110 protein-coding genes and 1 other annotated feature are annotated in these 113,466 nt (G+C 56.3%); of the genes, 66 read left to right on the forward strand and 44 right to left on the reverse strand.

Annotated features, from left to right (window positions below; translation table 11 throughout):
* Positions 1 to 403: 403 nt before the first annotated feature.
* Together DFO52_RS15945 and mdtD are read left to right on the forward strand one after the other, a co-directional pair.
* The gene (locus DFO52_RS15945) at positions 404 to 1,111 is read left to right on the forward strand and encodes a FadR/GntR family transcriptional regulator (protein ID WP_023309775.1); all 708 of its coding nucleotides are present in this window, start codon (positions 404 to 406) and stop codon (positions 1,109 to 1,111) included.
* Positions 1,108 to 2,541: a multidrug transporter subunit MdtD gene (gene mdtD / locus DFO52_RS15950; protein WP_029741905.1), complete on the forward strand. Its 1,434-nt coding sequence runs from the start codon at positions 1,108 to 1,110 to the stop codon at positions 2,539 to 2,541. The genes DFO52_RS15945 and mdtD overlap by 4 nt, the downstream gene beginning before the upstream one ends.
* On the opposite strand, the gene rbsR is transcribed toward mdtD, so the two are convergent.
* From rbsR to kup, 7 genes are all read right to left on the reverse strand, one after another.
* The gene (gene rbsR, locus DFO52_RS15955; protein ID WP_133550759.1) at positions 2,507 to 3,499 is read right to left on the reverse strand and encodes a ribose operon transcriptional repressor RbsR; all 993 of its coding nucleotides are present in this window, start codon (positions 3,497 to 3,499) and stop codon (positions 2,507 to 2,509) included. The two genes, mdtD and rbsR, sit on opposite strands and share 35 nt — an antisense overlap.
* A 3-nt stretch (positions 3,500 to 3,502) precedes the next feature.
* The gene (gene rbsK / locus DFO52_RS15960) at positions 3,503 to 4,432 is read right to left on the reverse strand and encodes a ribokinase (RefSeq protein WP_029741903.1); all 930 of its coding nucleotides are present in this window, start codon (positions 4,430 to 4,432) and stop codon (positions 3,503 to 3,505) included.
* A 106-nt stretch (positions 4,433 to 4,538) separates the two neighbouring features.
* Positions 4,539 to 5,429 (reverse strand): ribose ABC transporter substrate-binding protein RbsB, encoded by an 891-nt coding sequence (rbsB, locus tag DFO52_RS15965; protein ID WP_023333911.1) that lies wholly within the window; start codon positions 5,427 to 5,429, stop codon positions 4,539 to 4,541.
* A 27-nt stretch (positions 5,430 to 5,456) separates the two neighbouring features.
* Entirely contained in the window at positions 5,457 to 6,422 is a 966-nt protein-coding gene (rbsC, locus tag DFO52_RS15970) for a ribose ABC transporter permease (RefSeq protein WP_006808742.1), read from the reverse strand.
* Between the two features lie 4 nt (positions 6,423 to 6,426).
* Positions 6,427 to 7,932 (reverse strand): ribose ABC transporter ATP-binding protein RbsA, encoded by a 1,506-nt coding sequence (gene rbsA, locus DFO52_RS15975; RefSeq protein WP_029741902.1) that lies wholly within the window; start codon positions 7,930 to 7,932, stop codon positions 6,427 to 6,429.
* Positions 7,933 to 7,939: 7 nt separating this feature from the next.
* Positions 7,940 to 8,359, reverse strand: a complete 420-nt coding sequence (gene rbsD, locus DFO52_RS15980) for a D-ribose pyranase (protein WP_003862392.1) — start codon at positions 8,357 to 8,359, stop codon at positions 7,940 to 7,942.
* 197 nt (positions 8,360 to 8,556) lie between these two features.
* Complete coding sequence (kup, locus tag DFO52_RS15985; protein WP_032662093.1) at positions 8,557 to 10,425, reverse strand: low affinity potassium transporter Kup; 1,869 nt, start codon at positions 10,423 to 10,425, stop codon at positions 8,557 to 8,559.
* Positions 10,426 to 10,647: 222 nt separating this feature from the next.
* On the opposite strand from kup, the gene ravA reads away from it, so the two are divergent.
* Together ravA and viaA are read left to right on the forward strand one after the other, a co-directional pair.
* Positions 10,648 to 12,144 carry an ATPase RavA gene (ravA, locus tag DFO52_RS15990; protein ID WP_133550760.1) on the forward strand — a complete coding sequence of 499 codons (1,497 nt, stop codon included), beginning with the start codon at positions 10,648 to 10,650 and terminating at the stop codon, positions 12,142 to 12,144.
* Positions 12,138 to 13,589, forward strand: coding sequence for an ATPase RavA stimulator ViaA (gene viaA, locus DFO52_RS15995; protein WP_054829783.1), 1,452 nt, complete (start codon positions 12,138 to 12,140; stop codon positions 13,587 to 13,589). Before ravA ends, viaA begins: the two co-directional genes overlap by 7 nt.
* On the opposite strand, the gene asnA is transcribed toward viaA, so the two are convergent.
* Positions 13,590 to 14,582: an aspartate--ammonia ligase gene (asnA, locus tag DFO52_RS16000; RefSeq protein ID WP_133550761.1), complete on the reverse strand. Its 993-nt coding sequence runs from the start codon at positions 14,580 to 14,582 to the stop codon at positions 13,590 to 13,592. It lies immediately after the preceding gene.
* Positions 14,583 to 14,733: 151 nt separating this feature from the next.
* Here asnA and asnC point away from each other — a divergent pair, with 151 nt between their 5' ends.
* The 20 genes from asnC to phoU all read left to right on the forward strand — a co-directional run bounded on the left by asnC (position 14,734) and on the right by phoU (position 34,717).
* Positions 14,734 to 15,192: a transcriptional regulator AsnC gene (gene asnC / locus DFO52_RS16005; RefSeq protein ID WP_023333916.1), complete on the forward strand. Its 459-nt coding sequence runs from the start codon at positions 14,734 to 14,736 to the stop codon at positions 15,190 to 15,192.
* A gap of 90 nt (positions 15,193 to 15,282) precedes the next feature.
* A complete protein-coding gene (mioC, locus tag DFO52_RS16010) occupies positions 15,283 to 15,732 on the forward strand; it encodes an FMN-binding protein MioC (RefSeq protein WP_023309786.1) in 450 nt (149 codons plus the stop codon).
* Positions 15,733 to 16,106: 374 nt separating this feature from the next.
* Positions 16,107 to 17,996, forward strand: a complete 1,890-nt coding sequence (mnmG, locus tag DFO52_RS16020) for a tRNA uridine-5-carboxymethylaminomethyl(34) synthesis enzyme MnmG (protein WP_014072433.1) — start codon at positions 16,107 to 16,109, stop codon at positions 17,994 to 17,996.
* A 107-nt stretch (positions 17,997 to 18,103) separates the two neighbouring features.
* The gene (gene rsmG / locus DFO52_RS16025; protein ID WP_023309787.1) at positions 18,104 to 18,727 is read left to right on the forward strand and encodes a 16S rRNA (guanine(527)-N(7))-methyltransferase RsmG; all 624 of its coding nucleotides are present in this window, start codon (positions 18,104 to 18,106) and stop codon (positions 18,725 to 18,727) included.
* Between the two features lie 616 nt (positions 18,728 to 19,343).
* Entirely contained in the window at positions 19,344 to 19,724 is a 381-nt protein-coding gene (gene atpI, locus DFO52_RS16030) for a F0F1 ATP synthase subunit I (protein ID WP_133550762.1), read from the forward strand.
* 8 nt (positions 19,725 to 19,732) lie between these two features.
* Positions 19,733 to 20,548, forward strand: a complete 816-nt coding sequence (gene atpB / locus DFO52_RS16035; RefSeq protein WP_023309789.1) for a F0F1 ATP synthase subunit A — start codon at positions 19,733 to 19,735, stop codon at positions 20,546 to 20,548.
* 49 nt (positions 20,549 to 20,597) lie between these two features.
* The gene (atpE, locus tag DFO52_RS16040) at positions 20,598 to 20,837 is read left to right on the forward strand and encodes a F0F1 ATP synthase subunit C (RefSeq protein WP_000429386.1); all 240 of its coding nucleotides are present in this window, start codon (positions 20,598 to 20,600) and stop codon (positions 20,835 to 20,837) included.
* Positions 20,838 to 20,885: 48 nt separating this feature from the next.
* Entirely contained in the window at positions 20,886 to 21,356 is a 471-nt protein-coding gene (gene atpF / locus DFO52_RS16045) for a F0F1 ATP synthase subunit B (RefSeq protein ID WP_014072436.1), read from the forward strand.
* Positions 21,357 to 21,370: 14 nt separating this feature from the next.
* Positions 21,371 to 21,904 carry a F0F1 ATP synthase subunit delta gene (gene atpH / locus DFO52_RS16050; protein WP_023309790.1) on the forward strand — a complete coding sequence of 178 codons (534 nt, stop codon included), beginning with the start codon at positions 21,371 to 21,373 and terminating at the stop codon, positions 21,902 to 21,904.
* A 12-nt stretch (positions 21,905 to 21,916) separates the two neighbouring features.
* A complete protein-coding gene (atpA, locus tag DFO52_RS16055) occupies positions 21,917 to 23,458 on the forward strand; it encodes a F0F1 ATP synthase subunit alpha (RefSeq protein ID WP_006808751.1) in 1,542 nt (513 codons plus the stop codon).
* A 51-nt stretch (positions 23,459 to 23,509) separates the two neighbouring features.
* Complete coding sequence (gene atpG / locus DFO52_RS16060; protein WP_008500191.1) at positions 23,510 to 24,373, forward strand: F0F1 ATP synthase subunit gamma; 864 nt, start codon at positions 23,510 to 23,512, stop codon at positions 24,371 to 24,373.
* A gap of 31 nt (positions 24,374 to 24,404) precedes the next feature.
* Positions 24,405 to 25,787 (forward strand): F0F1 ATP synthase subunit beta, encoded by a 1,383-nt coding sequence (atpD, locus tag DFO52_RS16065; RefSeq protein WP_006177559.1) that lies wholly within the window; start codon positions 24,405 to 24,407, stop codon positions 25,785 to 25,787.
* Between the two features lie 20 nt (positions 25,788 to 25,807).
* Positions 25,808 to 26,227 carry a F0F1 ATP synthase subunit epsilon gene (locus DFO52_RS16070; RefSeq protein ID WP_006177560.1) on the forward strand — a complete coding sequence of 140 codons (420 nt, stop codon included), beginning with the start codon at positions 25,808 to 25,810 and terminating at the stop codon, positions 26,225 to 26,227.
* 138 nt (positions 26,228 to 26,365) lie between these two features.
* A complete protein-coding gene (glmU, locus tag DFO52_RS16075; protein WP_047646765.1) occupies positions 26,366 to 27,736 on the forward strand; it encodes a bifunctional UDP-N-acetylglucosamine diphosphorylase/glucosamine-1-phosphate N-acetyltransferase GlmU in 1,371 nt (456 codons plus the stop codon).
* Between the two features lie 238 nt (positions 27,737 to 27,974).
* A complete protein-coding gene (gene glmS / locus DFO52_RS16080; protein WP_023309792.1) occupies positions 27,975 to 29,804 on the forward strand; it encodes a glutamine--fructose-6-phosphate transaminase (isomerizing) in 1,830 nt (609 codons plus the stop codon).
* Positions 29,805 to 30,125: 321 nt separating this feature from the next.
* Complete coding sequence (gene pstS / locus DFO52_RS16085) at positions 30,126 to 31,166, forward strand: phosphate ABC transporter substrate-binding protein PstS (protein WP_008500186.1); 1,041 nt, start codon at positions 30,126 to 30,128, stop codon at positions 31,164 to 31,166.
* 128 nt (positions 31,167 to 31,294) lie between these two features.
* The gene (pstC, locus tag DFO52_RS16090; protein WP_024907883.1) at positions 31,295 to 32,254 is read left to right on the forward strand and encodes a phosphate ABC transporter permease PstC; all 960 of its coding nucleotides are present in this window, start codon (positions 31,295 to 31,297) and stop codon (positions 32,252 to 32,254) included.
* Positions 32,254 to 33,144, forward strand: a complete 891-nt coding sequence (gene pstA, locus DFO52_RS16095; protein ID WP_023309794.1) for a phosphate ABC transporter permease PstA — start codon at positions 32,254 to 32,256, stop codon at positions 33,142 to 33,144. Before pstC ends, pstA begins: the two co-directional genes overlap by 1 nt.
* A 47-nt stretch (positions 33,145 to 33,191) precedes the next feature.
* Positions 33,192 to 33,965 (forward strand): phosphate ABC transporter ATP-binding protein PstB, encoded by a 774-nt coding sequence (pstB, locus tag DFO52_RS16100; RefSeq protein ID WP_010426574.1) that lies wholly within the window; start codon positions 33,192 to 33,194, stop codon positions 33,963 to 33,965.
* A gap of 26 nt (positions 33,966 to 33,991) precedes the next feature.
* Positions 33,992 to 34,717, forward strand: coding sequence for a phosphate signaling complex protein PhoU (gene phoU, locus DFO52_RS16105; RefSeq protein ID WP_008500182.1), 726 nt, complete (start codon positions 33,992 to 33,994; stop codon positions 34,715 to 34,717).
* A gap of 44 nt (positions 34,718 to 34,761) precedes the next feature.
* Here phoU and yieH read toward each other — a convergent pair whose 3' ends face one another.
* Positions 34,762 to 35,427: a 6-phosphogluconate phosphatase gene (yieH, locus tag DFO52_RS16110; protein ID WP_047646763.1), complete on the reverse strand. Its 666-nt coding sequence runs from the start codon at positions 35,425 to 35,427 to the stop codon at positions 34,762 to 34,764.
* Between the two features lie 164 nt (positions 35,428 to 35,591).
* Here yieH and adeP point away from each other — a divergent pair, with 164 nt between their 5' ends.
* Positions 35,592 to 36,929 (forward strand): adenine permease AdeP, encoded by a 1,338-nt coding sequence (gene adeP / locus DFO52_RS16115; RefSeq protein WP_023309797.1) that lies wholly within the window; start codon positions 35,592 to 35,594, stop codon positions 36,927 to 36,929.
* Positions 36,930 to 36,991: 62 nt separating this feature from the next.
* On the opposite strand, the gene DFO52_RS16120 is transcribed toward adeP, so the two are convergent.
* The 9 genes from DFO52_RS16120 to rpmH form a co-directional block, all read right to left on the reverse strand.
* Complete coding sequence (locus tag DFO52_RS16120; RefSeq protein ID WP_133550763.1) at positions 36,992 to 37,558, reverse strand: NADPH-dependent FMN reductase; 567 nt, start codon at positions 37,556 to 37,558, stop codon at positions 36,992 to 36,994.
* A gap of 36 nt (positions 37,559 to 37,594) precedes the next feature.
* Positions 37,595 to 38,341 carry a 4'-phosphopantetheinyl transferase gene (locus tag DFO52_RS16125; protein WP_045888257.1) on the reverse strand — a complete coding sequence of 249 codons (747 nt, stop codon included), beginning with the start codon at positions 38,339 to 38,341 and terminating at the stop codon, positions 37,595 to 37,597.
* Between the two features lie 122 nt (positions 38,342 to 38,463).
* Positions 38,464 to 39,435, reverse strand: a complete 972-nt coding sequence (gene yidZ, locus DFO52_RS16130) for an HTH-type transcriptional regulator YidZ (RefSeq protein ID WP_029741480.1) — start codon at positions 39,433 to 39,435, stop codon at positions 38,464 to 38,466.
* Positions 39,404 to 40,579: an MFS transporter gene (locus DFO52_RS16135; RefSeq protein WP_133550764.1), complete on the reverse strand. Its 1,176-nt coding sequence runs from the start codon at positions 40,577 to 40,579 to the stop codon at positions 39,404 to 39,406. Before DFO52_RS16135 ends, yidZ begins: the two co-directional genes overlap by 32 nt.
* Before the next feature lie 111 nt (positions 40,580 to 40,690).
* On the reverse strand, positions 40,691 to 42,055 hold the full coding sequence (gene mnmE / locus DFO52_RS16140; RefSeq protein WP_021242672.1) for a tRNA uridine-5-carboxymethylaminomethyl(34) synthesis GTPase MnmE: 1,365 nt from the start codon (positions 42,053 to 42,055) through the stop codon (positions 40,691 to 40,693).
* A 72-nt stretch (positions 42,056 to 42,127) separates the two neighbouring features.
* Positions 42,128 to 43,771, reverse strand: coding sequence for a membrane protein insertase YidC (gene yidC / locus DFO52_RS16145; RefSeq protein WP_133550765.1), 1,644 nt, complete (start codon positions 43,769 to 43,771; stop codon positions 42,128 to 42,130).
* Positions 43,772 to 43,773: 2 nt separating this feature from the next.
* Positions 43,774 to 44,031, reverse strand: a complete 258-nt coding sequence (gene yidD, locus DFO52_RS16150; RefSeq protein WP_001307474.1) for a membrane protein insertion efficiency factor YidD — start codon at positions 44,029 to 44,031, stop codon at positions 43,774 to 43,776.
* Complete coding sequence (rnpA, locus tag DFO52_RS16155) at positions 43,995 to 44,354, reverse strand: ribonuclease P protein component (protein WP_032640303.1); 360 nt, start codon at positions 44,352 to 44,354, stop codon at positions 43,995 to 43,997. The genes yidD and rnpA overlap by 37 nt, the downstream gene beginning before the upstream one ends.
* A 16-nt stretch (positions 44,355 to 44,370) precedes the next feature.
* The gene (gene rpmH, locus DFO52_RS16160; RefSeq protein ID WP_000831330.1) at positions 44,371 to 44,511 is read right to left on the reverse strand and encodes a 50S ribosomal protein L34; all 141 of its coding nucleotides are present in this window, start codon (positions 44,509 to 44,511) and stop codon (positions 44,371 to 44,373) included.
* Between the two features lie 600 nt (positions 44,512 to 45,111).
* Here rpmH and dnaA point away from each other — a divergent pair.
* Genes dnaA through gyrB form a run of 4 tightly spaced genes read left to right on the forward strand, consistent with a single transcriptional unit; the run spans position 45,112 to position 51,124 of the window.
* Positions 45,112 to 46,506: a chromosomal replication initiator protein DnaA gene (dnaA, locus tag DFO52_RS16165; protein ID WP_010426558.1), complete on the forward strand. Its 1,395-nt coding sequence runs from the start codon at positions 45,112 to 45,114 to the stop codon at positions 46,504 to 46,506.
* 4 nt (positions 46,507 to 46,510) lie between these two features.
* Positions 46,511 to 47,611 (forward strand): DNA polymerase III subunit beta, encoded by a 1,101-nt coding sequence (gene dnaN / locus DFO52_RS16170; RefSeq protein ID WP_029741444.1) that lies wholly within the window; start codon positions 46,511 to 46,513, stop codon positions 47,609 to 47,611.
* On the forward strand, positions 47,611 to 48,684 hold the full coding sequence (gene recF / locus DFO52_RS16175) for a DNA replication/repair protein RecF (RefSeq protein WP_023309805.1): 1,074 nt from the start codon (positions 47,611 to 47,613) through the stop codon (positions 48,682 to 48,684). The genes dnaN and recF overlap by 1 nt, the downstream gene beginning before the upstream one ends.
* 28 nt (positions 48,685 to 48,712) lie before the next feature.
* Complete coding sequence (gyrB, locus tag DFO52_RS16180) at positions 48,713 to 51,124, forward strand: DNA topoisomerase (ATP-hydrolyzing) subunit B (RefSeq protein WP_029741443.1); 2,412 nt, start codon at positions 48,713 to 48,715, stop codon at positions 51,122 to 51,124.
* 34 nt (positions 51,125 to 51,158) lie between these two features.
* Here gyrB and DFO52_RS16185 read toward each other — a convergent pair whose 3' ends face one another.
* Complete coding sequence (locus DFO52_RS16185) at positions 51,159 to 52,094, reverse strand: LysR family transcriptional regulator (protein ID WP_029741442.1); 936 nt, start codon at positions 52,092 to 52,094, stop codon at positions 51,159 to 51,161.
* A 110-nt stretch (positions 52,095 to 52,204) separates the two neighbouring features.
* Between DFO52_RS16185 and DFO52_RS16190 the strand changes: the two genes are divergently transcribed.
* The 8 genes from DFO52_RS16190 to DFO52_RS16225 all read left to right on the forward strand — a co-directional run bounded on the left by DFO52_RS16190 (position 52,205) and on the right by DFO52_RS16225 (position 60,392).
* On the forward strand, positions 52,205 to 53,230 hold the full coding sequence (locus tag DFO52_RS16190; RefSeq protein ID WP_133550766.1) for an NAD(P)-dependent alcohol dehydrogenase: 1,026 nt from the start codon (positions 52,205 to 52,207) through the stop codon (positions 53,228 to 53,230).
* Between the two features lie 115 nt (positions 53,231 to 53,345).
* Entirely contained in the window at positions 53,346 to 54,158 is an 813-nt protein-coding gene (gene yidA, locus DFO52_RS16195; RefSeq protein WP_047347427.1) for a sugar-phosphatase, read from the forward strand.
* A gap of 226 nt (positions 54,159 to 54,384) precedes the next feature.
* The gene (gene dgoR / locus DFO52_RS16200; RefSeq protein ID WP_003861109.1) at positions 54,385 to 55,074 is read left to right on the forward strand and encodes a D-galactonate utilization transcriptional regulator DgoR; all 690 of its coding nucleotides are present in this window, start codon (positions 54,385 to 54,387) and stop codon (positions 55,072 to 55,074) included.
* Positions 55,071 to 55,949, forward strand: coding sequence for a 2-dehydro-3-deoxygalactonokinase (locus DFO52_RS16205; RefSeq protein WP_133550767.1), 879 nt, complete (start codon positions 55,071 to 55,073; stop codon positions 55,947 to 55,949). The genes dgoR and DFO52_RS16205 overlap by 4 nt, the downstream gene beginning before the upstream one ends.
* Positions 55,933 to 56,550 (forward strand): 2-dehydro-3-deoxy-6-phosphogalactonate aldolase, encoded by a 618-nt coding sequence (locus DFO52_RS16210; protein WP_133550768.1) that lies wholly within the window; start codon positions 55,933 to 55,935, stop codon positions 56,548 to 56,550. Before DFO52_RS16205 ends, DFO52_RS16210 begins: the two co-directional genes overlap by 17 nt.
* Positions 56,547 to 57,695: a galactonate dehydratase gene (gene dgoD / locus DFO52_RS16215; RefSeq protein ID WP_023309812.1), complete on the forward strand. Its 1,149-nt coding sequence runs from the start codon at positions 56,547 to 56,549 to the stop codon at positions 57,693 to 57,695. Before DFO52_RS16210 ends, dgoD begins: the two co-directional genes overlap by 4 nt.
* A gap of 78 nt (positions 57,696 to 57,773) precedes the next feature.
* Positions 57,774 to 59,111 (forward strand): MFS transporter, encoded by a 1,338-nt coding sequence (locus DFO52_RS16220; RefSeq protein WP_081051445.1) that lies wholly within the window; start codon positions 57,774 to 57,776, stop codon positions 59,109 to 59,111.
* A 51-nt stretch (positions 59,112 to 59,162) separates the two neighbouring features.
* Positions 59,163 to 60,392, forward strand: a complete 1,230-nt coding sequence (locus DFO52_RS16225; protein ID WP_208110474.1) for a DUF3748 domain-containing protein — start codon at positions 59,163 to 59,165, stop codon at positions 60,390 to 60,392.
* Here the strand turns inward: DFO52_RS16225 and DFO52_RS16230 are convergent.
* Positions 60,389 to 60,721: a YceK/YidQ family lipoprotein gene (locus tag DFO52_RS16230; RefSeq protein ID WP_024907391.1), complete on the reverse strand. Its 333-nt coding sequence runs from the start codon at positions 60,719 to 60,721 to the stop codon at positions 60,389 to 60,391. The two genes, DFO52_RS16225 and DFO52_RS16230, sit on opposite strands and share 4 nt — an antisense overlap.
* 248 nt (positions 60,722 to 60,969) lie before the next feature.
* Positions 60,970 to 61,041: a sequence feature (ROSE (Repression Of Heat Shock gene Expression) occurs in the 5'-region of heat shock genes and acts as an RNA thermometer to modulate expression.), on the forward strand.
* Here DFO52_RS16230 and ibpA point away from each other — a divergent pair.
* From ibpA to DFO52_RS16245, 3 genes are all read left to right on the forward strand, one after another.
* Entirely contained in the window at positions 61,035 to 61,445 is a 411-nt protein-coding gene (gene ibpA, locus DFO52_RS16235; RefSeq protein WP_008500162.1) for a small heat shock chaperone IbpA, read from the forward strand. It overlaps the preceding feature by 7 nt.
* 136 nt (positions 61,446 to 61,581) lie before the next feature.
* Positions 61,582 to 62,010 carry a small heat shock chaperone IbpB gene (gene ibpB / locus DFO52_RS16240; protein ID WP_010426545.1) on the forward strand — a complete coding sequence of 143 codons (429 nt, stop codon included), beginning with the start codon at positions 61,582 to 61,584 and terminating at the stop codon, positions 62,008 to 62,010.
* Between the two features lie 165 nt (positions 62,011 to 62,175).
* Positions 62,176 to 63,837, forward strand: coding sequence for a putative transporter (locus DFO52_RS16245; protein WP_032662051.1), 1,662 nt, complete (start codon positions 62,176 to 62,178; stop codon positions 63,835 to 63,837).
* On the opposite strand, the gene DFO52_RS16250 is transcribed toward DFO52_RS16245, so the two are convergent.
* Positions 63,805 to 64,551: a GntR family transcriptional regulator gene (locus DFO52_RS16250; protein ID WP_024907387.1), complete on the reverse strand. Its 747-nt coding sequence runs from the start codon at positions 64,549 to 64,551 to the stop codon at positions 63,805 to 63,807. The genes DFO52_RS16245 and DFO52_RS16250 overlap by 33 nt on opposite strands.
* Positions 64,552 to 64,772: 221 nt before the next feature.
* On the opposite strand from DFO52_RS16250, the gene DFO52_RS16255 reads away from it, so the two are divergent.
* The 4 genes from DFO52_RS16255 (at position 64,773) to DFO52_RS16270 (ending at position 68,491) form a co-directional block, all read left to right on the forward strand.
* Complete coding sequence (locus tag DFO52_RS16255) at positions 64,773 to 66,395, forward strand: alpha-glucoside-specific PTS transporter subunit IIBC (protein ID WP_047646753.1); 1,623 nt, start codon at positions 64,773 to 64,775, stop codon at positions 66,393 to 66,395.
* Positions 66,392 to 67,714: a 6-phospho-alpha-glucosidase gene (locus DFO52_RS16260; protein ID WP_133550770.1), complete on the forward strand. Its 1,323-nt coding sequence runs from the start codon at positions 66,392 to 66,394 to the stop codon at positions 67,712 to 67,714. The genes DFO52_RS16255 and DFO52_RS16260 overlap by 4 nt, the downstream gene beginning before the upstream one ends.
* Before the next feature lie 92 nt (positions 67,715 to 67,806).
* Entirely contained in the window at positions 67,807 to 68,154 is a 348-nt protein-coding gene (locus DFO52_RS16265; protein ID WP_023333944.1) for a YidH family protein, read from the forward strand.
* Positions 68,144 to 68,491: a DUF202 domain-containing protein gene (locus tag DFO52_RS16270; RefSeq protein WP_133550771.1), complete on the forward strand. Its 348-nt coding sequence runs from the start codon at positions 68,144 to 68,146 to the stop codon at positions 68,489 to 68,491. Before DFO52_RS16265 ends, DFO52_RS16270 begins: the two co-directional genes overlap by 11 nt.
* Positions 68,492 to 68,523: 32 nt before the next feature.
* Here DFO52_RS16270 and dsdA read toward each other — a convergent pair whose 3' ends face one another.
* On the reverse strand, positions 68,524 to 69,810 hold the full coding sequence (gene dsdA / locus DFO52_RS16275; protein ID WP_133550772.1) for a D-serine ammonia-lyase: 1,287 nt from the start codon (positions 69,808 to 69,810) through the stop codon (positions 68,524 to 68,526).
* 17 nt (positions 69,811 to 69,827) lie between these two features.
* On the reverse strand, positions 69,828 to 71,165 hold the full coding sequence (dsdX, locus tag DFO52_RS16280; RefSeq protein WP_023309824.1) for a D-serine transporter DsdX: 1,338 nt from the start codon (positions 71,163 to 71,165) through the stop codon (positions 69,828 to 69,830).
* 204 nt (positions 71,166 to 71,369) lie between these two features.
* Here dsdX and dsdC point away from each other — a divergent pair, with 204 nt between their 5' ends.
* A complete protein-coding gene (dsdC, locus tag DFO52_RS16285; protein ID WP_133550834.1) occupies positions 71,370 to 72,296 on the forward strand; it encodes a DNA-binding transcriptional regulator DsdC in 927 nt (308 codons plus the stop codon).
* A gap of 84 nt (positions 72,297 to 72,380) precedes the next feature.
* On the forward strand, positions 72,381 to 73,469 hold the full coding sequence (locus DFO52_RS16290) for a cellulase family glycosylhydrolase (protein WP_133550773.1): 1,089 nt from the start codon (positions 72,381 to 72,383) through the stop codon (positions 73,467 to 73,469).
* Here the strand turns inward: DFO52_RS16290 and emrD are convergent.
* The 4 genes from emrD to tisB form a co-directional block, all read right to left on the reverse strand.
* Positions 73,372 to 74,556: a multidrug efflux MFS transporter EmrD gene (gene emrD / locus DFO52_RS16295; protein WP_133550774.1), complete on the reverse strand. Its 1,185-nt coding sequence runs from the start codon at positions 74,554 to 74,556 to the stop codon at positions 73,372 to 73,374. The genes DFO52_RS16290 and emrD overlap by 98 nt on opposite strands.
* Positions 74,557 to 74,731: 175 nt before the next feature.
* Positions 74,732 to 75,565, reverse strand: coding sequence for an EamA family transporter (locus DFO52_RS16300; protein ID WP_133550775.1), 834 nt, complete (start codon positions 75,563 to 75,565; stop codon positions 74,732 to 74,734).
* Between the two features lie 62 nt (positions 75,566 to 75,627).
* Positions 75,628 to 76,074: a GNAT family N-acetyltransferase gene (locus DFO52_RS16305; protein WP_032662033.1), complete on the reverse strand. Its 447-nt coding sequence runs from the start codon at positions 76,072 to 76,074 to the stop codon at positions 75,628 to 75,630.
* A 64-nt stretch (positions 76,075 to 76,138) separates the two neighbouring features.
* Positions 76,139 to 76,228 carry a type I toxin-antitoxin system toxin TisB gene (gene tisB / locus DFO52_RS16310; protein ID WP_023309830.1) on the reverse strand — a complete coding sequence of 30 codons (90 nt, stop codon included), beginning with the start codon at positions 76,226 to 76,228 and terminating at the stop codon, positions 76,139 to 76,141.
* Positions 76,229 to 76,946: 718 nt separating this feature from the next.
* On the opposite strand from tisB, the gene DFO52_RS16315 reads away from it, so the two are divergent.
* From DFO52_RS16315 to DFO52_RS16365, 10 genes are all read left to right on the forward strand, one after another.
* Positions 76,947 to 77,660, forward strand: coding sequence for a hypothetical protein (locus tag DFO52_RS16315; RefSeq protein ID WP_133550776.1), 714 nt, complete (start codon positions 76,947 to 76,949; stop codon positions 77,658 to 77,660).
* A 196-nt stretch (positions 77,661 to 77,856) separates the two neighbouring features.
* The gene (gene tssD, locus DFO52_RS16325; protein WP_047646744.1) at positions 77,857 to 78,336 is read left to right on the forward strand and encodes a type VI secretion system tube protein TssD; all 480 of its coding nucleotides are present in this window, start codon (positions 77,857 to 77,859) and stop codon (positions 78,334 to 78,336) included.
* 107 nt (positions 78,337 to 78,443) lie between these two features.
* Entirely contained in the window at positions 78,444 to 78,542 is a 99-nt protein-coding gene (ivbL, locus tag DFO52_RS16330) for an ilvB operon leader peptide IvbL (RefSeq protein ID WP_133550777.1), read from the forward strand.
* Positions 78,543 to 78,648: 106 nt separating this feature from the next.
* Positions 78,649 to 80,337 carry an acetolactate synthase large subunit gene (gene ilvB / locus DFO52_RS16335; RefSeq protein WP_059347368.1) on the forward strand — a complete coding sequence of 563 codons (1,689 nt, stop codon included), beginning with the start codon at positions 78,649 to 78,651 and terminating at the stop codon, positions 80,335 to 80,337.
* Positions 80,338 to 80,340: 3 nt separating this feature from the next.
* Positions 80,341 to 80,628: an acetolactate synthase small subunit gene (gene ilvN, locus DFO52_RS16340; RefSeq protein ID WP_010426528.1), complete on the forward strand. Its 288-nt coding sequence runs from the start codon at positions 80,341 to 80,343 to the stop codon at positions 80,626 to 80,628.
* A gap of 100 nt (positions 80,629 to 80,728) precedes the next feature.
* On the forward strand, positions 80,729 to 81,322 hold the full coding sequence (gene uhpA, locus DFO52_RS16345; RefSeq protein ID WP_133550778.1) for a transcriptional regulator UhpA: 594 nt from the start codon (positions 80,729 to 80,731) through the stop codon (positions 81,320 to 81,322).
* Entirely contained in the window at positions 81,319 to 82,824 is a 1,506-nt protein-coding gene (gene uhpB, locus DFO52_RS16350; protein WP_047646742.1) for a signal transduction histidine-protein kinase/phosphatase UhpB, read from the forward strand. Before uhpA ends, uhpB begins: the two co-directional genes overlap by 4 nt.
* Positions 82,817 to 84,136 (forward strand): MFS transporter, encoded by a 1,320-nt coding sequence (locus DFO52_RS16355; protein ID WP_029741418.1) that lies wholly within the window; start codon positions 82,817 to 82,819, stop codon positions 84,134 to 84,136. The genes uhpB and DFO52_RS16355 overlap by 8 nt, the downstream gene beginning before the upstream one ends.
* Before the next feature lie 140 nt (positions 84,137 to 84,276).
* Positions 84,277 to 85,668: a hexose-6-phosphate:phosphate antiporter gene (gene uhpT, locus DFO52_RS16360; protein WP_023333957.1), complete on the forward strand. Its 1,392-nt coding sequence runs from the start codon at positions 84,277 to 84,279 to the stop codon at positions 85,666 to 85,668.
* Between the two features lie 178 nt (positions 85,669 to 85,846).
* Positions 85,847 to 86,299 (forward strand): DUF1198 domain-containing protein, encoded by a 453-nt coding sequence (locus tag DFO52_RS16365; RefSeq protein ID WP_047646739.1) that lies wholly within the window; start codon positions 85,847 to 85,849, stop codon positions 86,297 to 86,299.
* Here the strand turns inward: DFO52_RS16365 and DFO52_RS16370 are convergent.
* The gene (locus tag DFO52_RS16370) at positions 86,296 to 87,216 is read right to left on the reverse strand and encodes a LysR family transcriptional regulator (protein WP_133550779.1); all 921 of its coding nucleotides are present in this window, start codon (positions 87,214 to 87,216) and stop codon (positions 86,296 to 86,298) included. The genes DFO52_RS16365 and DFO52_RS16370 overlap by 4 nt on opposite strands.
* Before the next feature lie 339 nt (positions 87,217 to 87,555).
* Between DFO52_RS16370 and DFO52_RS16375 the strand changes: the two genes are divergently transcribed.
* Complete coding sequence (locus DFO52_RS16375; protein ID WP_166642367.1) at positions 87,556 to 88,776, forward strand: MFS transporter; 1,221 nt, start codon at positions 87,556 to 87,558, stop codon at positions 88,774 to 88,776.
* A 92-nt stretch (positions 88,777 to 88,868) separates the two neighbouring features.
* On the opposite strand, the gene DFO52_RS16380 is transcribed toward DFO52_RS16375, so the two are convergent.
* Positions 88,869 to 89,867, reverse strand: coding sequence for an aldo/keto reductase (locus DFO52_RS16380; RefSeq protein WP_133550780.1), 999 nt, complete (start codon positions 89,865 to 89,867; stop codon positions 88,869 to 88,871).
* A 207-nt stretch (positions 89,868 to 90,074) separates the two neighbouring features.
* Here DFO52_RS16380 and nepI point away from each other — a divergent pair, with 207 nt between their 5' ends.
* A complete protein-coding gene (nepI, locus tag DFO52_RS16385) occupies positions 90,075 to 91,265 on the forward strand; it encodes a purine ribonucleoside efflux pump NepI (RefSeq protein ID WP_133550781.1) in 1,191 nt (396 codons plus the stop codon).
* A 50-nt stretch (positions 91,266 to 91,315) separates the two neighbouring features.
* Here the strand turns inward: nepI and DFO52_RS16390 are convergent, their stop codons facing one another.
* The 6 genes from DFO52_RS16390 to DFO52_RS16415 form a co-directional block, all read right to left on the reverse strand.
* A complete protein-coding gene (locus tag DFO52_RS16390; protein ID WP_029741863.1) occupies positions 91,316 to 92,221 on the reverse strand; it encodes a DMT family transporter in 906 nt (301 codons plus the stop codon).
* Positions 92,222 to 92,369: 148 nt separating this feature from the next.
* Entirely contained in the window at positions 92,370 to 93,749 is a 1,380-nt protein-coding gene (locus DFO52_RS16395; protein ID WP_059347362.1) for a carbohydrate porin, read from the reverse strand.
* 136 nt (positions 93,750 to 93,885) lie between these two features.
* On the reverse strand, positions 93,886 to 94,188 hold the full coding sequence (locus DFO52_RS16400; RefSeq protein ID WP_029741865.1) for a PTS lactose/cellobiose transporter subunit IIA: 303 nt from the start codon (positions 94,186 to 94,188) through the stop codon (positions 93,886 to 93,888).
* 5 nt (positions 94,189 to 94,193) lie between these two features.
* Entirely contained in the window at positions 94,194 to 95,570 is a 1,377-nt protein-coding gene (locus tag DFO52_RS16405) for a glycoside hydrolase family 1 protein (protein WP_133550782.1), read from the reverse strand.
* A 17-nt stretch (positions 95,571 to 95,587) separates the two neighbouring features.
* A complete protein-coding gene (locus tag DFO52_RS16410; RefSeq protein ID WP_038417741.1) occupies positions 95,588 to 96,913 on the reverse strand; it encodes a PTS sugar transporter subunit IIC in 1,326 nt (441 codons plus the stop codon).
* 11 nt (positions 96,914 to 96,924) lie between these two features.
* Positions 96,925 to 97,239: a PTS sugar transporter subunit IIB gene (locus tag DFO52_RS16415; protein ID WP_010426508.1), complete on the reverse strand. Its 315-nt coding sequence runs from the start codon at positions 97,237 to 97,239 to the stop codon at positions 96,925 to 96,927.
* Between the two features lie 293 nt (positions 97,240 to 97,532).
* On the opposite strand from DFO52_RS16415, the gene DFO52_RS16420 reads away from it, so the two are divergent.
* Positions 97,533 to 98,483 carry a LacI family DNA-binding transcriptional regulator gene (locus DFO52_RS16420; protein WP_029740761.1) on the forward strand — a complete coding sequence of 317 codons (951 nt, stop codon included), beginning with the start codon at positions 97,533 to 97,535 and terminating at the stop codon, positions 98,481 to 98,483.
* A 44-nt stretch (positions 98,484 to 98,527) separates the two neighbouring features.
* On the opposite strand, the gene DFO52_RS16425 is transcribed toward DFO52_RS16420, so the two are convergent.
* The 5 genes from DFO52_RS16425 to DFO52_RS16445 all read right to left on the reverse strand — a co-directional run bounded on the left by DFO52_RS16425 (position 98,528) and on the right by DFO52_RS16445 (position 105,259).
* Entirely contained in the window at positions 98,528 to 98,824 is a 297-nt protein-coding gene (locus DFO52_RS16425) for a YicS family protein (RefSeq protein ID WP_023309843.1), read from the reverse strand.
* Positions 98,825 to 98,945: 121 nt separating this feature from the next.
* Positions 98,946 to 100,310, reverse strand: coding sequence for a TolC family protein (locus DFO52_RS16430; RefSeq protein ID WP_133550783.1), 1,365 nt, complete (start codon positions 100,308 to 100,310; stop codon positions 98,946 to 98,948).
* Complete coding sequence (locus DFO52_RS16435) at positions 100,310 to 103,420, reverse strand: efflux RND transporter permease subunit (protein WP_133550784.1); 3,111 nt, start codon at positions 103,418 to 103,420, stop codon at positions 100,310 to 100,312. Before DFO52_RS16435 ends, DFO52_RS16430 begins: the two co-directional genes overlap by 1 nt.
* The gene (locus DFO52_RS16440; RefSeq protein WP_133550785.1) at positions 103,420 to 104,541 is read right to left on the reverse strand and encodes an efflux RND transporter periplasmic adaptor subunit; all 1,122 of its coding nucleotides are present in this window, start codon (positions 104,539 to 104,541) and stop codon (positions 103,420 to 103,422) included. Before DFO52_RS16440 ends, DFO52_RS16435 begins: the two co-directional genes overlap by 1 nt.
* 148 nt (positions 104,542 to 104,689) lie before the next feature.
* Positions 104,690 to 105,259 (reverse strand): helix-turn-helix domain-containing protein, encoded by a 570-nt coding sequence (locus DFO52_RS16445; protein WP_029740765.1) that lies wholly within the window; start codon positions 105,257 to 105,259, stop codon positions 104,690 to 104,692.
* Between the two features lie 186 nt (positions 105,260 to 105,445).
* Here DFO52_RS16445 and DFO52_RS16450 point away from each other — a divergent pair, with 186 nt between their 5' ends.
* From DFO52_RS16450 to DFO52_RS16480, 7 genes are all read left to right on the forward strand, one after another.
* A complete protein-coding gene (locus tag DFO52_RS16450; RefSeq protein ID WP_133550786.1) occupies positions 105,446 to 105,865 on the forward strand; it encodes a GNAT family N-acetyltransferase in 420 nt (139 codons plus the stop codon).
* 129 nt (positions 105,866 to 105,994) lie between these two features.
* Positions 105,995 to 106,261 (forward strand): hypothetical protein, encoded by a 267-nt coding sequence (locus tag DFO52_RS16455; protein ID WP_054830087.1) that lies wholly within the window; start codon positions 105,995 to 105,997, stop codon positions 106,259 to 106,261.
* Complete coding sequence (locus DFO52_RS16460; RefSeq protein WP_029740768.1) at positions 106,258 to 106,656, forward strand: type II toxin-antitoxin system VapC family toxin; 399 nt, start codon at positions 106,258 to 106,260, stop codon at positions 106,654 to 106,656. Before DFO52_RS16455 ends, DFO52_RS16460 begins: the two co-directional genes overlap by 4 nt.
* Positions 106,657 to 106,796: 140 nt before the next feature.
* Complete coding sequence (nlpA, locus tag DFO52_RS16465) at positions 106,797 to 107,597, forward strand: lipoprotein NlpA (RefSeq protein WP_023309849.1); 801 nt, start codon at positions 106,797 to 106,799, stop codon at positions 107,595 to 107,597.
* 122 nt (positions 107,598 to 107,719) lie between these two features.
* Positions 107,720 to 108,499 carry an MBL fold metallo-hydrolase gene (locus DFO52_RS16470; protein WP_047646730.1) on the forward strand — a complete coding sequence of 260 codons (780 nt, stop codon included), beginning with the start codon at positions 107,720 to 107,722 and terminating at the stop codon, positions 108,497 to 108,499.
* 26 nt (positions 108,500 to 108,525) lie between these two features.
* Positions 108,526 to 109,479: a helix-turn-helix domain-containing protein gene (locus DFO52_RS16475; protein ID WP_121932575.1), complete on the forward strand. Its 954-nt coding sequence runs from the start codon at positions 108,526 to 108,528 to the stop codon at positions 109,477 to 109,479.
* A gap of 112 nt (positions 109,480 to 109,591) precedes the next feature.
* The gene (locus DFO52_RS16480) at positions 109,592 to 109,840 is read left to right on the forward strand and encodes a hypothetical protein (RefSeq protein WP_054830079.1); all 249 of its coding nucleotides are present in this window, start codon (positions 109,592 to 109,594) and stop codon (positions 109,838 to 109,840) included.
* A gap of 21 nt (positions 109,841 to 109,861) precedes the next feature.
* Here the strand turns inward: DFO52_RS16480 and DFO52_RS16485 are convergent, their stop codons facing one another.
* The 4 genes from DFO52_RS16485 to DFO52_RS16500 form a co-directional block, all read right to left on the reverse strand.
* On the reverse strand, positions 109,862 to 110,950 hold the full coding sequence (locus DFO52_RS16485; RefSeq protein ID WP_047059659.1) for an AAA family ATPase: 1,089 nt from the start codon (positions 110,948 to 110,950) through the stop codon (positions 109,862 to 109,864).
* A gap of 145 nt (positions 110,951 to 111,095) precedes the next feature.
* Positions 111,096 to 112,055, reverse strand: coding sequence for a DUF523 and DUF1722 domain-containing protein (locus tag DFO52_RS16490; protein WP_047646729.1), 960 nt, complete (start codon positions 112,053 to 112,055; stop codon positions 111,096 to 111,098).
* Between the two features lie 102 nt (positions 112,056 to 112,157).
* Positions 112,158 to 112,568 carry a hydroxyisourate hydrolase gene (uraH, locus tag DFO52_RS16495; RefSeq protein ID WP_024906656.1) on the reverse strand — a complete coding sequence of 137 codons (411 nt, stop codon included), beginning with the start codon at positions 112,566 to 112,568 and terminating at the stop codon, positions 112,158 to 112,160.
* A gap of 99 nt (positions 112,569 to 112,667) precedes the next feature.
* Positions 112,668 to 113,393, reverse strand: a complete 726-nt coding sequence (locus tag DFO52_RS16500; RefSeq protein WP_032661978.1) for a MerR family transcriptional regulator — start codon at positions 113,391 to 113,393, stop codon at positions 112,668 to 112,670.
* Between the last annotated feature and the right edge of the window lie 73 nt (positions 113,394 to 113,466).

The following is a 113,466-nucleotide window of genomic DNA, read 5'->3' on the forward strand; positions in this document are numbered from 1 at the left end:
AGAGACTTGGTATTCATTTTTCGTCTTGCGACGTTAAGAATCCATGTCACTTTGAGTGCCCACACAGATTGTCTGATAAATTGTTAAAGAGCAGTGCCGCTTCGCTTTTCGCTGCGGCGCGGGGTGTGCATATTACGCTTTCCCGCTTCAGAGTCAAGCGTTTATTTTCGCTTTTCTCTGCTGACCCGGCGGCGTGTGTGCCGTTGTTCCGTGTCAGTGGAGGCGCATTATAGGGAGTTATTCCGACGTGACAAGAGGAAATTTAAAAAAAGTTTCCATCCGCGTTTTTTTTCACCAACAGAGGTGAAATCAAGCTACAAATTGTTCTATTTGATGTATCTGCAACCACAATCACATTCGAGGTGGCATAATTATCAGCATGAATCTTTAAGGAATAAAAGCGATGCCATTAAGCGCACAACAGCTGGCCGCCCAAAAAAACCTATCGTACGTGCTGGCAGAAAAGCTGGCTCAGCGGATTTTAGCGGGTAAGTATGCCCCGGGTAGCATCCTGCCGGGTGAAATGGAGCTGGGTGAGCAGTTTGGGGTAAGCCGTACCGCCGTGCGCGAAGCGGTAAAAACCCTGACGGCAAAAGGTATGGTGCTTCCACGCCCTCGTATTGGCACACGCGTGATGCCACAGAGTAACTGGAATTTTCTCGATCAGGAGCTGCTCTCCTGGTGGATGACGGAAGATAACTTTCATCAGGTCGTCGATCACTTTCTGGTGATGCGCAGCAGCCTTGAACCTCAGGCATGTCTGCTTGCCGCCACGCTAGGAACGGCAGAGCAGAAAGCGCAGCTTAACGCATTGATGGAAGAGATGGTGTTCCTGAAAAAGCACTTCAACCGCGAACGCTGGGTTGAGGTCGATATGGCCTGGCATGAACACATCTATATGATGAGCGCCAATCCGTTCCTCACCTCTTTTGCCTCTTTATTTCATTCGGTGTATCACACCTACTTTACCTCTATTACACAAAACGAAGTGGTAAAACTGGATTTGCACCAGGCGATAGTAGATGCCATCCAGGAAAGCGACGGGCAGCGAGCCCTGAGTGCGTGCCAGGCACTGCTGGCCGCGCCAACCCACCAGCAGGTAAATAAATGACAAACAAAAAAGCGCGCAGCATGGCCGGATTGCCGTGGATTGCAGCCATGGCGTTTTTTATGCAGGCACTGGATGCCACCATCCTCAACACAGCGCTTCCCGCTATAGCGCAAAGCCTTAACCGCTCGCCGCTGGCGATGCAGTCCGCCATCATCAGCTATACCCTGACGGTCGCAATGTTAATTCCGGTCAGCGGCTGGCTGGCCGACCGCTTTGGCACCCGCAGAGTTTTCATGCTGGCCGTCACGCTCTTTACACTCGGTTCGCTGGCCTGTGCGCTCTCCTCATCCTTAACGGAGCTGGTTATCTTTCGCGTATTGCAGGGCATTGGCGGCGCGATGATGATGCCGGTGGCGCGTCTTGCCTTGCTGCGAGCCTACCCCAGGAGCGAACTGCTTCCCGTGCTCAACTTCGTCACCATGCCGGGCCTGGTCGGCCCGATTCTTGGCCCGGTACTCGGTGGCGTGTTTGTCACCTGGGCAAGCTGGCACTGGATCTTCCTGATTAATATTCCGATTGGCGTTGCGGGGCTGCTGTATGCCCGCAAATATATGCCAAATTTCACCACGCCAAGGCGCAGCTTCGACATGGGCGGCTTTTTCCTGTTTGGCCTGAGCCTGGTGTTATTCTCCAGCGGAATGGAGCTGTTTGGCGAGAAGATCGTCGCGACGTGGTTAGCGCTCTCCGTTATCCTCGGCGGTATTCTGTTATTCCTTCTTTATATACGTCACGCGCGCCGTCACCCGACGCCGTTAATTTCCCTGGGGCTCTTTAACACGCGAACGTTTTCCGTTGGGATTGCAGGGAACATTGCGTCTCGTCTGGGGACGGGTTGCGTACCGTTCCTGATGCCATTGATGCTGCAGGTGGGTTTCGGCTACCCGGCTCTGATTGCCGGCTGCATGATGGCGCCCACGGCAATGGGCTCGATCCTGGCAAAATCTACCGTCACGCAGGTGCTGCGCTGGTTTGGCTATCGTAAGACGCTGGTCGGCGTGACGGTCTTTATCGGCCTGATGATTGCGCAGTTCTCGCTGCAATCCGCCGCGTTACCCGTCTGGATGCTGATCCTGCCGCTGTTTGTGTTGGGCATGGCGATGTCGACGCAGTTCACGTCGATGAACACCATCACCCTCGCCGATCTGACTGACGAGAACGCCAGCAGCGGCAACAGCGTGCTGGCGGTAACGCAACAGCTGTCGATCAGTTTAGGGGTTGCCGTGAGTGCAGCGGTGCTGCGGTTTTATGAAGGTTTTGACAGCGCGAATACCGTTGAGCAGTTCCACTATACCTTTATCACCATGGGCGCACTTACCGTGGTATCGGCGCTGGTATTTATGCTGTTAAAACCGAAAGACGGCCGAAACCTGATTAAAGAGCGTCACAAAGAGAAAGCTAAACCGAACCGCGTTCCATCAGAACAGGAGTAAGCTGCAGGCGTTGCTGTTGCAGCGTGGGCTGCGCCATACGGTGGATCAACACATCGATGGCCAGCTCGCCCAGTTCATCTTTTGGCTGATGGATCGTGGTCAGCGGCGGCGTCATGTAGCTGGCCAGTTCGATATCGTCATAGCCAATCACCGCCATATCATCAGGCACGCGTAGCCCCGCCTGATACAACGCCTGGTAGGCACCAAACGCCATCGCGTCGTTACCAATAAACACCGCCTGCGGACGCGGCTTTTGCGCCAGCAGTTTCTGCATCGCCTCGAAACCGCCGTTAAATTCAAAATCACCGGTGATTCGATAGCCATCAGGAATGGCAAGCCCCGCTCGTTCCATGGCGGAGAGATATCCTTCCAGACGCAAACGCGCCGGAGTTTTATCCAGCGGCCCCGTAATACAGGCAATGCGAGTGTGTCCTTTATCAATCAGGTGCTGAGTCGCCATATCACCGCCCAGCAGGGAGTTATCCTGAATGAGATCGCTGGTTCCGTCGAACGGCGCCCAGTCCATCATCACGGTGGGAATTGAAGGATAACGCTGGATAATCTCTTTCGAGGGCTGGTGCGTTTCGGTACAGAGCAGCAATAGCCCGTCGACGCGCTTTTGCATCAGCGTTTCCAGGTTACGATTCATGCGCTGCTCGTCACCCTCGGTATTGCACAGCACCAGGCTGTAGCCACGCTCGAAGCAGCTGCGCTCCACGCCGCGAACCAGTTCTGAATAAAAGGGGTTGGTACTGGCGGTGATCAGCATACCGATGGTGCGCGTCTGGTTGAGCTTAAGGCTGCGCGCCAGCGCAGACGGCGCATAGTTGAGTTCTTTTACCGCAGCTTCGACTTTCTCCCGAATCGCCTCGCTGACGAAGCGATCGTTGTTTATAACGTGAGAGACCGTCGAGGTAGAAACGCCCGCCATGCGGGCGACATCTTTCATTGTGGCCAAGCGTTACCCCTGCTGACTTAAGAATTCATCTATCTCTTTACGCCACGGAACGGAAGGCTGAGCGCCCTTGCGCGTCACCGCAATCGCGGCAGCAGCGTGTGCGAAGCGAATAGCGTCATCCATTCTCTTGCCTTCCAGCAGCGCGGTGACCAGCGCACCGTTAAAGGTATCTCCCGCTGCGATGGTATCAATCGCTTTGACCTTAAAGCCCGGCACGCGGCGGCCTTCGCCATTGACGCTTGCCCACACCCCACGGCTACCAAGGGTGATAATCACGGTGCCGATGCCCTTATCATGCAGTGCACGCGCGGCTCGCGCGGCATCGTCATCATTTTCTACGCGAATGCCCGTCAGCTTTTCGGCTTCGGTTTCGTTCGGCGTAATGATATCCACCAGCGCCAGCAGCTCGTCTGATAATACACGGGCTGGGGCCGGGTTAAGTACGACAGTGGTATGATTTTCATGCGCAATTTTCGCGGCGGCCAGCACGCTTTCAACCGGTGACTCCAGTTGCATGAGCAGGGCTTCCGCTCCGGCGATGATGGCACGTTGCGCTTCCACGCGCTCCGTCGTCAGCGCAGCGTTAGCACCCGCATGAATACCGATGACATTCTCACCTTCAGCGTTGACGAAAATCAGCGCCACGCCGGTCGATTCCCCTGCAACCACGCTGACCGGTGCGATATCAATGTTGTCGCTCGCCAGCTGTTTGCGTACTCGCTCACCGGTATCGTCATCACCCGTGCAGGCGATAAACGCAATATTCGCCCCGCTGCGACCGGCGGCGACGGCCTGGTTGGCACCTTTACCGCCAAATGCCACCTGATACTGGTTACCCGTGACGGTTTCGCCCGGTGTAGGGAACGATTCAAGGTTAAGAATGTGATCGGCATTGATACTGCCAAGGACGACGAGGTTGCCTGCGGTTTTCATGGTTGGGTTGTCCATCTGAGAGCGCCACCGGTGTTACCCGGTGGCGTATGCCACACTTTTCTTTATTGGTGTCCCTCAGGCAGCCAGCGACTGCCTGATTCGCCTTTTACTGCTTGATGACCAGCTTCAGGTCAACCGGGTATTTGGCCTGAACTTTTTCGCCCTTCAGCACTTTGTCGGCAGTTTCAACGCCAGTGGCGCCAATCTGCTCAGGCAGCTGAGCGATGGTCGCAGCCAGTTTGCCATCGTTTACTGCTTTTTCACCATCCGGCGTGCCGTCAAATCCGACAACCATCACATCAGATTTACCTGCGGTCTGCAGGGCACGCAGCGCGCCGAGCGCCATTTCGTCGTTCTGTGCGAACACGGCCTGCACGTCAGGATGCGCGGTCAGCAGGTTCTGCATAACGTTCAGACCTTTAGTACGGTCGAAGTCTGCCGGCTGGCTGGCCAGCACGTTGAATTTGTGTGCAGCCACAGCCTGCTGGAAGCCTTCACCACGCTCGCGAGCTGCGGAAGTCCCGGCAATCCCCTGCAGTTCGATAACCTTCGCGCCTTCGCCGGCTTTCTTCGCGATGTAATCACCCGCGATTTTGCCGCCCAGCACGTTATCAGAGGCAATGTGGCTGACCACCTCACCTTTAGACGCCTGACGGTCCAGGGTGATTACCGGGATCTTCGCCTGGTTTGCCATCTTCACGGCGTTACCTACGGCATCAGAATCGGTTGGGTTGATCAGCAGAATTTTGGTGCCGCGAACGGTTAAGTCCTGAACGTTAGCCAGCTCTTTCGCCGGGTTGTTCTGAGAATCCAGAACCACCAGGTTGTAGCCCAGTTTGTCCGCTTCTTTCTGCGCGCCGTCCTTCAGGGAGACGAAGAACGGGTTGTTCAGAGTAGAGACAACCAGCGCGATGGTATCTTTCGCCATGGCGTTAGCACTTACGGTTGCGCTCAGCGCGACAGCAGAAACCAGGGTAGCCAGTTTTTTCATGTTCATATCTAAGATGTCCTGTAGTGTCGTCAGTTACTGTTTTTTGTTGTCTACCAGTACCGCCAGCAAAATCACCACTGCCTTAACGATCATCTGGTAATAGGAGGAAACACCTAACAAATTCAAACCATTATTCAGGAAACCAAGAATCAGTGCGCCGATCAATGTCCCAACAATGCGACCTTTACCGCCCGCAAGACTCGTACCGCCCAGAACCACTGCCGCGATAGCATCCAGCTCATAACCCGTACCCGCCGTCGGCTGCGCGGAGGAGAGGCGCGCCACTTCGATGATGCCTGCCAGTGACGCCAGCAGACCGCACAGGGAGTAAACGATAATTTTGACTTTATTAACGCTGATACCGGACAGTCGCGTTGCCGCTTCGTTACCGCCCAGCGCATAGATATAACGGCCCAGACGGGTGTGGTGCAGCATGTACCACGCCGCCAGGAAGACGATAGCCATGATCCAGACCGGGGTCGGAACACCCAGCGGGCGACCGATACCGAACCAGCCAAACAGATCCGCGTTATCGGTAAAGCCGGTATTGACCGGGCTGCCGTTGGTGTAAACCATGGTCACACCGCGCAGCAGCAGCATCATCACCAGCGTGGCGATGAACGCCTGAACGCGGCCTTTTGCCACAATCACGCCGGTTACGGCACCAATCGCCGCGCCTGCCGCCAGGGCAGCGGCCACGGCCACCAGCGCGTTGACTTCAATGCCGACAATCGAAGCGGCGATCGCACCGGTGAGCGCCAGCAGGGAACCGACGGACAGATCGATACCCGAGGTCAAAATCACCAGCGTCATGCCGACCGCCATAATGGCGTTCACCGACGTCTGCTGCAGAATGTTGAACAGGTTATTAACGGTGAAAAAGTTCGGGCTCATGGTGGACACAATCGCGATCAGCACCAGCAGGGCAATCAGCGATTTTTGTTCCATCAGCCATGCCTTTGTGAAATAGCGGCGACCAGAAACAGCCTGGGTAGTCATCTTCTTACTCCTGATTCACGCGATTAAGCTTGCCCACAGCGGCAGCCATCAGAACTTCCTGGGTGGCCTGCTCGCGAGTGAATTCACCGCCGAGATGCCCTTCATGCATGACGATAATGCGATCGCTCATGCCTAATACTTCTGGCATCTCGGAAGAGACCAGAATGATGCTCAGACCGTCGGCCTTAAACTGGTTAATCAGCTGATAGATCTCTTTCTTCGCGCCCACGTCCACGCCGCGGGTTGGCTCGTCGAGGATCAGCACTTTCGGGCGCGTCATCAGCCCGCGCGCAATCGCCACTTTCTGCTGATTACCGCCGGATAAGAGGCCAATCGCCTGCTCCATCGACGGGGTTTTAACGTTAAAGAGGCGGATAAAATCGCTCACCGCCTGCTGCTCATCTTTATGCTTCAGGCTACCGCCGCTATGGCTGAAATAGCGCAGCGCGGTCAGGGACATGTTCTCTTTAACTGACATCCCCAGCACCAGGCCGTCGCGTTTGCGGTCTTCGGAGATATAAACGATGCCGTTCGCCAGGCCATCCTGCGGAGAGCGGGTGACCACTTCATGACCGTCGAGAGTGACATAACCGCTGGTGCGCGGCAGTGCGCCGTACAACACTTTCATCAGCTCGGTACGTCCGGCACCCATCAGGCCCGCCACGCCCAGGATCTCGCCCTGGCGCAGGGTAAAGGTCACATCGTTCACGCCCGGACCGCAGAGGTTGTCCACCTTCAGGCGGATCTCACCCGGCGCTTTCTCCAGATGCGGATACTGATCTTCGAGCTTGCGTCCCACCATCATTTCGATGAGCGTATCTTCGGTCAGCGTGGCCACTTCGCGCTCGGCAATAAACTGCCCGTCGCGGAAGACGGTGACGTCATCGCAGATTTCGAAGATCTCTTTCATGCGGTGAGAGATATAGACAATCCCGCGCCCCTGCGACTTCAGCTCGCGGATCACGCGGAACAGGGATTCGGTTTCGGTATCGGTCAGGGCGTCGGTCGGTTCATCCATAATGATGACCTTCGACTCAAAGCTCAGCACCTTGGCAATTTCCACCATCTGCTGATCGCCAATGGAGAGATCGCCTACCAGACGGTCGCTCTTAAAGCGCAGGTTCAGCTTCGCCAGCAGCTTGTCCGCTTCGGCATACATGGTTTTCCAGTCGATTTTGCCGAACCGGTTAACAAACTCGCGGCCAAGGAAGATGTTTTCCGCAATGGTGAGCTGCGGGATCAGGTTCAGCTCCTGGTGAATAATGCCGATGCCCGCTTCCTGAGAGGATTTCGGGCCGGTGAAGGTGGTCTCTTTTCCCAGCCAGACGAGTGAACCGGCATCGCGTTGATAGATACCGGTCAGCACTTTCATCATGGTGGATTTGCCAGCACCGTTTTCGCCCACCAGCGCCATCACGCGCCCGGGGTAGACGTTCAGCGCCGCGCCGGAGAGGGCTTTTACGCCCGGGAACGACTTATCGATCCCTTTGAGTTGCAGTAATGCGTCCATGATGGCCTCAGAAGGTGACGCCAGCACAGAGAATGATATTCGCATACGGGGAACACTCCCCGCTGCGAATCACCGCCTGACTGTCTGCGGTTTGTTGTTTGAACTGTTCGTGCGTCGTGTAACGAATTTCTATGGTGTTTCCCTGGTGTTGTTGCAGTTGCTCAATATGGCTGAGCAACGTTTCGTGGAGTTGCGGATTATGTTGTTTGATTTCCGCCGCGAGAATGGCTGCCTCAACCTGCATCTCCGCCGTCACAACTTCCAGTACCTGCATAAACGAGGGTACACCCTGCGTTAACGCCATATCGATACGGGTTGTGCTGCGCGGAACCGGTAAGCCTGCATCGCAAACCACCAGCGTATCGGTATGCCCAAGACGGGAAATAACCGATGAGATTTCTGAGTTGAGTACCGTGCCTTTCTTCATTTTCTTGCTCCACTAGCGAAACGTTTCGCTGACATCAGTTTAATCTCAAGAATGTTCAGAAAACCATCATGACGTAACAGATTTGTGATCGACGTCGAAACGTTTCGCTAAGTGAAATGCAGAGACAATTATTGTGGGTTGGCGAGGGGTTTGGTAGGCCGGGTAAGCGAAGCGCCACCCGGCATTTTCAGAAGGGATTAGATCTCGACCTGCGTTCCCAGCTCAATCACGCGGTTAGGCGGGATCTCAAACTGGTCAGGCGCGCGCAGGGCATTACGCTGCAGGATGAGGTACAGCTTGCCGCGCAGGCGCAGATACCACGGGCGCTTGCCGATGATCAGCGACTCGTGCGACATAAAGAACGACGTCTCCATCATCCGGCAGCTCAGCCCTTCCAGGCCGCAGCGGTGGAACACCTCTTCCACGTTTGGCGTTTCGCGCCAGCCGTAGCTTGCCACCACGCGCCAGAAGGTCGGCGACAGCTGCTCAATCTGCACGCGACGCACGTTGTGAACATAGGGCGCATCTTCGGTGCGCAGCGTCAGCAGGATCACGCGCTCGTGCAGCACTTTGTTGTGCTTGAGGTTATGCATCAGCGCGAACGGAATGACGTTCAGCGCGCGAGACATATATACCGCAGTACCCGGCACGCGGACCGGCGGGGATTTCTCCAGAGAAGCGATCATCGCCTCAAGAGAGTTCCCGTGCTCGTGCATGCGGCGCAGCAGGCGGAAGCGCTCGCTTTTCCAGGTGGTCATGACAATGAACATCACCAGACCCAGCGTCAGCGGCAGCCAGCCACCGGAGACAATTTTGTCGAGGTTCGCTGAGAACAGCGGCACGTCGATAAACAGGAAGCCCACCAGAATCATCGCCACGAGGAATTTATTCCAGTGCCAGTTTCGGTACGCCACCGTGGTGGAGAGAATCGATGTCAGCACCATCGTACCGGTTACGGCAATACCGTACGCCGCAGCCAGGTTACTGGAGTGCTCGAAGCTGACGATAACAATGACAACAGCGAAATAGAGGAGCCAGTTAACGAACGGGATGTAGATCTGGCCCGACTCCATCTCTGAGGTATGGATGATGCGCATTGGTGACAGATACCCCAGACGCACGGCCTGGCGCGTCAGAGAAAACACGCCGGAAATCACCGCCTGGGAAGCAATGACGGTCGCCAGCGTCGCCAGGATCAGCATCGGCACCAGAGCCCAGTCAGGCGCCAGCAGGAAGAACGGGTTCTTGATCGCTTCCGGGTTTTTAAGCAACAGCGCGCCCTGACCGAAGTAGTTCAGCACCAGCGACGGCAGCACCACAATAAACCATGCCACGCGGATAGGCAGTTTCCCGAAGTGGCCCATGTCAGCATACAGCGCTTCCACGCCGGTGATGGAGAGCACGACGGCCCCCAGCGCCACGAAGGAAACCACTTTGTATTCGAGGAAGAAATGCACCGCCCAGTAAGGGTTCAGCGCATGCAGCACTTCCGGGTTCGCGATAATGCTGCGCAAGCCAAGCGCCGCCAGGATCAGGAACCAGGCCAGCATAATCGGCGCGAACAGTTTGCCCACCAGCCCTGTACCGTGCTTCTGGATCATGAACAGCAGCGTCAGGACAATAATGGCCAGCGGAACCACCCATGAATCGAGCTGCGGAGCGATAATCTCCAGCCCCTCTATCGCCGACAGCACCGAGATAGCCGGCGTTATCACCACTTCCCCGTAGAAGAAACTGCCGCCAATCAGGCCGATAATGACCAGCACCGAGGTCATCCTGGCCGAGGTATTACGCCCGGCAAGAGACATCAGGGTCAGGATCCCACCTTCACCTGCGTTATCTGCACGCATAACGAAGGAGAGATATTTAACGGAAACCACCAGGATCAGCAGCCAGAAAATGAGGGACAGGAAGCCAAACACGGCATCGCGTTCAACACCAAAGCCAAACTGGCCGGACAGACATTCACGAAGCGTATAAAGCGGGCTGGTGCCGATATCACCGTAGACAACCCCGATCGCCGCAAGCGTTATTGCGGGTAATGATTGCTTATTATCAGTGCTCATAGACTAGTCTTTTCGTTTAAATAACAAATGTGTTCCTGGTCCCTTGGCCCACAAAAAGCGCACAGTATGCACGATTCATTGCAAAATCGTACCCCTAAATGCAACCGCATTAATGTAGCGCAAAGAAAATTGCGCCGCACTTCAGTCTATTACCAGCCCTGACTGAAACGTCTATACTCGCTTCAATTGGCCGCCACGACGGCGAAAGGATGCAAAACTATTATGGCTCACTCACATTTATTAGCAGAAAGAATTTCCCGCCTCAGCAGCGCGCTGGAGAAAGGCCTTTTCGAGCGTAGCCACGCCATTCGCCTCTGTTTACTGGCGGCGCTGAGCGGTGAAAGCGTGTTTTTGCTGGGACCGCCGGGCATTGCCAAAAGCCTGATCGCCCGCAGGCTCAAATTTGCTTTTCAGAACGCCCGCGCCTTCGAATATCTCATGACCCGCTTTTCCACCCCAGAAGAAGTTTTTGGCCCGCTTTCCATTCAGGCATTGAAAGATGAGGGGCGCTATCAGCGTCTGACAGAAGGGTATCTTCCGGAGGCTGAAATTGTTTTTCTCGATGAGATATGGAAAGCGGGGCCGGCTATTCTGAACACGCTGCTCACGGCGATAAACGAACGTCGATTCCGTAACGGCGCCAGTGAAGAGAAAATCCCGATGCGCCTGCTGGTGGCCGCCTCTAACGAACTGCCTGAAGCCGACAGCAGTCTGGAAGCGCTGTATGACCGTATGCTTATCCGCCTGTGGCTGGACAAAGTGCAGGATAAGTCCAACTTCCGCTCCATGCTGGTCAGCCAGCAGGATGAAAGTGAAAACCCGGTATCCGCTTCGCTGCAGGTGACGGATGAGGAGTATCACCAGTGGCAGCAGGATATCGGCAAAATCAAACTGCCAGACGCCGTATTCGAGCTGATCTATCTGCTGCGCCAGCAGCTTGATCTCATCCCCTCAGCACCCTATGTCTCCGATCGCCGGTGGAAAAAAGCGATCCGCCTGCTGCAGGCGAGCGCCCTGTTCAGCGGCCGTGATGCCGTCGCGCCAATCGATCTGATCCTGCTGAAAGATTGCCTCTGGCACGATGCAGAAGGCATGAATCTGATGCAGCAGCAGCTTGACGTTTTGATGACCGGACACGCCTGGGGACAGCAGGCAATGCTCAACCAGCTGGGGGCTATTGCCCAGCGGCGCATCCAGCTCCAGCAGCAGCAAAGTGATAAAACCGCGCTGAAAGTGAATCGCCTTGGGGGCATGTTCGCCCGCAAACCGCACTACGAGCTTCCCGCGGATCTGACCGGCACAACGCTAACGCTGCTGCTCCAGCAGCCGCTTAAACTGCATGATATGCAGGTGGTGCACATTACGATTGAGCGCGAGGCGCTGGCGCAGTGGCTGGATAAGGGCGGAGAGATCCGCGGCAAGCTCAACGGCATTGGTTTCGCGCAGCCGCTGAATATGGAAGTGGACAGCAGCCAGCACCTGGTGATCCGCGACGTCAGCCTCCAGGGATCGCGTCTTGCGCTTCCGGGAACCGCTTCGGATAGCGTGCCGGAAGAGATTAAGCAGCAGCTGGAAGCGCTGGATACCGAATGGCATCAGCAGCACACCCGCTTTAGCGAGCAGCAAAAATGCCTCTTTATTCATAGCGACTGGTTAGGTCGCATCGAAGCCAGCCTGCAGGACGTCAGCGCGCAGATCAAACAGGCGCATCAATGCTAACGCTGGATACGCTTAACGTCATGCTGGCCGTCAGTGAGGAAGGTCTGATCGAGGAGGTGGTTATTACCCTCCTGGCATCGCCGCAGCTGGCGGCCTTCTTCGAAAAATTTCCGAAGCTTAAAAAGGCGATGACGGACGATCTGCCCCGCTGGCGAGAAAATTTGCGTCAGCGGTTCAGGGAGACCGAAGTTCCTCCTGAGTTAACGGAAGAGGTGGCCTGCTATCAGCAGTGCCAGCGGCTCTCCACGTCGCAGTTTATCGTCCAGCTCCCGCAAACCCTGACGTTGCTCGATAACGTCCACTCTCCGTTTGCCAGCCAGGCCCGGGCGCTGGTCACGGATAACGCCACCTTTACCCCCGCACTGCATACCCTCTTCTTACAGCGCTGGCGCCTCAGCCTGGTGGTTCAGGCCACAACGCTGAATCAGCAGCTGCTGGATGAAGAGCGTGAACAGCTACTCAGTGAAGTTCAGGAACGGATGACGCTGAGCGGCCAGCTTGAACAGGTGCTGGTGGAGAATGAAAACGCCGCCGGACGTCTGTGGGACATGAGCGCCGGGCAGCTGAAGCGCGGTGACTACCAGCTGATCGTCAAATACGGCGATTTTCTGGCGCAGCAGCCGGAGCTGATGAAGCTTGCAGAACAGCTGGGTCGCTCAAGGGAGGCAAAATCGGTCCCAAAGAAAGATGCCCCGATGGAAACCTTCCGCACCCTGGTGCGCGAACCGGCTACCGTGCCGGAGCAGGTCGACGGGCTCCAGCAAAGCGATGACATTTTGCGCCTGCTGCCGACCGAGCTGAGCACGCTGGGGATGACCGAGCTGGAGTATGAGTTCTATCGTCGGCTGGTGGAAAAACAGCTTCTCACCTATCGACTGCACGGCGAAGCCTGGCGCGAGAAAGTCAGCCAACGGCCGGTCGTCCATCAGGATTTTGATGAACAGCCGCGCGGGCCATTCATTGTTTGCGTGGATACGTCCGGTTCGATGGGCGGGTTTAACGAGCAGTGCGCGAAGGCGTTCTGTCTGGCACTGATGCGCGTGGCGCTCGCCGATCGCCGTCGCTGCTTCATTATGCTCTTCTCCAGCGAGGTGGTGGGCTATGAGCTGACGAACCAGCAGGGTATCGAGCAGGCAATCCGCTTCCTGAGCCAACGCTTTCGCGGCGGCACGGATCTGGCCAGCTGCTTTCGCAGCATTGTGGAGCGTATGCAGGGCGGCGACTGGTACGACGCTGACGCGGTGGTGATTTCCGATTTTATTGCCCAGCGGCTGCCGGATGACGTGGTGAATAAGGTGAAGGAGTTACAGCGGGTGCATCAGCACCGTTTTCACGCGGTGGCGATGTCAGCCCATGGAAAACCCGGCATCATGCGCATCTTCGATCATATCTGGCGCTTTGATACCGGGTTGCGTAGCCGCCTGCTCAGACGCTGGCAGCGTTAATTACAGAAGAGAACCGACGCTTTCACGTACCTGCTGCGGCCAGACGCCACACTGAACCTGACCGATATGGGGTAATTGCAGCAGCAGCATGGTCAGACGGGACTGGCCGATACCGCCGCCGATCGTCTGAGGCATTTCACCGCGCAGCAGCGCCTGGTGCCACTCGAGTTTGAGACGATCTTCATCACCGGTGACCGCCAGCTGGCGCTTCAGCGCGTCGGCATCCACGCGGATCCCCATAGATGAAAGCTCGAATGCGTCCTCCAGTACCGGGTTCCACACCAGAATATCGCCGTTCATCCCGGCAAATTCTCCCTCACCCGCAGTGCTCCAGTCATCATAATCCGGCGCGCGAACGTCGTGGCGTTTGCCATCAGACAGTTTGCCGCCGATACCGATCAGGAATACAGCACCTAATTCTTTAGCGATCGCACGCTCGCGACCTTTAGCATCGAGATTCGGGAAGCGGCTCAGCAGCTCCTGGCTGTGGACAAAATGGATCGTATCCGGCAGGAACGGTGCCAGACCAAACTCTTTGCTCACGGCCGCTTCGGTTGCTTTGATCCCGGCGTAGATCGCCTCAACGGTGGATTTCAGCGTACCGACGTGGCGTTCACCATCACCCATTACGCGCTCCCAGTCCCACTGGTCAACGTAAACGGAATGAATCGGAGAAAGGCGGTCTTCATCGGGACGAAGGGCTTTCATGTGCGTGTAAAGCCCTTCGCCCGCGCTGAAGTCGTGTTGTCCCAGAGTTTGACGCTTCCACTTCGCCAGGGAATGAACCACTTCGAACTGAGCGTCTGGCAGTGTTTTCACTTTCACCTGTACCGCTTTTTCGCATCCAGACAAGTTATCCTGGGTCCCGTCACCCACGCGGCTCAGAATCGGCGCCTGAACTTCAATAAGGCCAAGCTTCTCTTCCAGCTGGCGGGAAAAATGGGATTTTACGAAACTGATCTGGCGTTGTTTTGCGATGTAAGCGGTTTTCATTATTTATACTCCTGCGTCCTGTTGATATTGATTAAGCAACAGAAATGGCATCATATTCAATAACTCATCAACAAAAAGCCACCTTCACTTTTGATTCGATAAAATTAAACGCTAGAATAGGGTGATTCATTAATCTTCATAAGAAAAAGCTATGGAAAATTATCAGATCGACAATCTCGACCGCGGCATCCTGGAGGCCTTAATGGCCAATGCCCGTACCGCCTACGCCGAACTGGCAAAACAGTTTGGCGTCAGCCCGGGAACCATTCACGTCCGCGTAGAGAAGATGAAGCAGGCGGGGATCATTACCGGCGCACGCATTGACGTCAGTCCTAAACATCTGGGTTACGACGTCTGCTGCTTCATCGGCATCATTCTTAAAAGCGCCAAAGACTACCCTTCCGCCCTGGCGAAGCTGAACGCGCTGGATGAAGTCACCGAGGCGTATTACACCACCGGGCATTACAGCATCTTTATTAAAGTCATGTGCCGATCCATCGACGCCCTCCAGCAGGTACTTATCAACAAGATCCAAACAATCGATGAAATTCAGTCCACCGAGACGCTGATCTCCCTGCAAAACCCGATCATGCGTACCATCCGCCCGTGATCGGGCAAATTCATTCCCACATTTTCCACAGGTAGATCCCAGCTCGTTCACAGCGTACAATGGCCGTCTCTTTATCTGGGCGAGCGATCAATGGCGGACATTACCCTTATCAGCGGCAGCACCCTTGGTGGTGCGGAATACGTAGCGGAACACCTGGCTGAAAAGCTGGAAGATGCGGGCTTTTCTACGGAAACCCTGCACGGTCCGTTGCTTGAAGATCTCCCGACTGACGGGGTCTGGCTGCTGATTACCTCCACGCACGGCGCGGGCGATCTGCCGGATAACCTGCAACCTTTATATGACGAACTGCTGGAACAGCAGCCCGATCTGTCAAACGTCCGTTTTGGCGCGGTGGGTATCGGCAGTCGTGAATATGACACCTTTTGCGGGGCAATAGAGAAAGTTGAAGCCGCTGTTACCTCCTGTGGAGCAAAACAGCTGGGTGAAACGCTCAAGATCAACATCCTCGATCATGACATTCCGGAGGATCCAGCCGAGATCTGGCTCGCGGAATGGAAAAATTTACTCAAAAACGATTAAAGATCGCGCGAACAGATGTGGATAACTCTGGTTAAAAGCTCGTATTAACCCGTAGTTATCCAAAGAACAACTGTTGTATCGTTTTTGACCTGTGCATAAAGTCGCGATCTGATCCCAGCTTATACTGTCCAGGATCACCGATCATTCACAGCAAACGATCCTTTCTAACTGCATGATCTTCTTTATGAGATCGGACTTATCCACACAAGTTCGCGATCTTAATAAGAGATCACAATAGAACAGATCTCTAAATAAAAAGATCTTCTTTTTAATAGCCCAGGATCCCAATGCTTTCTCGGAAGACTAAAGTTGAGTAGAATCCACGGCCCGGGCTTCAATCCATTTTCATACCGCTTTACGCGAGGCAGACCACCATGTTTTATCAGGATCCTTTTGACGTCATCATCATTGGCGGGGGTCATGCAGGCACTGAGGCCGCAATGGCCGCAGCGCGTATGGGTCAGCAGACCCTGCTTTTGACACACAATATCGACACGCTGGGACAAATGTCCTGTAATCCGGCGATTGGCGGCATTGGGAAAGGACACCTGGTAAAAGAAGTGGATGCACTTGGCGGCCTGATGGCGAAAGCGATCGATCATGCAGGCATCCAGTTTAGGATACTAAACGCGAGTAAAGGTCCCGCCGTGCGTGCGACCCGAGCTCAGGCAGACCGCGTGCTTTACCGTCAGGCTGTGCGCACCGCGCTGGAGAACCAGCCGAACTTGATGATCTTCCAGCAGGCGGTTGAAGATCTTATCGTTGAGAACGATCGCGTCGTAGGTGCCGTGACCCAGATGGGTCTCAAATTCCGCGCGAAAGCCGTGGTGCTGACCGTGGGCACATTCCTAGACGGTAAAATTCATATCGGTCTGGATAACTACAGCGGTGGCCGTGCCGGCGATCCGCCGTCTATTCCACTGTCTCGCCGTCTGCGTGAACTGCCGCTGCGCGTCAGCCGCCTGAAAACTGGTACGCCGCCGCGTATTGATGCGCGCACCATTGATTTCAGCGTGCTGGCGCAACAGCACGGTGATAATCCGATGCCGGTGTTCTCGTTCATGGGCAATGCGGCTCAGCATCCGCAGCAGGTACCGTGCTACATCACGCATACCAACGAGAAAACCCATGACGTGATCCGCAATAACCTCGATCGCAGCCCCATGTATGCCGGCGTGATCGAAGGGATCGGCCCACGCTACTGTCCGTCGATCGAAGACAAAGTGATGCGCTTCGCCGATCGTAACCAGCACCAGATCTTCCTGGAGCCGGAAGGGCTGACCTCAAATGAAATTTATCCGAACGGCATCTCCACCAGCCTGCCGTTCGATGTACAGATGCAAATTGTTCGCTCAATGCAGGGGATGGAGAATGCGAAAATCGTTCGGCCCGGCTACGCTATTGAGTACGATTTCTTCGATCCGCGCGACCTGAAGCCAACCCTGGAAAGCAAATTCATCCACGGTCTGTTCTTCGCGGGGCAGATTAACGGCACCACCGGCTACGAAGAAGCGGCTGCACAGGGTCTGCTTGCTGGTCTGAACGCCGCACGCTTCTCCGCTGAGAAAGAGGGCTGGGCGCCAGGCCGTTCTCAGGCGTATCTGGGCGTGCTGGTTGACGATCTCTGCACGCTGGGTACCAAAGAGCCGTACCGTATGTTTACCTCTCGCGCGGAATATCGCCTGATGCTGCGCGAAGATAACGCCGATCTGCGTCTGACCGAAATGGGCCGCGAGCTGGGTCTGGTCGATGACGAGCGCTGGGCGCGGTTTAACGAAAAGCTGGAACGCATTGAACAGGAACGCCAGCGCCTGAAAACCACCTGGGTGAATCCGCAGGCGGAAACCGCTGCCGAAGTAAACGCTCACTTAACCGCGCCGCTGTCGCGTGAAGCCAGCGGGGAAGATCTGCTGCGCCGTCCTGAAGTCACCTACGAGAACCTGGTCAAACTGACCGCGTTTGCGCCGGGCCTGGAAGACGCTGAAGCGGCAGAGCAGGTTGAGATCCAGGTGAAGTACGAAGGTTACATCGCGCGTCAGCAGGATGAGATCGAGAAACAGCAGCGTAACGAAAACACGCTGCTGCCGGAAATGCTGGACTACCGCCAGGTGACGGGCCTTTCCAACGAAGTGATCGCCAAGCTGAACGATCACAAACCGGTATCGATCGGTCAGGCATCCCGTATCTCCGGCGTCACGCCTGCAGCGATTTCGATCCTGCTGGTCTGGCTGAAAAAGCAGGGCATGCTGCGCCGCAGCGCGTAATGCCCAGAACATTGCCCGGTGGCGCTGCGCTTACCGGGCCTGATGAACCCGTAGGGCGGGTAAGCGAAGCGCCATCCGCCACCTAAGTTTTCCAACAGGTATTCACCGTGCTTAACAAACTCTCTCGTCTGCTGGATCAGGCAGGTATTTCGCTCACCGATCACCAGAAAAATCAGCTGGTGGCCTATGTCGATATGCTGAACAAATGGAACAAAGCGTACAACCTGACCTCAGTACGTGACCCCAACGAGATGCTGGTACGCCATATTCTCGATAGCATCGTGGTTGCCCCGTGGCTGAAAGGTGAGCGTTTTATCGACGTGGGTACGGGACCTGGTTTACCGGGCGTTCCGCTGTCGATTGTTCGCCCTGAGAGCCACTTCACGCTGCTGGACAGCCTTGGCAAGCGCGTGCGCTTTTTACGTCAGGTACAGCATGAGCTGAAGCTTGAAAACATCACGCCCGTGCAGAGCAGGGTAGAGGAGTTCCCGGCAGAGCCGCCGTTTGATGGTGTTATCAGCCGCGCGTTTGCTTCGCTCAATGATATGGTGAGCTGGTGTAAGCACTTGCCTGCAGAGAACGGCCGCTTTTATGCGCTGAAAGGGCAGTTGCCAGGCGATGAAATTGAACAGCTCCCGGACGGTTTTGCTGTTGAATCCATCGAGAAATTACACATTCCTCAGCTCGATGGGGAGCGTCATCTGGTGATAATTAAGCCAAACAATTTTTAAAAAATTAATAAAAAATGTGGAATTTGTGCTGTTCTTCGCATGTTAAAAAACAGCACAACTACCGGGGATTTACCGGTGAGCTTTTAACCTCTTTTTCACTAAGGTTTTTCTTCTGGTTAACCTGGCCACTTTTATTCACCGAGAAGATAGTCATCTGTGAAAATATAAGTCTGCTAAAAGTGGAAGGCAGCAACCAGAACGCAATGTTAATTATTTATTAAGAATGTCAATAAAACGTTTTTATTGTGTACTGGGCTGTTTTGAAAATAGTTGCGACGTTTTGCTTTTAATTTCATAAAGATAAATTTATGCGATTTGCGCCTTTGATAAATACAACCTTATCGCAAATGTGTGTTTTGTGATCTCGTGCACGCTTTATAGCCAACGTTTTCGCGCTGTTTGCAGTTTTGGTCGAAGGTTGACGCTTTCAGCGAAAGTTAAAAAATAGCGGTGGGGAAAAATATTTAAACATTTATTCACCTTTTCGCTACTTAATGTTTGAAATCACGGGTGCGCACCGTATAATTTGACCGCTTTTTGATGCTTGACTCTGAGCCTTAAAGGACGTTTTATACGACACGCGGCATACCTCGAAGGGAGCAGGAGTAAAAACGTGATGTCTGTGTCGCTCTTGAGTAGAAACGTTGCTCGTAAGCTTCTGTTCGTTCAGTTTCTGGCTGTGATAGCAAGTGGACTGCTGTTTAGCCTCAAAGACCCCTTCTGGGGCATCTCCGCCGTGTGCGGGGGTTTGGCGGTTGTGCTGCCAAACGTGTTGTTTATGATTTTTGCCTGGCGTCATCAGGCGCATACACCCGCCAAAGGCCGCGTGGCCTGGTCCTTCGCCCTCGGCGAAGTGTGTAAGGTGTTGCTGACCTTTGCTTTACTGGTGATGGCGCTGGCGGTTTTGAAAGTGGTCCTCATGCCGCTGATAGCAACGTGGGTTTTGGTGCTGGTGGTACAAGTTCTGGCTCCAGCTGTAATCAATAACAAAGGGTAAAAGGCATCATGGCTTCAGAAAATATGACGCCGCAGGATTACATAGGTCACCATCTGAATAACCTTCAGCTGGACCTGCGTACATTCTCGCTGGTGGATCCACATAACCCCCCGGCCACCTTCTGGACGATCAACATCGACTCCATGTTCTTCTCGGTGGTTTTGGGTCTTCTGTTCCTGGCCATGTTCCGCGGTGTTGCTAAACGAGCGACCAGCGGTGTACCAGGGAAATTCCAGACCTTCATCGAAATGATCATCGGCTTCGTCCATGGCAGCGTCAAAGACATGTACCATGGTAAGAGCAAGCTGATTGCTCCGCTGGCCCTGACCGTGTTCGTTTGGGTCTTCCTGATGAACCTGATGGACCTGCTGCCAATCGATCTGCTGCCGTTTATCGGCGAGCACATCTTCGGCCTGCCTGCGCTGCGTGTTGTACCGTCTGCGGACGTGAACATCACCCTGTCGATGGCGCTGGGCGTATTTATCCTGATCCTTTTCTACAGCATCAAAATGAAAGGCGTAAGCGGCTTTGTGAAAGAGCTTACCTTGCAGCCGTTCAACCACTGGGCGTTTATTCCGGTCAACCTGATCCTGGAAGGCGTTAGCCTGCTGTCCAAACCTGTTTCACTGGGTCTGCGACTGTTCGGCAACATGTATGCGGGTGAGCTGATTTTCATTCTGATCGCGGGTCTTCTGCCGTGGTGGTCACAGTGGATTCTGAATGTGCCATGGGCCATTTTCCACATCCTGATCATTACGCTGCAAGCCTTTATCTTCATGGTTCTGACGATCGTCTATCTGTCGATGGCGTCTGAAGAGCACTGATTTTTTACCAACACTACTACGTTTTAATTGAAACAAACTGGAGACTGTCATGGAAAACCTGAATATGGATCTGCTGTACATGGCTGCCGCTGTGATGATGGGTCTGGCGGCTATCGGTGCTGCGATCGGTATCGGCATCCTCGGGGGCAAATTCCTGGAAGGCGCAGCGCGTCAACCTGATCTGATTCCTCTGCTGCGTACTCAGTTCTTTATCGTTATGGGTCTGGTGGATGCTATCCCAATGATCGCTGTAGGTCTGGGTCTGTACGTGATGTTTGCTGTCGCGTAGTAGTAGTTTTAAAACCCTAAGCCACAGAAATTAAAGAGGTATTGTGCTGTGAACATGAACGCAACAATCCTCGGCCAGGCCATCGCGTTTATTCTCTTTGTCTGGTTCTGCATGAAGTATGTATGGCCGCCTTTAATGGCTGCCATCGAAAAACGTCAGAAAGAAATTGCTGACGGTCTGGCTTCCGCAGAACGCGCTAAGAAAGATTTGGACCTTGCACAGGCCAACGCGACAGACCAGCTGAAAAAAGCGAAAGCTGAAGCTCAGGTAATCATTGAACAGGCTAACAAACGCCGTTCTCAGATCCTGGACGAAGCCAAAGCTGAAGCAGAACAGGAACGTACTAAGATCGTGACACAGGCTCAGGCAGAAATTGATGCTGAGCGTAAACGTGCTCGTGAAGAACTGCGTAAGCAGGTTGCGATTCTGGCTGTTGCTGGCGCCGAGAAGATCATCGAACGTTCCGTGGATGAAGCTGCTAACAGCGACATCGTGGACAAACTTGTCGCTGAACTGTAAGGAGGGAGGGGCTGATGTCTGAATTTGTTACGGTAGCTCGCCCCTACGCCAAAGCAGCTTTTGACTTTGCTGTCGAACACCAAAATGTCGATCGCTGGCAGGATATGCTGGCGTTTGCCGCTGAGGTGACGAAAAACGAACAAATGGCTGAGTTGCTTTCCGGTGCGTTAGCACCTGAAACTCTCGCCGCGTCGTTTATCGCCGTGTGCGGAGAGCAACTGGATGCCAACGGCCAGAACCTGATTAAGGTGATGGCAGAAAATGGTCGTCTCCGTGTGCTCCCGGATGTTCTCGAGCAGTTTGAGCACTTACGTGCCCTTAGTGAAGCAACCGCTGAAGTCGAAGTGACTTCTGCGACTGAACTGAGTAATGAACAGCTTGCGAAAATCACCGCCGCGATGGAAAAACGTCTGTCACGCAAAGTTAAGCTGAATTGCAAAATCGATAAGTCTGTAATGGCAGGCGTAATCATCCGTTCGGGTGATATGGTCATTGATGGCAGCGTACGCGGCCGTCTTGAACGCCTTGCAGACGTCTTGCAGTCTTAAGGGGACTGGAGCATGCAACTGAATTCCACCGAAATCAGCGAACTGATCAAGCAGCGCATTGCTCAGTTCAGTGTTGTGAGTGAAGCTCACAACGAAGGTACTATTGTTTCTGTAAGTGACGGTGTTATCCGCATCCACGGCTTGGCCGATTGTATGCAGGGTGAGATGATTTCCCTGCCGGGTAACCGTTACGCTATCGCACTGAACCTGGAGCGCGACTCCGTAGGTGCAGTTGTGATGGGTCCATACGCTGACCTCGCCGAAGGCATGAAGGTTAAGTGTACTGGCCGTATTCTTGAAGTGCCGGTTGGCCGTGGCCTGCTGGGTCGCGTTGTTAACACCCTGGGTGCGCCAATCGACGGTAAAGGTCCGGTTGAGCACGATGGCTTCTCTCCAATCGAAGTTATCGCACCAGGCGTTATCGACCGTCAGTCCGTAGATCAGCCTGTTCAGACAGGTTATAAGTCCGTTGATGCCATGATCCCAATTGGTCGTGGTCAGCGTGAACTGATCATCGGTGACCGTCAGACCGGTAAAACCGCGATGGCAATCGACGCCATCATCAACCAGCGTGACTCCGGTATCAAATGTGTGTACGTGGCCATCGGCCAGAAAGCGTCCACCATTTCCAACGTGGTCCGTAAACTGGAAGAGCACGGTGCACTGTCTAACACCATCGTTGTGGTAGCAACCGCGTCTGAATCTGCTGCACTGCAATACCTGGCGCCATACGCCGGTTGCGCAATGGGCGAATACTTCCGTGACCGCGGTGAAGATGCGCTGATCGTATACGATGACCTGTCTAAACAGGCTGTTGCTTATCGTCAGGTTTCCCTGCTGCTCCGTCGTCCACCTGGACGTGAAGCGTTCCCTGGCGACGTATTCTACCTCCACTCTCGTCTGCTGGAGCGTGCTTCCCGCGTTAACGCGGAATACGTCGAGAACTTCACCAAAGGTGAAGTGAAGGGTAAAACGGGCTCTCTGACCGCTCTGCCGATCATTGAAACCCAGGCGGGTGACGTTTCTGCGTTCGTTCCGACCAACGTAATCTCCATTACCGATGGTCAGATCTTCCTGGAAACCAACCTGTTTAACTCCGGTATTCGTCCGGCGGTTAACCCGGGTATCTCCGTATCCCGTGTTGGTGGTGCTGCTCAGACCAAGATCATCAAGAAACTGTCCGGTGGTATTCGTACCGCGCTGGCACAGTATCGTGAACTGGCTGCGTTCTCTCAGTTCGCATCCGATCTGGACGAAGCAACCCGTAAACAGCTGAGCCACGGTCAGAAAGTGACCGAGCTGCTGAAGCAGAAACAGTACGCACCAATGTCTGTTGCTCAGCAGGGCCTGGTACTGTTCGCGGCTGAACGCGGTTACCTCGAAGATGTGGAACTGGCGAAAATCGGTAGCTTCGAAGCCGCTCTGCTGGCTTACGTCGACCGTGATCACGCTCCGCTGATGCAAGAGATCAACCAGACCGGTGGCTATAACGACGAAATCGAAGGCAAGCTGAAAGCTATCCTCGATTCCTTCAAAGCAACCCAATCCTGGTAATCGTCCGGCGGCTTGTCTCAGGACAAGCCGCCTGGCATTGAGGAGAAGCTCATGGCCGGCGCAAAAGAGATACGTAGTAAGATCGCAAGCGTCCAGAACACGCAAAAGATCACTAAAGCGATGGAGATGGTCGCCGCTTCCAAAATGCGTAAATCGCAGGATCGCATGGCGGCCAGCCGTCCTTATGCAGAAACCATGCGCAAAGTGATTGGTCACCTTGCAAACGGTAATCTGGAATATAAGCACCCTTACCTGGAAGAACGCGACGTTAAGCGCGTGGGCTACCTGGTGGTGTCGACCGACCGTGGTCTGTGTGGCGGCTTGAACATTAACCTGTTCAAAAAACTGCTGGCGGATATGAAAGCATGGTCTGAAAAAGGCGTTCAGTGCGATATCGCAATGATCGGCTCTAAAGGCGTCTCTTTCTTTAACTCCGTTGGTGGCAACATTGTCGCTCAGGTGACCGGTATGGGTGATAACCCGTCCCTGTCCGAACTGATCGGCCCGGTTAAAGTGATGTTGCAGGCCTATGATGAAGGCCGTCTGGACAGACTGTACGTTGTCAGCAACAAATTCATTAACACCATGTCTCAGGTTCCAACGCTCACTCAGATGCTGCCGTTACCGGCATCAGAAGATGACGAGCTGAAGCAAAAAGCCTGGGATTACCTGTATGAACCCGATCCGAAACCGCTGCTGGATACCCTGCTGCGTCGTTACGTTGAATCTCAGGTTTATCAGGGCGTTGTAGAAAACCTGGCCAGCGAGCAGGCCGCACGAATGGTGGCGATGAAAGCCGCGACCGATAATGGCGGCAGCCTGATTAAAGAGCTGCAGTTGGTTTACAACAAAGCTCGTCAGGCCAGCATTACTCAGGAACTCACCGAGATCGTCTCGGGGGCCGCCGCGGTTTAACCAGGTTTACGAATTACGTAGAGGATTCAAGATGGCTACTGGAAAGATTGTCCAGGTAATCGGCGCCGTGGTGGACGTCGAGTTCCCTCAGGACGCCGTACCACGCGTGTACGACGCGCTTGAGGTACAGAATGGTAACGAGAGCCTGGTGCTGGAAGTTCAGCAGCAGCTCGGCGGCGGTATCGTGCGTACCATCGCGATGGGTTCTTCCGACGGTCTGCGTCGTGGTCTGGAAGTTAAAGACCTTGAGCACCCGATCGAAGTCCCGGTAGGTAAAGCAACACTGGGTCGTATCATGAACGTATTGGGTCAACCAATCGACATGAAAGGCGACATCGGTGAAGAAGAGCGTTGGGCTATCCACCGCGCGGCACCTTCCTACGAAGAGCTGTCCAGCTCTCAGGAACTGCTGGAAACCGGTATCAAAGTTATCGACCTGATGTGTCCGTTCGCGAAGGGCGGTAAAGTCGGTCTGTTCGGTGGTGCGGGTGTTGGTAAAACCGTAAACATGATGGAGCTGATCCGTAACATCGCGATCGAGCACTCCGGTTACTCTGTGTTTGCGGGCGTAGGTGAACGTACTCGTGAGGGTAACGACTTCTACCACGAAATGACCGACTCCAACGTTCTGGACAAAGTATCCCTGGTTTACGGCCAGATGAACGAGCCACCAGGAAACCGTCTGCGCGTTGCGCTGACCGGTCTGACGATGGCTGAGAAGTTCCGTGATGAAGGCCGTGACGTTCTGCTGTTCGTTGATAACATCTATCGTTACACCCTGGCCGGTACGGAAGTATCTGCACTGCTGGGTCGTATGCCTTCAGCGGTAGGTTACCAGCCTACGCTGGCGGAAGAGATGGGTGTTCTTCAGGAACGTATCACCTCTACCAAAACCGGTTCTATCACCTCCGTTCAGGCGGTATACGTACCTGCGGATGACTTGACTGACCCATCTCCAGCAACCACCTTTGCGCACTTAGATGCAACCGTGGTACTGAGCCGTCAGATCGCGTCTCTGGGTATCTACCCGGCCGTTGACCCGCTGGACTCCACCAGCCGTCAGCTGGATCCACTGGTTGTTGGTCAGGAACACTACGACACCGCGCGTGGCGTACAGTCCCTGCTGCAGCGTTACCAGGAACTGAAAGACATCATCGCCATCCTGGGTATGGATGAACTGTCTGAAGAAGACAAACTGGTGGTAGCACGTGCGCGTAAGATCCAGCGCTTCCTGTCCCAGCCGTTCTTCGTTGCGGAAGTATTCACCGGTTCTCCGGGTAAATACGTTTCCCTGAAAGACACCATCCGTGGCTTTAAAGGCATCATGGAAGGCGAATACGATCACCTGCCAGAGCAGGCGTTCTACATGGTTGGTTCCATCGACGAAGCCGTGGAAAAAGCCAAAAAACTTTAACGCCTTAATCGGAGGGTGATATGGCAATGACTTACCACCTGGACGTCGTCAGCGCAGAGCAACAAATGTTCTCTGGTCTGGTCGAGAAAATCCAGGTAACGGGTAGTGAAGGTGAACTGGGTATTTTCCCGGGTCACGCACCGCTGCTCACCGCCATTAAGCCTGGTATGATCCGCATCGTTAAACAGTTCGGTCACGAAGAGTTTATCTATCTGTCCGGCGGCATTCTTGAAGTGCAGCCTGGCAGTGTGACCGTTCTGGCCGATACCGCTATCCGTGGACAGGATCTCGACGAAGCGCGAGCCCTGGAATCGAAGCGTAAGGCTGAAGAGCACATTAGCAGCTCTCATGGTGACGTGGATTACGCTCAGGCGTCTGCGGAGCTGGCCAAAGCGATCGCGAAACTGCGCGTTATCGAGTTGACCAAAAAAGCGATGTAACACCGGCTTGAAAAGCACAAAAGCCAGTCTGGATCCCAGGCTGGCTTTTTTTTTCGGCCTTAATTCATGATGAAAAAGATGTAGAATTTTAAGCATCAAACGTTTTTACTTCACACTCAAACTACCGTCAGGATGCGTATGTCAAACAGTGCGATGAGCGTGGTGATCCTTGCCGCTGGCAAAGGGACCCGCATGTATTCCGATCTGCCTAAGGTGCTCCACACGCTTGCAGGAAAGCCAATGGTGCAGCATGTCATTGATGCAGCGAACGAGCTGGGTGCCAGTCAGGTCCACCTGGTCTACGGCCACGGCGGCGATCTGCTTAAAAAGACGCTGAGCGATGACAAGCTCAACTGGGTGCTTCAGGCCGAACAGCTGGGCACAGGCCATGCGATGCAGCAGGCTGCGCCTTTCTTTGCCGATGACGAAGACATTTTGATGCTCTACGGCGATGTCCCGCTGATCTCCGTTGAAACCCTGACTCGCCTGCGTGAAGCCAAACCGCAGGGCGGCATCGGTTTGTTGACCGTCGTGCTGGACGATCCAAGCGGTTATGGCCGCATCACCCGTGAAAACGGCAACGTCACGGGTATTGTTGAGCATAAAGATGCCAGCGACGAACAGCGCCAGATTCAGGAGATCAACACCGGTATCCTGATTGCCAACGGCGCGGATATGAAGCGCTGGCTGTCCAGACTCGACAACAACAACGCGCAGGGTGAATACTACATCACCGACATCATTGCGATGGCGTACCACGAAGGGCGTGAAATTGCCGCCGTTCATCCGGCGCGCATCAGCGAAACGGACGGCGTGAACAACCGCCTTCAGCTCTCCCGTCTTGAGCGTATTTATCAGTCCGAGCAGGCCGAAAAACTGCTGCTGGCGGGCGTGATGCTGCGCGATCCGGCGCGTTTCGATCTGCGTGGTTCGTTATCTCACGGGCGTGACGTTGAAATTGATACGAACGTTATCCTCGAAGGTCACGTCACGCTGGGCGATCGCGTCAAAATTGGCGCCGGCTGCGTGATTAAAAACAGCGTCATCGGTGACGACTGCGAAATCAGCCCATACAGCGTGGTGGAAGATGCCCGTCTGGATACGGCGTGTACCATCGGCCCGTTTGCGCGTCTGCGCCCGGGCGCTGAGCTGCTGGAAGGCGCTCACGTGGGTAACTTCGTGGAGATGAAAAAAGCGCGTCTGGGTAAAGGCTCGAAAGCCGGTCATCTGACCTATCTGGGCGACGCGGAAATTGGCAATAACGTGAATATTGGTGCAGGGACCATTACCTGTAACTATGACGGCGCGAATAAGTTTAAAACCATCATCGGTGACGACGTGTTCGTTGGCTCCGATACGCAGCTGGTGGCGCCTGTTACCGTGGGTAACGGAGTGACTATCGCCGCCGGAACAACCGTTACGCGCGATGTGGCCGAGAACGAGCTGGTGTTAAGCCGCGTTCCGCAGGTCAGCAAGCAGGGCTGGAAACGCCCGGTGAAGAAAAAGTAACGGATTTACCCCTCACCCTAACCCTCCCCCCAAAGGGGAGAGGGGATCGTTCGGTGCGGTGTTTTTCTCCCTCGCCCCTTTGGGGAGAGGGCCGGGGTGAGGGGATAATATAATCCTCCCCCCACAAGCAGTACCCATAAAAATAACCCCACTCTCTACAAGGCTCGGGGTGCCCGGAAAGGGCAAATACAGGTCAGCGACAACGCAGGCATAATGCCTAAATTCGGAATCTAAAATTATGTGTGGAATTGTTGGCGCAGTTGCGCAGCGTGATATTGCTGAAATCCTTCTCGAAGGTTTACGTCGTCTGGAATACCGTGGTTACGACTCAGCCGGTCTGGCTGTCGTCGATGCAGAAGGTCATATGACCCGTCTGCGTCGTCTCGGTAAAGTGCAGATGCTGGCCCAGGCTGCGGAAGAACATCCGCTGCACGGTGGTACCGGTATTGCTCACACCCGCTGGGCGACGCACGGCGAACCGTCTGAAGGTAACGCGCACCCGCATGTGTCTGAACACATCGTGGTCGTGCACAACGGCATTATCGAAAACCACGAACCGCTGCGCGAAGAACTGAAAGCGCGCGGCTACACCTTCGTCTCTGAAACTGACACCGAAGTAATTGCTCACCTGGTGCACTGGGAGCTGGAGCAGGGCGGCACGCTGCGTGATGCGGTGCTGCGTGCTATCCCTCAGCTGCGCGGTGCGTACGGTACGGTGATCATGGATTCCCGCGATCCGTCAACGCTGCTGGCAGCGCGTTCCGGTAGCCCGATGGTTATCGGTCTGGGCATGGGCGAAAACTTCATCGCTTCTGACCAGCTGGCGCTCCTGCCGGTTACCCGTCGCTTTATCTTCCTCGAAGAGGGTGATATCGCGGAAGTAACCCGTCGCAGCGTGACCGTATTCGATACCAAAGGCGAGCAGGTGAAACGTCAGGAGATTGAATCGAATCTGCAGTACGACGCGGGCGACAAAGGCGCTTACCGTCACTACATGCAGAAAGAGATTTACGAGCAGCCAAACGCCATCAAAAACACCCTGACCGGGCGCATCAGCCACGGTGAAGTGGATCTGAGCGAGCTGGGCGCAAACGCGAACGAACTGCTCGGCAAGGTCGAGCATATTCAGATCGTGGCCTGCGGCACCTCCTACAACTCCGGTATGGTTTCTCGCTACTGGTTTGAATCCCTGGCGGGCGTGCCGTGCGATGTGGAAATCGCGTCTGAATTCCGCTATCGCAAATCCGCGGTGCGTCGTAACAGCCTGATGATCACCCTTTCCCAGTCTGGTGAAACGGCGGATACGCTGGCCGCGCTGCGTCTCTCTAAAGAGCTGGGTTACCTGGGCTCTCTGGCTATCTGTAACGTTCCTGGCTCATCGCTGGTGCGTGAGTCCGATCTGGCGCTGATGACTAAAGCGGGCACCGAAATCGGTGTGGCCTCCACCAAAGCGTTTACCACTCAGCTGACCGTTCTGCTGATGCTGGTGGCGAAGCTGGCGCGTCTGAAAGGCGAAGATGCTTCCGTTGAGCACGACATCGTTCACGGCCTGCAGGCGCTGCCGAGCCGTATTGAGCAGATGCTGTCTCAGGACAAACGCATTGAAGCGCTGGCGGAAGATTTCTCTGACAAACATCACGCCCTGTTCCTGGGTCGTGGCGATCAGTATCCGATTGCGCTGGAAGGCGCGCTGAAGCTGAAAGAGATCTCCTACATTCACGCTGAAGCCTATGCGGCTGGCGAGCTGAAGCACGGCCCGCTGGCGCTGATTGACGCGGATATGCCGGTCATCGTTGTGGCACCAAACAACGAACTGCTGGAAAAACTGAAGTCTAACATCGAAGAAGTGCGCGCCCGCGGCGGTGTTCTGTACGTCTTCGCCGACAAAGATGCCGGTTTTGTCAGCAACGACAACATGCACATTATCGAGATGCCGCATGTGGAAGAGGTTATCGCACCAATCTTCTACACCGTTCCGCTGCAGCTGCTGGCCTATCACGTTGCGCTGATCAAAGGCACCGACGTTGACCAGCCGCGTAACCTGGCGAAATCGGTTACCGTAGAATAATCCCTTCAGGCTCCACCTTCGGGTGGAGCTTTTTTATCCTGCCCGTCTTGTTTTTAATCAATCCTTTCTCGTTTTTAATAATGACAATTTGTCATCTTCAGCTACTTTTTTCAGTGTCACATAAAGAAAATATTTCTGAAAACGTCTTGTCATAAAAGCGGCTAACACGATGAAAATTAAGCTTTCTTTTGCTGGTTTTTAAGTGAAATTAACGTTGTCATAAAACTGTCATAATTCGTACATTTATCTGTCACCTGTTTGTCCTATTTTGCTCATCGTAGCCACTAAACAACGATTTACGAAAATCTTGCAGGAGACATTATGAAAGTTATGCGTACCACTGTCGCAACTGTTGTCGCCGCGACCTTATCTCTGAGCGCGTTCTCTGTATTTGCAGAAGCAAGCCTGACTGGCGCTGGTGCAACCTTCCCTGCGCCGGTGTATGCCAAATGGGCAGATACCTACCAGAAAGAAACCGGTAACAAGGTTAACTATCAGGGTATCGGCTCCTCCGGTGGCGTTAAACAAATTACCGCGAACACTGTTGATTTCGGCGCATCAGACGCTCCGCTGTCTGATGACAAACTGGCTCAGGAAGGCCTGTTCCAGTTCCCTACCGTGATCGGTGGTGTGGTTCTGGCCATCAACCTGCCGGGCGTGAAGTCGGGTGAGCTGGTGCTGGACGGCAAAACCCTGGGTGACATCTACCTGGGCAAAATCAAAAAATGGGATGACGAAGCGATCGCTAAACTCAACCCAGGCCTGAAGCTGCCTTCTCAGAACATCGCCGTGGTTCGCCGCGCGGATGGTTCCGGTACCTCTTTCGTGTTCACCAGCTACCTGGCAAAAGTGAACGAAGAGTGGAAATCTAAAGTCGGCTCCGGCTCTACCGTTAACTGGCCAACCGGTCTGGGCGGTAAAGGTAACGACGGTATCGCCGCGTTCGTACAGCGTCTGCCTGGCTCAATTGGTTACGTAGAGTATGCGTACGCCAAGCAGAACAACCTGTCCTACACCAAACTGGTTTCAGCCGACGGCAAACCGGTTAGCCCGACCGAAGAGAACTTTGCTAACGCGGCGAAAGGCGCTGACTGGAGCAAATCCTTCGCGCAGGATCTGACTAACCAGAAAGGCGAAGGTGCGTGGCCAATCACCTCTACCACCTTCATCCTGGTTCACAAAGAGCAGAAGAAACCTGAGCAGGGCGCCGAAGTGCTGAAGTTCTTCGACTGGGCGTACAAAAACGGCGGCAAACAGGCTAACGCCCTGGATTACGCTACCCTGCCGGACAACGTGGTTGAGCAGATTCGCGCTGCATGGAAAACCAACGTGAAAGACAGCAGCGGTAAAGCACTGTACTAACAGGATATATTTAACGAAGATGGCGGGTGGCGCTGAGCTTACCCGCCCTACGGTTTAAGCTGTAGGCCCGGTAAGCGTCAGCGCCACCGGGCATATTCGTAAAAACGTCTCAAACAGAAGAGTAATTTATGGCTGCAACCAAGCCTGCATTTAACCCTCCGGGTAAAAAAGGTGACATGATTTTCAGCGCGCTGGTGAAACTGGCTGCGCTGATTGTGCTATTGCTGCTGGGCGGCATTATCGTGTCTCTGATTTTCTCCTCATGGCCGAGCATCCAGAAATTCGGTTTTTCCTTCCTGTGGACCAAAGAGTGGGACGCGCCGAACGACATCTACGGTGCCCTGGTACCGATTTACGGCACGCTGATGACCTCGTTCATCGCCCTGCTGATTGCGGTTCCGGTGAGCTTTGGTATTGCCCTGTTCCTGACGGAGCTGGCGCCGGGCTGGCTGCGACGCCCGCTGGGTATTGCCATCGAACTGCTGGCGGCTATTCCAAGTATCGTTTACGGCATGTGGGGCCTGTTCATCTTTGCTCCGCTGTTCGCCACGTATTTCCAGGAACCGGTCGGTAACGTCCTTTCTGCCATTCCGTTTGTGGGTGCCCTGTTCTCTGGCCCGGCTTTCGGTATCGGCATTCTGGCGGCAGGTGTGATCCTCGCCATCATGATTATTCCGTACATTGCGGCGGTTATGCGCGATGTGTTCGAACAAACGCCGGTGATGATGAAAGAGTCGGCCTACGGCATCGGCTGCACCACCTGGGAAGTTATCTGGCGCATTGTCCTTCCGTTCACCAAAAATGGGGTGATCGGAGGCGTGATGCTGGGCTTAGGTCGTGCGCTGGGTGAAACCATGGCGGTCACCTTTATCATCGGTAACACCTACCAGCTCGACAGCGCGTCGCTCTACATGCCGGGTAACAGTATTACCTCGGCGCTGGCGAATGAATTTGCGGAAGCGGAATCCGGGCTGCACGTGGCGGCGCTGATGGAGCTGGGTCTGATTCTGTTCGTTATCACCTTCATTGTTCTGGCGATTTCCAAGCTAATGATTATGCGCCTCGCTAAAAATGAGGGAGCACGCTAATGGCCACTCTCGAAATGCAAGCAACCGCTGAACTGGCGGAATCCCGCCGCAAAATGCAGGCCAGACGCCGCATGAAAAACCGTATTGCCCTGTCGCTCTCTATGGCGACGATGGCATTCGGCCTGTTCTGGCTGGTCTGGATCCTCTTCTCGACGGTCGTTCGCGGGATTGACGGGATGTCACTGTCGCTGTTCACCGAAATGACGCCGCCGCCGAACACGGCGGGTGGTGGCCTGGCGAATGCCCTGGCGGGCAGCGGCCTGCTGATCCTGTGGGCGACGGTCTTCGGCACGCCGCTGGGCATCATGGCGGGCATCTACCTGGCAGAATACGGTCGTAAATCCTGGCTGGCGGAAGTGATTCGCTTCATCAACGACATTCTGCTGTCAGCCCCGTCTATCGTCGTGGGTCTGTTTGTTTACACCGTGGTGGTGGCGCAGATGGAACACTTCTCTGGCTGGGCGGGTGTGATTGCCCTGGCGCTGCTGCAGGTGCCGATTGTTATTCGTACCACCGAGAACATGCTGAAACTGGTGCCGGACAGCCTGCGTGAAGCGGCTTATGCGCTGGGTACGCCGAAATGGAAGATGATCTCTGCGATTACGCTGAAGGCGTCTGTCTCCGGCATCATGACCGGTATCCTGCTGGCGGTTGCGCGTATCGCGGGTGAAACGGCGCCGCTGCTGTTTACGTCCCTCTCCAATCAGTTCTGGAGCACGGACATGATGCAGCCGATCGCCAACCTGCCGGTGACGATCTTTAAATTTGCGATGAGCCCATTCGCGGAATGGCAGCAGCTGGCCTGGGCCGGGGTGCTGATCATTACCCTTTGCGTACTGTTGCTGAACATTCTGGCGCGCGTCATTTTCGCGAAGAAGAAACACGGTTAATTTTTTACGGCGCGGCAGCTCGCGGCGCTGAATGAGGAAATGAGTCAATGAGTATGGTTGATACTGCCCCGGGTAAGATTCAGGTTCGTGATTTGAACTTCTACTACGGCAAATTCCATGCCCTGAAGAACATCAACCTGGATATCGCGAAGAACCAGGTCACGGCATTTATCGGTCCGTCCGGCTGCGGAAAATCCACGCTGCTGCGTACCTTTAACAAAATGTATTCGCTCTATCCGGAGCAGCGTGCTGAAGGTGAAATCATCCTGGACGGTGAAAACATTCTGACCCAGGCTCAGGATATCGCCCTGCTGCGCGCCAAAGTGGGGATGGTGTTCCAGAAACCAACGCCGTTCCCGATGTCCATTTATGACAACATCGCGTTTGGCGTGCGTCTGTTTGAAAAACTCTCCCGTGCCGATATGGACGAGCGCGTGCAGTGGGCTTTGACCAAGGCCGCATTATGGAACGAAACCAAAGATAAGTTGCACCAGAGCGGTTACTCTCTCTCCGGCGGTCAGCAGCAGCGTCTGTGCATTGCGCGCGGTATTGCTATTCGCCCGGAAGTGTTGCTGCTGGATGAGCCGTGTTCAGCGCTGGACCCGATCTCAACCGGCCGTATTGAAGAGCTGATCACCGAGCTGAAGCAGGATTACACCGTGGTTATCGTGACCCATAACATGCAGCAGGCTGCACGTTGTTCCGATCACACGGCGTTTATGTACCTGGGCGAGTTGATTGAGTTCAGCGATACGGACGCGCTGTTCACCAGGCCCGCGAAGAAACAAACCGAAGATTATATTACTGGCCGCTACGGTTGATTTGCCTTAGTGCATGTGGAGAAACCATGGACAACCTCAATCTTAATAAACACATTTCCGGCCAGTTCAACGCAGAGCTGGAAAGCATTCGCACCCAGGTAATGACCATGGGCGGCATGGTCGAGCAGCAGCTTTCTGATGCGATTACGGCAATGCACAACCAGGACAGCGAGCTGGCGAAGCGCGTCATTGAAGGCGACAAAAACGTCAACATGATGGAAGTCGCTATCGACGAGGCCTGCGTGCGCATTATCGCGAAACGCCAGCCGACGGCGAGCGATCTGCGTCTGGTAATGGCGATCATCAAAACTATCGCCGAGCTGGAGCGTATTGGTGACGTTGCGGATAAAATCTGCCGCACCGCGCTGGAGAAGTTCTCTCAGCAGCACCAGCCGCTGCTGGTGAGCCTGGAGTCGCTGGGCCGCCACACCGTGCAGATGCTGCACGACGTGCTGGATGCCTTTGCGCGTATGGATCTGGACGAAGCGGTGCGTATCTACCGTGAAGACAAGAAGGTCGACCAGGAGTATGAAGGCATCGTGCGTCAGCTGATGACCTACATGATGGAAGATTCACGTACGATCCCAAGCGTACTGACTGCCCTGTTCTGCGCGCGCTCCATCGAGCGTATCGGCGACCGCTGCCAGAACATTTGCGAATACATCTTCTACTTCGTGAAAGGTCAGGACTTCCGTCACGTGGGCGGCGACGAGCTGGACAAGCTGCTGGCGGGTAAAGATCCGAAAGAGTGATGTTTGTGGCGGGTGGCGCTGGCGCTTACCCGCCCTACGTTAGCTTAACGCGTAATATTCCACCCGCGTGCCTTCCACAATTCAGGCAACTGCGCCAGATCGGTAAAGGTCGTCACGTTGGGATGAACGATCGGCTTGTTGTGCGGATCGGCGCAGAAATAAAACACCTCCATCCCCGCATCAATCCCCGACTGCGCGCCCGCAGACGAGTCATCCACCAGAATGCAGTTTTCTACGTTGACGTTCATCGCTTTTGCCGCATGGAACATCAGCGCCGGGTCTGGCTTCCAGCGCTGGATATCGTAGCCGCTGAACAGTTTTTCCGGGAAATGGTGCAACATCTCAAGCTTGCCCAGCGAGTGCTGCATTTTGCTGACCGGGCCGTTAGAGACGACGCAGACTGGCACCGTCATCGCATCCAGCAGCGCGTTCGCCCCGGAGATAACCTCCAGCTCGGAGTCGAACAGGCGTGCGACCTCGGCGCGGTACACCGGTTCCAGATCCGCTTTCGCCAGATCCACGCCGTGTTCTTCGTTAATGATGTCGATGATCTCGTAGAGCTTCACGCCCTTAAAGCGTTTAAACACCTCTTCGAGTTCCAGCGTAATGCCAAATTCCTGGAACATAGTGACATACGCGCGGGAACAAATGACCTCACTGTCGACCAGCGTACCGTCGCAGTCGAAAAATACCGCTTCAATTCCGGACATGCCTTTCCCTTTTAACAAGTTTAACGTTTACGTACGGCAGTTCGCCGGAACGCAATCGTTGCCGTATAAGCAAAATCAATGAAAAAAGTATCACGTAACTGCCACTATTGTCGCATTTTGGTATAGGATAGCGACGAATTTTCCCTCCTTGTTCGGAATTGATGATGAGTCAACAACACACTACCCAGACATCTGGTCAGGGTCTGCTTGAGCGCGTTTTTAAACTGCGCGAGCACGGCACAACGGCACGCACCGAAGTGATCGCTGGTTTCACCACCTTCCTGACGATGGTCTATATCGTTTTTGTGAACCCTCAAATTCTGGGCGTCGCTGGCATGGATACCAGCGCCGTCTTTGTAACCACCTGCCTGATTGCGGCCCTTGGCAGCATTCTGATGGGTGTGTTCGCTAACCTGCCGGTTGCGCTGGCACCGGCGATGGGCCTGAATGCGTTCTTCGCGTTCGTTGTCGTTCAGGCGATGGGGCTGCCGTGGCAGGTTGGCATGGGCGCCATCTTTTGGGGCGCGGTTGGCCTGCTGCTGCTGACCATTTTCCGCGTGCGTTACTGGATGATTGCAAACATTCCCGTGAGTCTGCGCGTGGGCATTACCAGCGGTATTGGTCTGTTCATCGGTATGATGGGGCTGAAAAACGCCGGCGTTATCGTGGCGAATCCGGATACACTGGTGAGCATCGGCCACCTGACTTCTCATAACGTGCTGCTGGGCGTGCTGGGCTTCTTTATCATCGCGATCCTGGCTTCCCGCAATATTCACGCGGCGGTGCTGGTGTCCATCGTGGTCACCACCCTGCTGGGCTGGATGCTGGGCGACGTTCACTATAACGGTATCGTCTCCGCGCCACCGAGCGTTTCTACCGTGATTGGTCACGTCGATCTGGCGGGTTCCCTGAACCTGGGCCTGGCGGGCGTGATTTTCTCCTTCATGCTGGTCAACCTGTTTGACTCCTCCGGCACGCTGATTGGCGTGACCGACAAAGCGGGCCTGGCGGATGAAAAAGGCAAATTCCCGCGCATGAAGCAGGCGCTGTTTGTGGACAGCGTCTCCTCCGTGACCGGTGCTTTTATCGGAACCTCGTCTGTTACCGCGTACATTGAGTCTTCTTCCGGCGTGTCCGTGGGCGGCCGTACCGGCCTGACGGCGGTGGTCGTGGGTATTCTGTTCCTGCTGGTGATCTTCCTCTCTCCGCTGGCGGGTATGGTTCCACCGTATGCGGCAGCCGGCGCGCTGATCTATGTGGGTGTGCTGATGACCTCCAGCCTGTCACGCGTGAAGTGGGATGATTTAACCGAAGCGGTGCCGGCGTTTATTACCGCCGTGATGATGCCGTTCAGCTTCTCGATTACCGAAGGTATCGCGCTGGGCTTTATCTCTTACTGCGTAATGAAGATCGGTACCGGCCGCTTCCGCGACCTCAGCCCGTGCGTTATTGTTGTGGCGCTGCTGTTTGTGCTGAAGATTGTGTTTATTGACGCCAAATAAACATGTTTGTTCCCTCTCCCAGTGGGAGAGGGTCAGGGTGAGGGCATCAGGCCGCAATAAGCTTACGCCTTCACCCGCTTAATATAATCCCCAAACGCCGTCAGCTGGCCAGACAGATGATCGCGCGTGCTCTGATCCACCACTTCACCCGTTTGCGGGTCGACCTTGTTCTGAATCACACCACCCATAAATTCCGGCTTGTTCATGACCATCGCATCCAGGAACACCAGGATCTGGCGCAGATGATACTGGCAGCGCGCGCCGCCAATGGCGCCCATTGAGCTGGTCTGGATCAGCACCGGCTTGCCTGCCAGCGGCTGCTCAGGTAAACGGGACAGCCAGTCGATGGCATTCTTCAGACCACCCGGAACCGAATAGTTATACTCCGGCGTGACGATGACCACGCCGTCAGCCTGGCGGATCTGCTCTGCCAGCGCCTCAACGCTCTGTGGAAAACCCTCTTCCTGCTGTACGTCAGCGTCATACAGCGGAATATCGCCAATAGACTGCAGGGCGCTAATTTCCATTCCTGCCGGTGCCAGCTGTGGCAGCGTGCGGGCAACCATCCCGTTAAATGAACCTTTGCGCAGGCTTCCCAGTAACGTAACTACTTTCAACGTATCAGACATGATTACTCCTGTTTCATCATGATGACCCTGATCGGATCAGCTAAGGGTGAATGCTTTTTCTGCCGGTAAACTGGTTAAACGCATCAGGCGTGCGGCGGGCTCGTTGGCGCGCTCGGGCACATCAGGAAGGCTACGCCATCCCTGTTGGCTGTCAAATTCCCAGATTTTCATGCGTTCGATGGCGGGGGTAACCGCAATGGACCAAATGAGCACATCCTCTGCGTCGCTGAGCGCCTCTACCAGCGTAGCCTGAGCGGCACGCAGACGTCCGGAGCCTGGAAGCAGCTGCAGCAGGCTGGCGTCGTCTGAGGCGCATCCACAGAGCTTGCGAATGCTCTGGCGCAAGGTAATGAGCTGGGCTCTGGCTTCGACAGGATCGTTCTGGTTGCGTACCCACAGCTTCTCATTGCTCGAGAGCGGATAGTCTTCATGCGCATTACCGCCATGGAAGCTGCGCGTCGCGCGCTGGAGTTCCATATCCAGCCCACAATCCCCTTCGGTGGTCAGCGCGACGCCAATGATATTGCCCGCATAGGCAATCGAAAAACGAGGGAGGTCCGGGTCGGCAAAGACCGGGCGGCCTTCGGGTTGGGTAATGATGTCCGGCAGCTCGCTGGTGCCGTACAGCATAAACAGCAGTTCTGCGAGAAGCGCTCTGGACGCTAAAAACCGCGTTCTGCGGTGTTCCGGGAGAGTGAGTGCTTCACTGTGACAGGCTGAAGAAATTCTTGCCGATACGAGACGTCCTTCCGTAAGTATCCCTCTTGCAAAGTGCGTAGCCATTTTTCGCTCCTTGATAATGGTCGTAATCGGTTAAACGGTTACATGATTATCGCTTAACTTGACTCCTGTTTTAATCAGTAAATGGGAGTAAGAGAAGCCTTAGGACCGAACTTTACATTTTCTTAGGCAAAAATTGGATCGCTGGCACCGTACAGCGCCTTGATGGTTTCCCGCAGCCAGAGGATTTTCGGATTATGGCTGTTCCGTTTATGCCAGATCAGCGTGAAGGGAACGGTAAGCTTTTCAGCCTGCGCTTCGTCAATGGGAATGGGCAGCGCGATCAGCTTCCGCTGGTGGAGTTGATTGTAGTGATGGCAGTAGTGCGGAGCCGTGGCGATATAGTTGTGACCGGGCTGCGCTGCCATAAACATCGACTGCTCAAAGCCCGGCACGCTCATGGCAATGTTTCTCTCCCGACCCATCTCCTTTAGCACTTCGTCCAGCGCCCAGGTGTCGCTGCGTTCCCAGAAGATGCTGATGTGCGGGTAGCGCAGGAAGGTTTCGAGGTTCCATTCGTCCTGTAGCGCGGGATGATCCTCACGCAGATACACGCACGGACGGTCGCTGAACAGAATCTCATAGTCGATGAACCACGGCATTAGCTTCAGCAATTCACGCGAGCGCGGGTGCGTTTCGCGTCCGGTGAATCCCAGATCCACCTCTCCACGCGTAATGGCGTCCAGCGAGTCGTAATCCCAGTGACGCATCTTCACCGTAGCCTGCGGATAGCGCTGGTTCACCTGCTCCAGCAGGGCGTTAAAGCGGATCAGCATCAACGGCGTTTCGGCGGCCAGCACGAACGTTAGCCCGCCCGGGGAATCATGGTGGAATTTATCGAGGATCTGGTTGCCGATTTGCATCCAGTCAGCCAAATCCTGCTCGAGGCTTACCGTCAGCGGGGTCGGCAGCAGCCCCAACGGCGTTTTGACAAACAGCGGGTCGTCAAACCAGTCACGCAGCTTGGCCAGCGATTTACTCACCGCAGACGGCGTCACGTTCATCCGTTTCGCCGCTTTGGTGACGCTGCGCTCCTGCAGTAAAAGCTGCAGGCAAAGCAGGAGATTAAGATCGAGACTGCTGATGGGCTTCTTCATAATGCGCCGCGGGCTGGATGACCATAAGTAAGGTGATGCACAGTATGCTACAGCCAATCAGAACCCCGATCAGCATATTCAGCGCGTTAAGCCCGATGACCGCCGCCAGCCAAATCCACAGCGACGAGCCGCAGACCTGCGCAATTCCCAGCACCGAGCTTGCCACGCCTGCCCGCAGCGAGAAGGGGCCAAGCGCCTGACTCATCGCCACGCCAAAGCCAACCGAGAACCCGGCGCAAATGAGGGTAATACCCGCCAGCATCACCGCATGTGAGCTGGCGGTTGCCAGGATCGCGCCAGCCGTGAGGAATAAAACCTGTGAGGTCAGCATCAACGCGCGCTGGCTGAAAACATTTAGCGCAAACGGGGTAGAGAACGAGACTGCCATACTGACCATGGCGGTTAATGCCATCACCGTTGAATACTCACCTCGATCGAAGCCCATGGTTTCCATCAGTAAAACCGGGGAAACGTTTACATAGGTCAGGATCACCGCCACGCTTAACGTGGTCACGGCCAGACGACTGAGGAAAAAGCGGTTAAGCAGCTTCTCGGTTGGGTGAATGGTTGCGGTATGTCCTGTATTCTGCGAGCCCGGATGGGTCTCTTTCAGCACGGAGATGGACAGGATAAACACCAGCGCGCCCATCGCCGCCATGGTCCAGAACAGGCTCTGCCACGGGAATTTCAGCATGATCAGATATCCCACGACCGGGGCCAGCACCGGGATGATGCAGGTAATACCGTTCAGCATCGAAAGCACTTTGGCGCGACGCTGGGCGCTTAGGGTATCGCGCAAAATGGCAAAAGCGACGACGTAGCAGCCACCGGCTCCAATGCCCTGGATAAATCGTCCGGCCAGGAACACGGTGCTGCTTTGCGCCTGTGAGCAGAGAAGAGAGGCAAGGGCAAAAATGATGGCGCCGGTTATCGCGACGGGCTGACGGCCTGCCTTATCCGCGATCTTCCCGGCAAACACCATCGACGACGCCATCCCCGCGAGGTAGGCCGAAAACGCGATGTGCAGCTGCGCTTCGCTGGCGCCCAGATCGCGGGCGATGTGCGGCAATCCCACCAGATACATATCAATGCCGGACGGATAAAGCAGAACTAATGCGAAACTACAAAACAGAAAACGCGCCATAAACCCCCCATAGATGCAGGCATGCAGGATAGGGGGTGAAAAGGGATTAGGCGAGTTGCCATTTGGACAATGGTGATTTCCTGGGAGGAAATCACCATCAATGAGCGGGCATTACTTACCGATACAGAAGCTCGAGAAGATCCTTCCCAGCAGATCGTCCGACGTAAACTCCCCGGTGATCTCGCTTAGATTCTGCTGCGCCAGACGCAGCTCTTCTGCCAGCAGTTCGCCCGCCCACGCGCCGATCAGCTGCGCTTTACCCTGAACAAGGTGGTTCGCCGCCTCTTCCAGCGCCTGCAGGTGACGACGACGCGCCAGGAAGCCGCCTTCCATGCTGGTGTCAAAGCCCATGCTCTGCTTGAGATGGTTGCGCAGGTCGTCAACGCCTTCACCGGTACGCGCCGACAGGCGAATCAGTGAGTGACCGTTCACATCGCTGATGCCCAGCGTTTCGCCGGTGACGTCCGCTTTGTTACGCACCACGGTGATGGGTAGTTTCGCCGGCAGACGGGCGATAAAGTCTGGCCAGATCTCTGCCGGGTCAACGGCGTCGGTCGTGGTGCCGTCCACCATAAACAGCACGCGGTCGGCCTGCTCAATCTCCTGCCAGGCGCGTTCGATACCGATGCGTTCAACTTCGTCGCTGGCATCGCGCAGGCCCGCTGTGTCGATAATATGCAGCGGCATCCCGTCGATGTGGATATGCTCGCGCAGCACGTCGCGGGTGGTGCCGGCAATGTCGGTGACGATCGCCGCTTCACGGCCCGCCAGGGCGTTCAGCAGGCTCGATTTCCCGGCGTTAGGGCGTCCGGCAATCACTACCTTCATCCCTTCGCGCAGCAGGCTGCCCTGACGCGCTTCGGCACGCACGGCGTCGAGATCGGCCATCACCTGGTTGAGCTGCGCTTCGATTTTACCGTCAGAGAGGAAGTCAATCTCCTCGTCCGGGAAGTCGATAGCCGCTTCCACGTAGATGCGCAGGTGAGTAAGTGCTTCCACAAGATGATTCACGCGGGCGGAGAATGCGCCCTGCAGCGAATTCAGGGCGGAGCGGGCCGCCTGTTCGGAGCTGGCGTCGATCAGGTCTGCAATCGCTTCTGCCTGCGCCAGGTCGAGCTTGTCGTTGAGGAAGGCTCGCTCGGAGAACTCGCCCGGCTTCGCAATGCGCAGGCCAGGCAGGGTCAGAATACGTTTTAACAGCAGGTCGAGGATAACCGGGCCGCCGTGTCCCTGCAGCTCCAGCACGTCTTCGCCGGTGAAAGAGTTCGGGCCGGGGAACCACAGCGCGATGCCCTGGTCCAGCGGCGTGCCGTCGGTATCTTTAAACGGCAGGTAATCAGCGTAGCGCGGCTTTGGCAGTTTACCCAGCACCGCTTCGGCCACCTCGCGCGCCTTCAGGCCGGAGATGCGCAGAATGCCTACACCACCGCGTCCCGGTGGGGTTGCCTGGGCGACGATAGTGTCGTTATGGCTCATGGTTGGTCTCGTTCAATACAAATAAAAAAGGCGGTCAATCGACCGCCCTTATTTTAGCGTTAACTTACCGAATCAGGACTTTTTCTTTTCGCGGCTATGCAGGCCACGTTTTTCCAGACCACGGTAAATCAGCTGCTGCTGGATGATGGTCACCAGGTTGCTGACGATATAGTACAGCACCAGACCTGACGGGAACCACAGGAAGAACACGGTGAAGATGACCGGCATAAAGGTCATGATCTTCTGCTGCATCGGGTCGGTCACGGTGGTCGGCGACATCTTCTGGATGAAGAACATCGTCACGCCCATCAGGATCGGCAGGATGTAGTACGGGTCCTGTGCGGACAGGTCATGGATCCACAGGGCGAACGGCGCGTGGCGCAGCTCAACGGAACCCATCAGCATGTAGTACAGCGCAAGGAAGATTGGCATCTGAATCAGCAGCGGGAAGCAACCACCCAGTGGGTTTACTTTCTCTGCTTTATACAGGGCCATCATTTCCTGGCTCTGACGCTGTTTGTCATCGCCCAGACGCTCACGCATCGCCGCAATCTTCGGCTGCAGCATACGCATCTTCGCCATGGAGGTGTACTGCGCTTTAGTCAGCGGGTACATGATGCCACGAACGATGAAGGTGATAACGATGATGGAGAAGCCCCAGTTACCCAGGAAGCTGTGGATGAACTTCAGCAGCTTAAACAGCGGCTGAGAGATGAACCACAACCAACCGTAATCGACGGTCAGATCCAGGTGCGGCGCAACAGCGGCCATTTTGTCCTGAATTTCCGGGCCGACCCACAGGGTGCTTGCCATCTTACCGGTTTGACCCGGCTGAACCAGAACTGGCTGAGACTTGTAGCCGATGGCGGCAATACCGTTGCCCAGGTTCGCGGTGTAGAAGTTATTCGTACCGTCGTTATTCGGGATCCACGCGGTCGCGAAATACTGCTGCAGCATTGCCACCCAACCGCCTTTAGCGCTGACGTTCAGGTTTTCGTTATCGGCAATGGTGTCGAATTTGTATTTCTCATACTTCGCGTCTGGCGTGGAGTACGCCGCGCCACGGAAGGTATGCAGCGCAAAGTTGCTGCTTCCGGTGTCACGGTGAGACGGCAGATTGATGGACTGCTTCAGCTGGCCAAAGGTCGACAGTTCCAGTGGTTTCGCACTGGCGTTCTGTACGCTGTAGCCCACGTTCACCGCATATTCACCGCGTTTCAGGGTGAAGGTTTTGGTGAAGGTGTTGCCTGCGGCGTCGGTGTACGTCATCGGGATTGCGAGTTCGTTCTGACCATCAGCCAGTACAAAGGTGTCGCTCTCGACGGTATACAGTGGACGCGCACCGTTAGCTGGGTTATCCGGGCCATCACGACCGGTCAGGCCGCTCTGCGCCTGGTAGATAAACTCAGGCGTGGTTTCCAGTAACTGGAACGGTTCGTTAGACTTCAGCTCTTTCGGGTAGGTCAACAGCAGCGCCTGCTCAACATCACCACCACGGGTGTTGATTGTCAGCTCAAGCACATCGGTCTTAACCGTAATCTGTTTCCCCTGGCCACTGGCCGGTACGCCCTGGTCGGCGGCGCTACCCGCTGCGGTGGTCGTAGTCTGCGTGGTCTGCTGCTGGGGTTGAGGATTTTTATCCTGCTCCCATGCCTGCCAGATCATGAAAGACACGAACAACAAAGCGATGATAAGAAGATTGCGTTGCGAATCCATCGTTAGTGTTCTCTGGTATCAAAGGGTCCTGGGGGGACGGGGTCGTCTCCACCGGGGTGTAAAGGGTGGCATTTTAATACGCGTTTCACCGTCAACCAACTGCCTTTTATCACTCCAAACCTGCGCAATGCCTCAATTCCGTAGCTTGAGCATGTTGGTGTGAAACGGCAGTGCGGCCCGAGTAGCGGACTAATCAGGCGTTGATAGACCCGAATGAGGGCTATCAGGACCCGTGAGCCAGGCGACAGTGGCGGCGCCATAATTTTTCCAACGCTTCCGAGAGAGCACGGTTATCGAGGTCGGCAACCCCTTTTTTAGCCACCACCACGAAATCCATTGAAGGCAGTTCGTGCTGACGTAAACGGAAGCTTTCACGCGTCAGACGTTTAATCCGATTGCGTTCATGCGCACGCTTAACATTTTTCTTGGCGACTGTGAGACCGATGCGGGGATGCCCCAGCGAATTTTGGCGGCCGAGGATGGTGATTTGCGGCGTGCCAGCCCGTAGTGGCTGCTGGAAGACGAAAGTGAAATGAGCGGGAGTTAACAAACGTAACTCCCTGGGAAATGCTAGCTTAACCACTCAGGGGTTAGCTTTATTACTTGGAAACGGTCAGACGAGCGCGGCCTTTAGCACGACGACGTGCCAGAACCTGACGACCATTTTTAGTAGCCATACGAGCACGGAAGCCGTGAGAACGGTTGCGCTTCAGTACAGACGGTTGAAAAGTGCGTTTCATGGCGATTTCTACCTAAACTTGAATAAATTCACTGACTTTTGCGTATACCCGAACGAGTTTCGAACGACTAACGCCTCAGCGTGGGTGATTAAAGAGGCCGGATTGTAATAATTGTACACTCCGGAGTCAATTCTCTTTCCTTATTTCCCGCGTATTTCCGCACGTTTTCGCGTGGAAAATGAGCAACGGACGACGCAGGAAGATGAGCATCACGCGCCGGGTCGAGGATTATACGGCCTCGCCAACAAAGCGCAAGGATCGTCCCGGATCTTCGTTAGATCATTTAAGCAATAAATTGTCTGTGCTCATTAATTTTTCCAATATGCGGACTAAATCGTGGGGTACTGGCGCCAGGATCGTTTACACTTATCCGGTTCCGGATCTTCCTGTGGATAAATCGGGAAGAATCTGTGAGAAACAGAAGATCTCTGGCTCAGTTTAGGCTATGATCCGCGGTCCCGATCGGGATCCAGCGATCCTGGCCGGGTATAACCGCAGATAGCGGTTCGCACATCACCCTTTTGCACAGGGTCATGTCGATGTGCGCCAACAATCATGAATATTCAATAGTTTTCTTTTATTGTTCGAGTGGAGTCCGCCGTGTCACTTTCGCTTTGGCAGCAGTGTCTTGCCCGATTGCAGGATGAGTTACCAGCCACAGAATTCAGTATGTGGATCCGCCCGTTGCAGGCGGAACTGAGCGATAACACGCTGGCTTTGTATGCGCCAAACCGTTTTGTGCTCGATTGGGTAAGGGACAAGTACCTTAATAACATCAATGGACTGCTGAACGATTTCTGCGGGTCTGATGCCCCGCAGCTGCGCTTTGAAGTGGGCACAAAGCCGGTCACCCAAACCGTTCGTGAAACCGTGAACGTAGCAGCGCCTGCTCAGGCCGCGCCTGCTCCGGCCCCTCGCGTCGCACCCGCTCGTCAGGGCTGGGATAATGTCCCTGCACCGGCTGAGCCAACCTACCGCTCTAACGTTAACGTGAAACATACGTTCGATAACTTCGTTGAAGGTAAGTCGAACCAGCTGGCGCGCGCGGCGGCTCGTCAGGTTGCTGATAACCCTGGTGGGGCCTACAACCCGCTGTTCCTTTATGGCGGCACGGGTCTGGGTAAAACGCACCTGCTGCATGCGGTGGGTAACGGCATTATGGCGCGCAAGCCCAATGCCAAAGTGGTGTATATGCACTCCGAACGCTTCGTTCAGGACATGGTAAAAGCCCTGCAAAACAATGCGATCGAAGAGTTTAAACGCTACTATCGTTCCGTTGACGCGCTGCTCATCGATGACATCCAGTTCTTTGCGAATAAAGAACGATCGCAGGAAGAGTTTTTCCACACCTTTAATGCTCTGCTGGAAGGCAATCAGCAGATCATTTTGACCTCGGATCGTTATCCAAAAGAGATCAACGGCGTTGAAGATCGTCTGAAATCCCGCTTCGGCTGGGGCCTGACCGTGGCGATCGAGCCACCGGAGCTGGAAACCCGCGTCGCGATCCTGATGAAGAAAGCCGATGAAAACGACATTCGCCTGCCGGGCGAAGTGGCGTTCTTCATTGCCAAGCGTCTGCGCTCCAACGTGCGTGAGCTGGAAGGGGCGCTGAACCGCGTTATCGCCAATGCCAACTTCACCGGTCGTGCGATCACCATCGATTTTGTGCGTGAAGCGCTGCGAGATTTGCTGGCATTGCAGGAAAAACTGGTCACTATCGACAATATTCAAAAGACGGTGGCTGAGTACTACAAGATCAAAGTGGCAGATTTACTGTCTAAACGTCGTTCCCGCTCGGTGGCGCGTCCGCGTCAGATGGCGATGGCGCTGGCAAAGGAGTTAACCAACCACAGCCTGCCGGAAATCGGGGATGCGTTTGGTGGCCGTGACCATACGACCGTGCTGCACGCTTGTCGCAAGATTGAGCAGTTACGCGAAGAAAGCCACGACATAAAAGAAGATTTTTCCAATCTAATCAGAACATTATCATCGTGACGCTATGAAATTTACCGTTGAACGTGAACATTTATTAAAACCGCTGCAACAGGTGAGTGGCCCATTAGGTGGCCGCCCAACGCTGCCTATTCTCGGAAACCTGCTGCTTCAGGTCGCGGACGGTACGCTGTCGCTGACCGGTACAGATCTGGAAATGGAAATGATCGCGCGCGTTACGCTGACGCAGCCGCACGACGCGGGCGCGACCACGGTTCCGGCACGTAAATTCTTTGATATCTGCCGCGGGCTGCCGGAAGGCGCTGAAATTGCCGTGCAGCTGGAAGGCGACCGTATGCTGGTGCGCTCTGGCCGCAGCCGTTTCTCGCTCTCCACGCTGCCTGCTGCGGACTTCCCGAACCTGGACGACTGGCAGAGCGAAGTTGAATTCACCCTGCCGCAGGCGACGATGAAGCGTCTGATTGAAGCCACGCAGTTCTCCATGGCGCATCAGGACGTCCGTTACTACTTAAACGGCATGCTGTTCGAAACCGAAGGTGAAGAGCTGCGTACTGTAGCCACCGACGGCCACCGTCTGGCGGTCTGTTCTATGCCGATTGGCAACGCGCTGCCAAACCATTCGGTGATCGTGCCGCGTAAAGGGGTGATTGAGCTGATGCGTATGCTCGACGGTGGCGACACGCCGCTGCGCGTGCAGATCGGCAGCAATAACATCCGCGCACACGTGGGTGATTTTGTCTTCACGTCTAAGCTGGTTGACGGTCGTTTCCCGGATTATCGCCGCGTATTGCCGAAGAATCCGGACAAAACGCTGGAAGCAGGCTGCGACAGCCTCAAGCAGGCCTTTGCCCGCGCGGCCATTCTCTCTAACGAGAAATTCCGCGGCGTGCGCCTGTACGTGAGTGAAAACCAGATCAAAATCACCGCTAACAACCCGGAGCAGGAAGAGGCAGAAGAAATTCTGGACGTCACCTACGCCGGAACCGAGATGGAAATCGGCTTTAACGTCAGCTACGTGCTGGATGTGCTGAATGCGCTGAAATGCGAGAACGTGCGCATTCTGCTGACCGACTCCGTTTCAAGCGTACAGATTGAAGATGCCGCATCACAGTCGGCTGCTTATGTTGTCATGCCAATGAGACTGTAATGTCGCTCACCCGTCTGTTGATCCGCGACTTTCGCAATATCGAAAGCGCGGATCTCGCTTTATCCCCTGGCTTTAACTTCCTGGTTGGCGCAAACGGCAGCGGCAAAACCAGCGTGCTTGAGGCCATCTATACGCTCGGCCACGGTCGGGCGTTTCGCAGTTTGCAGATTGGTCGCGTCATTCGCCACGAGCAGGAATCCTTTGTTCTGCACGGGCGTCTGCAGGGGGCGGAGCGGGAAACTGCCATCGGCCTGACCAAAGACAAGCAGGGCGACAGTAAGGTGCGCATCGACGGCACCGACGGCCATAAAGTGGCGGAGCTGGCGCTGCTAATGCCAATGCAGCTGATTACGCCGGAGGGGTTTACTTTACTCAACGGCGGCCCCAAATACAGAAGAGCATTCCTCGACTGGGGATGCTTTCACAACGAAGCCGGTTTCTTTAACGCCTGGAGCAACCTGAAGCGTCTGCTCAAGCAGCGTAACGCCGCGTTGCGCCAGGTTACCCGTTACGCCCAGCTGCGTCCGTGGGATATGGAGTTAATCCCTCTCGCGGAACAAATCAGCAACTGGCGTGCCGAATACAGCGCAGGTATCGCCGAAGACATGGCCGACACCTGCAAACAGTTTTTACCTGAATTCTCTCTCACCTTCTCCTTCCAGCGCGGCTGGGAGAAAGAGACGGATTATGCTGAGGTGTTAGAGAGAAGCTTCGAGCGCGACCGCATGTTGACCTACACCGCGCACGGCCCGCACAAGGCGGATTTCCGCATTCGTGCCGACGGTGCGCCGGTGGAAGACACGCTGTCGCGCGGGCAGCTCAAGCTCCTGATGTGTGCGCTGCGCCTGGCACAGGGAGAGTTTCTCACCCGCGAGAGCGGAAGACGCTGCCTGTACCTGATAGATGATTTTGCCTCGGAACTTGACGACGCGCGGCGCGGGCTGCTTGCCAGCCGCTTAAAAGCCACGCAGTCGCAGGTTTTCGTCAGCGCCATTAGCGCTGAACACGTTATAGACATGTCGGACGAAAATTCGAAGATGTTTACCGTGGAAAAGGGTAAAATAACGGATTAACCCAAGTTGAAATGAGCGAGAAACGTTGATGTCGAATTCTTATGACTCCTCCAGTATCAAAGTCCTGAAAGGGCTGGATGCGGTGCGTAAGCGCCCGGGTATGTATATCGGCGACACGGATGACGGCACCGGTCTGCACCACATGGTATTCGAGGTGGTAGATAACGCTATCGACGAAGCGCTCGCGGGTCACTGTAAAGACATCGTGGTCACCATCCATGCGGACAACTCCGTCTCCGTCACCGATGATGGTCGTGGCATCCCAACCGGTATTCACCCGGAAGAGGGCGTCTCTGCTGCGGAAGTGATCATGACCGTGCTGCACGCAGGCGGTAAGTTCGACGATAACTCCTATAAAGTTTCCGGCGGCCTGCACGGCGTAGGCGTTTCCGTGGTTAACGCCCTGTCGCAGAAGCTGGAGCTGGTTATCCAGCGCGAAGGCAAAATTCACCGTCAGCTCTATACGCACGGCGTGCCGCAGGCACCGCTGGCCGTTACCGGCGATACCGACAAAACCGGTACCATGGTGCGTTTCTGGCCGAGCCATGAAACCTTCACCAACGTCACCGAATTCGAGTACGACATCCTGGCGAAACGCCTGCGCGAACTGTCGTTCCTGAACTCCGGCGTCTCTATCCGCCTTAAAGACAAGCGTGACGGTAAAGAAGACCACTTCCATTACGAAGGTGGTATCAAAGCGTTCGTTGAGTATCTGAACAAGAACAAAACGCCTATTCACCCGAATATCTTCTATTTCTCCACCGAAAAAGATGGTATCGGCGTGGAAGTGGCGCTGCAGTGGAACGACGGTTTCCAGGAAAACATCTACTGCTTCACCAACAACATTCCGCAGCGTGACGGCGGTACGCACCTTGCAGGCTTCCGTGCGGCGATGACCCGTACCCTGAACGCCTACATGGACAAAGAAGGCTACAGCAAGAAAGCGAAAGTCAGTGCCACCGGTGATGACGCCCGTGAAGGCCTGATTGCCGTTGTCTCCGTGAAGGTGCCGGATCCGAAGTTCTCCTCACAGACCAAAGACAAGCTGGTCTCTTCCGAGGTGAAATCGGCCGTTGAGCAGCAGATGAACGAACTGCTGAGCGAATACCTGCTGGAAAATCCGTCCGACGCAAAAATCGTGGTGGGCAAAATTATCGATGCGGCGCGTGCCCGTGAAGCGGCGCGTAAAGCCCGTGAAATGACCCGTCGTAAAGGCGCGCTGGACTTAGCAGGCCTGCCGGGCAAACTGGCTGACTGCCAGGAACGTGACCCGGCGCTGTCCGAACTGTACCTCGTGGAAGGGGACTCCGCGGGCGGTTCTGCGAAGCAGGGCCGTAACCGTAAGAACCAGGCTATCCTGCCGCTGAAGGGTAAAATCCTCAACGTTGAGAAAGCCCGTTTCGACAAGATGCTCTCTTCTCAGGAAGTGGCGACCCTCATCACCGCGCTGGGCTGCGGCATCGGCCGCGATGAGTACAACCCGGACAAACTGCGCTATCACAGCATCATCATCATGACCGATGCGGACGTCGACGGCTCGCACATTCGTACGCTGCTGTTGACCTTCTTCTATCGTCAGATGCCTGAAATCGTTGAACGTGGCCACGTCTACATTGCACAGCCGCCGCTGTACAAAGTGAAGAAAGGCAAGCAGGAACAGTACATTAAAGACGACGAAGCGATGGATCAGTATCAAATCGCAATCGCCCTTGATGGCGCGACCCTGCACGCGAACTCGCACGCCCCTGCACTGGCCGGTGAGCCGCTGGAGCGTCTGGTGTCCGAGTTCAACGCCACGCAGAAAATGATTACGCGTATGGAACGCCGCTATCCGAAAACGCTGCTGAAGGAGCTGGTTTATCAGCCGACCCTGACCGAAGCCGATCTGAGCGACGAGCAGACCGTGACCCGCTGGGTGAACGCCCTGGTGACCGATCTTAACGAGAAAGAGCAGCATGGCAGCATGTGGAAATGCGATATCCAGCAGAACGCCGATAAGCAGTTCGAGCCTATTATTCGCGTGCGTACCCACGGCGTTGATACCGACTACCCGCTGGAACACGAGTTTGTGACCGGTCCGGAATACCGCCGTATCTGCACGCTTGGCGAGACGCTGCGCGGCCTGATCGAAGACGATGCGTTCATCGAACGTGGCGAACGTCGTCAGCCGGTAGCCAGCTTCGAGCAGGCGCTGGACTGGCTGGTGAAAGAGTCCCGTCGTGGCCTTGCGATCCAGCGCTATAAAGGTCTGGGCGAAATGAACCCGGACCAGCTGTGGGAAACCACCATGGATCCGGAAAGCCGCCGCATGCTGCGCGTCACCGTTAAAGACGCGATTGCTGCGGACCAGCTGTTCACGACCCTGATGGGCGATGCGGTTGAACCACGTCGTGCCTTCATCGAAGAGAACGCCCTGAAAGCGGCAAATATCGATATTTAATTGTCGTTATACCGCACGATAACTGGCCGCGCTTTTAGCGCGGCTTTTTTGTGGGCGCAGGCATATCCAGCGACATCACGGACGGTAAACGGCTCGCCAGCGTATCTATCGCTATTCTTACCCTCAGCGGCAGGTGCGGCGTCTGCTGCCAGACCGCATGAACGTTGAAATGCACATCCGGTGCCTGCTTCAGGAGCGGGACGAGTTTACCCTGGTGAATATCTTTGACGACCATCCAGCAGGGCAGCCATGCAATGCCGTGTCCGGCCAGCGCAGCGTCGCAGATCGCCTGCAAATCATCCATATTGAGCGACGATCGGGGTGTAAAGGTGTGCGACGTTCCTTCGTTATCCATCAGCTGCCAGGATAACACTCTGCCTGCGCTCAAATAGTTAATGGCCGTATGCTGGGATAAATCATTAACGCTTTGTGGCTGGCCTTTCTTCAGCAGATACTCCGGCGCGGCGCACAGCACCATGCGGTGTTCTCCCAGCTTTCTGGCGACCAGCACGCTGCTGTCCTGAAGCGTGCCGTTACGCACCGCCATATCAAACCCTTCCTCGACCAGATCCACCACGCGGTCGCTGAATGACATTTCCAGCTCAAGCCCGGGGTGTTCCTGCGCCAGCGCTATCAGCAGCGGGGCGACACACTGGCGACCAAACAGCACCGGCATGGAAATGCGCAGGCGGCCGCTGACCTGCTGTTTTCCGGTTTCAAGCAGCGATTCCGCACCCCGAATCTCCTCCAGCGCGCGCAGGCAGCGTTCATAAAAAAGGGCGCCGTTATCGGTCAGACTCTGGCTGCGGGTGGTGCGCTGAAAAAGACGTACCCCCAGCCGTTGTTCAAGGCGAGCGATGCTTTTTCCGACCGCCGAGCGTGACAAATGCAGACGAATGGCGGCCTGCGCAAAACTTCCCGCCTCAACGGCGGCCACAAAAACAGGAATATCCTTCAGCGTATCGGTCATGGATTGTATCTGTTATGGCGTCAATAAAGAGAAAACATATCGCCACTGGCGACCATTAGTCAACGGTAGACTGTCAGGACTAAAGCTCATCTGATGGCAGGAGAAATAAAATGACAGAGACAATGCAACGCTGGTCCATGGATGCCCTCGGGCGCGAGAACCTCAAGCTGACTCAGGCGCCCGTTCCACAGCCGGGCCCGGGTGAAGTGCGCGTAAGGGTGAATGCCGTTGCGCTTAACTATCGCGATAAAATGGTTGTTGAAGGCACAATGCCGATCCCGCTTTCCTTCCCGTTTACCCCGGCGTCTGACATGGCGGGCCTGGTGGACAGCATTGGTGAAGGGGTTACGCGCTTCCAGCCCGGCGCGCGCGTCATCTCAACCTTCTTCCCTGAGTGGATCGACGGTAAGCCGCAGGCCGACGCGCGCAATCTGCCCTATAAAACGTCCGGCGGATACTTCCAGGGCATGCTGGCCGAGTATGTGATTGTGAAGGAAGACGCGCTGGTGGCCTCTCCGGAGACCCTGGATGACGCCGAGGCCAGCACCTTACCCTGCGCAGGGCTTACCGCCTGGTTTGCGCTGGTGGAGCGCGGCCAGCTTCGCGCCGGGCAATCGGTGCTGGTGCAGGGCACGGGCGGCGTGGCGATATTCGCCCTGCAAATCGCAAAAGCGCACGGGGCTGAGGTGTTTGTCACCTCGGGGAGCGATGAGAAACTGGCGCTGGCCAAAACGCTGGGGGCCAGCCACGGAATCAACCGGCTGAAAGGCGACTGGGCTGAAAATACGCTGGCGCTCACGCAGGATCGCGGTATCGACCATATTATCGAAACCGTCGGTGGAGATAACCTGAAGCATTCCCTGCGCGCCGTTGCCGTTCACGGACGTATCTCCGTTATTGGCGTGCTGGCCGGGACGGAGATTACCCTCTCTGCTGGCGAATTGCTGCTGAAATCCCCGGTCATTCAGGGAATTGGCGTGGGGCATCGCCGGGCGCTGGAAGATTTTGTCCGCGCAGTTGACGTCACGGGGCTGAAGCCGGTGATCGAGCATCGCTACCGTTTTAACGAGCTTGAACAGGCGTTTGAACATCTGGATCGCGGCGCGTTCGGTAAAATTGTGCTCACCCGCGAGTAAGCCTTTGTTACCCGGAATAAACGTAAAAGGGGCATTCCTGTTGCGCAATATAGCTCTATTTTTGTGTGCTTAATCGCGTTAGCATGAGGCAGCACTCATTTATTCCGGGGAACTCATGGCTATCAAACTCATTGCAATCGACATGGACGGCACGCTGCTGCTGCCAGACCACACCATCTCTCCAGCCGTTAAAAACGCGATCGCCGCGGCGCGCGCAAAGGGCGTGAATGTGGTCCTGACCACGGGGCGTCCGTATGCGGGCGTACACAGCTATCTGAAAGAGCTGCACATGAATCAGCCGGGCGACTACTGCATCACCTATAACGGCGCGCTGGTGCAGAAAGCCGCAGATGGCAGTACGGTTGCGCAAACCGCGCTGAGCTACGATGACTATCTGTTCCTGGAAAAACTGTCCCGTGAAGTGGGTTCCCACTTCCACGCGCTCGATCGCAATACGCTCTATACCGCCAACCGCGATATCAGCTACTACACGGTACATGAATCCTACGTTGCGACCATTCCGCTGGTGTTCTGTGAAGCGGAGAAAATGGACCCGGCGACGCAGTTCCTGAAAGTGATGATGATCGACGAGCCAGAGATCCTGGACAAAGCGATTGCGCGCATTCCGGCGGAGGTAAAAGAGAAGTACACCGTGCTGAAAAGTGCGCCGTACTTCCTCGAAATCCTCGATAAACGCGTCAATAAAGGCACCGGCGTGAAATCGCTCGCTGATGCGCTGGGTATCAAGCCGGAAGAGATTATGGCGCTGGGTGACCAGGAAAATGACATCGCGATGATCGAATTCGCCGGTATGGGCGTGGCGATGGATAACGCGATCCCGTCGGTGAAAGAAGTGGCTAACTTCGTGACCAAATCTAACCTCGAAGACGGCGTGGCTTATGCCATTGAGAAGTTTGTGCTGCAGTAACGCCTGTTTGCATTCATCGGCCCCGGTTATCAACCGGGGCTTTTTTTTGTGCTGAATTTATTGAATTGTTCTTTTTGTGATCTGGATTGTAGTACAACATTAATTGATTGTACTACATTAAAGCCGTTGCAAAGACGAACTACCTCACGTTTGTACTGCAAAAGTGAGGTGAAATTCAGCGGTCGCGGTAAAGTAGTGATGGACATACAGAGCACAAGGACTCTCCATGACTCTCAATAAAACCGATCGCATCGTCATCACGCTGGGCACACAGATTGTGGGTGGCAAATACGTTCCCGGTTCGCCGCTGCCGGCAGAGGCCGAACTGTGTGAGGAGTTTGAAACCTCGCGCAACATCATACGGGAAGTATTCCGCTCGCTGATGGCGAAGCGGCTGATTGAAATGAAGCGCTATCGCGGCGCGTTTGTTGCCCCGCGTAACCAGTGGAACTACCTCGATACCGACGTGCTGCAGTGGGTGCTGGAAAACGACTACGACCCGCGGCTTATCGGCGCGATGAGCGAAGTCCGAAACCTGGTTGAACCGGCCATCGCCCGCTGGGCGGCGGAACGCGCAACTTCCGGCGATTTGGCGCAGATCGAGTCGGCTTTAAACGACATGATCGCCAATAACCAGAACCGGGAGGCGTTTAACGAGGCAGATATTCGCTACCACGAAGCGGTGCTGCAGTCGGTGCATAACCCGGTATTACAGCAGCTTAGCGTAGCGATCAGCTCGCTACAGCGAGCAGTATTTGAACGTACCTGGATGGGCGATGAGGCCAACATGCCGAAAACGCTCCAGGAACATAAAGCGCTGTTCGATGCGATACGGCATCAGGACGGCGATGCGGCAGAGCAGGCGGCACTTACCATGATTGCCAGCTCGACACGAAGGCTGAAGGAAATCACATGACATCTCGCTACATCGCAATTGACTGGGGATCGACCAATCTGCGCGCCTGGCTGTATCAGGGCGAGCAGTGCCTGGAAAGCAGGCAATCAGAAGCAGGCGTGACGCGCCTGAACGGTAAATCTCCCGAGGCGGTGTTAGCAGAGGTCACACAAAGCTGGCGCAATGGCGCCACGCCGGTGGTAATGGCGGGTATGGTAGGCAGTAACGTAGGCTGGAAAGTCGCGCCTTACCTGCCGGTTCCCGCCCATTTCTCCACGATTGGCGAGCAGTTAGCGTCCGTTGGCGACAATATCTGGATTATTCCCGGCTTGTGCGTTTCTCGCGACGACAACCACAACGTGATGCGCGGCGAAGAGACGCAGCTGCTTGGCGCGCGCGCGCTTTCTCCTTCTTCTGTCTACGTCATGCCCGGAACGCACTGCAAGTGGGTCCTGGCCGACGCTGAGCAAATCCACGATTTTCGCACCGTGATGACCGGCGAACTGCACCACTTGCTGCTCACCTATTCGCTGGTTGGGGCCGGCTTGCCGGAGCAAGAAACCTCGTCAGAGGCGTTTGCTGCCGGGCTTGAACGTGGGATCGCTTCTCCTGATGTTTTGCCGCACCTTTTTGAGGTTCGCGCCTCGCACGTGCTGGGAAATCTCCCGCGCGAGCAGGTCAGCGAGTTTCTTTCCGGCCTGCTGATTGGTGCTGAGGTTGCCAGCATGCGTGATTTCATCGCGCACGAGCAGGCCATCACCATTGTCGCAGGCACATCGCTGACGTCGCGCTACGAGCAGGCGTTTCGCGCCGTTGGGCGTAACGTTTCAACGCTATCCGGCGACACGGCATTTCAGGCAGGAATAAGGAGCATCGCTCATGCAGTGGCAAACTGATCTTCCCCTTATCGCGATTTTGCGCGGCATCACGCCCGATGAGGCGTTAGCCCACGTCGGCGCGGTTATCGACGCCGGGTTCGACGCGGTGGAAATCCCGCTTAACTCGCCCGAGTGGGAAAAAAGCATTCCGGCCGTGGTGGAGGCCTTTGGTGATAAGGCGCTGATTGGCGCAGGCACCGTGTTACAGCCTGAGCAGGTGGATCGGCTGGCGAAGATGGGCTGCAGGCTTATCGTTACGCCCAATATTCAGCCAGAGGTGATCCGCCGCGCGGTGGGGCACGGCATGACCGTCTGCCCGGGCTGCGCTACCGCTACGGAAGCCTTTACTGCCCTCGATGCAGGCGCACAGTCGCTCAAAATTTTCCCGTCATCGGCTTTTGGTCCGGACTACATCAAAGCGCTGAAAGCGGTATTGCCCGCCAGCGTGCCGGTCTTTGCCGTGGGCGGCGTAACGCCAGAAAATCTGGGCCAGTGGATGAGCGCTGGCTGTGTGGGCGCGGGGCTGGGCAGCGATCTTTATCGTGCCGGGCAGTCCGTGGAACGTACCGCACAGCAGGCGGCAGCATTTGTGAAAGCGTATCGAGAGGCAGTGAAATGAAAATTACCAAACTCACCACGTACCGTTTACCCCCGCGCTGGATGTTCCTGAAAATCGAAACCGATGAAGGTGTTGTGGGCTGGGGCGAACCGGTGATTGAAGGGCGTGCGCGTACCGTAGAAGCGGCGGTGCACGAGCTGGGTGAATACCTGATTGGTCAGGATCCGGCGCGCATTAACGACCTTTGGCAGGTGATGTACCGCGCGGGCTTTTACCGTGGGGGGCCGATCCTGATGAGCGCCATCGCCGGTATCGACCAGGCGCTGTGGGATATCAAAGGCAAAGTGCTGAACGCGCCGGTCTGGCAATTGATGGGCGGCCTGGTGCGCGACAAAATCAAAGCCTACAGCTGGGTCGGCGGTGACCGTCCTGCGGAAGTGATTGATGGCATCACGCAGCTGCGCAACATCGGCTTTGACACCTTCAAGCTCAACGGCTGCGAAGAGATGGGCATTATCGACAACTCGCGCGCGGTAGACCGGGCGGTCAATACCGTGGCGCAAATCCGTGAAGCCTTCGGCAACGAGATTGAGTTTGGCCTGGATTTCCACGGCCGCGTCAGCGCGCCGATGGCCAAAGTGCTGATTAAAGAGCTAGAGCCGTATCGTCCGCTGTTTATCGAAGAGCCGGTGCTGGCCGAGCAGGCCGAGTACTACCCGAAACTGGCTGAACAGACCCACATTCCTATCGCTGCGGGTGAACGCATGTTCTCGCGCTTCGAGTTTAAACGCGTGCTCGAAGCGGGCGGCATTGCCATTCTGCAGCCGGACCTCTCTCATGCGGGCGGCATCACCGAATGCTACAAAATTGCCGGGATGGCCGAAGCTTACGATGTGGCGCTGGCGCCGCACTGCCCGCTTGGCCCGATCGCGCTGGCTGCCTGTTTGCACGTCGACTTTGTCTCCCGCAATGCGGTGTTCCAGGAACAGAGCATGGGGATTCACTATAACAAGGGCGCGGAACTGCTCGATTTTGTGAAAAATAAAGAAGACTTCTGCATGGAAGGCGGTTTCTTTAAACCGTTAACGAAGCCGGGCCTTGGCGTGGAAATTGACGAAGCCAAAGTTATTGAGCTGAGTAAAAATGCGCCGGACTGGCGTAACCCGCTGTGGCGTCATGAGGATGGCAGCGTAGCGGAATGGTAATCGCCATCCCGTAGACCCGGTAAGCCTCCGGGCAAAAATCATACATACAAAAATATAACCCTCTGTAAATTACAGGGCATGGTGAGCGGCTTCGCTATGCCCAAAATCTGGAGACAGATTGCGATGGATATTCCAGTTACCGCTACAAAAACCGGGCGTCGCCGCTACCTGACGCTGATTATGATCTTTATTACCGTGGTCATTTGCTATGTCGACCGCGCCAACCTTGCCGTGGCATCGGCCCATATTCAGGAAGAGTTTGGCATCACCAAAGCGGAAATGGGTTACGTCTTCTCGGCGTTTGCCTGGCTGTATACGCTCTGCCAGATCCCCGGCGGCTGGTTCCTTGACCGCGTGGGTTCTCGTTTGACCTACTTTATCGCCATTTTCGGCTGGTCCGTGGCGACCCTGTTCCAGGGCTTCGCGACCGGGCTGATGTCGCTGATTGGCCTGCGCGCCATCACCGGGGTGTTCGAAGCGCCCGCGTTTCCCACCAACAACCGCATGGTGACCAGCTGGTTCCCGGAACACGAGCGCGCTTCCGCTGTTGGCTTTTACACCTCCGGGCAGTTTGTCGGCCTGGCGTTCCTGACGCCGCTGCTGATCTGGATCCAGGAGCTGCTGAGCTGGCACTGGGTATTCATCGTCACGGGTGGGATTGGCATTGTCTGGTCGCTGGTCTGGTTCAAGGTTTACCAGCCGCCGCGTCTGACCAAAAGCATCACCAAAGCCGAGCTGGACTACATCCGCGACGGCGGTGGCCTGGTGGACGGCGATGCGCCGGTGAAAAAAGAGGCGCGCCAGCCGCTGACCAAAGCGGACTGGAAGCTGGTCTTCCATCGTAAGCTGGTGGGCGTTTATCTGGGCCAGTTCGCGGTGACCTCCACGCTGTGGTTCTTCCTCACCTGGTTCCCGAACTACCTGACCCAGGAGAAGGGGATCGCGGCGCTGAAGGCGGGCTTTATGACCACCGTGCCGTTTCTCGCGGCATTCTTCGGTGTGCTGCTCTCCGGCTGGCTGGCCGATAAGCTGGTGAAAAAAGGCTACTCGCTGGGTGTGGCGCGTAAAACGCCGATCATCTGCGGCTTGCTGATCTCAACCTGCATCATGGGTGCCAACTACACCAACGATCCGGTGTGGATTATGACCCTGATGGCGGTGGCGTTCTTCGGTAACGGTTTCGCCTCTATCACCTGGTCGCTGGTGTCGTCCCTTGCGCCGATGCGGCTGATTGGCCTGACCGGCGGCGTGTTCAACTTTATCGGCGGGCTGGGCGGGATCACCGTACCGCTGGTCATCGGCTACCTGGCGCAGGACTACGGCTTCGGCCCGGCGCTGGTCTATATTTCTGCCGTGGCGCTGATCGGGGCACTCTCCTACATCCTGCTGGTAGGTGATGTGAAACGAGTAGGCTAATCCCTGCGGATGTTTTACCCTGATGCACTCACCGTGCATCAGGGTATCCTCATGAAACAAATCACCTTCGCTTCCCGCAACCATCAGCTGACCAACATCAATACCTGGACGCCGGACAGCCAGTGGCTGGTCTACGACGTGCGTCCGTCCGGTGCGTCGTTCACCGGTGAAACCATCGAGCGGGTCAATGTCGCTACGGGTGAGGTAGAGGTGGTATATCGTGCCACTGACGGCGCGCATGTCGGCGTGGTGACCGTTCATCCTTCAGAAGAGAAATATGTCTTTATCCACGGCCCGAAAAACCCGGATGCAGACTGGCACTACGATTTTCATCATCGTCAGGGAGTGGTTGCGCAAAACGGCCAGGTGAGCAACCTGGACGCGATGGATATCACCGCGCCTTACACCGCCGGCGCGCTGCGCGGCGGCAGCCACGTCCATGTCTTCAGCCCGAACGGGCAGCTCGTCAGCTTTACCTATAACGACCATGTTCTGCACGAGCGCGATCCTAAACTTGATTTACGCAACGTCGGCGTGGCTGCACCTTACGGCCCGGTGAACCCGCAGGGGAACCATCCCCGTGAATATTCGGGAACCTTCTGGAGCGTGCTGGTTAGCCGCACGACGCCTGACCCACGGCCGGACAGCGATGAAATCAACCGCGCTTATGAAGAGGGCTGGGTGGGCAACAGCAGGCTGGCGTTTATCGGCGATACCCTTTCTGCGCAGGGCGAAAAAGTACCCGAACTGTTTATCGTCGACCTGCCGGAAGACGAGCAGGGCTGGAAGCGTGCGGGCGATGCGCCGCTACAGGGCACGACGGAGACCCTTCCAGCGCCGCCTGCGGGTGTGAAGCAGCGTCGTTTGACCTTTACGCATCAGAGGGCGTACCCGGGCCTGGTGAACGTGCCGCGTCACTGGGTTCGCTGCAACCCGCAGGAGACACAGATTGCGTTTCTGATGCGGGATGATAACGGCATTGTGCAGCTGTGGCTGATCTCTCCTGAGGGCGGCGAGCCGCGCCAGTTGACGCGTACCGGGAGCGATATTCAGTCAGCATTTAACTGGCATCCTTCCGGCGACCGTCTGGGGTTTGTGCTCGAAAATCGGATCGCCTGCTGCGACGCACGGACCGGAGAGGTGACGTTTTTGACGTCCGATCACGGCAACCCGCCGTCTGCTGATGCGGTCGTGTTTTCCCCGGACGGGCGCGTTATTGCGTGGATGGAAGAGACAGCCGGTTTCCGTCAGCTTTGGTTAACGGAAACCGCGCAGTACTAGCGTGGAGGCATCTCTGCGGGCGGGATGACGGCGTTTGTCGCCAGATTCTCCTGCTCGCTTTTCTCTACCCGCGAGCGTACGGAGTTGTCCTTACGAAACATATCCCACGGCAGCAGAAGCGTATCCGCCACGGCCGTAAACGGCATATCCAGGATAACCAAGGATTTGGTGCCCCAGTTGGTATCGTCATCGGAGATCATCGCCGCGCTGGCGCGCGTCCCCGGATATGTTCCTTCTTTACCGCCGGTGTGAGACATCACGCTCGAACACCCGCAAAGTAAAACTACCCCGCTGAACGTCGTCAGCTTTATCAGAACATTTTTCATCATCACTCAGTCATCGTTAATGGCACTGCATAGACCTGCAACTCAGGGTTATAGCGAGCCTTATCCAAAATGGATAGCCCTATAACCCCGCACTGTGGCAGCCATCGCAATTTAACCCTTTGTGCTGTTGTCCCAGTCTAAGCGAGATGCCGGAAAGTGCAAAAAAAAGTGCAGCTGTTGTTCTTGAAAAGCCCGATTGCAGACCCATTTTAAGAATGTGGCCCGATAACGAATTCGCCTGATGGGTGTTCGGGGGCGCAAAGGCCTGTCCATGGTGGAAGGCTACAATTTCTCGCTGATTTCAGGAGTTTTATTTATGCGTAACTTCGATCTTTCTCCGCTATACCGTTCTGCAATTGGTTTTGACCGCCTGTTTAACCATTTAGAAAATAACCAAAGCCAGAGCAACGGCTACCCTCCATACAATGTTGAGCTGGTTGACGAAAACCACTACCGCATCGCCATTGCCGTCGCCGGTTTTGCAGAAAACGAACTGGAGATCACCGCGCAGGACAACCTGCTGGTGGTGAAAGGTTCCCATACGGCCGAGCAGAAAGAACGTACCTACCTTTATCAGGGCATCGCCGAGCGCAACTTTGAACGCAAGTTCCAGTTAGCCGAGAACATTCACGTTAAAGGCGCGAACCTGGTCAACGGCCTGCTGTTTATCGAACTGGAACGTGTGATTCCGGAAGAGAAAAAACCGCGCCGTATCGAAATTAACTAATTACGCGGGTCGCGTGAGCGGCCCACCCGGACTTGCTTGCCGTAACGGGAGCATATGCGAATCCTTCAGGATTTGCAGGAACAACTGTGCACAAAATTACACTGTGCCGAACTCGCTTCTCAGAAGGAGATTTAGTATGCGTAACTACGATTTATCCCCCCTGCTGCGTCAGTGGATTGGTTTTGACAAACTGGCGAACGCCCTGCAAAGCACCACCGAGCAACAGACGTTTCCGCCGTACAACATCGAAAAAAGCGACGATAACCACTATCGCATCACCCTTGCGCTGGCCGGTTTCCGCCAGGACGATCTGGACATCCAGCTTGAAGGCACGCGCCTGACCGTGAAAGGTACGCCGGAAAAACAAGAGACCGAGACCAAATGGCTGCATCAGGGGCTGGTTAATCAGCCGTTTAGCCTGAGCTTTACCCTGGCAGACCATATGGAAGTGTCCGGCGCAACGTTTACCAACGGGCTGCTGCATATCGACCTGCTCCGCAACGTGCCGGAAGCCATCGCGCCGCAGCGTATCGCCATTAGCGAGCGGCCGGCGTTGAATAGTTAGCACTGTGCGGGCTGATGCCCTCACCCTGGCCCTCTCCCACAGGGAGAGGGTGAAAAGATAAAGCCCTGCCCCGGCAGGGCTTTTTTGTGCGCCATAGCCCATACAACCGCCCCCGGCTCTGAGAGAATCCTTAGCATAACTAAGGTTATGATAAGGAAGTGGGTCATGAGTGATATCGCGTTAACCGTCAGCGTGTTGGCCCTGGTCGCTGTTGTTGGCCTGTGGATAGGTAATATCAAAATCCGCGGCGTCGGGTTTGGGATAGGCGGGGTACTGTTTGGCGGCATTTTTGTCGGGCACTTCGCCGACAAGCTCGGGCTGGTCCTCAGCGCCGAAATGCTCCACTTTACTCAGGAGTTCGGCCTGATCCTCTTCGTTTATACCATCGGTATTCAGGTGGGACCGGGCTTTTTCGCCTCACTTCGGGTCTCGGGATTGCGGCTCAACCTGTTTGCCCTCGGCATTGTGGTAATGGGCGGGCTGGTCACCGCAATTCTGCACAAAATCTTCGATATCCCGCTCCCCGTGGTGCTGGGCATTTTCTCCGGGGCGGTTACCAACACGCCTGCGCTCGGCGCCGGGCAGCAAATCCTTCGCGATTTGGGCATCGAACCCGGCATCGTCGACCAGATGGGGATGAGCTACGCCATGGCCTACCCGTTTGGGATTTGCGGCATTCTGCTTTCCATGTGGCTGGTACGCGTCCTGTTTCGCATTAACGTCGACAAAGAGGCGAAGGATCACGAAACCACGCTCACCAACGGCCATATGCCGATCAAAACCATCAACATCCGGGTCGATAACCCTAACCTGAACAATATGGCGATTCAGGACGTGCCGATCCTCAACAGCGCCAATATCATCTGCTCCCGCCTTAAGCGTGACGATATGCTGATGGTGCCCGCCCCCGGCACCGTCATTCAGCAGGGCGATCTGCTGCACCTGGTCGGCCAGCCCGGAGATTTAAACAACGCGCGGCTGGTGATTGGCCAGGAAGTGGATACCTCGCTCTCAACCCGCGGCACCGATATGCGCGTGGAACGCGTTGTGGTGACTAACGAACACGTTCTTGGCAAGAAAATCCGCGATCTGCAGGTAAAGGAGCGCTATGACGTGGTGATCTCTCGCCTTAACCGCGCGGGTGTTGAACTGGTCGCCAGCCCGGAAGCCAGCCTGCAGTTCGGGGATATCCTCAACCTGGTCGGGCGCCCGTCGTCCATCGACGCCGTGGCGGATATGGTGGGTAACGCCCAGCAAAAACTGCAGCAGGTGCAGATGCTGCCGGTGTTTATCGGTATCGGACTCGGCGTGCTGCTCGGCTCCATTCCGGTGTACGTGCCGGGCTTCCCGGTGGCGCTCAAGCTGGGCCTGGCGGGCGGGCCGCTGATTATGGCGCTGATCCTCGGGCGTATCGGCTGTATCGGGAAGCTCTACTGGTTTATGCCGCCGAGCGCCAACCTGGCGCTGCGCGAGCTGGGCATCGTGCTGTTCCTGGCGGTGGTCGGCCTGAAATCCGGCGGGGATTTTGTCGATACTCTGGTCAAGGGCGAAGGGATGAGCTGGGTAGGCTACGGCATCTTTATCACGGCGATCCCGCTGCTGACGGTGGGAATACTGGCGCGGATGTTCGCCAAAATGAACTACCTGACCCTGTGCGGGATGCTGGCGGGCTCCATGACCGATCCGCCCGCGCTGGCCTTTGCCAACAACCTGCACGCCACCAGCGGTGCGGCCGCGCTCTCCTATGCCACCGTCTATCCGCTGGTGATGTTCCTGCGCATCATCACTCCGCAGCTACTGGCGGTGCTGTTCTGGGGGATGAGCTAACAGGTCGTCCGGGTGGATGCGCCGCAGATGGTAGTCCACCTGGTAATCGCTGGTATTTCGGAACATCACGGAATAATTGAGGAACTCGCCGCTGTCGCTGTAGGAAAGAGACGTAATGCGCAGCAGCGGCGTCTGTTCCGGCAGGTTCATATAACCGGCCAGCGTTTTATCTGCCAGCACCGGCGTCAGGCTCTCGTAGTTGCCGCTGATGGTGATCCCGCACTCCTTCTCGATGTAATCAAACTTAGACCCCTCAAGATGCGCCAGCGACAGATTGCGGAACAGCTTCACCGGCATAAAGCTGTCCTCCAGCATCAGCGGCTTCCCGTCCACGTAGCGCACACGCCGTGAAAAGTAGATCCGCTCATCCACCTGAATCCGCAGCTGGCTGGCGATGGCGGGTGGGGCGGGCATCACTTCGAACTGTAAGACCTTACTCTGCACCTCTTTTCCCTGCTGACGCAGCACCTCCACCAGCCCGGTCAGGTTGGTGGTTTCGTGGTGAACGTCTTTGCGAGAGACAAAAGTTCCGCTGCCGTGCCGCCGCTCAACCAGCCCCCAGCTCACAAGCAGATCCAGCGCCTTGCGGATGGTCATTCGCGCCACGCCGAACTCCTGCGCCAGCGCTTTTTCGCCGGGCAGCGGGCTGCCGATGTTGTAGTCCGACGAATTCAGCCGCAGCCGCAATCTGTCAGCAATTGATTTGTAGATCACCAGTAGACCTCTCTGCCCTTATCAGGGCGTGGGTTGTGTCCTGACATGTCCATTTTTATGTCAAAAAGTAGACCTGATTGGTCAAAATAAAACCATGAATGCGATCACGAATCGCAGCGGCACGCCATGTTCGCGCATCAGTAAGTTCTTATGCTCACCTCAGGCCAGCAAAAAACCATAAAGGCCTCTACCCCTACAGGTTGTTTCATGAGGATTTAAAAATGCTCAGTCAAATACAACGTTTTGGCGGTGCCATGTTTACCCCGGTGTTGCTGTTTCCGTTCGCCGGGATCGTGGTGGGAATCGCCATCATGCTTCGCAACCCGCTGTTTGTCGGCGAAGCCTTAACGGCCCCCGATCATCTTTTCGCGCAGATTGTTCACATCATTGAAGAGGGCGGCTGGGCGGTGTTTCGCAATATGCCGCTGATTTTTGCCGTCGGCCTGCCGATTGGCCTGGCGAAGCAGGCGCAGGGCCGCGCCTGTCTGGCGGTGCTGATTAGCTTTCTGACCTGGAACTACTTTATTAACGCGATGGGGATGACCTGGGGCCACTTCTTTGGCGTCGATTTCTCCGCAGAACCGACGGCGGGTAGCGGGCTGGCGATGATTGCCGGGATCAAAACGCTCGATACCAGCATCATCGGTGCCATTGTGATCTCAGGCATCGTCACCGCCATCCACAACCGCTACTTCGACAAGCCGCTGCCGGTCTTTCTGGGGATTTTCCAGGGCAGCTCCTTTGTCGTTATCCTCGCGTTCTTCGTCATGATCCCCTGCGCCTGGCTGACGCTGCTGGGCTGGCCGAAAGTGCAGATGGGCATTGAGTCCCTGCAGGCGTTCCTGCGCTCTGCCGGAGCGCTGGGCGTGTGGGTGTATACCTTCCTGGAACGCATTCTGATCCCAACCGGATTGCACCACTTCGTCTACGGTCCGTTCATCTTTGGCCCGGCGGCGGTGGAAGGCGGTATTCAGGTCTACTGGGCACAGCACCTGCAGGAATTCAGCCAGAGCACCCTGCCGCTGAAAACCCTCTTCCCGGAAGGCGGATTCGCACTGCACGGCAACTCTAAAGTGTTTGGCTCGGTCGGGATTGCGTTCGCTATCTGGTACACCGCGTCGCCGGAAAACCGCGTCAAGGTGGCGGGGCTACTGGTGCCGGCCACGCTCACCGCCGTGCTGGTGGGCATCACTGAACCGCTTGAGTTCACCTTCCTGTTTATCTCGCCGCTGCTGTTTGCCGTGCACGCCGTGCTGGCGGCCACCATGGCAACGGTGATGTACGCCTTCGGCGTAGTCGGGAACATGGGCGGCGGCCTGCTGGACCAGTTCCTGCCGCAAAACTGGATCCCGATGTTCCATAACCACGCCTCGACGGTATTCACCCAGATCGGCATCGGCGTCTGCTTCACCGGGATTTACTTCGTGGTCTTCAAAACGCTGATCGAACGTCTGAACCTGAAAACGCCGGGCCGGGAAGAGAGCGAAATCAAACTCTACAGCAAGGCCGACTATAAGGCGGCGCGCGGGCAAACCACCGCCCCGGCAGCGGCCAGCCAGCAGGTCGGGCAGGCCGCCGGATTCCTGCAGGCGCTCGGCGGCGCGGCCAATATCGAAAGCATCAACAACTGCGCCACCCGCTTGCGCATTGCGCTGGTGGATATGGCCAAAACCCAAAGCGATGACGTCTTCAAAGCCCTCGGCGCCCACGGCGTGGTGCGACGCGGCAACGGCATTCAGGTGATTGTCGGCCTGCACGTTCCTCAGGTGCGCGACCAGCTGGAATCGCTGATGAAAACCCCTTTATCGAATGAACAAACCACCCTGACAGAGGCTATATCATGAAAAAATTCTCAGTTGTCATTGCAGGCGGCGGCAGCACCTTTACGCCTGGTATCGTCCTGATGCTGTTAGCCAACCGTGACCGTTTCCCGCTGCGCGCCCTGAAGTTCTATGACAACGACGGCGCGCGTCAGGAAACCATCGCCGAAGCGTGCAAAATCATCCTCAGGGAGCAGGCGCCGGAGATTGAGTTCAGCTATACCACCGACCCGAAAGCGGCGTTCACCGATGTGGATTTTGTGATGGCGCATATCCGCGTGGGCAAATACCCGATGCGCGAAAAAGATGAAAAAATCCCGCTGCGCCACGGCGTGCTGGGCCAGGAAACCTGCGGGCCGGGCGGGATTTCCTACGGCATGCGCTCTATCGGCGGCGTGCTGGAGCTGGTGGATTACATGGAGCAGTACTCCCCGAACGCGTGGATGCTGAACTACTCCAACCCGGCGGCAATTGTTGCGGAAGCCACGCGTCGCCTGCGTCCGAACGCCAAAATCCTCAACATCTGCGATATGCCTATCGGCATTGAAGGGCGCATGGCGCAGATTGTCGGCCTGAAGGATCGCAAAGAGATGCGCGTGCGCTACTACGGCCTGAACCACTTCGGCTGGTGGACGTCGATTGAAGATCTGAACGGCAACGATCTAATGCCGAAGCTGCGCGAGTACGTGGCGAAAAACGGCTATGTGCCGCCTTCGGAAGATGCGCATACTGAAGCGAGCTGGAACGATACCTTTGCAAAAGCCAGAGACGTGCAGGCGCTGGATCCGGACACCATGCCGAACACCTACCTGAAGTATTATCTGTTCCCGGACTACGTGGTCGCGCACTCGAATCCGGAGCGCACCCGCGCCAATGAGGTTATGGATCACCGCGAGAAGCACGTGTTCAGTTCCTGCCGGGCGATTATCGAAGCCGGTAACTCTGCCGCCGGTGAGCTGGAAATCGACGAACATGCGTCGTACATCGTCGATCTGGCGACGGCAATTGCCTTCAACACCCAGGAGCGGATGCTGCTGATTGTGCCAAACAACGGTGCCATCCATAACTTTGATGCCGACGCGATGGTGGAGATCCCGTGCCTGGTAGGCCATAACGGCCCTGAGCCGCTTACGGTGGGCGATATTCCACACTTCCAGAAAGGGCTGATGAGCCAGCAGGTGGCAGTGGAAAAACTGGTGGTGGATGCCTGGGAGCAGCGCTCGTACCAGAAACTCTGGCAGGCGATCACCCTGTCGAAAACCGTGCCGAGCGCGTCCGTCGCGAAAGCGATTCTGGATGACCTGATCGAGGCCAATAAGGACTACTGGCCAGAGCTGCACTAATCGTCCTGACCGGCATCGCCTGATGCCGGTCTCCTTGTCCTTGTCGATTTACGCTATGCTGAAGCCTGCCCGAAGCACGACAAGGAACCTTCATGAAAATTTCCCGCCTCGGCGAAGCGCCGGACTACCGCTTCTCTCTGGCCAATGAACGCACTTTTTTAGCGTGGATCCGCACCGCGCTGGGCTTTCTTGCCGCAGGGGTGGGTCTCGATCAGCTCGCGCCCGATTTCGCCACGCCGCTGATTCGTGAAGTGCTGGCGCTGCTGCTGTGCCTGTTCGCGGGCGTGCTGGCGATTTACGGCTACCTGCGCTGGCTGCGCAATGAGAAGGCGATGCGTCTGAAGCAGGATTTGCCCTATACGCGCGGGCTGCTGATCGTCAGCACGATTCTGCTGACGGTGGCGGGCGTGGTGATGGTGCTGGTGTTCTATGGCGGATAGCCGCAAAGCGCGGCGCGAAGCGGACCCCGGCCTGCAGCCGGAGCGAACGTCCCTCGCCTGGCTGCGCACGCTGCTGGGGTATGGCGCGCTGATTGCCCTGGCGATTAAGCACAACTGGCACCGCACCGGGGTGCCATTCTGGATTTCTATTGTCGTGCTGGCGCTGGTGGCTATCATTTTATGGCGCTATACCCGCAGCCGTAACCTGATGGACGTGGCGCAGGACGATTTTGTGCAGCCGAAAGCGGTGCGCGATAAGTTCCTGATCGCGCTCGCTGTTCTCTCGTTGTCATTGTTGTTTGCGGTCATCCACATTCAACAAATTTTGCAGTTGTAGGCCGGGTAAGGCGCAGCCGCCACCCGGCATAATTACTTCCCTTTCGCCAGATACTTCGCCATCTCGTCTTCCGGCACCATTCCGCCGCCGGTCGCCCACACCAGGTGGGTAACGTTGGTATGCGAATGAACGCGCACCGGCCCGGCCATGCCCGCCAGCGCCGACGGCTCCAGGCGGATCCCTTCCTCCTGCGCCAGCCAGCCGAGCATGTCGTACATGCTCTGGTCGGAAAGGGTGTAGAACCCGTCAAGCAGGCGCTCCATCGCGCGGCCCACGAAGCCGGAGGCGCGTCCTACCGCCAGCCCGTCCGCCGCCGTCACGTTATCAATGCCCAGATCCTGCACCGCGATCTCATCGTGCAGGCCGGTGTAGACGCCGAGCAGCATGCACGGGGAGTGCGTTGGCTCCGCGAAGAAGCAGTGGACGTTATCGCCAAAGGCCAGCTTCAGGCCAAACGCCACGCCGCCAGGGCCGCCGCCGACGCCGCACGGCAGGTAGACATACAGCGGATGATCCGCATCCACCACGCGGCCCTGTTCGGCAAACTGCGCCTTCAGGCGCTCGCCTGCAACGGCGTAGCCCAGGAATAAGGTGCGGGAATTTTCATCGTCAATGAAAAAGCAGTTCGGATCGCTTTCCGCCGCTTTTCGTCCCTGCTCAACGGCCACGCCGTAATCCTGCTCATATTCCACGACGATGACGCCGTGGCTGCGCAGTTTGGCTTTCTTCCACTCGCGGGCGTCGGCGGACATATGCACCGTCACCTTAAAGCCGATGCGTGCGCTCATAATGCCGATGGACATCCCGAGGTTGCCGGTTGAGCCTACCGCAATGCTGTACTGGCTGAAGAAGTCCCTAAAGCGCGGCTCCAGCAGAATGCTGTAGTCGTCTTCAACGCTCAGCAACCCGGCTTCCAGCGCCAGTTTTTCCGCATGGGTCAGCACCTCATAGATGCCGCCGCGCGCTTTAATCGAGCCGGAAATCGGCAGATGGCTGTCTTTTTTCAGCAGCAGCGTGCCGGGAATAGACTTCGCAGATTCTTTCTCCAGCCGCGCCTGCATCGCCGGAATGGCGACCAGTTCGGATTCGATAATCCCGCCCGTTGCCGCCGTTTCCGGGAAGGCTTGTGCCAGATACGGTGCGAAGCGTTTCAGGCGAGCGTGGGCGTCGTCCACGTCGGCTTTGGTCAGCCCGACATAGGGCAACCCTTCTGCAAGCGTCGTGGTGCGCGGGTTAAGCCAGGTGGTTTCTTTCAGGGCAATCAGATCCTCAACCAGAGGAAACTGTGCGGTTAATGTAGTGATAGTTGCGTTTTCCATAATACGTCTCTTCGCGCTCAGATAATGAAGGAAAGCAGGAATGTGCCGCCAAGTGCAAGCACCGAGGCGATAAACGTCGCCGTCGTATAGTATTTGAAGGTCTCATTCAGGGTCGCGCCGCAGTATTGCTTCACCAGCCAGAAGAGGGAATCGGTCACGATCGTGCAGCCAATGGCGCCGGAACCGATGGCAATGGTGATAATCTCCGGGCTCACGTTCGGGTAGAGCGGCAGCATCGGTGCGACTATCGCCGTGGCGCCCATCATCGCCACCGTCGCGGAGCCGACGGCGGCATGCAGCACCAGCGCCACCAGCCAGGCGAGCAGGATAGGGTGCATGTGCAGGTTCGAGAGAATATGCGCCAGCGAGTCCGCCAGTCCGCTGGTTTTCAGGATGGCGTTAAACGCGCCGCCCGCACCGATAATCAGCAAAATGTTGGCGATAGAGCCGAAGCCGTGCTCGGTGTGCGTCAGCATCGTGCCCATGCCCATATGCTGGCGGATCCCCAGCAGGTAGTAGGCGACAAACACGGCGATAAACATGGCGGTGATCGGGTTGCCGATAAACTCCAGCAGCGTATACAGCGTGCCTTCTTTTGCCATATTCAGCTCGGCAATGGTTTTCACCAGCATCAGGGCAATCGGCAGCAGCACCGTGAACAGCGTGGCGCCCAGCGACGGCAGGGTGTGCTCTTCACGCACCTTCAGGTCTGAAAATTCCGCCGGAACCGGTTTAAACGGCAGACGATTGCCGAGCAGTTTCAGGAACAGCGGGCCGCCGACCAGCGAGGCCATCAGGCCTACCATCAAACCATAAACAATAACCGTTCCCACGTCCGCGCCTAATTTATTAGTCACAAACAGCGCGGCCGGATGCGGCGGCACCACGCAGTGCACCGCCATCAGCGCGGTACAGAGCGGAATGGCCAGCTTGAGCAGCGACGTGTTGGTCTTTTTGGCGATGGAAAACGCCAGCGGGATCAGCAGTACCACGCCCACTTCCACGAACAGCGTAATGCCGCAGATAAGGCCCACCAGCACCATAATCACGTCCGCCGACAGCCAGCGGCAGCGCTGCAGTGCAATCCCGATGCGCTCGGCCGCGCCGGAGACTTCCATCATCTTGCCGAGAATGGTGCCCAGACCAATCACCGCCGCCAGGAAGCCCAGCGTACCGCCAATTCCGCTCTCAATGGCGTTCACCATATCCAGCGGGCTCATCCCCATCATCGCGCCGACGAAAAAGCTCGCCAGCAGCAGCGCGAGGAACGGGTGAAACTTCAGTTTTACGATGGTTAAAACAATCAACACAATGCTGACCAGCAGCGTTGCCACAACCCAGACCTGAGATCCCATATCTCACCTCACCCTTATGTCATCTGTGGGTATTGGACGAAAAAACGGCGTGGGCTGACAAACGATATAAATTGGCGTTCAGGTGAGCCAGATTGGATCAACTGAGTGACTGCGCTCTAAAAAGCGCACTTAATTCGTATTAGGTTCACATAAATTCACCCTTGAGCGGTATGCTGAGCGCAGAAAACCCGCGTGAGAATTGTGATGACCGATGCGAATGAAGCCAGAAACCGGCTGTTAAACGGCTGGCAGCTGTCGAAAATGTACACCTTTGAAGTGGCCGCCCGGCATGAGTCCTTCGCCCTGGCGGCGGAGGAGCTGTCGCTCAGCCCCAGCGCGGTGAGCCACCGCATCAACCTGCTGGAAGAGGAGCTGGGCATTCAGCTGTTCGTCCGCTCGCACCGTAAAGTTGAGCTGACGAAGGAGGGAAAGCGCGTTTACTGGACGCTGAAATCGTCCCTCGATACCCTGAATCAGGAGATCCTGGATATCAAAAACCAGGCGCTCTCCGGCACGCTGACGGTCTACTCTCGCCCGTCGATCGCCCAGTGCTGGCTTGTGCCCATGCTGGGGGACTTTACCCGCCGCTATCCGTCGATTTCACTCACCATCCTTACCGGCAATGATTACGTCAATATGCAGCGAACGGGCGTCGATCTGGCGCTCTATTTCGACGATACGCCGCCAAACCACCTCTCTCATCACTTCCTGATGGACGAGGAGATTTTGCCCGTCTGCTCGCCGCAGTATGCCCGCGAGCATGAGCTGCTAAAAAACCCCGATAACCTCAGCCACTGCACGCTGCTGCACGACCGTCAGGCCTGGAGCAACGATTCCGGTACGGATGAGTGGCTGAGCTGGGCGCAACACTTTTCGGTGAATATGCCGCCATCGTCGGGCATTGGTTTCGATCGTTCCGATTTAGCGATTATTGCGGCCATCAACCACGTCGGCGTCGCTATGGGCAGAAAGCGGCTGGTGCAGAAACGGCTTGAGCGGGGCGAGCTTATCGCCCCGTTTGGTGAAAAAACTCTGAAGTGTCATCAGCACTACTATATCTCGACGCTTTCAGGCCGACAGTGGCCGAAAATAGACGCCTTTATCGGCTGGCTGAGAGAACTGGCAGGTTGAAGAATTATTACGCTTTCGCTCTACACCAAATGTGAAAAAGCGTGCTAAATACAGGTAATGCTTTCGATTTATCCAGGGTAAACCGTGTTAAAGCCTTTTATTGCCTGTGCATTACTGATCTCTTCCGGCTGGGCGATTGCCGCTGAGCCGCCGCTGACGGCTGCCCGTTATGCGCAGCAGCTGGGCGTCGGGATGGATGTGGACTGGGCGCGCACCGAGCGCGGCATACGCGAATTCGACCCGCTGGTGGTACGCGATTTTCGTGCAAAAGGCATTACCCACGTGCGCATTCGCGTCGCCGATGAGCCGACGGAAGCGCGGCTAATTCACCTGCGCAAGCTGGTAGAAGCCTGCGAACAGTATGGCGTGATCCCGATTATCGCCTATCAGGCTGATGAGTATAAAAACGACCCGAAAGCCGATAACGAGAAAGAGACGGTCAACTGGTGGATTGCCGTGGCGCACTATTTCGGTCAGAGCTATCCGCTGCTGGGTTTTGATCTCATTTATGAGCCGGCCGACAAGCTTAACCACAACCTCGCGTCGCTAAACCGCGTGTATGAAAAAACCATTAAAGCGATCCACGACATGGACCCGCAGCGCATGATCTTTATTGCGCCGCGCCTGCGCGCCGCGCCGGAGGATTTATCCAGCCTGAAGCTCCCCGCGCACAGCCAAAACTACCTGCTGGCGGAGTGGCATATTTTCCCGTGGGGGCCGCTGAAAAATAGCGGTAAATACCCGTGGACGTCCGGCACGGCGTCGGAGAAAGCGGCAATCCATAATCGCATCAATACCGCCCTGCGCTGGCAGCAAAAAACCGGGCACGTTAGCTGGGTCGGGGGCTGGGGCGTGGGAGAGTCAAACCACCTCACGCCAACCGCTTCGCAAATGGCGTTCTCCACCTTTATGGCCTGCGAGCTGCAAAAGGCGAAAATTCCGTATGCGCTGAACGCGGATTTCCAGTTTTACGACGGGGAAGAGGGGGCCTGGCGGCCCGCGCCGGAGCTGTTGTTGCAGGCGATGATTGCGCCCGTCTGTGAAAAGCCCGGCGAGAAGCCGGGCCATCATGCGGTTAAACCGGCTGCTCGTGATGCGGAACACGCGACGCCAGCGGCAGCCAGCACAGTAAAATCAGCAGCCCCATCAGCGTCATCAGCAGGCCCAAACTAGCCTGCCCGGTCTGCGGCATCATCGCCGAGAGCCAGGCCAGCGCGCCGGAGCCGATATTCTGCAAACCGCCCACCAGCGCGCCAGCCGTGCCTGCGAGGAACGGGAACGGCTCCATCGCGCCGCTGGTCGCCAGCGGGAACAGCATCCCCGCGCCGAAGAAGAACAGCGCTGCCGGGATGAGCAGCGTCCAGACCGTCATCACGCCAAACAGCCCCGGTATCCACATCATCAGACCCGCCACCAAGCAGCTGATCACCGACTGCCACATCAGGGTGGAGAAGCGTTTGTTCGGCCGTCCGGCAAACCATGCGCCGAAGAACGCCGCCGGGATCGGCAGAATAAACAGAATACTCACGACCATGCTGCTCAGGCCCAGCCCCGCGCCCAGCAGCACGCCGGAGCAGGCTTCAAACACCGCAATGCCCGCCAGGCCGCCGATCAGCATCAGCAGATAGCAGGTAAACGATCCGTTACCGAACAGCGTCTTATAGCTGGTAATGAGCTTCGTGCGCGGCGCGTCCTGCGGGCGCGTTTCCGGCATCCAGCGCGCCATGCTGAAGGTGACAATCACGCACAGCACCAGCAGGAAGGCGTAGCAGGCGCGCCAGGACCACATCGTGTCCAGCAGGCCTCCAATCAGCGGGGCGAGAAGCGGGCTGACCAGAATACCCATATTCAACAGGCTGTTGGCATGACGGAGCTGGGTGCCCTGATACATATCGCGCGGTAAGGTTCGCGCCATCACCCCACCGACGCCGGTCCCGACGCCCTGCAGGGCGCTGGCGGCAATCAGTACGGTCAGGCTGTGCGTGGTAATGGCAATCACCGTCGCCACCATGAAAATGCTCATGCCCACCAGGATCACCGGGCGACGCCCGACGCGGTCAGACAGCGGGCCGTAGAAGAGCTGCGAAACGCCATAGGTCAGCAGGTAGGCCGCCATCACGCTCTGCACCGCGCCCTCGCGGACGTTCAATTCCTTTGCCATGTCGGCAATCGCCGGAATGTAGATGGTTTGCGCCATCTGACCGACGGCCACCAGTAACACCAGCATCAACAATAAGTTAACGTTCCTTTGTTTTTTCATGTCGCTGAATACTTTTGCCAAAAGAGAAAAATGAAGAATAAGTGACTGCGCATTCCCATAAATGCGCGAGGAATCTACCACAGAGAGATGACAATTTAAGCATTGCCGTGGTGAATGAAAAAACCGGGAAAGGCAGGATTTGTAAACAAGATCGGCAACTAATGTTGCCAGTGATTTACGCCATGCGCAGCAGAATGGCGCCGCCGGCTATACCCAACGCCGCCGCGATGCGCAGGCCCGCAACCTTCTCTTTTAAAAGGACAAACGCGATCAGCGCCCCAAAAAGTATGGAGGTTTCACGCAGCGCCGCGACCACCGCCAGCGGTGCCTGCGTCATGGCCCAAAGCGCCAGACCGTAAGAGCCCATGGTGCCAACGCCGCCGAGTAGCCCCTTTTTCCAGTGCAGGCGCAGGTAGCCGGACGCCTCGCGCCGACGTGCCACCATCGCCCAACTCAACAGGCAGAAGCCGTTCATAAAGAAGGTCCACAGCGTATAGCCCAGCGCGGTGTCCGACAGACGCACGCCGGTGCCGTCCACCAGCGTATACCCGGCAATAAAACAGGCGTTCAGCAGCGCCAGCCCGATCCCTTTGCGTGACTGTATGCGGCCATGCATCGCCATCGCCAGAATCGAAAGGCAAATTACTCCGATACCGGACCAGGCGAGCCAGGAGAGACGATCGCCGAGCGCCAGCACGCCGATCAGCGCCACCAGCAGCGGGGCGGTGCCGCGCATCAGCGGATAGGTCTGGCTCATATCGGAGACCTGATAGGTCTTCGCTACCAGCACGGTGTACACCACCTGTAAGGCGCAGGAGACAATCAAAAACGGCCAGCTTGCAGCAGAAGGCTGTGGGGAAAACGGCAGTAAGACCAGAGCGATAACCGTGGCGGATCCGCTGACGCTTATGGCGGAATAGAGCTTGTCCGTTCCGGCCTTAACGATGGCGTTCCAGCTAGCATGCAGCAGCGCGGCGAAGAGCAAAATGCAAAAAACGGTGATGGTCATAGCGTATCGGGTGGTGAATTGTCACTCAACTGTAACATTCACACCCTGATGCTGCCAGCCGGCTACACGGCACAAAAAAGGCGGTGCGTCACCCGCGGTTCGTCCGAAACCAGCGTAAAACCCGCCTGGCGATAGAAGCCGTACGCGCTCTCCGGCGCGTGGGTATTCAGGAAATCAAACCAGATGCTGGCATCGGCCATCACCACGGTTAAAAGCTGTTTGCCAATGCCCAGCCCGCGGCACTTATCGCTGACGTAGAGATGGCGAATACGTCCGGCGCGCGGCTGCTGGCTGAACGGATCGCGGTTGAGGCCGCACACGCCGACCAGCCTGCCGTTGAGAAACGCGCCCAGCAGCTTTTCACCCGGCGCGTTAAAGCGGTTCTCACCACGCTGCCAGTTCTCTTCCAGCCTGCGCAGCATGTTGAAATTCAGTGCGATACTTTCAGCCTTCAGGGCGATATACCCCGGCTCATCCGGTGTGACAGGCTCAATTAACAGACGCGACATAGCATTCCCTCGTTATTAAAGAGGGGCGGTTGCCCGCCCCTCTCAGGTGCGACTTGAACCTGAATTACCGAAGGAATTTCAGGACAGCATCAAGCAGTTGCAGTACAGCAACAATGAGTTTGAGGATAAGTATCACCATATCCACTACGCTCATACGCGTCTCCTTTTGGTTAAAAGGAGCACGATGCTGGCGTACCTTTCCGCCGCCTGTTGCCAGCACCTGGATTGACGTAACACAGTGTGCTCACTTCAGGGGTTAAGGCACTGACGGCACCACCCGTTTCAGCCAGGACTTCGTTGCGCCGGTAAAACTGCGGCCCCCTCGCTCACTGCGAACACCCTCAGTATAGATAAATACTGTATGCATGAACAGTATTTTTTGGACAAAACCCGAAACCCCATCCATACTCAAAAACGTCAAAATCCGTGCCTGAATTGCGCGTTCGTCTTCGATCGCGTATACTTTTTGCGTTGACGTAACACAGTGTGTTCTGCGGCGACCAACCGCAAAACCCTGATAAAAACCTCGCTTAGGCGGGGTTTTTTGTTTTCTGGTCTATCCATAAAAAACTGCTGGATAAGCGAGGGTTCTGCTTTTTGGCTTCGCTGTGAACTACTTAGGATCGCTTAAGTAATTTTCTTTAAATTAGAGATATTAGACTCATTTTGTAAGATAACACCACTAAATTCATAAACTAATATAACTATTAATAGTCCTCAGGTAATTAAATTGCTTCGCCTATAATAGTAATAAATAAAAGCGAGACAACTCATTATTTACGTGAATGTTTAGTTTAAATAATATGGCTGATTTGAATTCCAGAGATTTCCATTATATATTTCTAGAGCCGCAAATACTGTATGGATACATTATGCAAGCATCTGAATATTTAAAGATGAAGTTCCAGAGTGACAGGCAGTTAGCTCTTTATGGACAGCAAGGTGTTGCAGGGACTTGGAGAGCATTAAAGGGGATCGGCTCTGATATTTACTCAGGAATAGAGCGAGTAAGTTGGTACTCTTCTTGCTTAATCCCCAGCTATCACGATGTGTGTGATGAGCTTCTCTCAGAAGAAAAAAGGATGTACCTCTCAATTCTCTCGCTTTACCGTTATCGCGATGTAATAGCCCACATGCTATACCTTTATTTTGAAAGTGTTATTACCGATTCTGAAAATGGAAATGAACAAAATCGCGGTCGTAAGATGGATTCAAAAGTAACGGGGCTTGTTAACAACATACCGACAAGTAAGGCCGCGCGTTTGGCGATAGCATGGGGGCTGGCCAAATTCCTTTCCGAATCTGGCATACTCTCTGAAATCGTCGTGGAACGGCTTGCACGCCGCGTACCTAACGTCGTCATGGCGCTTCAATTGATTGGAACGGAACAGAAGTGCGCTTTTGCTGCCCGTCGCCTGAAAACGTTGGACCCCAGGTATTACGCGACCCTGTATGCCGCACAACTGGAGATGCTTTACTACTTTTTTGAGCCTTTCCTGTCTGAACTCATTAAGAAGGTGCAAATGGGATTCTATAAGGATTTCGATGCAATTTATGACGACTTAAAGGACAAGGAGCATGTTTAAGAGTCTGTTATCAATTCTATTTACGGATATTTTATTTCCCGTTTATATTTTTGCGTGCGCCTCTTTGTTCCTGTGGTTGATGCCTGACCACTGGGTATTACTAACATTCATTTCTATTGTTGTGTTTATTATTGTGCATCCGATAATTTTCGGCCGCTTTGATAAGTACGATTAAATTTTATAAAAAGGATTTTATATGTCAAACCCAGCTTATTTGTTCCTAACAGATGAAAATGGTTCTCCCATGGTTGGACCTTGCCTTGTGTCAGGGCGTGAAGGTGCAATTGAACTCAAATCGTTCACTCATAATGTTAACATTCCAGTCGACGGGAATACCGGAAAATTGACGGGGACGCGCATACACATGCCCGTCATGTTTCAGAAAGAATTTGATCGTGTAACCCCGATTTTATTTCGGGCGCTGAGTACAGGAAGAACGCTCCAGTCAGCCACCATTAAGATGTACCAGATTAATGAGGCGGGTTTTGAACAGGAATATTTTAATATCCTCCTCGAGAATGTGAAAATCACCTCAATCACACCAGACCTGTACCCAGGCGCAAACACCGGAACACACCTTGAGACGGTTCTCATCCGCTACGAGAAAATCACCTGGAAGCATTGCGACGGCAATGTCATCTATAGTGACTCCTGGAATGAGCGAGCAACTTACTGAAACGTGATCCCTGACGCATTTTTGCGCAGATGAAAATATTTCCATTGTCACGCCCGAAAACCTGTGTTTGTATAAATTCCATCAATGATTCCAAACACAGGTCCCCAATGACTTCATCCATCTTCACTTCGACCCTACTAAAAACTGTGCAACCAGCCGCAGTGGTCGTCGTGCGTGTGGTGGTGGTCGTCGGCAATGCGCCGTAGGGACTGGATCAACACACGAATCCAAAACCCCGCCGGCGCAAACCGGGCGGGGTTTTTCGTTTAAGAGCCTCCCCGGAAAGTCGGCCCAGAAGAAAAGGACTGGAGCATGGCAATTTCGGGCACAACATCCACCAGGACGCGTTTTACTGGCGCGCAGCTGATCGTTCATTTGCTGGAACGGCAGGGCATCACCACGGTTGCAGGCATCCCTGGCGGCACGGTGCTGCCGCTGTACGATGCGTTAAGCCAAAGCACGCAGATCCGCCACGTGCTGGCGCGCCACGAGCAGGGGGCTGGCTTTATTGCTCAGGGCATGGCGCGTACGCAGGGCAAACCGGCGGTCTGTATGGCCTGCAGCGGCCCGGGCGCAACCAACCTGGTCACCGCCATCGCCGACGCGCGTCTCGACTCCATTCCTCTGATCTGCATTACCGGCCAGGTACCGTCCTCAATGATCGGCACCGATGCGTTCCAGGAAGTGGACACCTACGGCATCTCTATCCCCATCACCAAACATAACTATTTAGTTCGCGACATCAGCGAGCTGCCTCAGGTTATCAGCGATGCGTTCCGCATTGCGCAGTCCGGCCGCCCGGGCCCGGTGTGGATAGACATTCCTAAGGATGTCCAGACCGCAGAGATCGAGATCGACGTCCTGCCGGAGCCGGGCGAACGTGCCCCCGCGCCGGAATTCAGCGCTGAGAGCGTGCGCGATGCCGCCGCTATGATTAACGCCGCCAAACGCCCGGTGCTCTATCTGGGCGGCGGAGCGATTAACGCCGCGGATGAAATCCGCGAGTTTGCTGAAAAAGCCAACCTGCCAACCACCATGACCCTGATGGCGCTGGGCATGCTGCCTAAAGCGCACCCGCTCTCTCTCGGCATGCTGGGCATGCACGGCGCGCGCAGCACCAACTACATCCTGCAAGAGGCTGATTTGCTGATTGTTATGGGCGCGCGTTTTGATGACCGAGCGATTGGCAAAACCGAGCAGTTCTGCCCGAATGCGAAGATCATTCACGTGGATATCGACCGCGCCGAGCTGGGTAAAATCAAGCAGCCGCACGTGGCGATTCAGGGCGACGTGGCCGAGGTGCTGGCGCAGCTTATCCCGCAGACGGACGCAGCCGAGCGCGCCGACTGGCGTCAGCTGGTGGCCGATCTGCAGCGCGAGTTCCCGGGCGCTATCCCAACCGAAGGCGACCCGCTCAGCCACTACGGACTGATCAATGCCGTGGCCGCCTGCGTGGACGACAGCGCGATTATCACCACCGACGTGGGTCAGCATCAGATGTGGACCGCCCAGGCCTACCCGCTGAACCGTCCGCGCCAGTGGCTGACCTCCGGCGGTCTGGGAACCATGGGCTTTGGCCTGCCCGCAGCCGTGGGTGCGGCGCTCGCCAACCCGGACCGCAAGGTCATCTGCTTCTCCGGCGACGGCAGCCTGATGATGAACATTCAGGAAATGGCCACCGCGGCCGAAAACCAGTTAGACGTGAAAATCATCCTGATGAACAACGAGGCGCTGGGGCTGGTGCACCAGCAGCAGAGCCTGTTCTACAAGCAGGGCGTGTTTGCGGCGACCTATCCGGGGATGATTAACTTTATGCAGATTGCCGCCGGCTTTGGCCTGCACACCTGCGATCTGAACGCCGAAGAGGATGCCCACGCGGCGCTGCAGGCGGCGATTTCTCGCCCCGGCCCGGCGCTGATCCACGTGCGTATCGACCCTGAACAAAAAGTGTATCCGATGGTGCCGCCGGGTGCGGCAAATACCGAGATGGTGGGAGAATAAGCCATGCAGAAACAACATGATAACGTCATTCTGGAACTCACCGTCCGCAACCACCCTGGCGTCATGACCCACGTCTGCGGGCTCTTTGCCCGCCGGGCGTTTAACGTGGAAGGCATTCTCTGCCTGCCGATTCAGGGCAGCGAGCACAGCCGCATCTGGCTGCTGGTCAACGACGACCAGCGTCTGGAGCAGATGATGGCGCAGATCGACAAGCTGGAAGACGTCACCAAAGTGGCGCGCAACCAGTCCGATCCCACCATGTTTAACAAAATTGCGGTGTTTTTCGAATAAAGATCGCTTAAGGTAAGCGCCCTGGTCGGCCTGCAGGCGTCGCGCTTGCAGGCCGGATAAGCGCAGCGCCATCCGGCGCTTTCAGACCGCAGGAAGACACATGACCACCATCGCTCTCATCGACGACCACCTCATCGTCCGCTCCGGCTTTGCCCAGCTTCTGAACCTCGAACCGGATTTCCAGGTCGTGGCCGAGTTTGGCTCCGGTCGCGAGGCGCTGGCGGGCCTGCCGGGGCGCGGGGTACATGTCTGTATCTGCGACATCTCGATGCCGGATCTCTCCGGGCTGGAGCTGTTAAGCCAGCTGCCGAAAGGGCTGGCGACGATTATGCTGTCGGTGCACGACAGCCCGGCGCTGGTCGAGCAGGCGCTCAACGCGGGCGCGCGCGGCTTTCTCTCCAAGCGCTGTAGCCCCGACGAACTGATCGCCGCGGTGCGCACCGTCTCCACCGGCGGCTGCTATTTAACGCCGGATATCGCCATTAAGCTGGCGGCCGGACGTCAGGATCCGCTCACCAGACGCGAGCGCCAGGTTGCGGAAAAACTCGCGCAGGGAATGTCGGTAAAAGAGATTGCCGCCGAGCTGGATCTGTCCCCGAAAACCGTACACGTTCACCGCGCCAACCTGATGGAAAAACTCAACGTCAGCAACGACGTCGAGCTTGCGCGCCGCATGTTCGACAGCTGGCAATGAGTTCCGCTTTTTCACGGCTGATCGCCGTCGTCGCCAGCTTTTTTATCTTCTCCGCCGCCTGGTTCTGCCTGTGGAGCATCAGCCTGCACCTGGTGGAACGCCCCGAGCTGGCGGTGCTGCTGTTTCCCTTCGGCCTACGACTTGGCTTAATGCTCCAGTGTCCGCGCGGCTACTGGCCCGTTTTGCTGGGCGCAGAGTGGCTGATGCTGGTCTGGCTGGCGCAGGAAGTTGCCCTCGCGCATCTGCCCTTATTGATGACCGGAAGCCTGCTCACGCTTCTCCCGGTTGCCCTCATTTCCCGCTATCGCCACCAGCGCGACTGGCGCACGCTGCTGCGTCAGGGGGCGGCGCTGATTGCCGCCGCGCTGCTGCAGTCGCTTCCGTGGGTCGGCGAGAAGGAGATGCTCAATGCCCTGCTGCTGACCCTGACCGGCGGCCTGACGCTGGCGCCAACCTGCCTCGTGATCTGGCACTACCTCACCAGCACCGTGTGGCAGCCGCTCGGCCCGGCGCTGGTTTCCCAGCCGGTGAACTGGCGCGCCCGGCACCTCATCTGGTATCTGCTGCTGTTTGTGGTGAGCCTGTGGCTCCAGCTTGGCCTTCCCGCCGAGCTTTCACGCTTCACGCCGTTTTGTCTGGCGCTTCCAATCATCGCCCTGGCCTGGCACTACGGCTGGCAGGGAGCGCTGATCGCGACGCTGATGAACGCCATCGCGCTGATTGCCAGCCAGACCTGGCACGATCATCCGGTGGATCTGCTGCTTTCCCTGCTGGCCCAGAGCCTGACCGGGCTGCTGCTCGGCGCGGGCATTCAGCGCCTGCGCGAGCTGAACCAATCCCTGCAAACCGAGCTGGCGCGCAACCGCCGTTTGGCGGAGCGTCTGCTGGAAACCGAAGAGAGCGTGCGGCAGGAGGTCGCCCGCGAGCTGCACGACGATATCGGCCAGACCATCACCGCTATCCGTACCCAGGCGGGCATTGTCCAGCGCCTGGCGGCGGAAAACGCGGGCGTGAAGCAGGGCGGGGCGCATATCGAACAGCTTTCGCTGGGCGTCTATGACTCCGTTCGCCGCCTGTTAGGACGGCTGCGCCCGCGCCAGCTTGACGACCTTACGCTTGAGCAGGCAGTGCGTTCCCTGATGCGCGAGATGGAGCTGGAAAGCCGCGGAATAGTCAGCCATCTCGACTGGCGTATTAACGAGCCTGCGCTGAGCGAAGGCCAGCGCGTGACGCTGTTCCGCGTCTGTCAGGAAGGGCTGAACAATATCGTCAAGCACGCCAGCGCCAGCGCGGTCACGATCCAGGGCTGGCAGCAGGACGACAGCCTGAAGCTGATAATTGAAGACGATGGCTGCGGCCTGCCGCCGGGCTCCGGCCAGCAGGGTTTTGGCCTGGCGGGCATGCGCGAGCGCGTCAAGGCGCTGGGCGGCACGCTGAACCTCTCCTGCACCCACGGGACGCGCGTCAGCGTCAGCCTGCCGCTACGGAGTTACCATGTTTAAAACCCCTGCCAGCGCCGCGCCGATTGGCGATAAAGCGGAAATCGACGCCCGCTACCGCTACTGGCGTCGCCATATCCTGATTACCATCTGGCTCGGCTACGCGCTGTTCTACTTCACCCGCAAAAGCTTCAACGCCGCCGCGCCGGAAATCCTCGCCAGCGGCGTGATGACGCGCACCGATATCGGCCTGCTGGCGACGCTGTTTTACATCACTTACGGCCTGTCGAAGTTCTTCTCCGGCATCGTCAGCGACCGCTCCAACGCGCGCTATTTTATGGGCGTTGGGCTGATCGCCACCGGGGTGGTGAACATTCTGTTTGGCTTCTCCACCTCGCTGTGGGCCTTCGCCCTGCTGTGGGCGCTGAACGCCTTTTTCCAGGGCTGGGGCGCGCCGGTCTGCGCCCGCCTGCTCACCGCCTGGTATTCGCGCAACGAGCGCGGCGGCTGGTGGGCAATCTGGAACACCGCGCATAACGTCGGCGGGGCGCTGATCCCGATGGTGGTGGGCGCGGCGGCGCTGCACTACGGCTGGCGCGCGGGGATGATGATTGCCGGTGGCCTCGCGATTGTCGCCGGGCTGTTTCTCTGCTGGCGCCTGCGCGACCGGCCGCAAACCGTCGGCCTTCCGCCGGTGGGCGACTGGCGACACGACGAAATGGAGATTGCCCAGCAGCAGGAGGGCGCGGGGCTGACCCGCAGGGAGATCCTCACCAAATACGTGCTGAAAAACCCGTACATCTGGCTGCTGTCGCTCTGCTACGTGCTGGTCTACGTGGTGCGCGCGGCCATCAACGACTGGGGCAACCTGTACATGTCCGAGACGCTCGGCGTGGACCTGGTGACCGCCAACTCGGCGGTGACGATGTTCGAGCTGGGCGGGTTTATCGGCGCGCTGGTGGCGGGCTGGGGATCGGACAAGCTGTTCAACGGCAACCGCGGTCCGATGAACCTGATTTTCGCCGCCGGGATTTTGCTCTCCGTCGGCTCGCTGTGGCTGATGCCGTTCGCCAGCTACGTGATGCAGGCGGCGTGCTTCTTCACCACCGGCTTTTTCGTGTTTGGCCCGCAGATGCTGATCGGCATGGCGGCGGCGGAATGTTCCCACAAAGAGGCGGCAGGCGCGGCGACGGGCTTTGTCGGGCTGTTTGCCTACCTTGGCGCATCGCTCTCCGGCTGGCCGCTGGCGCGGGTGATCGACGTCTGGCACTGGAGCGGTTTCTTTGCGGTGATCGCTATCGCGGCGGGGATCTCCGCGCTGCTGCTGCTGCCGTTTTTGAACGCGCAGGCGCCGCGCGAGGTGAGCGAAGCGTGATGAGCCTCACCTTTTCGCCCCGAGTGGCGCAAAACTAGGAAATTTTCCCGGTTTTACCTGGACGCTGTCTCAGGCATCTCTCCCGGCTGATTTTTACAATGCCTGCCATTCGCAGGTAAAAATCAGCTCAGGAGCAAACCATGCTGGCCTTCCTCAACCAGGTGCGCAAGCCGACCCTGGATCTGCCGCTCGACGTGCGGCGCAAGATGTGGTTCAAACCGTTCATGCAGTCCTATCTGGTGGTCTTCATCGGCTACCTGACCATGTACCTGATCCGCAAAAACTTTAACATCGCGCAGAACGACATGATCTCAACCTACGGGCTGAGCATGACGCAGCTGGGGATGATTGGCCTGGGCTTCTCCATCACCTACGGCGTGGGTAAAACCGTCGTTTCCTACTACGCGGACGGCAAAAACACCAAGCAGTTCCTGCCGTTTATGCTGATCCTCTCCGCCATCTGTATGCTCGGCTTCAGCGCCAGCATGGGCGCGGGCTCCGTCAGCCTGTTCATGATGATCGCCTTCTACGCCCTGAGCGGCTTCTTCCAGAGTACCGGCGGGTCGTGCAGCTATTCCACCATCACTAAATGGACCCCGCGCCGCAAGCGTGGTTCCTACCTCGGCATGTGGAACATCTCCCACAACCTCGGCGGTGCCGGTGCGGCTGGCGTAGCGCTGTTCGGCGCAAATTACCTGTTCGACGGCCACGTGATCGGCATGTTTATCTTCCCGTCGATTATCGCCCTGATCGTCGGCTTTATCGGCCTGCGCTACGGCAGCGACTCCCCGGAATCTTACGGCCTCGGCAAAGCCGAAGAGCTGTTCGGCGAGGAGATCAGCGAAGAGGACAAAGAGACCGAAGAAAACGAGATGTCCAAATGGCAGATCTTTGTTGAGTACGTGCTGAAAAACAAAGTGATCTGGCTGCTGTGCTTCTCAAACATCTTCCTCTACGTGGTGCGTATCGGCATCGACCAGTGGTCGACCGTGTATGCCTTCCAGGAGCTGAAGCTTTCTAAAGAAGTGGCGATTCAGGGCTTCACCCTGTTCGAAGTGGGCGCGCTGGTCGGCACGCTGCTGTGGGGCTGGCTCTCTGACCTCGCCAACGGCCGTCGCGCGCTGGTGGCCTGCGTCGCGCTGGCGCTGATTATTGCCACGCTCGGCGTCTACCAGCACGCCAGCAACCAGTACGTTTACCTGGCGTCCCTGTTCGCGCTCGGCTTCCTGGTGTTTGGTCCGCAGCTGCTGATCGGCGTGGCGGCAGTCGGTTTCGTCCCGAAAAAAGCGATCGGCGCCGCCGATGGGATTAAAGGCACCTTCGCGTACCTGATTGGCGACAGCTTCGCCAAGCTGGGCCTGGGGATGATCGCCGACGGCACGCCGATTTTCGGCCTCACCGGCTGGGCGGGCACCTTCGCGGCGCTGGATGCGGCAGCGATCGGCTGTATCGTCCTGATGGCGATGGTCGCGGTGCTGGAAGAACGTAAGATTCGCCGTGAGAATCGTGCGCAGAAATTAAAAACAGCCTGAGTGTGCAGGTAACTTCTTTGCCCGGTGTGTGATGCCGGGCTTTTTTATATTGACCCCGACGGCGTTAACTCCTCTTCTCCCAATTCTTCAACATCTTTTCCGTTCACTATTATGGTGCCACCCGCTGTCGAGGCGCTGCGTTTCCCGCTATGATGAGCGGCTATTCATAGGAGAACGCATGGTCTGGATAATGCTGGCAACGCTTGCCGTGGTGTTTGTGGTGGGATTTCGCGTCCTGACCTCAGATTCCCGCCGCGCCATCAAACGTTTAAGCGAGCGTCTGGGGATCACCCCGATGCCGGTTGAGTCGATGATCGACCAGTTTGGTAAAACGTCGGGCAATGAGTTTATCCGCTACCTTGAGCGGCCGGACGAGGCGCATTTGCAAAATGCGGCGCAGGTGCTGCTCATCTGGCAGGTCTGCATTGTCGACGGCAGCGAAGAGAACCTGCATACATGGCACCGTATGCTGCGTAAAGCCCGCCTTGCCGCACCGATTACCGATGCGCAAATTCGTCTGGCGCTTGGCTTTATGCGCGAGATGGAGCCCGATCCGCAGGAGCTAAACGCCTTCCAGCTACGCTATAACCAGCTCTTCCTGCCAGAAGAGGGCGTGTTTTACCTGCATTAAGACGTTTTTCCGCACAGGATATTTTGAGCGTTAAGAATCTCTTCTCTGTTTTCATTGAGGCGGGTGGCGGCATAGATATCTATGTTTAACCTTTTTGCCTCCGCGCCCGTGAGTTCACGGTAGCAAAGACCTTCCTGATTAAAGGTGCATTTCGACTGAGGCAGCAGCGCAAATCCTTTCCCTCTTGCGATACGGCTTAGCATCACAAGGGTATCATCCGGCTCTTTTATCCGCTTCAGCGGCGTTTTCAGCGTCTCAAAGTAGCTTTCGCATTTGTCGTAAAATGACGGGTTGGCGCTTCTGGAAAACCAGAAAATGGGAAGATCGCTAATGTCCTCCAGCGCGACTTTCTCTTTCAGGCTGGCAGGATGTAAAGAGGGCATTGCGATGAGCAACGGTTCCTGGCAGACCCAGCGGTATTGAACAATGTCTTCATGACCCGTTCCTTTTTCACCGGTCAGCACCAGATCCAGCATATTTTTAGACAGGCTTTGCAGCAGTTGGGCTGACGTCAGGTCCGGCGTTTCGACATCATCTTCCGCGTTCATTTTTTGAAGCTGGGTGTTCACGGGTTCTATGTATTCAAAATTAAGCGTCCGCGTGAGTCCGATACGCAGGTTCGTTTCAGAAGAGTGCGGGTCTTCTTTTAAGCTTCTGATGTCTTTGAGTATTTTTTCAGCCTGAACCACCAGCGCACGGCCTGCGTCAGTGAGGCTAACGTCATGCGTGCTGCGGCTGAACAACTGACGTTTCAGAACCGCTTCAAGGCATTTTATCTGACGCGTCAATGGCGGTTGAGTCATGCGTAGACGTTCGGCAGCCTTACGGAAGTTCAGTTCATGTGCGACAGCGAGAAAGCATTGTAATTGTTTGATACTGGGCAGGTTATTGCTGATTAAATGTTCTGCTGTGGCCATACGTCAGTCCTGAATGCGAAAAGGTATTAAGTCTTTTTTTCGATTTCGATATTACACGCTAACGCTATGAAGAAAAACCTAATTTAATAGTAATACAAAAAGTATATTACAAATTTAATAATTCCACTTATGCGCTGAGCTGATAAATTAATTTCTGTTTTTTCTTATTTTTAATTAAAAGGATATCTCTGTTCTAAAGTATTCCGAAGAAACTATGTACGGTTCTCAGAAATATCATCGTTGGCCCGAAGATATTGATTATCCCGTTTGCGGGTAACAACATTCAACATTTATCCAATTCGTAAAAAATCTACTGATTATTATATTGAGGTGGCGATTATGGCTGTAGAACGTTTTCCGCAAAAAATGACCTTAAAGTCATGGCTTGCTTTATTTATTCTGGCTATTTCAACGTTTACGATTGTTACCACTGAACTGGCGCCAGTAGGTTTATTAACGCCCATTGCTGATGGGCTACAGTCATCGGAGTCCGCGGTGGGCATGACCGTGTCTCTTTATGCCTGGGTGGGGGCGTTAAGTGCGCTGTTTGCTTCAGTTTTTTTAGGGAATGTGTCCAGGAAGCGGCTTTTACTCGTGCTCACCATGGTGCTTCTGATCTCCAATGTCATGGCCGCAACGGTAACGAGCTACAGCATGCTGCTTAGCGCTCGCGTACTGGGTGCACTTGCGCATGGCGCATTCTGGGCGATGATCGGCACGACGGCGGTAGCCATCGTACCTGTCAGATATATTGGGGCGGCGACGTCAATCGTATTTGGAGGCGTTTCCGCAGCAAGCGTTTTTGGCGTGCCGGTATCTAACTATATTGGTATTCACTTCGGCTGGCGGCAGGCATTTTGGATAATGGCCGCGCTGAGCGTAATTGCCTTTGCGGGCATTAGCGTTCTTATTCCCCACATTACCAGTAAAAGTGCGCTTGGACTGGATGCGTTAAAGAGTGTGTTGAAATCGTCTACCTTATGGAAAATATATTTAGCAACCATGCTGGCTGTGACGGCCCATTTTGCCGCCTTTACCTACATTGAACCCTGGCTGCATATGCAGAGTTTACTGCCAAACGCCTTTATTCCTGCTGTGCTTTTTGTTTACGGTATTTCGGGTCTGGCCGGTAATCTCCTGACCGGCGTGTTGATTGATAAGTATCTTAAGTTGATGGTCTCTATATCTGTACTATTGATATGTGCCGTGCTGTTCATCCTGGGCCTGTCAGGATCATCGCTCTCTGCTGGGCTGATATTCACCGGCATGATTATCTGGGGTGTGGCCGTGTCAGGAATATTTGTCGGCTTCCAGACGTGGATTTTACGTATGGCAGAGGATAAAACCTTCCCGGCCTCTGCAATCTACGTGTCATTTTTCAATACTGCCATTGGTATCGGCGCGTCAGCAGGTGCCTGGATAGTTTCATCATTTTCTCTGCCGCTCCTGTATATCGTCGCCGCCACGGCCATCGGCCTTTCCGTTCTGCTTGTCGTGTTTATCCCTGCCACGTTGACCGCAAAACAATCCCGGATGGAGAAATCGTATGAGTCCAGTTAATGTCCGCATAAAGAATGGATGAAAAATAATCATTGCCGACAACGAATAAAAAAACCGGGGAAGCCCGGTTTTTTTATTTTCACGATGAGGTATCAGGCATTCACGCCCTTCATACCCTCGGCAGAATAGCGATCGCCTTTAATCTCTATCCGGCGATGCAGGTTGTTCAATAATTCAATGTCACTCTTCTCAAGCATAATGTCGGCAGCGCGCGCGTTCTCGGCCAGATAGCCGGTGTGCTTAGTGCCCGGGATGGGAACCAGCCGATCGTATTGCGCTAACAGCCAGGCAAGGGCAATCTGACCTGCGGTACAGCCGTATTTCGCCGCCAGCGGGTGGATGACATCGAGCAGCTGGCGATTATGATCGAGGCTGGACTGCATAAAGCGCTCGTTATTTTTACGGAAATCACCCTCTGCAAATTCGCTATTGTTCAGGTATTTTCCCGTCAGGAAGCCTCTGCCAAGAGGTGAGTAGGGCACCAGACCAATGCCTAATTCTTTCACGACCGGCAGAATGCTTTCCTCGATATCGCGTGTCCACAATGAATATTCCGTTTGCAGCGCGGTGACCGGATGTACCGCATGGGCCCGTTGCAGCGTTGACGCCGACACTTCGCAAAGGCCGATGTGGTTAATCTTGCCCTCTTTAACCAGGGCGCGCAGACAATCCATACTCTCTTCGACCGGGGTGGCGTTACTCAGTCTGTGTAGATAAAAGAGGTCGATTCGCTCCACGCCAAGCCGTTTGAGGGACTCATTACAGCAGCGGATGATATAGTCAGGCGTATTGTTGATGGTGCGGGCGTAAGACTCGTCAGGAGAGCGATCGATGCCGCATTTCGTGGCTATTTTGAACTGCTCGCGAGTGCTTTTATCCAGTCCGGCAAGAAAATGACCGATTAGTCTTTCATTATGACCACGCCCATATAAATTTGCGGTATCAATAAACGTCACGTTCAGATCGATGAGGCTGTGCAATACCTGCAGCGAAGCGTTGTCATCAGTCTGGCCATAAAATTCACTCAGACCCATGGCTCCATAGCCGACGGCACTGACGGTAAGATTTTGAGATAAAATACGTGTTTTCATAGGTTCTCCTTTTCAGACGCTATGATTGTTTCACCTCAAATGTGGATACTGAATTTTCATTTTCGTTATGCTGAAAAGGTATCAGTCGACGACGCTCTCCCTCCAGGCTCATTAAAAACGACAAAAGTTGTCAAATCGTTAAATCCGTCACACTTTTGATGATAAACTGCGCGACTTTTCCGCACGTTTTTATCTTCAGGTGACGCCATGACAGAACATTTCCAGCCCACGACCAGACCGCAGACCAAAGAGGTTTCTCGCCCCAACTGGTCGGCCGTTTTCGCCGTGGCGTTCTGCGTCGCCTGCCTGATTACCGTTGAGTTTCTGCCGGTGAGCCTGCTGACGCCGATGGCGCAGGATCTGGGCATTTCCGAGGGCGTGGCGGGGCAGTCCGTTACCGTCACCGCCTTCGTGGCGATGTTTGCCAGCCTGTTTATCACCCAGGTGATTGGCACCATCGACCGCCGCAAGGTGGTCATCCTGTTCAGCGTGCTGCTGACGCTCTCCTGCCTGCTGGTCTCCTTCGCGGAAAGCTTCACCCTGCTGCTGCTCGGTCGCGCCTGTCTTGGGCTGGGGCTCGGCGGCTTCTGGGCGATGTCGGCCTCGCTCACCATGCGACTGGTGCCCGCGCGGACGGTGCCAAAAGCGCTTTCCGTTATCTTCGGTGCGGTCTCTATCGCGCTGGTGATTGCCGCGCCGCTCGGCAGCTTCCTCGGCGGAATTATCGGCTGGCGTAACGTCTTTAACGCCGCGGCGGTGATGGGCCTGCTCTGCATCATTTGGGTGTGGAAAGCGCTGCCGTCCCTGCCGGGCGAAGCGGCGCACCACAAACAGAACATGTTCGCGCTGCTGAAGCGCCCCGGCGTACTGGCGGGGATGACCGCCATCTTTATGTCCTTTGCCGGGCAGTTTGCCTTCTTTACCTATATCCGCCCGGTGTTTATGACCATGGCAGGCTTTGACGTGGACGGCCTGACGCTGGTGCTGCTGAGCTTTGGTATCGCAAGTTTTGTCGGCACCTCGCTGTCGTCCCAGTTCCTGAAACGCTCCCTGAAGGTGGCGCTGGCGGGTGCGCCGCTGGTGCTGGCGGCGAGCGCGGCGGTGCTGGTGCTGTGGGGCAGCGATAAGTGGGTGGCGTCTGCCATCGCGATTATCTGGGGCTTTGCCTTTGCGCTGGTGCCGGTGGGCTGGTCGACGTGGATCACCCGCTCGCTTGCCGATCAGGCGGAAAAAGCCGGGTCGATTCAGGTGGCGGTGATCCAGCTGGCGAATACCTGCGGCGCGGCCATTGGCGGCGTGGCGCTCGACCATCTGGGGCTGACGTCACCGCTGGTGATTTCCGGTACGCTGATGCTGCTGACGGCGCTGCTGGTGGCGGGGAAGGTGAAGGCGAAGTAGTGTTTTTCTCCCTCTCCCGTGGGAGAGGGTTAGGGTGAGGGGACATCAGGCTACGCCGATGTCTGAACCCGTCTTCTCGAATCCATCGAAATCAGCACCACCGACGACACAATCAGCAGCGTCCCCAGCCAGTCCGGCAGGGTGAACGCCACGCCCAGCAAAATCACCGACAGTAACGCGCTGCTCAGCGGCTCGGCGCAGCTCAGAATGCTCGCCTTCGGCCCGCCGATCATCTGTGCGCCTTTCAGATACAGGCTGAACGTCAGCGCGGTGCCAATCACTACCAGATAGAAAAACGCCAGCAGCAGGCTGCCGTCGATCACGAACGTGGTTCCGCGTCCGGCGTAGAACGGCGTCAGCATTAGCCCGGCAATCAACATGCTCCAGCCGACAATCGGCAGCGTGCCGTAGCGGGCGATCAGCGTTGACGGATAGGTGGTGTAAAACGCGGCGGCAAACGCCGATGCGATGCCGAAGAACAGCGCGGCAGGCGAGATGGAGAGCGAGGTTGGGTCGCCGTGGGTGACCAGCAGGAAGGTACCGACAAGCGACGTCATGATGGCCGACAGCACAAACACGCCGGGACGCTTTTTCCGTGCCAGCGCGAACCAGGCCACGATAATGGTTGGTGACAGAAACTGCAGCACGGTAGCGGTCGCAGCGTTGGATTTTTCAATCGTCAGCAGGAAGGTGAGCTGCACGGTGAGCGCGCCGACCAGCGAGAAAATAAGCAGGCTGAGGGCGTCTTTGCGATGTTTGATCACCGAGAAAATCTTGTCGCCGTGAACGAAGGAGAGCGTCAGCAGGATCACGCCGGTAAACAGCAGGCGAACCATGGTCAGGTAAGGCGAAGAAATGTGGCTTTTCTCCATGATGTACTGCGCGCAAACCCCCGAGCTGCCCCATAAAACGGCGGCGATCAGGACGTTCAGCATCCCTTTACGTGTGGAACCCATGTTCTCCCCTGCGATGTTGTCGTTAATTCGGTCAACAGCATAGCATGGTTGTGTGCGGCCTGATGCCCTCACCCCGGCCCTCTCCCACGGGGAGAGGGAGCAAACACTAAAAACGGCAACTCTCGTTGCCGTTTTGCTTCTACCTTGCTTAGAACCACGCCTCCCACATCGCGCCGACGTTGAAGTCGTCGAGCGTTTCGTCTTTGGTATTGTTCACGCGCGCGGTGCGTTCGTTATCCACCTTGCCGCCGGTCACGTAGAAGCGCAGCATCGGGCGGAACTCCGGTCCCATGGCGATAGACATATTCTGCGACAGGGTCAGCTTCCAGCCCTTGTTGTCGCCGCCGTTGTCGTAATCCACGTGCTGCCAGCCCGCTTCCAGCCAGGTGGAGTGAACGTCGTTCCACCAGTGCATTGGGCGCACGATGGCGTTGTAGTTCTTACGGTTGTCGCTCTTATCGCGGCTGTTGTCGTAGTCGTGGAAGGCGAGGATGTACTCCACCTGCGTCGCCTGGGTGAATTTGTACAGCCCTTCGAAGCTGGCGTAGACCGTGGTCAGATCCTCGGTTTTGTTGAACACGCTGTTGTCCGCGTTATCGGAGTAGCGGGCGATCACCTTATTCACGCCGCTGTCGTTGGTGTGGCTAAGCACCACGCCGCCCTGCCACGCGTTCAGACGTTCGTCGCTCTCCACCGCCTTGGAGTCAAAGCCGTAGTTGGCGTACAGCTCCACGTCGATCGGGCCGAGCTTCATGCCGTGGATTTTTGAGGTCGCGGCGTAGTTGCCTTTGTCGCCCGTGCCGGAACCGCCGGTACAGGTGATGCGCGACGGGTTGGCTTCATCTTCCATCACTTCCGGGCTACAGGATTCCACCGCCGCCACGGCGGCCACGTCGAACTGCACGCCGCCGATGTCGAAGTTCTTCACCCCGGCGCCCTGGCCGTCGTGGTTCATCCAGAAGTAATCGTTGATGCCCTGCTGCGGACGCTGGTGGAAGTCACGACCTGCCCAGAAATAGGCGTTCGGGTTGGAGGCCATAATGTTGGTCACCCCCGCGTAGGCTTTTTTCAGGTTAACTTCGTCGCCCCAGTGGTCGATCATCACGTTGATGTCCCAGATGGCGCCGTTTTCACCCTTGAAGGCCTTGGAGAGCTGGAATTCCCCGCCGTTGCCTTCGTTGCCCAGACGACCAATGGCGGACGCGCCGTTGTAGGAGCCGTCCACCGCCACGTATTTCTGATCGGCGGCCTGGAAGTGCGCGCCGTAGCGGGCGTAGCCGGTAAATTTAATCCCGAACGGGATCGCCATATCGGGGGACTGCGCCGCGCTTTGCGGCTCGGTTACCACGTCCGCTTTTTTCGCGACCGCCGCATCCATTTTGGCCTGGCGCTCGGCCAGGGCTTTATCCACCGCTTTCGCCACAATGGCGTCGATTTGCTCCTGGGTGAATTCCTGCGCGAGCACGGAAATTGGGCAAAGCGCGGCGATAACCGCCATGGTTAATGGAAGTTTTTTAATCGTATTCATGGTTATCTCAATATAGTTTAATTTTATTCAGACAATAACCATCCCGCTCCGATCTGACAGAGTATGTCGCTATCATCAGAACAAGTGGATCTCTATTTAGGGTACAGAGGTATTACAGTAATTATTTCGCCATAGACTATCTCTGATATAAATGAATAATTTCTTCGGACAGTTCACGCGCTAATAAGGAATTCATTAAGTGATCCTGCGCGTGCACCATAATTAAAGTCATCGGCTGGCGGCCTTCGCCCGCATCCTGCTCGATCAGTTTGGTCTGCATCTTGTGCGCCTGGCGCGCGTAGCCGTCGGCTTCGCGCAGCAGGCTTTTGGCCTCGTCAATGTTGCCCTGACGCGCCGCGTGCAGCGCTTCAAAGCACAGGCTGCGGGACTGTCCGGCATTGACGATAATTTCCATTACGGCTTCTTCTAATGCGATCATCATCATTACTCTTTATCAAAGCTATTATTTAACGCGGTGGCGGCAAACCACTCTCCGCTTTTCTTAATGGTGCGTTTTTGCGTCTCTAAATCGAGCTGGATAAATCCGTAGCGATTTTTATACGCGTTGCACCACGACCAGTTATCAATAAACGTCCACATATGGTAGCCAAGACAATTGCACCCTTCGCTAATACCCTTATGCAGCCAGGCTAAATGTTCGGAAATAAACTCGATGCGGTACCGATCGTTAATCTGGCCGTTTTCAATAAAGCGCTGCTCGTTTTCGACGCCCATGCCGTTTTCAGAAATAAAGCAGCGAGGGTTGCCGTAATTGTCGCGCAGGTTGACCAGAATATCGTAAATACCCGGCTCGTAGATTTCCCAGCCGCGGTACGGGTTCATCTTGCGGCCCGGCATCTCGTAGCTATCAAAGAACCACTCCGGCATAAACGGCGCCTGCGGGTTCACCGCGCTGTCGCGACACTTCACGCGACGCGGCTGATAGTAGTTCACGCCGAGCAGGTCGATTTTCCCTTCCGCAATCAGGAAACCGTCTTCCGGTTTACAGGCGGGTAATTGATCGCAGGATTTCAGCAGCGCGACCAGGTCCGCCGGGTATTCGCCGCGCAGGACCGGGTCGAGGAAGCTGCGGTTAAACATCAGGTCCGCGATGTGCGCCGCCTTCACGTCCGCCGGGTTCTGCGAGCGCGGGTACGACGGCGTCAGGTTCAGCACGATGCCAATCTCCCCGGCGTAATGCCCGGCGCGGTAGGCCTGCACCGCCTTCGCGTGGGCCAGCACGGTGTGATACGCCACGGTGGCCGCCCGACGAAAATCCACCACGTTCGGATAGTGGAAGTCGTACAGATAACCGCCTTCCACCGGCACGATCGGCTCGTTGAAGGTAAACCAGTGCAGGACGCGATCGCCGAACAGCTCGAAGCAGATCTGCGCATAGCGGGCGTAGGCGTCCACCACGTCGCGGTTTTCCCAGCCGCCGATTTCCTGCATCGCCATCGGCATGTCGAAGTGGAACAGGGTAATAAAAGGCGTGATGCCCTGTTCATTCAGCTCATCAATGACCTGATTGTAAAAATCGACCGCCTCCGGGTTCACTTCACCGATACCGTCGGGGATCAGGCGTGCCCAGCTAATCGAGGTGCGAAAGCTGTTGTGGTTCAGCTGCTTTAACAGCTGAATATCCGTTTTCCAGTGCTGATAGAACGTGGAGGTCTGCTGCGGCCCCACGCCGTTGTGAAAACGGTTCGGCTCGCGGGCAAACCAGTAATCCCACGTGGTTTCCCCCTCTCTTGCCCCTTCCGTCTGGAGAGCGGAGCTTGCGCTGCCCCACCAGAAATTATCGGGAAATGCGTATTTCATAACTCTTCCTCTTTGACTTAATTGCTGGCGGTCTCGGCGGCGCCGACGGTTGCCTGGGCTTTCTGCTCTTCGTTTTTGATGAGCGTACGCTCATAGGCGCGCAGGAACGGCAGGTACATCAGCGCGGACATCACCATACAGACCAGGCACATCACCACCGGGCTGAGCGCCCAGTTCGCCGCCCATGACGCACCAATCGGTGCGGGGGTGGTCCACGGGGTCAACGACACAACCTGCGCCAGCCAGCCGAGCTTCGTTGCACCGTACGCCAGGCAGGCGTTGACCAGCGGAACGCACACGAACGGGATAAACAGCATCGGGTTCATGATGATCGGCGCGCCGAACAGAATCGGCTCGTTGATGTTAAAGAAGCTTGGCACCACGCCCATTTTGCCGATGGTGCGCAGGTGGGTAACGCGGCTGCGCAGCAGCAGGAACGCCAGCGGCAGCGTGGAGCCTACGCCGCCAATCAGCAGGTAGTGATCCCAGAAGCCCTGCAGGTAAACGTGCGGCAGCGCCGCACCGGCCGCCAGCGCCGCCTGGTTTGCGGAGAGGTTCGCCATCCAGAACGGGTTCATGATGCCGGTGACGATCAGCGAGCCATGAATACCGGCGAACCAGAAGATCTGGCACAGCAGCACGGAGAGCAGAATGGCGGGCAGGGAGTCAGACGCGGACACCAGCGGCTCCAGCAGGTGCATGATCGCCTGCGGGATAATCATCCCGGTCTGCGCTTCGATGAACAGGTTCAGCGGGTGCAGCGTGCCGATCACCACCATCACCGGGATCAGGATCTCAAACGAGCGCGCCACGCCGGTCGGCACTTCCTTCGGCAGGCGAATGGTCACGTTGTTCTGCTTCAGCCACGCGTAGACGCGGGTGGCGTAAATGGCGGTGATCAGCGCGGTGAAGATGCCCTGACCGGAGAGATACTGGGTCGAGATCTTGCCGTCGGCATAGGGCGCGGCGACCAACAGGAAGGCCATAAAGGCCAGCAGGCCGGACATCACCGGGTCGAGGTTAAACTGACGCCCCAGGCTTGCCCCAATTCCCACCGAGATGAAGAAGGTCATCACGCCCATGCTGAGGTTAAACGGCAGCATCAGCTGCTCGCGGTAGGTCTGGGAGAAATCCAGCCAGCCGCGGGCGAAGCTGTTGGTGGTATCCGCCGAGAACGGCGGGAAGATGAACACCAGCATAAACGAGCCGATGATCATAAACGGCAGCGCGGCGGTAAAGCCGTCGCGGATGGCAATCACATACTTTTGCTGGCCCAGCTTGGCGGCCAGCGGGGTAATTGACTGCTCAATCACCGCGACCATGGATTGATATAACGAACTCATGTGAACACCTTTTAGTGTGCCGCTTCGATGAGCGACAGAGCATAGTCCAGTACCTTATCGCCACGCTGCATGCCGTAATCCATCATGTCGATGGGCTGTACCGGAATGCCTTGCGTCGCCGCCTTGTCTGAGAGTGTCTTTAACATGTATTTCACTTGCGGTCCGAGAAGGACAACCTGGTATTGCGGAAACTGCGTATCAAATTCGGAAACACCGTACGCATCAATCTTCACCGGCAAACCACGTTCTTTCGCGACATCGACCATTTTGCTGACCAGCAGGCTGGTGGACATCCCGGCAGAGCAGCACAGCATAATCTTGAACATCGACAACCATCCTCTAAATGTAAAAAGTTATTGCGAGGATGATTGGACATTATACGGAAACCGGTTTCCATTCATAAAAGACAGAAGTGTGATACCCATCAAGATCCCTTACTTATGAGGCTAATTAACCGGATGTGGGTCACATAATTTGGGTGTTTTGACATCATTTTGAGTGGAAACGGAAAATCGGTTTCCATGGAAAACGGAAACGGATATACTCCGTTCTGGCTATAATGTGAGCCGAAGCGGTCATGGAATTTGCAGGCGCGAGGTAAGCCTGTCAGGGGAAAGAGATGTCGACAATCAATGATGTATCACGTCTTGCCGGGGTGTCTAAAGCCACGGTATCGCGAGTGTTGAGCGGGTCGCGTGGCGTAAAGGAAGCCAGCCGTCAGGCCGTACTGAAAGCGGTGGATGAGCTGAACTACCGGCCTAACGTGATTGCCCAGTCGCTGCTGAGCCAGTCGACGGGCTGTATCGGGGTGATTTGCGCGCAGGAAAACATTAACCAGACCACCGGTTATCTCTACGCGCTGGAAAAACAGCTCAGCCAGCATCAAAAACACCTCCTGCTGCGCTTCGCGCACAGCAAAACGGAAGTGATGAACGCCCTCGAAGAACTCTCCTGCGGCCTGTGTGACGACATCCTGGTGATTGGCGCCCGTTTCCCGCTGGACGTGGATATGGACAACGTCATTCTGGTGGACTGCATGGAGTCTGATAACTCCAACAGCATCCAGTTCGATCACGCCTTTGCCGCCGAAACCGCCTGTAACTACCTCACCAGCCAGGGGCGTCGCCAGATTGCGCTGATCCACCCCCACGGCAGCGGTTTTGCCGACCAGGTGCTGCTCGGCTACAAGCACGCGCTGGAGAAAAATTTCCTGCCCTTTAATCGCAGCCTGGTCTTTATGGACGCGACTTCTTCGTCCGTTGCGCTGCAGGAGCTGCTTAACAACGCCAGCACCCTGAACTTCAACGCGCTGCTGGTGGCGGACGAGCAGGAAGCCCAGCGGGTGATCCCGCAGCTGCAGGCGTTTAATAAATCGGTGCCGGACGACATTATGGTCTTCAGCCTGGCCGGATCGCTGCACCTGCCGGGTATTCCGGTGATCCCGGCGATTGAATATTCCATGGACGCGATGGCGGCGCGCATTGTGAGCTGGCTGACGGAGAAAACGCAGATGCTAGGGTCCTATGTTCTGCGCGGGGATTTGATTATTCCGGATATGCGGAAGCGTTAAAAAATTTTCCAGGCCGGGTAAGCGTAGCGCCACCCGGCTTGAACTCAATAATCTTCCATACAATCTACCTGACCAATCGCCCCCCAGTAGGCATCCAGGTTGTCGCGCTTCACGGCGGTGATGGCATTTTTGATCAGCAGCTGATTGGCCTCGGACGACAAAATCATCTCCTGCCAGGCTTTATCGCTCTGCTTTTTCTGTGGCGTACAGGTTTTCTTAATATCTTTAAGGACCTGCTGCTTTATTTGCGCCTCTTTCGCGGGGTCATCCTTTTCCTGAGCATGGACAAACGCGGCGAAGAGCAGACAAACCAGCAGGCAGACCAGGTGCGCAGCTTTCATCAACAACCCCCTTTAGAAGTCACATGCTTCCCATGAAATATATCGTTACATTCAGTGTAGCGATTCCAGCCGAAAGTATGAATTTTCTCTTCACCGCCTGTCATGTACTTCCCGGCAAGCGCTACTGAATACCGCCCCCCAGCGACTGCCACAGCGTGATGCGGTTTTCCAGGTCGGTTTGCTGCAGCGCAATCAGCGATTCCTGCGCCGACCACAGCGACCGCTGCGCGGTCAGTACCGTCAGATAATCTCCCGCGCCCGCCTTATAGCTGCGCGTTGCCACATCCAGCGTTTTTTGCTCCGCCGCGACGTATTCGCGCTGGGCGTCGAGCTGCTCGCTCAGGGTTTCACGCCGCGCCAGCGCGTCGGCCACGTCCTTAAATGCGCTCTGGATGGCTTTCTCATAGGTGGCGATCAGCCCCTTCTTCTCCGCTTCCGCGTAGCGCAGCTGTGCCAGATTGTTCCCGCCGCTGAACAGCGGCAGGGTGATGGACGGCGCGAACGACCAGACCTTCATCCCGTGGCTGAACAGGGAGGAGAGCGAGTCGCTGCCGACGCCCGCGCTGGCGGTCAGCGAAATGGTCGGGAAGAAGTTGGCGCGCGCCGCGCCGATATTGGCGTTGGCGCTCAGCAGGTTATGTTCCGCCTCCTGAATGTCCGGGCGGCGCAGCAGCGCGCTGGAGCTGACGCCCGCCGGGATCAGCGTGATGGCGTTGTCGCTCAGGCTCTCCAGCGTGCCGGGCAGCAGGTTCTCCGGCACCGTATCGCCCGCCAGCAGATTGAGGGCATTTTTGTCCTGCATCACCAGAGTCCGATAGCTCGCCACGCTGGCGCGCGCCTGCTGATACACCGCCATTGCCGAGCTGACGTCAGTGGCGGCCGCCACGCCAACGTCCTGCTGGCGCTTCACAATCTTCAGCGAATTCGCCGCGCTCTCCATCGTGGATTCCGCCAGCGCCAGGTTGCTGTTATCCGCCGCCAGCGTCACCCAGGCCGTCGTCAGCTCGCTGACCATCGTCAGGCGTGTGTTCTGCGCGGTGAACTCGCTGGCAAGCCAGGTTTCACGCGCGGCGCGGGAGAGGCTCTGGTTGCGGCCAAACAGATCCAGCTCGAAGCTGGAGACTGCGCCGTTGGCTTCGTCGCTGGTGGTCACGCCGCTCGCCAGCGTGCGGCTGCGGGTGTGGCTCAGCTCCGCGTCCACCGTCGGGAACAGGGACGAGCGCGTTTCACCGTACTGGGCGCGGGCGGCGTCGATATCCGCAATCGCTTTTTGCACGTCGCGGTTGCTGTTCAGCGCCATCGTCACCACGCTTTTCAGCCGCGCGTCGTTCATCACCTGCTGCCACTGGCTCACCACGGCGGTGGCTTCGCCGTGCGCGCCGGGCAAGGTTGCCGGGACGGGGGCGTCCGGGCGTTGATACGTTGGATCTAACGACACACAGCCTGCGCTCAGCAGGGCTAACGCTAAAATAGATACACGAAACATTATGACCTCCGGTTCGCGTGTTTACCGGAGAACAGACGTTTCACCAGTACAAAGAATAAGGGAACGAAGAAGATCGCCAGCAGCGTCGCGGCCAGCGTCCCGCCGATAATGCCGGTACCAATCGCCACGCGGCTGTTGGCGCCTGCACCGGTTGCCACGGCCAGCGGCGTGACGCCTGCGATAAATGCCAGCGAGGTCATGATGATCGGACGCAGACGCGTCTGGGCGGCACGCAGCGCGGCGCGGGTCAGGGAGTACCCTTCCGCGACTTTGGCTTCGGCGAATTCCACAATCAGGATGGCGTTCTTCGACGACAGGCCGATGGTGGTGAGCAGCGCTACCTGGAAATAGACGTCGTTGTTCAGGCCGCGCAGGGAGGCGGCGACGGCCGCGCCCAGCACGCCAAGCGGGATCACCAGAATGACCGAAATCGGCACTGACCAGCTCTCGTACAGCGCCGCCAGGCACAGGAACACGACGAGGATGGAGAGGGCATACAGGCTCATCGCCTGACCGCTCGCCAGTTTTTCCTGCAACGACAAACCGCTCCACGCCCAGGTGCTGCCGGACGGCAGGCTGTTTGCCAGCTGCTCCATTTTGCTCATCGCCGTGCCGGAGCTGGCGCCGCTGGCGTTTTCGCCCTGTATCTCATACGCCGCCGAGCCGTTGTAGCGCACCAGGCTTTCCGGGCCATACTCCCAGCGGGTGGTGGCGAAGGCGGAGAACGGGGTCATGGTGCTGTCGCTGCCGCGTACGAACCATTTGTTGAGATCCGACGGCACGGCGCGATAGTCGCTGTCGCCCTGGATGTAGACCTTTTTCACGCGGCCCCGGTCGATAAAATCGTTCACGTAGGTCCCGCCCCAGGCGCTGGAGAGGGTGTCGGTAACGTCGCTCAGGGACAGCCCCAGCGACACGGCCTTGTTGTTATCGATATCCACCTGAAGCTGCGGCATCTGCGGCAGATCGTTGGCGCGCACTGCGTGCAGCGAGCTGTCCTGGTTGGCTTCGCCAATCAGCTGGTTACGCAGCTTCAGCAGCGCGTCGCGGTCGGTGCCGCCGCTGGCCATCAGCTCAAAGGTAAAGCCGTTGCTCTGGCCCAGGCCGTCCACCGCAGGCGGCGTCATGGCAAAGATGGTCGCATCGCGGATGGCGCTCAGCTCCTGCGTGGCGCGCAGGGCAATGGCCTGCGCGGTGTTTGCATCGCCTTTACGTTCGGACCAGTTTTTCAGGGAGACAAACGCCATCCCGGCGTTCTGGCCGCTGCCGCTGAAGCTGAAGCCCTCAATGGTGAAGATCACGTTGGTGTTGGCTTTCTCTTTCGTGAGGAACCATTCGCGCACCTGGCGGCTGACTTCGGCGGTACGCACCGTCGTCGCGCCTGCTGGCAGGGTGTACTGCACCATGATTTCACCCTGGTCTTCCGTTGGCAGGAAGCTGCCCGGCAGCTTAAGCATGGCGAAGCCCATCGCGCCGCAGAGCAGGGCGTAGATGACCAGCATGCCGCCGGAACGGCGCAGAGCGCGCAGCACCTTGTTCTGATAGCCGCGCTCGGTCCTGCTGTAGAAGCGGTTAAACGCGCCGAAGAAGCCCTTTTTGTGCGGTGCCGTGTGGCTCAGGATCGCGCCGCAAAGCGCGGGCGTCAGGGTCAACGCCACCACCACGGAGAGGAACATCGCCGAAATAATGGTGACCGAGAACTGACGGTAAATCACCCCGGTGGAGCCGCCGAAGAAGGCCATCGGCAGGAATACCGCAGAGAGCACCAGCGCAATGGCGACCAGCGCGCCGGAGATTTCGCCCATCGATTTTTCGGTGGCTTCCCGGGCGGGCAGCCCCTCGTCGCGCATAATACGCTCGACGTTTTCCACCACCACGATGGCGTCATCCACCAGGAGCCCGATCGCCAGCACCATCGCAAACAGCGTCAGGGTATTGATGGAGTAGCCGAACAGCGCCAGCACGCCGAAGGTGCCCAGCAGAACGACAGGCACCGCCAGCGCCGGGATCAGCGTCGCGCGGATGTTTTGCAGGAACAGGTACATCACCACCACCACGAGGATAATGGCTTCGAACAGGGTCTGAATCACGTCCTCAACGGAGATCTTGATGAACTCGGTGCTGTCTTTCGGGTAGGCCACATCGTAGCCTTCCGGCATCGACTTTTTGAACTCGGCGATCTTGTCTTTTACCGCCGTGGCGGTGTTGAGCGCGTTCGCGCCCGGTGAAAGCATCACCGCCATACCCGCCGCCGGGTGGCCGTTGAGCTTCGCGGTAGCGGTGTAGTCTTCGCTGCCCATCTCCACGCGGGCGACGTCGCTGATGCGCACGATAGCGCCGCTGGACTGGCTCTTCACAATGATGTTTTTAAACTGATCGACCGTTTGCAGGCGCGACTGGGCTCGGACGGTGGCGGTCAGCTGCTGGGCGTTCGACGAGGGCAGCGCGCCGATTTTACCGGCGGAAACCTGCACGTTCTGCGCTTCAATCGCGCTCTGCACATCGGACGGCATCAGCGAGTAGGACGCCAGCTTCGCCGGGTCGAGCCAGATGCGCATGGCGTATTCTGCCCCGAACACCTGCAGGCTGCCGACGCCCTCCACGCGCGCCAGCGGGTCCTGCATATTGCTCACCAGCCAGTCGGCGATGTCCGAGCTGCTGGCGGTATCGGTTTTATCGTACACGCCCATGATCAGCAGGAAGTTGCTCTGCGATTTCTCGACGGTAATACCGGACTGCTGCACCTCGGTCGGCAGGCGCGATTCCGCCTGCTGGACCTTGTTCTGCACCTGTACCTGGGCGGTGTCCGGATCGGTTCCCTGCTCGAAGGTGACGGTAATGCTCACCGACCCGTCCGAGCTGCTGGTGGAGGTGAAGTAGAGCAGGTTATCCAGCCCGGTGAGCTGCTGCTCGATCACCTGCGTCACGCTGTTTTCGAGCGTCTGCGCGGAGGCGCCGGTGTAGGTGGCGGAGATTTTGATCGACGGCGGGGCGACGTCCGGGTACTGCGCCACCGGCAGCGTGCGGATCGCCAGCATCCCGGCGAGCATGATGAGAATGGCGATAACCCAGGCAAAGACCGGGCGACGCACGAAGAAGCGGGAAAACATCAGGCGTTTCCTCCGCTGGTTTTCATCTCTTCGGCCTTCACTTCCTGCCCGGCGGTCACTTTGTCGGTGCCTTCAACAATCAGCTTATCGCCCGCCTTGAGGCCGCTCAGCACCAGCCATTTGTCGCCGTAGGTGTCGCCCGTTTCCAGCTGACGCTGCTCAACCTTGCTGCTGGCATTCACCACCAGCGCGGTGGCGGTGCCTTTGGCATCGCGGGTGATGCCCTGCTGCGGCGCGAGGATCGCGTCGTTCATGATGCCTTCATCCACCCTGGCGCGAACGAACATCCCCGGCAGGAGCTGATGCTGCGGGTTCAGGAAGACGGCGCGCAGCGTGACGGAGCCGGTTGATTCATCCACCGCCACTTCGGTTAACGCCAGGCGGCCTTTCTCGCTGTAGGTGCTGCCGTCTTCGAGGATTAACGACACGCTTAGCGTATCGCTATTGGTGGCAAGGGTTTGCCTGCGTAAACGCAGCAGATCGGCGCTGGAACGCGTGAGATCGACGTACATGCTGTCCAGGCCGCGAACGGTGGCAAGCGCGGTATCCTGCTGGGCGGTCACCAGCGCGCCGGGCGTGACTGAGGAGATGCCGATGCGTCCGGCAATCGGCGCGGTCACGGTGGTCCAGTTAAGGTTAATGCGCGCGCTCTCCTGCGCGGCCTTCTTTGACTCAACGCTGGCCTTGTCCTGCGCGCAGGTGGACTTCGCGTCCTCTGCGTCCTGACGCGACACGCCGTCGTCTTTCACCAGCTGCGCATAGCGCTGGGCCTTCTGGCAGTCGGCCTGCACCAGCGCCTGCGCCTGCTTCAGCGCCGCGGCGGCTTCATCGTAGGCAGCGCGGTAGCTGGAAGGGTCAATTTGATACAGCGCCTGTCCGGCCTTGACCGTATCGCCTTCGGTGAACAGCCGCTTCTGGATAATGCCGCCCACCTGCGGGCGCACTTCGGCGCTCATGGCGGCGGTGGTGCGGCCGGTCAGTTCGCTGACGACGGAAACAGGCTGGCTCATGAGCGTGACAATCCCCACTTCCGGAAGAGGACGCTGGGGAGCAGATGTTTGCGCATTATCGCACCCGGTCAGGAGAAATAATGCCGCGATGGAGGTTGTTATGGTTTTCATAATCTTTTTCCAGGGTGAACGACGCCTGCCCCGTTAATGGCTTAACAGGGAGGAGAGCTATTTAAAGGCACAGCGATACCGCATCTCTGGCAGAGCCAGAAATGTAAAAAAGGGGAATTACTTATTCCCGCTAATTATTCATATGCGATTACTTCGCAGAGAAAAGCATATTTAAAATATCCTGATAAAGGGGTTCTAATTGTTCTGACGGGACTTTTAAAGGGGTTAATCGACGATAAATCGTCCCCTCAATCATCACGGCGGTAATCTCCACGCAGCAGCGAATATGCTCGTCGCTCAGGTGGGGAAACTGCTTTTTCAGGTGCTCGCAGGCGTTGGCGAACATGCGCGATTCGGCTTCGATCAGCATCGTCGCCACCTGTGGATTACGCGTAGCCTCCGCGGACATTTCCAGCATCAGCGCATCGTCATCTTCGTTGAGGGTCTGTCGCCAGGCGAGCGCCTGCGGCATCCCTTCTACCAGCGTTTTGCCCTGCATCTCCTCGATGCGCGAGTCGATGATGCGGCGGATCATCTCTTCGATAATCGCGTCTTTGTTGCTGAAATAACGGTAAATTTGACCGACGCTAAGCTTCGCCTCGCTGGCTATCTGCGACATGCTGGCGGCGTGAAATCCGCTGGCGCGAAAGCAGCGGCGAGCGGCGGTGATGATCTCGTCCTGGCGCAGTTTTTGTCGTTCTTCCAGCTTTGTGCTCATCGTCGGCTACCGTGTAAAAGTGAGAATGATCGTTCTCAGTATACGTTTTGGGTGCGTATTGGAAAGGCCTTTTTTATTTAGATATTGAGGGAATGTTTCCGTATTTAAAAAATGGAGGAAATTAGGAGTTTTTGTGGAGGTTAAGCTGTGAGATATTCAGATTGCATAGAAAATAAGGAGAGAAATATGCACCTGAGCATAACAGATAATGTAACGCCCGCTGAAAAAGAAGAGTTATTAACGGGGTTGAGATCTTATAACGGGCAATTTTTAGATCTGTCGACCTTCAGCGGGGATATTGGCGTTTACGTGCGGGACGAAAATGGCGCTATGCTGGGCGGGCTGATTGGGGTGCGTAAAGGTGACTGGCTGAATATTGATTTTCTGTGGGTCAGCGAGACCGTGCGCGGATCTGGCGTGGGCAGCCAGCTCATCAAAACGGCCGAAGAGGAAGCCCGACGCAAAGGCTGCAAGCACGCGCTGGTGGATACCGCCAGCTTCCAGGCGCGCCCGTTCTATGAAAAACAGGGCTACCGGCTGCAGATGTCGCTACAGGATTACCCTTATGAGGGCATGCAGCGGCATTATCTGGCGAAAGCGCTTTAAATCCGTTTCTGTGATTATGGATTCAGCTATTTATTGCGAGTCGCATTCCTAATTTGAAGCGTGTTGCTTGTCTTCTTTTCAGGCCCTGGCGCATGCTTTGGCCTGGTCAAGTAAACCATGGAGATGGCAATGGAACGCACAGCAAAACTCTTCAAAAAGGGGCGGAATCAGGCCGTAATGCTACCTGCTGAATTCGCTTTTGATACGGAGAGCGTCTACATCCGGCGGGATGAGGAGGGGAATGTCGTTTTGGCGGCAAAACCTGTTCAGACAAAGAGTTGGGATACGTTTTTCCGCATGCTGTCAGTTACGGACGTACCGGATTCGTTTCTGAGCAAAGAGGAACGCAATCAGAGTGTTACGACAAGAGACCCTCTGGATGGAGCATGTTCATGAGGCATATGCTGGATACGAATATCGTGAGCCACTTGTTTAAACGACACCCGGAAGTTATAAGCAGAATGACATGTTTGACTCCGGGGGACGTTTGTATCTCAAGCATTACCGAAGCAGAGTTGCTGTATGGTGCAGATAAGAAGAAAAGCAGTAGATTGAAAGAAACAATCCAGGAGTTTCTCAATACCATCACGATTTGCGACTGGGATAGTGAAGCCGCCGCAACGTATGGTGAACTCCGCGCAGCAATGGAGAAGAGAGGAAAAGTGATGGGCGATCTCGATCAACTGATCGCTGCGCATGCCATCAGTCGGAGAACAACGATTGTGACTAACGATCGTGCATTCAGAATGGTGCAGGAGCTTACCGTCGAGGACTGGACGACAACGTCGTGATCCCTGATGCCGGGTAAGCGCAGCGCCACCCGGCAATACCCGCATATAACTTATCCTTCTTATTGATTCTTTTTCGTTTTTTATTCCACCGCCTCGTTGTCGATATAGTCACTTCAACATTCAGCAAAAGGAACTGTCTTGTGAAACGTCGATTGGGTGCTCTGGTACTTGCTGGCCTGCTGCTGGCAGGGTGCGATCAAAGTGGCAGCGATGCCAAACACATTAAAGTGGGCGTCATCAACGGCGCTGAACAGGACGTGGCGGAAGTCGCCAAAAAGGTGGCAAAAGAGAAATATGGCCTGGACGTGGAGCTGGTCGGCTTCAGCGGCTCGCTGTTGCCCAACGATGCCACCAACCAGGGGGAACTGGATGCCAACGTCTTCCAGCATCGCCCGTTCCTCGCTGAGGATAACAAGGCGCATAACTACAAGCTGGTGGCCGTGGCGAACACCTTTGTTTTCCCGATGGCTGGCTATTCCCGCAAAATCAAATCCGTCTCTGACCTGAAGGACGGGGCAACCATTGCCATTCCAAACGACCCGACCAACCTTGGCCGCGCGCTGTTGCTGCTGCAAAAGGAGAAGCTCATTACCCTGAAGCCGGACACCGGGCTGCTGCCGACGGCGCTGGATATTACCGCCAACCCTAAACAGCTGAAAATAATGGAGCTGGAAGGGGCACAGCTGCCGCGCGTGCTGGACGACCCGAAAGTGGATGTCGCCATCATCAGCACTACCTATATTCAGCAAACAGGGCTGTCGCCGGTGCATGACAGCGTCTTTATTGAAGATAAAAACTCGCCGTACGTGAACATTGTGGTGACGCGCGAAGACAACAAAGACGCGGAGAACGTGAAGGAATTTATCCAGTCGTATCAGTCGCCTGAGGTAGCGAAAGCGGCGGAGACGATCTTCAACGGCGGGGCGGTGCCGGGCTGGTAATCGATCTGACGGAAAACGGGTTGCTTAAATTGGCCCGATTCCATCGGTAATCGCCCTTTAGCCCACAGCGCCAATTGTGACGGCTGGCTATCCTCCTTATCACACCAACCGGAGGATAGCCTATGAACATTACCCACATTCGCAACGCCACCCAGCTGATTACCTACGCCGGAAAACGTCTTTTAATCGACCCGATGCTGGCCCCGAAGGGGGCTTATCCGGGCTTTCCCGGCACGGCATATGCCGAACGCCGTAACCCGACGGTCGAACTCCCCGTTGACGTCAACACGCTGCTGGACGCCGACGCGGTAATCGTCACCCATACCCATGACGATCACTGGGATCGCGCCGCGGCGGAGCTGATCGCCAAAGACAAACCGATCTACGTGCAAAACGATCGTGACGCCGCGCTGCTGCGAAGCCAGGGATTCAGCAACCTGACGGTCATGACCGACGCGACCTTCTTCGGCGATATTCAGATTGCGAAAACCCAGGGCGGGCAGCACGGCACCGATCGCGCTTACGCCGTGCCGGAGCTGGCGGAGCGGCTGGGCGAGGCCTGCGGCGTGGTGCTGCGTCATCCCGATGAGAAGACGCTTTATCTTGCCGGGGATACCGTCTGGCGTGACGAGGTGGCGGCCGATCTGCAAAAGCACCAGCCGGACGTGGTGGTGCTGAACGCTGGCTATGCCCACGTCATTGGTTTTGGGCCGATTATTATGGGGCAAGAGGACGTGCTCAACGTTCATTTCCTGCTGCCGCAGGCCCACATTGTGGCGAGCCACATGGAGGCGATTAACCACTGCCTGTTGACCCGCAGCGCGCTGCGTGAGTACGTTGAAGCCAATCAGGTGAGTGACGCAGTGAGCATTCCCCAGGATGGCGAAACCGTTATATTCTGAGTGCGTTAAAGGGAAAGGAGAGACAGATGTCGCTAATCAACGTCGCGATTGTCGCGGTAGACGGGTTCAGCCCGTTCCACTACTCCGTTCCCTGCATTCTGTTTGGCGATTCGGTCTCCGGCGAAAAGCGCTTTAACGTGACGATCTGCGCCGAAACGCCGGGTTTTCTCACCTCAAAAGACGGGTTCGCCCTCAACGCCACGCAGGACTACACCGCCATTGGTCAGGCCGATATAGTCGTCGTTCCCTACTGGCAGCACGTCCTTGAACGCCCGCCCCAGACGCTGCTCGACAGCCTGGTGCAGGCGAGAGACAACGGCGCGGAAATCGTCGGGCTGTGTCTGGGGTCGTTTGTGCTGGCCTATGCGGGGCTCCTCGACGGCAAACGTGCGGCCACTCACTGGGAGTTCGAACATCAGTTCCAGTCCCTTTTCCCGCACGTTCAGCTGGATATTAATGCCCTTTACGTGGATGACGGCAATACCATCACCTCTGCCGGAACCGCGGCGGCGCTGGACTGCTGCCTGTATATCATTCGCCAGCGCTTTGGCAGCGTGGTCGCCAACCAGATTGCCCGTCGGATGATTGTTCCGCCCCACCGCGAGGGCGGGCAGGCGCAGTTCATTGCCCAGCCGGTACCTAAAGATACCCGGGACGGACGCATTAACTGCCTGATCGACTATCTTCAGCAGCACATCACCGAACCGCATAGCCTGGACTCGCTGGCAGAGGTGGTTTCGATGAGTCGCCGCACCCTGACCCGTCATTTTATTAAAGCCACGGGAATGAGCGTTGCCGACTGGCTTACCGCCGAACGCCTGCGGCGCAGCCAGATCCTGCTCGAGGCCGGAAATATGCCGATTGAGCGCGTGGCCGAGCTGGTGGGGTTTAATTCCGCCGTCACCTGGCGACAGCAGTTTAAGGCGCGTTTTGGGGTCAGTCCGGCGGAGTGGCGAAAGACGTTTCGTCTGCAGAACTAGCATGAAGGTTCTGTAATAACGACAGGTTAAGAAATTTGAGCATTCAGGAACCTACAGTAGATACTGGTTACAGTTCTTCACCGGTTTGCCGCATACAGACAGAGGAAAAATAATGATTACTACAAGGGTAAAATTATTCTTGTTACTGGCCGCTGTTTGGATAGCAGGAATATTTGCCACGCTTTTATTTGGACGTTTGTTGATTGCCCTGGTCAGCTTCTTTTTCATCGGACAATTTGATTTTCCAATCAGTGATCTTGTTGAAGCTACGACCCTTGCCATTAGTGGTGGGATCCTCGTTGGAGGAATACAGTGCGTTATGGCAAAAGAAAAGAACCGATCCGAAGACCCACCCCGGTAAGTTGGGTATGAAGAGATTGAACTACCCCAGCCTCTCCACCCGCGTCTCCCCCTCCACCATCGACAGCTGATACAGCGAAAACGACCTCTGCTTCTCAATCAACTTCGCCAGCTCCGGCGAGTGGCTGGTGAGCCAGATCTGCGAGTAGCGGCTGGCCTCGGCGATTAAGCTCGCCAGGGCGGGCAGCATCTGCGGGTGCAGGCTGTTTTCCGGTTCGTTCAACGCGATAAACGCCGGTGGGCGCGGGCTTAACAGCGCTACCGCCAGGCACAAGAAGCGCAGGGTGCCGTCGGAGAACTCCGCCGGTTCCAGCGGCCTGCTAAGACCTTCGCGCTGCATCATCATGCGAAAACGTCCGCCGGTGTTGTCGCTGTAAAACACGCAGCCGGGGAAGGCCTGGTCAAGGATGCGCATCAGCAGCAGCTCGTCGCCGATCTCGACGATGGTCTGAAACGCTGCCGCCAGGTTGGCACCGTCGCTGGCCAGCACCGGGGAGCGGAAGCCGACCTGCGGAGCCCGCATCGCCGAGCCGATTGATACAGAAAACTCATGATAAAAGCGCCAGTTACGCAGGGACTCGCGCATCTGCGACACTTCCGGGTAAAGATGCGGTTCGCCGAGCTGTCCGAATACCGATTCGTTCTCGTACAGCGTGCCGCTGTGGGTCACTTTCTCGTGATGCACGTTGTTCAGAAACACCGCCTGGTTCTTACGCTTCATCAGCTGTGATGAAGGCCGACGGTGCTGGCCGCTCAGCCAGATGGACTCCTCTTTGATCACAGGATCGAGCTGAAACTGCGAGGGATAGGGCAGCTTCTCCACAAACCCGACCTGCAGCTCGTATTCGTAGGTCTCTGTTTCCACGGCCAGATTCATCCGCCGCAGCTGGTCGCTGCGGGTTTTGCCTGCCCAGAACACCTTCAGAATGCCGCCCTCGTTTGCCAGCGCCTGGGAAAACTGCCCCTGGGCGGCGCTGTGCATCAGATGTATCGCCTTGTAGATATTGGATTTCCCGGTGCCGTTCGGCCCGAAGACGATGTTGAGCTGCTCCAGCTCCAGCGACATGTCGCGGATGGATCGATAGTTTTGAATGTGCAGGGTGTTGATCACAGGCAGGCCCCTTTTGCAGAATAAGCCTGTATATAATCACAGTCTTTGAGATGAAATGCAAAAAAGAGACGACAGTGAGGATGTCGTCTAAACGGGGTACTGCTTTGGGCCTCTATGGGTCAATGGGGCCTTCGCATTTTTATGATCACTTGACTGCCAGACGCAGACCCAAATCATCAGGATAGGGATCAAAGTAGTTTTGCGTCATCAGATACCGGTCGGGGTATTCGGCCAGGTAGTGCTTCAGCAGCGTGATCGGGGCGAGAATAGGCAACTGTCCGTTGCGATAGTGCAGGATCACGTCGCGCAGCTCGCCGCGCTGGCGGGTGTTCAGCTGGTTACGGAAATACCCCTGGATATGCATCAACACGTTGGTGTGATTCTTCCGCGAGGCGGGTTTTTTCAGGATGGTCATCAGCTTTTCCCGGTACGCCACGAAGAAGGCGTCCAGGTCTTCCCACTCGTGCAGCGAGGCAACGAACGGGCCGATTTCACGGTAGCCTGCCTGATGGTGCGCCAGCAGCTGCAATTTATAGCGGCTGTGGAAGTCCAGCAGCGCGCGGCGCGTGAGACCATTTTTTCGCAGCGTGTTCAGTTCGTGCAGGGCAAATACCCGCTCGATAAAATTTTCCCGCAGCACCGGGTCGTGCAGCCGACCGTCTTCCTCGACGGGCAGCCACGGGTAGGTTTCAAGAAGGGCGGCGGTGAACAGCCCGACGCCCTCCTTGCGGCCCCGGTTGCCGTTTTCATCGTACAGCCGCACGCGTTCCAGGCCGCAGCTTGGGGATTTTGCACAGACGATAAATCCCGCCAGATCGCCGATTTTTGGCAGATAGTCCGCCGTGAAGTCGGCCATTTTCTGCGTGAGGTCATCATGAGGCGGCTTGCTGAAACGGAGCTGCGTTTCGCCGCTGTCCGTCAGCGTCAGGCGTATGGCCGGGCGAGGGGTCGGCAGACCGATAGCCATTTCCGGGCAGACGGGCCTGAAATTCACCCACTGGGCCAGCTCATCCATGACGAAGCCCATACGCTTGTGTCCGCCGTCAAAGCGAACGGCGGAACCGGTCAAACATCCGCTAATACCGAGTACAGGTTTCGTTGTCATGGTGTGGTCCTCCCGTTCATATAATTAAAACTTACACAACATGACTAATTTGTCCAAGTATTCGCGGAACTATTTTTTTTATTCCTTTAGAATCAACGCGTATTAACTGCCCTTGTAGGTCGAGTAACCGTACTGGCTCAGCAGAAGCGGGATGTGCAGCTTCTCGTTGGTGCGGGTCACGGTGAACAGCACCGGGATCTCCGGGAAGAAGGAGTCCAGCTTTTTGCCGTGGAAGTAATCTGCGGTTTTGAAGGTCACTTTATACACGCCAGGCTGCATGTCCTGATCCTGCGGATAGAGCGATTTGATGCGGCCGTCGTGGTCGGTTTTGCCGCTGGCAATCGGGGTCCACTTGTCCTGCTGCTGCTTCTCCAGCGTAACGGTCACGTCTGATGGCGGCATCCCGGTTTGCTGGTCGAGAATGTGGACGCTCAGCGTGCCGGCAGGGGCGCTAAAGGCAGCAGGGGCAAAGGCCATCGAGGCCAGGATCAGCAGAGGGGCAGTTTTTTTCATGGTGTTTTCCTGTGGAGTTATTCGTCACAGGAAAACGTTAGCATCTGCGGCGCGGGAAAATATTCAACTTTTCGTGAAGATTCCCGCAGGAGAAAATTATCAGAGGATAATCACTTCAAGCGATACCTGCTGCTGCCACTGCTCCACCTGTTTTTTCCGCCCGGCGGTGAGTTTGCCGCTGGTGACCAGAAGCCATTTACGCTCCGGGAAAATTTCCGGTGCCAGCGCGTCAGGCGGAACCGGCAGGATGTCGATTCGGTGGCCCTGCCCGGTACGCGTTAGGGCTTCGAGCCAGATCTCGCACGGGTCGTTGAGGTGCCAGCCGCTGAGCAGAATATTATCGCCCGGCGCTTTTTTATCGCCTTCGAGGCAAAACGAGGTGTAGGCGATGATGATGCCGTCGAGGATCGCGCGCAGGGTCATGGCGGCGGCGACGTTGGCCGAAACCTGGCTGCGCAGCGGGCGCAGCACGTTCGCGACCAGCTCCGGCCTTGGGTATTCGCGTCCGGCGTCGTAAATCATCTGGCGCAGGGACTCGACCTTGCCGTCCTGCAGGCGTTGCAGCATGTTCTGCTGCAGGGTTTGCCAGTTGTTGGTCCGTCCCGGCATCGGGCGCTCCAGCAGCGGTTTGACCTGGCCGATCGGGACGCCTTTTTTTACCCAGTCGAGAATTTTGAGCGCCTGCTGGACGTCCTCATCGCTGTACTGGCGGTGGCCGCCTTCCGTGCGCTGTGGCTTGAGTAAACCATAGCGACGCTGCCACGCCCGCAGGGTGGTGGCGGTGATGCCGCTGAGTCTGGCGAATTCGCCGATGGAGTAAGCCATGTCCGTGTCCAGAGTGGAGGAATACTCTCAATATACTACGAATTTTCCCGAACGGGATGAAGCGCCGAAACGG

Source organism: Enterobacter sp. AG326, from assembly GCF_004362415.1.
Taxonomy (GTDB): Bacteria; Pseudomonadota; Gammaproteobacteria; order Enterobacterales; family Enterobacteriaceae; genus Enterobacter; species Enterobacter asburiae.

Excerpts from the sequence above, each read along its gene's own strand:
- DFO52_RS15945 (WP_023309775.1), top strand. The coding sequence starts at position 404 with ATGCCATTAAGCGCACAACAGCTGGCCGCCCAAAAAAACCTATCGTAC.
- mdtD (WP_029741905.1), top strand. The coding sequence starts at position 1,108 with ATGACAAACAAAAAAGCGCGCAGCATGGCCGGATTGCCGTGGATTGCA.
- rbsK (WP_029741903.1), bottom strand. The coding sequence starts at position 4,432 with ATGAAAACCGCAGGCAACCTCGTCGTCCTTGGCAGTATCAATGCCGAT.
- rbsB (WP_023333911.1), bottom strand. The coding sequence starts at position 5,429 with ATGAACATGAAAAAACTGGCTACCCTGGTTTCTGCTGTCGCGCTGAGC.
- rbsC (WP_006808742.1), bottom strand. The coding sequence starts at position 6,422 with ATGACTACCCAGGCTGTTTCTGGTCGCCGCTATTTCACAAAGGCATGG.
- rbsA (WP_029741902.1), bottom strand. The coding sequence starts at position 7,932 with ATGGACGCATTACTGCAACTCAAAGGGATCGATAAGTCGTTCCCGGGC.
- rbsD (WP_003862392.1), bottom strand. The coding sequence starts at position 8,359 with ATGAAGAAAGGCACGGTACTCAACTCAGAAATCTCATCGGTTATTTCC.
- kup (WP_032662093.1), bottom strand. The coding sequence starts at position 10,425 with ATGAGCACTGATAATAAGCAATCATTACCCGCAATAACGCTTGCGGCG.
- ravA (WP_133550760.1), top strand. The coding sequence starts at position 10,648 with ATGGCTCACTCACATTTATTAGCAGAAAGAATTTCCCGCCTCAGCAGC.
- viaA (WP_054829783.1), top strand. The coding sequence starts at position 12,138 with ATGCTAACGCTGGATACGCTTAACGTCATGCTGGCCGTCAGTGAGGAA.
- asnA (WP_133550761.1), bottom strand. The coding sequence starts at position 14,582 with ATGAAAACCGCTTACATCGCAAAACAACGCCAGATCAGTTTCGTAAAA.
- asnC (WP_023333916.1), top strand. The coding sequence starts at position 14,734 with ATGGAAAATTATCAGATCGACAATCTCGACCGCGGCATCCTGGAGGCC.
- mioC (WP_023309786.1), top strand. The coding sequence starts at position 15,283 with ATGGCGGACATTACCCTTATCAGCGGCAGCACCCTTGGTGGTGCGGAA.
- mnmG (WP_014072433.1), top strand. The coding sequence starts at position 16,107 with ATGTTTTATCAGGATCCTTTTGACGTCATCATCATTGGCGGGGGTCAT.
- atpI (WP_133550762.1), top strand. The coding sequence starts at position 19,344 with ATGTCTGTGTCGCTCTTGAGTAGAAACGTTGCTCGTAAGCTTCTGTTC.
- atpB (WP_023309789.1), top strand. The coding sequence starts at position 19,733 with ATGGCTTCAGAAAATATGACGCCGCAGGATTACATAGGTCACCATCTG.
- atpE (WP_000429386.1), top strand. The coding sequence starts at position 20,598 with ATGGAAAACCTGAATATGGATCTGCTGTACATGGCTGCCGCTGTGATG.
- atpH (WP_023309790.1), top strand. The coding sequence starts at position 21,371 with ATGTCTGAATTTGTTACGGTAGCTCGCCCCTACGCCAAAGCAGCTTTT.
- atpA (WP_006808751.1), top strand. The coding sequence starts at position 21,917 with ATGCAACTGAATTCCACCGAAATCAGCGAACTGATCAAGCAGCGCATT.
- atpG (WP_008500191.1), top strand. The coding sequence starts at position 23,510 with ATGGCCGGCGCAAAAGAGATACGTAGTAAGATCGCAAGCGTCCAGAAC.
- atpD (WP_006177559.1), top strand. The coding sequence starts at position 24,405 with ATGGCTACTGGAAAGATTGTCCAGGTAATCGGCGCCGTGGTGGACGTC.
- DFO52_RS16070 (WP_006177560.1), top strand. The coding sequence starts at position 25,808 with ATGGCAATGACTTACCACCTGGACGTCGTCAGCGCAGAGCAACAAATG.
- glmU (WP_047646765.1), top strand. The coding sequence starts at position 26,366 with ATGTCAAACAGTGCGATGAGCGTGGTGATCCTTGCCGCTGGCAAAGGG.
- glmS (WP_023309792.1), top strand. The coding sequence starts at position 27,975 with ATGTGTGGAATTGTTGGCGCAGTTGCGCAGCGTGATATTGCTGAAATC.
- pstS (WP_008500186.1), top strand. The coding sequence starts at position 30,126 with ATGAAAGTTATGCGTACCACTGTCGCAACTGTTGTCGCCGCGACCTTA.
- pstC (WP_024907883.1), top strand. The coding sequence starts at position 31,295 with ATGGCTGCAACCAAGCCTGCATTTAACCCTCCGGGTAAAAAAGGTGAC.
- pstA (WP_023309794.1), top strand. The coding sequence starts at position 32,254 with ATGGCCACTCTCGAAATGCAAGCAACCGCTGAACTGGCGGAATCCCGC.
- pstB (WP_010426574.1), top strand. The coding sequence starts at position 33,192 with ATGAGTATGGTTGATACTGCCCCGGGTAAGATTCAGGTTCGTGATTTG.
- phoU (WP_008500182.1), top strand. The coding sequence starts at position 33,992 with ATGGACAACCTCAATCTTAATAAACACATTTCCGGCCAGTTCAACGCA.
- yieH (WP_047646763.1), bottom strand. The coding sequence starts at position 35,427 with ATGTCCGGAATTGAAGCGGTATTTTTCGACTGCGACGGTACGCTGGTC.
- adeP (WP_023309797.1), top strand. The coding sequence starts at position 35,592 with ATGAGTCAACAACACACTACCCAGACATCTGGTCAGGGTCTGCTTGAG.
- DFO52_RS16120 (WP_133550763.1), bottom strand. The coding sequence starts at position 37,558 with ATGTCTGATACGTTGAAAGTAGTTACGTTACTGGGAAGCCTGCGCAAA.
- DFO52_RS16125 (WP_045888257.1), bottom strand. The coding sequence starts at position 38,341 with ATGGCTACGCACTTTGCAAGAGGGATACTTACGGAAGGACGTCTCGTA.
- yidZ (WP_029741480.1), bottom strand. The coding sequence starts at position 39,435 with ATGAAGAAGCCCATCAGCAGTCTCGATCTTAATCTCCTGCTTTGCCTG.
- DFO52_RS16135 (WP_133550764.1), bottom strand. The coding sequence starts at position 40,579 with ATGGCGCGTTTTCTGTTTTGTAGTTTCGCATTAGTTCTGCTTTATCCG.
- mnmE (WP_021242672.1), bottom strand. The coding sequence starts at position 42,055 with ATGAGCCATAACGACACTATCGTCGCCCAGGCAACCCCACCGGGACGC.
- yidC (WP_133550765.1), bottom strand. The coding sequence starts at position 43,771 with ATGGATTCGCAACGCAATCTTCTTATCATCGCTTTGTTGTTCGTGTCT.
- yidD (WP_001307474.1), bottom strand. The coding sequence starts at position 44,031 with ATGGCGCCGCCACTGTCGCCTGGCTCACGGGTCCTGATAGCCCTCATT.
- rpmH (WP_000831330.1), bottom strand. The coding sequence starts at position 44,511 with ATGAAACGCACTTTTCAACCGTCTGTACTGAAGCGCAACCGTTCTCAC.
- dnaN (WP_029741444.1), top strand. The coding sequence starts at position 46,511 with ATGAAATTTACCGTTGAACGTGAACATTTATTAAAACCGCTGCAACAG.
- recF (WP_023309805.1), top strand. The coding sequence starts at position 47,611 with ATGTCGCTCACCCGTCTGTTGATCCGCGACTTTCGCAATATCGAAAGC.
- gyrB (WP_029741443.1), top strand. The coding sequence starts at position 48,713 with ATGTCGAATTCTTATGACTCCTCCAGTATCAAAGTCCTGAAAGGGCTG.
- DFO52_RS16185 (WP_029741442.1), bottom strand. The coding sequence starts at position 52,094 with ATGACCGATACGCTGAAGGATATTCCTGTTTTTGTGGCCGCCGTTGAG.
- DFO52_RS16190 (WP_133550766.1), top strand. The coding sequence starts at position 52,205 with ATGACAGAGACAATGCAACGCTGGTCCATGGATGCCCTCGGGCGCGAG.
- yidA (WP_047347427.1), top strand. The coding sequence starts at position 53,346 with ATGGCTATCAAACTCATTGCAATCGACATGGACGGCACGCTGCTGCTG.
- dgoR (WP_003861109.1), top strand. The coding sequence starts at position 54,385 with ATGACTCTCAATAAAACCGATCGCATCGTCATCACGCTGGGCACACAG.
- DFO52_RS16205 (WP_133550767.1), top strand. The coding sequence starts at position 55,071 with ATGACATCTCGCTACATCGCAATTGACTGGGGATCGACCAATCTGCGC.
- DFO52_RS16210 (WP_133550768.1), top strand. The coding sequence starts at position 55,933 with ATGCAGTGGCAAACTGATCTTCCCCTTATCGCGATTTTGCGCGGCATC.
- dgoD (WP_023309812.1), top strand. The coding sequence starts at position 56,547 with ATGAAAATTACCAAACTCACCACGTACCGTTTACCCCCGCGCTGGATG.
- DFO52_RS16220 (WP_081051445.1), top strand. The coding sequence starts at position 57,774 with ATGGTGAGCGGCTTCGCTATGCCCAAAATCTGGAGACAGATTGCGATG.
- DFO52_RS16225 (WP_208110474.1), top strand. The coding sequence starts at position 59,163 with ATGAAACAAATCACCTTCGCTTCCCGCAACCATCAGCTGACCAACATC.
- DFO52_RS16230 (WP_024907391.1), bottom strand. The coding sequence starts at position 60,721 with ATGATGAAAAATGTTCTGATAAAGCTGACGACGTTCAGCGGGGTAGTT.
- ibpA (WP_008500162.1), top strand. The coding sequence starts at position 61,035 with ATGCGTAACTTCGATCTTTCTCCGCTATACCGTTCTGCAATTGGTTTT.
- ibpB (WP_010426545.1), top strand. The coding sequence starts at position 61,582 with ATGCGTAACTACGATTTATCCCCCCTGCTGCGTCAGTGGATTGGTTTT.
- DFO52_RS16245 (WP_032662051.1), top strand. The coding sequence starts at position 62,176 with ATGAGTGATATCGCGTTAACCGTCAGCGTGTTGGCCCTGGTCGCTGTT.
- DFO52_RS16255 (WP_047646753.1), top strand. The coding sequence starts at position 64,773 with ATGCTCAGTCAAATACAACGTTTTGGCGGTGCCATGTTTACCCCGGTG.
- DFO52_RS16260 (WP_133550770.1), top strand. The coding sequence starts at position 66,392 with ATGAAAAAATTCTCAGTTGTCATTGCAGGCGGCGGCAGCACCTTTACG.
- DFO52_RS16265 (WP_023333944.1), top strand. The coding sequence starts at position 67,807 with ATGAAAATTTCCCGCCTCGGCGAAGCGCCGGACTACCGCTTCTCTCTG.
- DFO52_RS16270 (WP_133550771.1), top strand. The coding sequence starts at position 68,144 with ATGGCGGATAGCCGCAAAGCGCGGCGCGAAGCGGACCCCGGCCTGCAG.
- dsdA (WP_133550772.1), bottom strand. The coding sequence starts at position 69,810 with ATGGAAAACGCAACTATCACTACATTAACCGCACAGTTTCCTCTGGTT.
- dsdX (WP_023309824.1), bottom strand. The coding sequence starts at position 71,165 with ATGGGATCTCAGGTCTGGGTTGTGGCAACGCTGCTGGTCAGCATTGTG.
- dsdC (WP_133550834.1), top strand. The coding sequence starts at position 71,370 with ATGACCGATGCGAATGAAGCCAGAAACCGGCTGTTAAACGGCTGGCAG.
- emrD (WP_133550774.1), bottom strand. The coding sequence starts at position 74,556 with ATGAAAAAACAAAGGAACGTTAACTTATTGTTGATGCTGGTGTTACTG.
- DFO52_RS16300 (WP_133550775.1), bottom strand. The coding sequence starts at position 75,565 with ATGACCATCACCGTTTTTTGCATTTTGCTCTTCGCCGCGCTGCTGCAT.
- DFO52_RS16305 (WP_032662033.1), bottom strand. The coding sequence starts at position 76,074 with ATGTCGCGTCTGTTAATTGAGCCTGTCACACCGGATGAGCCGGGGTAT.
- tisB (WP_023309830.1), bottom strand. The coding sequence starts at position 76,228 with ATGAGCGTAGTGGATATGGTGATACTTATCCTCAAACTCATTGTTGCT.
- DFO52_RS16315 (WP_133550776.1), top strand. The coding sequence starts at position 76,947 with ATGCAAGCATCTGAATATTTAAAGATGAAGTTCCAGAGTGACAGGCAG.
- tssD (WP_047646744.1), top strand. The coding sequence starts at position 77,857 with ATGTCAAACCCAGCTTATTTGTTCCTAACAGATGAAAATGGTTCTCCC.
- ivbL (WP_133550777.1), top strand. The coding sequence starts at position 78,444 with ATGACTTCATCCATCTTCACTTCGACCCTACTAAAAACTGTGCAACCA.
- ilvB (WP_059347368.1), top strand. The coding sequence starts at position 78,649 with ATGGCAATTTCGGGCACAACATCCACCAGGACGCGTTTTACTGGCGCG.
- ilvN (WP_010426528.1), top strand. The coding sequence starts at position 80,341 with ATGCAGAAACAACATGATAACGTCATTCTGGAACTCACCGTCCGCAAC.
- uhpA (WP_133550778.1), top strand. The coding sequence starts at position 80,729 with ATGACCACCATCGCTCTCATCGACGACCACCTCATCGTCCGCTCCGGC.
- uhpB (WP_047646742.1), top strand. The coding sequence starts at position 81,319 with ATGAGTTCCGCTTTTTCACGGCTGATCGCCGTCGTCGCCAGCTTTTTT.
- DFO52_RS16355 (WP_029741418.1), top strand. The coding sequence starts at position 82,817 with ATGTTTAAAACCCCTGCCAGCGCCGCGCCGATTGGCGATAAAGCGGAA.
- uhpT (WP_023333957.1), top strand. The coding sequence starts at position 84,277 with ATGCTGGCCTTCCTCAACCAGGTGCGCAAGCCGACCCTGGATCTGCCG.
- DFO52_RS16365 (WP_047646739.1), top strand. The coding sequence starts at position 85,847 with ATGGTCTGGATAATGCTGGCAACGCTTGCCGTGGTGTTTGTGGTGGGA.
- DFO52_RS16370 (WP_133550779.1), bottom strand. The coding sequence starts at position 87,216 with ATGGCCACAGCAGAACATTTAATCAGCAATAACCTGCCCAGTATCAAA.
- DFO52_RS16375 (WP_166642367.1), top strand. The coding sequence starts at position 87,556 with ATGGCTGTAGAACGTTTTCCGCAAAAAATGACCTTAAAGTCATGGCTT.
- DFO52_RS16380 (WP_133550780.1), bottom strand. The coding sequence starts at position 89,867 with ATGAAAACACGTATTTTATCTCAAAATCTTACCGTCAGTGCCGTCGGC.
- nepI (WP_133550781.1), top strand. The coding sequence starts at position 90,075 with ATGACAGAACATTTCCAGCCCACGACCAGACCGCAGACCAAAGAGGTT.
- DFO52_RS16390 (WP_029741863.1), bottom strand. The coding sequence starts at position 92,221 with ATGGGTTCCACACGTAAAGGGATGCTGAACGTCCTGATCGCCGCCGTT.
- DFO52_RS16395 (WP_059347362.1), bottom strand. The coding sequence starts at position 93,749 with ATGAATACGATTAAAAAACTTCCATTAACCATGGCGGTTATCGCCGCG.
- DFO52_RS16400 (WP_029741865.1), bottom strand. The coding sequence starts at position 94,188 with ATGATCGCATTAGAAGAAGCCGTAATGGAAATTATCGTCAATGCCGGA.
- DFO52_RS16405 (WP_133550782.1), bottom strand. The coding sequence starts at position 95,570 with ATGAAATACGCATTTCCCGATAATTTCTGGTGGGGCAGCGCAAGCTCC.
- DFO52_RS16410 (WP_038417741.1), bottom strand. The coding sequence starts at position 96,913 with ATGAGTTCGTTATATCAATCCATGGTCGCGGTGATTGAGCAGTCAATT.
- DFO52_RS16415 (WP_010426508.1), bottom strand. The coding sequence starts at position 97,239 with ATGTTCAAGATTATGCTGTGCTGCTCTGCCGGGATGTCCACCAGCCTG.
- DFO52_RS16420 (WP_029740761.1), top strand. The coding sequence starts at position 97,533 with ATGTCGACAATCAATGATGTATCACGTCTTGCCGGGGTGTCTAAAGCC.
- DFO52_RS16425 (WP_023309843.1), bottom strand. The coding sequence starts at position 98,824 with ATGAAAGCTGCGCACCTGGTCTGCCTGCTGGTTTGTCTGCTCTTCGCC.
- DFO52_RS16430 (WP_133550783.1), bottom strand. The coding sequence starts at position 100,310 with ATGTTTCGTGTATCTATTTTAGCGTTAGCCCTGCTGAGCGCAGGCTGT.
- DFO52_RS16435 (WP_133550784.1), bottom strand. The coding sequence starts at position 103,420 with ATGTTTTCCCGCTTCTTCGTGCGTCGCCCGGTCTTTGCCTGGGTTATC.
- DFO52_RS16440 (WP_133550785.1), bottom strand. The coding sequence starts at position 104,541 with ATGAAAACCATAACAACCTCCATCGCGGCATTATTTCTCCTGACCGGG.
- DFO52_RS16445 (WP_029740765.1), bottom strand. The coding sequence starts at position 105,259 with ATGAGCACAAAGCTGGAAGAACGACAAAAACTGCGCCAGGACGAGATC.
- DFO52_RS16450 (WP_133550786.1), top strand. The coding sequence starts at position 105,446 with ATGCACCTGAGCATAACAGATAATGTAACGCCCGCTGAAAAAGAAGAG.
- DFO52_RS16455 (WP_054830087.1), top strand. The coding sequence starts at position 105,995 with ATGGAACGCACAGCAAAACTCTTCAAAAAGGGGCGGAATCAGGCCGTA.
- DFO52_RS16460 (WP_029740768.1), top strand. The coding sequence starts at position 106,258 with ATGAGGCATATGCTGGATACGAATATCGTGAGCCACTTGTTTAAACGA.
- DFO52_RS16470 (WP_047646730.1), top strand. The coding sequence starts at position 107,720 with ATGAACATTACCCACATTCGCAACGCCACCCAGCTGATTACCTACGCC.
- DFO52_RS16475 (WP_121932575.1), top strand. The coding sequence starts at position 108,526 with ATGTCGCTAATCAACGTCGCGATTGTCGCGGTAGACGGGTTCAGCCCG.
- DFO52_RS16480 (WP_054830079.1), top strand. The coding sequence starts at position 109,592 with ATGATTACTACAAGGGTAAAATTATTCTTGTTACTGGCCGCTGTTTGG.
- DFO52_RS16490 (WP_047646729.1), bottom strand. The coding sequence starts at position 112,055 with ATGACAACGAAACCTGTACTCGGTATTAGCGGATGTTTGACCGGTTCC.
- uraH (WP_024906656.1), bottom strand. The coding sequence starts at position 112,568 with ATGAAAAAAACTGCCCCTCTGCTGATCCTGGCCTCGATGGCCTTTGCC.
- DFO52_RS16500 (WP_032661978.1), bottom strand. The coding sequence starts at position 113,393 with ATGGCTTACTCCATCGGCGAATTCGCCAGACTCAGCGGCATCACCGCC.